Source organism: Micromonospora pisi (assembly GCF_003633685.1).
GTDB lineage: Bacteria > Actinomycetota > Actinomycetes > Mycobacteriales > Micromonosporaceae > Micromonospora_G > Micromonospora_G pisi.
Map to the genome: position 1 here is coordinate 5,175,068 of NZ_RBKT01000001.1, position 115,343 is coordinate 5,290,410.

Annotated in this window: 100 protein-coding genes, 1 pseudogene and 1 riboswitch (2 of these 102 running past the window's edge); of the genes and pseudogenes, 62 read left to right on the forward strand and 39 right to left on the reverse strand. The window is 71.0% G+C overall.

The window, feature by feature from the left end; genetic code table 11:
- Positions 1-56, forward strand: the end of a protein-coding gene (locus tag BDK92_RS22145; RefSeq protein WP_121158431.1) for an aldo/keto reductase. 889 nt of this gene lie to the left of the window's left edge; 56 of the gene's 945 nt are visible here — the last part of the coding sequence; its start codon lies off the left edge, out of view; its stop codon occupies positions 54-56.
- A gap of 75 nt (positions 57-131) precedes the next feature.
- Here the strand turns inward: BDK92_RS22145 and BDK92_RS22150 are convergent, their stop codons facing one another.
- From BDK92_RS22150 to BDK92_RS22165, 4 genes are all read right to left on the reverse strand, one after another.
- Positions 132-338, reverse strand: coding sequence for a DUF397 domain-containing protein (locus tag BDK92_RS22150; RefSeq protein WP_121158432.1), 207 nt, complete (start codon positions 336-338; stop codon positions 132-134).
- A 7-nt stretch (positions 339-345) separates the two neighbouring features.
- A complete protein-coding gene (locus tag BDK92_RS22155; RefSeq protein WP_121158433.1) occupies positions 346-1,197 on the reverse strand; it encodes a DUF5753 domain-containing protein in 852 nt (283 codons plus the stop codon).
- A 3-nt stretch (positions 1,198-1,200) separates the two neighbouring features.
- Positions 1,201-1,716, reverse strand: a complete 516-nt coding sequence (locus BDK92_RS22160) for a hypothetical protein (RefSeq protein ID WP_121158434.1) — start codon at positions 1,714-1,716, stop codon at positions 1,201-1,203.
- A 198-nt stretch (positions 1,717-1,914) separates the two neighbouring features.
- Positions 1,915-7,704, reverse strand: coding sequence for a ThuA domain-containing protein (locus BDK92_RS22165; RefSeq protein ID WP_121158435.1), 5,790 nt, complete (start codon positions 7,702-7,704; stop codon positions 1,915-1,917).
- 398 nt (positions 7,705-8,102) lie between these two features.
- A riboswitch (TPP riboswitch) is annotated at positions 8,103-8,212 on the forward strand.
- Here BDK92_RS22165 and thiE point away from each other — a divergent pair.
- From thiE to thiC, 7 genes are all read left to right on the forward strand, one after another.
- Positions 8,207-8,851 carry a thiamine phosphate synthase gene (gene thiE / locus BDK92_RS22170; protein WP_121158436.1) on the forward strand — a complete coding sequence of 215 codons (645 nt, stop codon included), beginning with the start codon at positions 8,207-8,209 and terminating at the stop codon, positions 8,849-8,851. It overlaps the preceding riboswitch by 6 nt.
- Positions 8,845-10,128: a glycine oxidase ThiO gene (gene thiO, locus BDK92_RS22175; RefSeq protein WP_425462249.1), complete on the forward strand. Its 1,284-nt coding sequence runs from the start codon at positions 8,845-8,847 to the stop codon at positions 10,126-10,128. The genes thiE and thiO overlap by 7 nt, the downstream gene beginning before the upstream one ends.
- A gap of 20 nt (positions 10,129-10,148) precedes the next feature.
- On the forward strand, positions 10,149-10,349 hold the full coding sequence (thiS, locus tag BDK92_RS22180) for a sulfur carrier protein ThiS (RefSeq protein WP_121162476.1): 201 nt from the start codon (positions 10,149-10,151) through the stop codon (positions 10,347-10,349).
- A 5-nt stretch (positions 10,350-10,354) separates the two neighbouring features.
- Positions 10,355-11,167, forward strand: coding sequence for a thiazole synthase (locus BDK92_RS22185; RefSeq protein WP_121158437.1), 813 nt, complete (start codon positions 10,355-10,357; stop codon positions 11,165-11,167).
- Positions 11,168-11,229: 62 nt separating this feature from the next.
- Entirely contained in the window at positions 11,230-11,820 is a 591-nt protein-coding gene (locus tag BDK92_RS22190; RefSeq protein ID WP_121158438.1) for a thiamine phosphate synthase, read from the forward strand.
- On the forward strand, positions 11,817-12,611 hold the full coding sequence (thiD, locus tag BDK92_RS22195) for a bifunctional hydroxymethylpyrimidine kinase/phosphomethylpyrimidine kinase (protein ID WP_121158439.1): 795 nt from the start codon (positions 11,817-11,819) through the stop codon (positions 12,609-12,611). Before BDK92_RS22190 ends, thiD begins: the two co-directional genes overlap by 4 nt.
- Before the next feature lie 18 nt (positions 12,612-12,629).
- Positions 12,630-14,222, forward strand: a complete 1,593-nt coding sequence (gene thiC / locus BDK92_RS22200; RefSeq protein ID WP_121158440.1) for a phosphomethylpyrimidine synthase ThiC — start codon at positions 12,630-12,632, stop codon at positions 14,220-14,222.
- A gap of 120 nt (positions 14,223-14,342) precedes the next feature.
- Here thiC and BDK92_RS22205 read toward each other — a convergent pair whose 3' ends face one another.
- The 3 genes from BDK92_RS22205 to BDK92_RS22215 form a co-directional block, all read right to left on the reverse strand.
- Positions 14,343-17,045, reverse strand: coding sequence for a hypothetical protein (locus BDK92_RS22205; RefSeq protein WP_121158441.1), 2,703 nt, complete (start codon positions 17,043-17,045; stop codon positions 14,343-14,345).
- Positions 17,046-17,120: 75 nt separating this feature from the next.
- A complete protein-coding gene (locus tag BDK92_RS22210) occupies positions 17,121-18,071 on the reverse strand; it encodes an LLM class F420-dependent oxidoreductase (RefSeq protein ID WP_121158442.1) in 951 nt (316 codons plus the stop codon).
- A 1-nt stretch (position 18,072) separates the two neighbouring features.
- Complete coding sequence (locus BDK92_RS22215) at positions 18,073-18,858, reverse strand: ABC transporter ATP-binding protein (protein ID WP_121162477.1); 786 nt, start codon at positions 18,856-18,858, stop codon at positions 18,073-18,075.
- Positions 18,859-19,128: 270 nt separating this feature from the next.
- Between BDK92_RS22215 and BDK92_RS22220 the strand changes: the two genes are divergently transcribed.
- A complete protein-coding gene (locus tag BDK92_RS22220; RefSeq protein WP_121162478.1) occupies positions 19,129-20,169 on the forward strand; it encodes an ABC transporter substrate-binding protein in 1,041 nt (346 codons plus the stop codon).
- 113 nt (positions 20,170-20,282) lie between these two features.
- A complete protein-coding gene (locus BDK92_RS22225; protein WP_425462315.1) occupies positions 20,283-21,110 on the forward strand; it encodes an ABC transporter permease in 828 nt (275 codons plus the stop codon).
- 126 nt (positions 21,111-21,236) lie between these two features.
- Here the strand turns inward: BDK92_RS22225 and BDK92_RS22230 are convergent, their stop codons facing one another.
- Positions 21,237-22,427 (reverse strand): ABC transporter substrate-binding protein, encoded by a 1,191-nt coding sequence (locus tag BDK92_RS22230; RefSeq protein WP_121158444.1) that lies wholly within the window; start codon positions 22,425-22,427, stop codon positions 21,237-21,239.
- 480 nt (positions 22,428-22,907) lie between these two features.
- Here BDK92_RS22230 and BDK92_RS22235 point away from each other — a divergent pair, with 480 nt between their 5' ends.
- From BDK92_RS22235 to BDK92_RS22250, 4 genes are all read left to right on the forward strand, one after another.
- Positions 22,908-26,066, forward strand: a complete 3,159-nt coding sequence (locus tag BDK92_RS22235) for a sensor histidine kinase (RefSeq protein ID WP_121158445.1) — start codon at positions 22,908-22,910, stop codon at positions 26,064-26,066.
- Positions 26,063-26,473 carry a roadblock/LC7 domain-containing protein gene (locus tag BDK92_RS22240; protein ID WP_121158446.1) on the forward strand — a complete coding sequence of 137 codons (411 nt, stop codon included), beginning with the start codon at positions 26,063-26,065 and terminating at the stop codon, positions 26,471-26,473. Before BDK92_RS22235 ends, BDK92_RS22240 begins: the two co-directional genes overlap by 4 nt.
- Positions 26,474-26,538: 65 nt before the next feature.
- On the forward strand, positions 26,539-26,910 hold the full coding sequence (locus BDK92_RS22245) for a DUF742 domain-containing protein (protein WP_121158447.1): 372 nt from the start codon (positions 26,539-26,541) through the stop codon (positions 26,908-26,910).
- Positions 26,891-27,514 (forward strand): GTP-binding protein, encoded by a 624-nt coding sequence (locus BDK92_RS22250; protein ID WP_121158448.1) that lies wholly within the window; start codon positions 26,891-26,893, stop codon positions 27,512-27,514. Before BDK92_RS22245 ends, BDK92_RS22250 begins: the two co-directional genes overlap by 20 nt.
- 116 nt (positions 27,515-27,630) lie before the next feature.
- Here BDK92_RS22250 and BDK92_RS22255 read toward each other — a convergent pair whose 3' ends face one another.
- From BDK92_RS22255 to BDK92_RS22285, 7 genes are all read right to left on the reverse strand, one after another.
- Positions 27,631-28,410: an ABC transporter permease gene (locus tag BDK92_RS22255; RefSeq protein ID WP_121158449.1), complete on the reverse strand. Its 780-nt coding sequence runs from the start codon at positions 28,408-28,410 to the stop codon at positions 27,631-27,633.
- Between the two features lie 8 nt (positions 28,411-28,418).
- On the reverse strand, positions 28,419-29,441 hold the full coding sequence (locus BDK92_RS22260) for an ABC transporter substrate-binding protein (RefSeq protein ID WP_121158450.1): 1,023 nt from the start codon (positions 29,439-29,441) through the stop codon (positions 28,419-28,421).
- Positions 29,442-29,569: 128 nt separating this feature from the next.
- Positions 29,570-30,658: a uroporphyrinogen-III synthase gene (locus tag BDK92_RS22265; RefSeq protein WP_121158451.1), complete on the reverse strand. Its 1,089-nt coding sequence runs from the start codon at positions 30,656-30,658 to the stop codon at positions 29,570-29,572.
- The gene (gene nirD / locus BDK92_RS22270; RefSeq protein WP_121158452.1) at positions 30,658-31,014 is read right to left on the reverse strand and encodes a nitrite reductase small subunit NirD; all 357 of its coding nucleotides are present in this window, start codon (positions 31,012-31,014) and stop codon (positions 30,658-30,660) included. The genes BDK92_RS22265 and nirD overlap by 1 nt, the downstream gene beginning before the upstream one ends.
- Positions 31,011-33,584, reverse strand: a complete 2,574-nt coding sequence (gene nirB / locus BDK92_RS22275; protein WP_121158453.1) for a nitrite reductase large subunit NirB — start codon at positions 33,582-33,584, stop codon at positions 31,011-31,013. The genes nirD and nirB overlap by 4 nt, the downstream gene beginning before the upstream one ends.
- Positions 33,581-35,056, reverse strand: coding sequence for an FAD-dependent oxidoreductase (locus BDK92_RS22280; protein ID WP_121158454.1), 1,476 nt, complete (start codon positions 35,054-35,056; stop codon positions 33,581-33,583). The genes nirB and BDK92_RS22280 overlap by 4 nt, the downstream gene beginning before the upstream one ends.
- Positions 35,053-37,221 (reverse strand): molybdopterin oxidoreductase family protein, encoded by a 2,169-nt coding sequence (locus BDK92_RS22285; RefSeq protein WP_121158455.1) that lies wholly within the window; start codon positions 37,219-37,221, stop codon positions 35,053-35,055. Before BDK92_RS22285 ends, BDK92_RS22280 begins: the two co-directional genes overlap by 4 nt.
- A 144-nt stretch (positions 37,222-37,365) precedes the next feature.
- On the opposite strand from BDK92_RS22285, the gene BDK92_RS22290 reads away from it, so the two are divergent.
- The 5 genes from BDK92_RS22290 to glmM all read left to right on the forward strand — a co-directional run bounded on the left by BDK92_RS22290 (position 37,366) and on the right by glmM (position 42,453).
- The gene (locus BDK92_RS22290; RefSeq protein WP_121158456.1) at positions 37,366-38,067 is read left to right on the forward strand and encodes a class I SAM-dependent methyltransferase; all 702 of its coding nucleotides are present in this window, start codon (positions 37,366-37,368) and stop codon (positions 38,065-38,067) included.
- Between the two features lie 173 nt (positions 38,068-38,240).
- A complete protein-coding gene (locus BDK92_RS22295; RefSeq protein WP_246017187.1) occupies positions 38,241-39,722 on the forward strand; it encodes a nitrate/nitrite transporter in 1,482 nt (493 codons plus the stop codon).
- A gap of 297 nt (positions 39,723-40,019) precedes the next feature.
- Complete coding sequence (gene rplM / locus BDK92_RS22300) at positions 40,020-40,463, forward strand: 50S ribosomal protein L13 (protein ID WP_121158458.1); 444 nt, start codon at positions 40,020-40,022, stop codon at positions 40,461-40,463.
- 20 nt (positions 40,464-40,483) lie between these two features.
- A complete protein-coding gene (gene rpsI / locus BDK92_RS22305; protein ID WP_246017189.1) occupies positions 40,484-40,978 on the forward strand; it encodes a 30S ribosomal protein S9 in 495 nt (164 codons plus the stop codon).
- Between the two features lie 113 nt (positions 40,979-41,091).
- Complete coding sequence (gene glmM, locus BDK92_RS22310; protein WP_121158459.1) at positions 41,092-42,453, forward strand: phosphoglucosamine mutase; 1,362 nt, start codon at positions 41,092-41,094, stop codon at positions 42,451-42,453.
- A 38-nt stretch (positions 42,454-42,491) separates the two neighbouring features.
- On the opposite strand, the gene BDK92_RS22315 is transcribed toward glmM, so the two are convergent.
- Both BDK92_RS22315 and BDK92_RS22320 read right to left on the reverse strand, forming a co-directional pair.
- On the reverse strand, positions 42,492-43,676 hold the full coding sequence (locus tag BDK92_RS22315) for a pyridoxal phosphate-dependent aminotransferase (RefSeq protein ID WP_121158460.1): 1,185 nt from the start codon (positions 43,674-43,676) through the stop codon (positions 42,492-42,494).
- A gap of 27 nt (positions 43,677-43,703) precedes the next feature.
- Positions 43,704-44,462 carry an MmpS family transport accessory protein gene (locus BDK92_RS22320; RefSeq protein WP_121158461.1) on the reverse strand — a complete coding sequence of 253 codons (759 nt, stop codon included), beginning with the start codon at positions 44,460-44,462 and terminating at the stop codon, positions 43,704-43,706.
- 312 nt (positions 44,463-44,774) lie between these two features.
- On the opposite strand from BDK92_RS22320, the gene glmS reads away from it, so the two are divergent.
- Positions 44,775-46,688, forward strand: a complete 1,914-nt coding sequence (glmS, locus tag BDK92_RS22325; RefSeq protein ID WP_121158462.1) for a glutamine--fructose-6-phosphate transaminase (isomerizing) — start codon at positions 44,775-44,777, stop codon at positions 46,686-46,688.
- A 124-nt stretch (positions 46,689-46,812) separates the two neighbouring features.
- Here the strand turns inward: glmS and BDK92_RS40855 are convergent, their stop codons facing one another.
- Both BDK92_RS40855 and BDK92_RS22335 read right to left on the reverse strand, forming a co-directional pair.
- Complete coding sequence (locus BDK92_RS40855) at positions 46,813-48,438, reverse strand: alpha/beta hydrolase (protein WP_281278634.1); 1,626 nt, start codon at positions 48,436-48,438, stop codon at positions 46,813-46,815.
- Between the two features lie 4 nt (positions 48,439-48,442).
- Positions 48,443-48,745: a type VII secretion target gene (locus tag BDK92_RS22335; RefSeq protein WP_121158463.1), complete on the reverse strand. Its 303-nt coding sequence runs from the start codon at positions 48,743-48,745 to the stop codon at positions 48,443-48,445.
- 170 nt (positions 48,746-48,915) lie between these two features.
- Between BDK92_RS22335 and BDK92_RS22340 the strand changes: the two genes are divergently transcribed.
- The 12 genes and pseudogenes from BDK92_RS22340 to BDK92_RS22395 all read left to right on the forward strand — a co-directional run bounded on the left by BDK92_RS22340 (position 48,916) and on the right by BDK92_RS22395 (position 60,081).
- Positions 48,916-49,284 (forward strand): holo-ACP synthase, encoded by a 369-nt coding sequence (locus tag BDK92_RS22340; RefSeq protein WP_121158464.1) that lies wholly within the window; start codon positions 48,916-48,918, stop codon positions 49,282-49,284.
- A 148-nt stretch (positions 49,285-49,432) separates the two neighbouring features.
- Positions 49,433-50,893 carry an NAD(P)H-hydrate dehydratase gene (locus BDK92_RS22345; RefSeq protein WP_121158465.1) on the forward strand — a complete coding sequence of 487 codons (1,461 nt, stop codon included), beginning with the start codon at positions 49,433-49,435 and terminating at the stop codon, positions 50,891-50,893.
- A gap of 88 nt (positions 50,894-50,981) precedes the next feature.
- Positions 50,982-52,088, forward strand: a pseudogene (gene alr / locus BDK92_RS22350) (alanine racemase); the annotation flags it as partial.
- Positions 52,089-52,171: 83 nt separating this feature from the next.
- Positions 52,172-53,287 carry an alpha/beta fold hydrolase gene (locus BDK92_RS22355; protein WP_121158467.1) on the forward strand — a complete coding sequence of 372 codons (1,116 nt, stop codon included), beginning with the start codon at positions 52,172-52,174 and terminating at the stop codon, positions 53,285-53,287.
- Positions 53,284-53,808: a tRNA (adenosine(37)-N6)-threonylcarbamoyltransferase complex ATPase subunit type 1 TsaE gene (tsaE, locus tag BDK92_RS22360; protein WP_121158468.1), complete on the forward strand. Its 525-nt coding sequence runs from the start codon at positions 53,284-53,286 to the stop codon at positions 53,806-53,808. The genes BDK92_RS22355 and tsaE overlap by 4 nt, the downstream gene beginning before the upstream one ends.
- Positions 53,809-53,973: 165 nt before the next feature.
- Positions 53,974-54,660 (forward strand): uracil-DNA glycosylase, encoded by a 687-nt coding sequence (ung, locus tag BDK92_RS22365; protein WP_121158469.1) that lies wholly within the window; start codon positions 53,974-53,976, stop codon positions 54,658-54,660.
- Positions 54,661-54,734: 74 nt separating this feature from the next.
- Positions 54,735-55,448: a tRNA (adenosine(37)-N6)-threonylcarbamoyltransferase complex dimerization subunit type 1 TsaB gene (gene tsaB, locus BDK92_RS22370; RefSeq protein ID WP_121158470.1), complete on the forward strand. Its 714-nt coding sequence runs from the start codon at positions 54,735-54,737 to the stop codon at positions 55,446-55,448.
- The gene (rimI, locus tag BDK92_RS22375; RefSeq protein ID WP_121158471.1) at positions 55,448-55,882 is read left to right on the forward strand and encodes a ribosomal protein S18-alanine N-acetyltransferase; all 435 of its coding nucleotides are present in this window, start codon (positions 55,448-55,450) and stop codon (positions 55,880-55,882) included. The genes tsaB and rimI overlap by 1 nt, the downstream gene beginning before the upstream one ends.
- On the forward strand, positions 55,875-56,921 hold the full coding sequence (gene tsaD / locus BDK92_RS22380; protein WP_121158472.1) for a tRNA (adenosine(37)-N6)-threonylcarbamoyltransferase complex transferase subunit TsaD: 1,047 nt from the start codon (positions 55,875-55,877) through the stop codon (positions 56,919-56,921). The genes rimI and tsaD overlap by 8 nt, the downstream gene beginning before the upstream one ends.
- Before the next feature lie 133 nt (positions 56,922-57,054).
- A complete protein-coding gene (locus BDK92_RS22385) occupies positions 57,055-57,309 on the forward strand; it encodes a hypothetical protein (RefSeq protein WP_121162481.1) in 255 nt (84 codons plus the stop codon).
- A 386-nt stretch (positions 57,310-57,695) separates the two neighbouring features.
- Positions 57,696-58,700, forward strand: a complete 1,005-nt coding sequence (locus tag BDK92_RS22390) for a TerC family protein (RefSeq protein ID WP_121158473.1) — start codon at positions 57,696-57,698, stop codon at positions 58,698-58,700.
- Positions 58,701-58,884: 184 nt separating this feature from the next.
- Entirely contained in the window at positions 58,885-60,081 is a 1,197-nt protein-coding gene (locus tag BDK92_RS22395; RefSeq protein WP_121158474.1) for a cytochrome P450 family protein, read from the forward strand.
- Here the strand turns inward: BDK92_RS22395 and BDK92_RS41225 are convergent.
- Positions 60,061-60,501 carry a V-type ATP synthase subunit E family protein gene (locus BDK92_RS41225; protein ID WP_425462250.1) on the reverse strand — a complete coding sequence of 147 codons (441 nt, stop codon included), beginning with the start codon at positions 60,499-60,501 and terminating at the stop codon, positions 60,061-60,063. The two genes, BDK92_RS22395 and BDK92_RS41225, sit on opposite strands and share 21 nt — an antisense overlap.
- Positions 60,502-60,678: 177 nt before the next feature.
- On the opposite strand from BDK92_RS41225, the gene BDK92_RS22405 reads away from it, so the two are divergent.
- The 6 genes from BDK92_RS22405 (at position 60,679) to BDK92_RS22430 (ending at position 65,847) form a co-directional block, all read left to right on the forward strand.
- Positions 60,679-61,224, forward strand: coding sequence for a SigE family RNA polymerase sigma factor (locus tag BDK92_RS22405; RefSeq protein ID WP_121158475.1), 546 nt, complete (start codon positions 60,679-60,681; stop codon positions 61,222-61,224).
- Positions 61,211-62,593 (forward strand): hypothetical protein, encoded by a 1,383-nt coding sequence (locus BDK92_RS22410; protein ID WP_121158476.1) that lies wholly within the window; start codon positions 61,211-61,213, stop codon positions 62,591-62,593. The genes BDK92_RS22405 and BDK92_RS22410 overlap by 14 nt, the downstream gene beginning before the upstream one ends.
- A 109-nt stretch (positions 62,594-62,702) precedes the next feature.
- Positions 62,703-63,347: a helix-turn-helix domain-containing protein gene (locus BDK92_RS22415; protein WP_121158477.1), complete on the forward strand. Its 645-nt coding sequence runs from the start codon at positions 62,703-62,705 to the stop codon at positions 63,345-63,347.
- A complete protein-coding gene (locus tag BDK92_RS22420; protein WP_121158478.1) occupies positions 63,347-64,651 on the forward strand; it encodes an MFS transporter in 1,305 nt (434 codons plus the stop codon). The genes BDK92_RS22415 and BDK92_RS22420 overlap by 1 nt, the downstream gene beginning before the upstream one ends.
- A gap of 36 nt (positions 64,652-64,687) precedes the next feature.
- Positions 64,688-65,275 (forward strand): helix-turn-helix domain-containing protein, encoded by a 588-nt coding sequence (locus tag BDK92_RS22425; RefSeq protein ID WP_121158479.1) that lies wholly within the window; start codon positions 64,688-64,690, stop codon positions 65,273-65,275.
- Entirely contained in the window at positions 65,272-65,847 is a 576-nt protein-coding gene (locus BDK92_RS22430) for a GNAT family N-acetyltransferase (RefSeq protein ID WP_211349331.1), read from the forward strand. The genes BDK92_RS22425 and BDK92_RS22430 overlap by 4 nt, the downstream gene beginning before the upstream one ends.
- On the opposite strand, the gene BDK92_RS22435 is transcribed toward BDK92_RS22430, so the two are convergent.
- The 7 genes from BDK92_RS22435 to BDK92_RS22465 all read right to left on the reverse strand — a co-directional run bounded on the left by BDK92_RS22435 (position 65,813) and on the right by BDK92_RS22465 (position 73,005).
- Positions 65,813-66,145, reverse strand: coding sequence for a DUF1707 SHOCT-like domain-containing protein (locus BDK92_RS22435; RefSeq protein ID WP_121158480.1), 333 nt, complete (start codon positions 66,143-66,145; stop codon positions 65,813-65,815). The two genes, BDK92_RS22430 and BDK92_RS22435, sit on opposite strands and share 35 nt — an antisense overlap.
- A 48-nt stretch (positions 66,146-66,193) precedes the next feature.
- Positions 66,194-67,378: an ROK family transcriptional regulator gene (locus BDK92_RS22440; RefSeq protein ID WP_121158481.1), complete on the reverse strand. Its 1,185-nt coding sequence runs from the start codon at positions 67,376-67,378 to the stop codon at positions 66,194-66,196.
- 28 nt (positions 67,379-67,406) lie between these two features.
- Positions 67,407-68,669, reverse strand: coding sequence for a sugar ABC transporter permease (locus BDK92_RS22445; RefSeq protein ID WP_121158482.1), 1,263 nt, complete (start codon positions 68,667-68,669; stop codon positions 67,407-67,409).
- Positions 68,666-69,481: an ATP-binding cassette domain-containing protein gene (locus tag BDK92_RS22450; protein ID WP_121162483.1), complete on the reverse strand. Its 816-nt coding sequence runs from the start codon at positions 69,479-69,481 to the stop codon at positions 68,666-68,668. Before BDK92_RS22450 ends, BDK92_RS22445 begins: the two co-directional genes overlap by 4 nt.
- A 286-nt stretch (positions 69,482-69,767) precedes the next feature.
- Positions 69,768-70,859 carry a sugar ABC transporter substrate-binding protein gene (locus tag BDK92_RS22455; protein WP_121158483.1) on the reverse strand — a complete coding sequence of 364 codons (1,092 nt, stop codon included), beginning with the start codon at positions 70,857-70,859 and terminating at the stop codon, positions 69,768-69,770.
- Positions 70,860-71,221: 362 nt separating this feature from the next.
- Positions 71,222-71,701 carry a Cys-tRNA(Pro) deacylase gene (gene ybaK, locus BDK92_RS22460; protein WP_121158484.1) on the reverse strand — a complete coding sequence of 160 codons (480 nt, stop codon included), beginning with the start codon at positions 71,699-71,701 and terminating at the stop codon, positions 71,222-71,224.
- Between the two features lie 11 nt (positions 71,702-71,712).
- Positions 71,713-73,005, reverse strand: coding sequence for a THUMP-like domain-containing protein (locus tag BDK92_RS22465; protein ID WP_121158485.1), 1,293 nt, complete (start codon positions 73,003-73,005; stop codon positions 71,713-71,715).
- Between the two features lie 343 nt (positions 73,006-73,348).
- Between BDK92_RS22465 and groES the strand changes: the two genes are divergently transcribed.
- From groES to BDK92_RS22480, 3 genes are all read left to right on the forward strand, one after another.
- Positions 73,349-73,663 carry a co-chaperone GroES gene (gene groES, locus BDK92_RS22470; protein WP_121158486.1) on the forward strand — a complete coding sequence of 105 codons (315 nt, stop codon included), beginning with the start codon at positions 73,349-73,351 and terminating at the stop codon, positions 73,661-73,663.
- An 82-nt stretch (positions 73,664-73,745) separates the two neighbouring features.
- Entirely contained in the window at positions 73,746-75,380 is a 1,635-nt protein-coding gene (gene groL, locus BDK92_RS22475; RefSeq protein ID WP_121158487.1) for a chaperonin GroEL, read from the forward strand.
- Between the two features lie 235 nt (positions 75,381-75,615).
- Positions 75,616-77,253, forward strand: coding sequence for a sulfite oxidase (locus BDK92_RS22480; RefSeq protein ID WP_121158488.1), 1,638 nt, complete (start codon positions 75,616-75,618; stop codon positions 77,251-77,253).
- A 19-nt stretch (positions 77,254-77,272) separates the two neighbouring features.
- Here BDK92_RS22480 and BDK92_RS22485 read toward each other — a convergent pair whose 3' ends face one another.
- Positions 77,273-77,656, reverse strand: a complete 384-nt coding sequence (locus BDK92_RS22485) for a WhiB family transcriptional regulator (protein ID WP_121158489.1) — start codon at positions 77,654-77,656, stop codon at positions 77,273-77,275.
- A gap of 325 nt (positions 77,657-77,981) precedes the next feature.
- Here BDK92_RS22485 and BDK92_RS22490 point away from each other — a divergent pair, with 325 nt between their 5' ends.
- Positions 77,982-79,022, forward strand: coding sequence for a response regulator transcription factor (locus tag BDK92_RS22490; RefSeq protein WP_121158490.1), 1,041 nt, complete (start codon positions 77,982-77,984; stop codon positions 79,020-79,022).
- 27 nt (positions 79,023-79,049) lie between these two features.
- On the opposite strand, the gene BDK92_RS22495 is transcribed toward BDK92_RS22490, so the two are convergent.
- Positions 79,050-79,460, reverse strand: a complete 411-nt coding sequence (locus BDK92_RS22495) for a DUF5319 domain-containing protein (RefSeq protein WP_121158491.1) — start codon at positions 79,458-79,460, stop codon at positions 79,050-79,052.
- A 238-nt stretch (positions 79,461-79,698) separates the two neighbouring features.
- On the opposite strand from BDK92_RS22495, the gene guaB reads away from it, so the two are divergent.
- The 3 genes from guaB to BDK92_RS22510 all read left to right on the forward strand — a co-directional run bounded on the left by guaB (position 79,699) and on the right by BDK92_RS22510 (position 83,984).
- On the forward strand, positions 79,699-81,261 hold the full coding sequence (gene guaB / locus BDK92_RS22500) for an IMP dehydrogenase (protein ID WP_121158492.1): 1,563 nt from the start codon (positions 79,699-79,701) through the stop codon (positions 81,259-81,261).
- Positions 81,262-81,309: 48 nt separating this feature from the next.
- Positions 81,310-82,434: a GuaB3 family IMP dehydrogenase-related protein gene (locus tag BDK92_RS22505; protein ID WP_121158493.1), complete on the forward strand. Its 1,125-nt coding sequence runs from the start codon at positions 81,310-81,312 to the stop codon at positions 82,432-82,434.
- Positions 82,435-82,583: 149 nt separating this feature from the next.
- Positions 82,584-83,984 (forward strand): M1 family metallopeptidase, encoded by a 1,401-nt coding sequence (locus tag BDK92_RS22510; protein ID WP_121162484.1) that lies wholly within the window; start codon positions 82,584-82,586, stop codon positions 83,982-83,984.
- 9 nt (positions 83,985-83,993) lie between these two features.
- Here BDK92_RS22510 and BDK92_RS22515 read toward each other — a convergent pair whose 3' ends face one another.
- A complete protein-coding gene (locus BDK92_RS22515; RefSeq protein WP_211349332.1) occupies positions 83,994-85,193 on the reverse strand; it encodes an LCP family protein in 1,200 nt (399 codons plus the stop codon).
- Positions 85,194-85,501: 308 nt separating this feature from the next.
- Between BDK92_RS22515 and guaA the strand changes: the two genes are divergently transcribed.
- Complete coding sequence (gene guaA / locus BDK92_RS22520) at positions 85,502-87,055, forward strand: glutamine-hydrolyzing GMP synthase (RefSeq protein WP_121158494.1); 1,554 nt, start codon at positions 85,502-85,504, stop codon at positions 87,053-87,055.
- A 10-nt stretch (positions 87,056-87,065) separates the two neighbouring features.
- Here guaA and BDK92_RS22525 read toward each other — a convergent pair whose 3' ends face one another.
- Positions 87,066-87,461, reverse strand: a complete 396-nt coding sequence (locus tag BDK92_RS22525) for a PspC domain-containing protein (RefSeq protein ID WP_121158495.1) — start codon at positions 87,459-87,461, stop codon at positions 87,066-87,068.
- Between the two features lie 145 nt (positions 87,462-87,606).
- On the opposite strand from BDK92_RS22525, the gene BDK92_RS22530 reads away from it, so the two are divergent.
- The 3 genes from BDK92_RS22530 (at position 87,607) to BDK92_RS22540 (ending at position 90,921) form a co-directional block, all read left to right on the forward strand.
- The gene (locus tag BDK92_RS22530) at positions 87,607-88,554 is read left to right on the forward strand and encodes an NUDIX hydrolase (protein WP_121158496.1); all 948 of its coding nucleotides are present in this window, start codon (positions 87,607-87,609) and stop codon (positions 88,552-88,554) included.
- 150 nt (positions 88,555-88,704) lie between these two features.
- Entirely contained in the window at positions 88,705-89,649 is a 945-nt protein-coding gene (locus BDK92_RS22535) for an NUDIX hydrolase (protein ID WP_121162486.1), read from the forward strand.
- A gap of 333 nt (positions 89,650-89,982) precedes the next feature.
- Positions 89,983-90,921 (forward strand): CDP-alcohol phosphatidyltransferase family protein, encoded by a 939-nt coding sequence (locus BDK92_RS22540; protein WP_121162487.1) that lies wholly within the window; start codon positions 89,983-89,985, stop codon positions 90,919-90,921.
- A gap of 110 nt (positions 90,922-91,031) precedes the next feature.
- Here the strand turns inward: BDK92_RS22540 and BDK92_RS22545 are convergent, their stop codons facing one another.
- The 3 genes from BDK92_RS22545 to BDK92_RS22555 all read right to left on the reverse strand — a co-directional run bounded on the left by BDK92_RS22545 (position 91,032) and on the right by BDK92_RS22555 (position 94,376).
- Complete coding sequence (locus tag BDK92_RS22545; RefSeq protein ID WP_121158497.1) at positions 91,032-92,285, reverse strand: phosphatidylserine decarboxylase; 1,254 nt, start codon at positions 92,283-92,285, stop codon at positions 91,032-91,034.
- 151 nt (positions 92,286-92,436) lie between these two features.
- Complete coding sequence (locus BDK92_RS39735) at positions 92,437-92,736, reverse strand: hypothetical protein (protein ID WP_211349334.1); 300 nt, start codon at positions 92,734-92,736, stop codon at positions 92,437-92,439.
- Complete coding sequence (locus BDK92_RS22555) at positions 92,733-94,376, reverse strand: PspC domain-containing protein (RefSeq protein ID WP_246017191.1); 1,644 nt, start codon at positions 94,374-94,376, stop codon at positions 92,733-92,735. The genes BDK92_RS39735 and BDK92_RS22555 overlap by 4 nt, the downstream gene beginning before the upstream one ends.
- 233 nt (positions 94,377-94,609) lie before the next feature.
- Here BDK92_RS22555 and BDK92_RS22560 point away from each other — a divergent pair, with 233 nt between their 5' ends.
- The 7 genes from BDK92_RS22560 (at position 94,610) to BDK92_RS22590 (ending at position 102,664) form a co-directional block, all read left to right on the forward strand.
- Positions 94,610-95,851 (forward strand): ATP-binding protein, encoded by a 1,242-nt coding sequence (locus BDK92_RS22560; protein ID WP_281278699.1) that lies wholly within the window; start codon positions 94,610-94,612, stop codon positions 95,849-95,851.
- 28 nt (positions 95,852-95,879) lie between these two features.
- Positions 95,880-96,557, forward strand: a complete 678-nt coding sequence (locus BDK92_RS22565; protein ID WP_121158499.1) for a response regulator — start codon at positions 95,880-95,882, stop codon at positions 96,555-96,557.
- 337 nt (positions 96,558-96,894) lie between these two features.
- Complete coding sequence (locus BDK92_RS22570) at positions 96,895-98,532, forward strand: peptide ABC transporter substrate-binding protein (RefSeq protein ID WP_121158500.1); 1,638 nt, start codon at positions 96,895-96,897, stop codon at positions 98,530-98,532.
- Between the two features lie 215 nt (positions 98,533-98,747).
- The gene (locus BDK92_RS22575; RefSeq protein ID WP_121162489.1) at positions 98,748-99,683 is read left to right on the forward strand and encodes an ABC transporter permease; all 936 of its coding nucleotides are present in this window, start codon (positions 98,748-98,750) and stop codon (positions 99,681-99,683) included.
- Positions 99,676-100,617 (forward strand): ABC transporter permease, encoded by a 942-nt coding sequence (locus BDK92_RS22580; RefSeq protein ID WP_121158501.1) that lies wholly within the window; start codon positions 99,676-99,678, stop codon positions 100,615-100,617. The genes BDK92_RS22575 and BDK92_RS22580 overlap by 8 nt, the downstream gene beginning before the upstream one ends.
- 9 nt (positions 100,618-100,626) lie before the next feature.
- Positions 100,627-101,661 carry an ABC transporter ATP-binding protein gene (locus tag BDK92_RS22585; RefSeq protein ID WP_281278635.1) on the forward strand — a complete coding sequence of 345 codons (1,035 nt, stop codon included), beginning with the start codon at positions 100,627-100,629 and terminating at the stop codon, positions 101,659-101,661.
- Positions 101,654-102,664 carry an ABC transporter ATP-binding protein gene (locus BDK92_RS22590; RefSeq protein WP_121158502.1) on the forward strand — a complete coding sequence of 337 codons (1,011 nt, stop codon included), beginning with the start codon at positions 101,654-101,656 and terminating at the stop codon, positions 102,662-102,664. Before BDK92_RS22585 ends, BDK92_RS22590 begins: the two co-directional genes overlap by 8 nt.
- Positions 102,665-102,821: 157 nt before the next feature.
- Here BDK92_RS22590 and BDK92_RS22595 read toward each other — a convergent pair whose 3' ends face one another.
- Both BDK92_RS22595 and BDK92_RS22600 read right to left on the reverse strand, forming a co-directional pair.
- Positions 102,822-103,139, reverse strand: a complete 318-nt coding sequence (locus tag BDK92_RS22595; RefSeq protein WP_246017563.1) for a chorismate mutase — start codon at positions 103,137-103,139, stop codon at positions 102,822-102,824.
- 293 nt (positions 103,140-103,432) lie between these two features.
- The gene (locus BDK92_RS22600) at positions 103,433-105,268 is read right to left on the reverse strand and encodes a bifunctional metallophosphatase/5'-nucleotidase (protein WP_121158504.1); all 1,836 of its coding nucleotides are present in this window, start codon (positions 105,266-105,268) and stop codon (positions 103,433-103,435) included.
- Positions 105,269-105,428: 160 nt separating this feature from the next.
- On the opposite strand from BDK92_RS22600, the gene pcrA reads away from it, so the two are divergent.
- A complete protein-coding gene (gene pcrA / locus BDK92_RS22605; protein ID WP_246017192.1) occupies positions 105,429-107,936 on the forward strand; it encodes a DNA helicase PcrA in 2,508 nt (835 codons plus the stop codon).
- 34 nt (positions 107,937-107,970) lie between these two features.
- Here pcrA and BDK92_RS22610 read toward each other — a convergent pair whose 3' ends face one another.
- Both BDK92_RS22610 and BDK92_RS22615 read right to left on the reverse strand, forming a co-directional pair.
- Positions 107,971-108,822 (reverse strand): M23 family metallopeptidase, encoded by an 852-nt coding sequence (locus BDK92_RS22610; RefSeq protein WP_121158506.1) that lies wholly within the window; start codon positions 108,820-108,822, stop codon positions 107,971-107,973.
- 273 nt (positions 108,823-109,095) lie between these two features.
- The gene (locus BDK92_RS22615; protein WP_121158507.1) at positions 109,096-109,818 is read right to left on the reverse strand and encodes a M23 family metallopeptidase; all 723 of its coding nucleotides are present in this window, start codon (positions 109,816-109,818) and stop codon (positions 109,096-109,098) included.
- Positions 109,819-110,221: 403 nt separating this feature from the next.
- Here BDK92_RS22615 and icmB point away from each other — a divergent pair, with 403 nt between their 5' ends.
- The 3 genes from icmB to sucD all read left to right on the forward strand — a co-directional run bounded on the left by icmB (position 110,222) and on the right by sucD (position 113,191).
- A complete protein-coding gene (icmB, locus tag BDK92_RS22620; RefSeq protein WP_121162491.1) occupies positions 110,222-110,626 on the forward strand; it encodes a coenzyme B12-dependent isobutyryl CoA mutase small subunit in 405 nt (134 codons plus the stop codon).
- A 497-nt stretch (positions 110,627-111,123) separates the two neighbouring features.
- Positions 111,124-112,302, forward strand: a complete 1,179-nt coding sequence (gene sucC, locus BDK92_RS22625; protein ID WP_121158508.1) for an ADP-forming succinate--CoA ligase subunit beta — start codon at positions 111,124-111,126, stop codon at positions 112,300-112,302.
- Between the two features lies 1 nt (position 112,303).
- Positions 112,304-113,191, forward strand: coding sequence for a succinate--CoA ligase subunit alpha (gene sucD, locus BDK92_RS22630; protein ID WP_121162492.1), 888 nt, complete (start codon positions 112,304-112,306; stop codon positions 113,189-113,191).
- Positions 113,192-113,289: 98 nt separating this feature from the next.
- Here sucD and BDK92_RS22635 read toward each other — a convergent pair whose 3' ends face one another.
- Positions 113,290-113,547: a hypothetical protein gene (locus BDK92_RS22635; RefSeq protein ID WP_121162493.1), complete on the reverse strand. Its 258-nt coding sequence runs from the start codon at positions 113,545-113,547 to the stop codon at positions 113,290-113,292.
- 184 nt (positions 113,548-113,731) lie between these two features.
- Here BDK92_RS22635 and BDK92_RS22640 point away from each other — a divergent pair, with 184 nt between their 5' ends.
- Together BDK92_RS22640 and purN are read left to right on the forward strand one after the other, a co-directional pair.
- Complete coding sequence (locus BDK92_RS22640) at positions 113,732-115,147, forward strand: cell division protein PerM (protein ID WP_246017193.1); 1,416 nt, start codon at positions 113,732-113,734, stop codon at positions 115,145-115,147.
- A 107-nt stretch (positions 115,148-115,254) separates the two neighbouring features.
- On the forward strand, positions 115,255-115,343 hold the start of the coding sequence (gene purN / locus BDK92_RS22645) for a phosphoribosylglycinamide formyltransferase (RefSeq protein ID WP_121158509.1). Its footprint extends 532 nt past the window's final position; 89 of the gene's 621 nt are visible here — the first part of the coding sequence; it begins with the start codon at positions 115,255-115,257; the stop codon falls past the right edge of the window.

Here is a 115,343-nt window from a genome sequence, read left to right on the forward strand (position 1 = left end):
CCGGTGGCTGGCAGCCCTCCGCAGACGACCTGGTCGCACTGCGCGCCATTCTCTGACCGTTCCCCGGCACCGGCTGATCGTTGCTCGGGACGTTCGAAGGGGCCCGGGGCATGAACTGCCCCGGGCCCCGGTCAACGCGGCTGGTGGCGTAGCGAGGCCAGGAACGCCGACCAGGCAGGCGCGGCGAAGAGGAGCACCGGCCCGCTCGGGTCCTTCGAGTCGCGTACGCCGACCACAGCGGCCGGGCCGGTCAGGTCGGCAACCTCGACGCAGTTCGCGTTGGAGCCGCTGCGGCTGGACTTGCGCCAGTCGGTCTCCGGGCGCGGCGTACCAGTCATCGCGGCCTCACTTCCGCTCGTGTTCGCTGGCGACCCGGGCGATGAAGTTTACCGACGCGAGCGGGCTCAACGCCGCTTCCGCGAGCCGGACCGCCTCCCGCCGGAAGAACTCGACCTGATGCCGTTCCTCCAGGAACAGGCCGGAGATCTTGTGGTCGAGATAGACCACGGACCGGTTGCGCGGAAAGTCCAGCAGGGCGAAGGCACCGTCCAGCCCGGTGTGCGCACCGGCGGCGAGTGGCACCACCCGGAGGGTGATGTTCGGCCGGGCGCTCACCGTGACCAGATGCCGTAGCTGCTCCGCCATCACCTGGTTGCCGCCGACCGGGCGGCGCAACGCGGCCTCGTCGATCAGGGCGTGCAACGCCGGTGGGGTCTCCCGGGTGAGGATCGCCTGCCGGGCCAGCCGGGCGGCGATCCGGGGCGGGGTGTCGACCTTGCGGACACCGCAGGACTCCATCACCGCCCGGGTGTAGTCCGGGGTCTGGAGCAGGCCGGGGACCAGCAACGGCTCGCAGCCGATGATGGTGGTCGCCTCGGCTTCGAGGTGGATCAACGTGCGGGATTCGTCGGAGAGGCCGGCCGCCGCTTCCCACCAGCGGGGCTCGGTGACCCGCTCGACCTGCCCGAGCAGCGCCTCCCGCTCCTCCCCGGTGACCCGGTAGATGACCAGCAGGGCGGTCGCGTCCTCGACCCGTACGTGTTGTCGGCCGTGTTCCAGTCGGGACAGTCGGGACGGTGGCCAGTCGAGTTCGGCTGCCACCTCACGCAGGCTCAGCCGTCGGCGTACGCGTAGTTCTCGGAGCTGCCCGCCGAGGCCGCGACCGACTACGGCGGGTTGGGAACGACGTGGCGCCATCGGTCAACTGTTACGGCTGCGAGCGAGCAGGACGGCCGAGCCGGCGGCGGCGATCAGCAGCGCGCCGCCGATCAGCCACCACACGCCGCGGCTGATCCCGGTCTTCTCGGGCAGCGCGACCGGGTTGCCGGGTGCCGGCTTCGGCGGTGTCTGTTCGGCCTTGGCCTCGACGGCGACCGTCACCTCGGCCGGGGTCGGCGCGGGTGCGCTGACCGTGACCTGCCAGCGGCCGGGGGAGAGGACCGGTCCGCTGGTGTAGAAACCCTGCCCCTCGCCGGAGGGGTTGAGCTGGATCGGCCCGATGGTGTCGCCGCTGGTGCTGGTCGCCTTGAGGACCAACCGGACCAGCGTCTCCAGTTCGTGGCCGTCGGCGTAGCTGGCCCGGATCGTCACCCCGGTAGCACCGTCGCCCGCGACCTGGAGGTTGAGCTTGCCGTCGCGCGCGGCGGCCGGGGCCGCGGCGAGGAACAGCATCGGTACGAGGGCCAGCGCGGCGAGCAGGACTCGCAGGGTTCGCATCAGAGTTTCCTTTCGACGCGCCAACACCCGGTGCGGTGCCACCAGCTCCAGTGTGCGTGGTCGGAGCGGTTCGGCGGCAGTGGCTGTGCTGTCGCGAATCACGGTGCGGTGGGGAGAGGGTGGTGGTACGCCGGGGCGGCCGGCCTGGATGGCCGGCCGCCCCGGGTGCTGGTGCGGTGGTACGGGTGGAACCGAGGGTTAGAGCTTGCCGCCCGGCTTGATCCGGGTCGGGTCCTCAGCGAGACGTCCCGCCCCTTGGACGGGCTTGTCGGCGTTGGCCTTCACACCGGCCTTGGTGGCGGTGCCACCGAGCCGGACGATCATGGCGTCCGCGTCCCGGGTCAGTACGCCGCGTACGTCGGCGTCGGTGACCAGAGCCGTGTCGGCCACCAGCGCCTTGAACGCGGTCAACTGCTGAACCGCCCGCTTGTCGTCACCCGCCGCCTCGGAGTCGCGGACCGCCGTCAGCTTGTTGGTCAGCTGCTTGTGGGCCTTGACGGAGAGCCGGTTGGTGGCCTTGAACCGGTCGATCAGGTTCTGCATGTCCCGGAACGAGGTGGTGACGAAGAACCGCACCGAAGAGGTCGTCTGGTTGCCGGCCTTGTCGGTGGCGGTCACGGTCAGTTCGTGCAGACCCAGCGGAAGGTCGTAGAGGGCCTGCAGGGTGTTGTTCTGGTACGGCTGGCCGTCCAGGGTGCCGATGGTGGCTTCCAGACCGGAGGTCGGGTCGACCGCCTGCCAGGAGACCCGTACGTCGGCACTGTCGCCGTAGAGCTGGCCGTCGGCGAGACCGGAGACCAGGACGGTGGGCTTGGTGCCGTCGATCTTCAGTACGGCCGACTTCAGCGTCTCGGCGTTGCCGGCCGCGTCGGTGGCCCGGTACAGCAGTTCGTGCTGCCCGTCGCCGCTGACACTGACCGCCGTGGTGTACGGCGTCCAGGGGCCGCCGTCGAGCGACCACTCCAGCTTGCTGACACCCGCACCCGCGTCCTGGGCGGCCAACGTCACCGGGATGGTCCCGGCGTGCCAACCGCTGTCGCTCGGGGGTGCGAAGGTCGCCGAGGTCACCGGCGCGGTGGCGTCGATCTTCACGTCGACGCTCTTCGCCTCCTCGGCGTTGCCGGCCTCGTCGGTGGAGCGGAACCGCACCTGGTGGGCGCCGTCACCGGAGACCAGGATCGGCTCGGTGTAGGCGGTCCAGGTGGTGCCCGCGTCGAGCTGGTACTCGGTGCCGGCCACTCCGCTGCCACCGGCGTTGTCGGTGGCGGTCAGGGTGACCGTGGTGGCGCCGTTGTACCAGCCACCGGTCGGCGTACCGGCCACCGCCGCGGTGGTCACCGGTGCGGTCGAGTCCTCGACCGTGGTGCCCACCCGGAAGTAGTCGAACGTCGCCGGCTTCGACGCCTGCTGGGCCGCGCCGAGGGTGAAGAGGCCGAACTTGGGCGTGGCGCCCACGGCCGCGTTGGTCAGGCTCCCCAACACCGTCCAGTCGGTCCCGTTCGCCGAGTACGACGCGGTGTACGTCGTGCCCGCCTTGGTCAGCCGCAGGTGCCAGATCCCCTGGGTCAGGTCGCCGGCGTTCGGCTGCGGATCCTGCACCGCCGCGGCGATCTCGCTGCGGAACTCGATCCGCCGGGTCAGCGGCTGACCCGCCTGGTTGTCGGCGATGTAGTCCAGCTTGAGGTAGTTGTCGTCGTCGCCGTAGACGATGAGACCGCCCTGCTGGTACTGCTCGTTGAACTGGCTGCCGTCGATCCTGGTCTCGATCGTCCAGTCACCGGCCGGCGCGTTCTGCAGCATGAAGTTCGACGGCGGGGTGCCGCCGGCTCCGTAGATGTCGCCGTTCGGTACGTCGATCTGCAGGCCACCACCGGTCACCCGGTATCCGGCCGGGTCTTCCCGGACGATCGCGTTCCACTTGCACTTGTCCAGGCTGGTGCCGGTGAACTCGTCGGACGGCACAACCGGGCCGGCCGGCTCGTCCGGGGAGAGCTGGAACCAGTCGAACAGCGCGTCCACCACCGGGGCGGTGGTGTTGCCGTTCAGCGCGAACAGCCCCACCTTCGGGTTCTCGATCCCGGCGATCGGGGTCGAGCGGCCGACCGGGACGAAGGTCTGGCCGTCGGCCGAGAAGGCCGCGGTCAGGTTGGTGCCGTCGCTGATCAGGCGCACGTAGAACGTGTCACCCAGACCGGCCGGTGCCGGGATGGCGTCGGCGGCCTCGTTGCGCGGCGTACCGGCGGTCTCCCGGATGAACTCGATCTTGCGACTGTCGCCGTAGAGCAGGTCCAGCTTGGCGTAGTTCGCGTCGTCGCCGTAGAGGATCAGCCCTGCCTGCTGGTAGTTGGCGGTCGCGCTCAGCGTCACCTTGGTGGTCGCCTGCCAGGCTCCGTTCGGGGCCGGCTGGAGCACCACGTTGGTGGCGTTGTTCGTGCCGCTGTACAGGTCGCCGACCGCGGTCGGCAGCACCAGGTTGCCGTTGGCGACCGAGTAGAGCTGGTTCTCCCGGATCACGGTCGACCAGCGCGACTTGTCCAGCGAGGTGCCGGTGAAGTCGTCCGAGCGCGCCCCGAAGCAGGACGTGTTCGGCGCGGTCACCTGGACCGGGACGTAGACGCTGGTGGAGGCACCACGGGCGTCGGTCACGGTCAGGGTGGCGGTGAAGTTGCCCGCCACGGTGTACGTGTGGTTGGCGTTGGCGGTGTTCGCCGTACCGCCGTCACCGAAGTCCCACGCGTACGTGAACGGGGCGTCGTTCTCCGGGTCGGTCGCCGTACTCGTGAAGGCGACCGCCACCGGCGCGACGCCGGCGGTCGGGTTCGCTGCGGCGGTGACGACCGGCGGGGCGTTGTCGGTGACACCCCGGCCGAGGAAGTCGACCCAGTTCACGTTGATGATCGCGCCGGTCCCGTTGGAACCGACCGGGTTGCGGGCCACGAAGTAGAGCGGACCGCTGACGGTGCTCGGCGTGGTCACGTCGGCGGTGACGTCGACGTAGGTCTGCCAACCACCCGTGTTCGGTACGTCGGCCGTGGCGACCGTGGGGCCGTCCGGTGCGCCGACGCGGACCTCGATCCGCCCGCCGCCGCCGGCCGAGGCCGCGCGGAACCGGAGCGAGTCGATGCCGGTCAGGTTCGCCGGGTCGAAGGTCCACCAGTCGTCGGCCTCGATGAAGCCGATGTTCTCGAAGCCGCCAGCGGGGTCGCTGGTCGCCTGCCGCGCCACACCCGGGTCACCCGAGCTGGTGCTGCCGGCCAGCCGGCCGGTGGCGGAGAAGTACTCCGCCTGCTTGCGCTTCGGCTGGAGCTGCTCGATCGCCCGCCCGGTCAGGGCGTGCGAACCGCCGGCGCCGCCGCCGTCGGTGTAGACCGCCTCGAACACACCGAAGACGTTCGCCTCGGCGCCGTGCCCGGAGGCGAGCAGCGTCTGGACCGAACCCTCGCAGCCGGTGTACGACTGCAGGGGGTGCGCGTGCTGGTCGTGGCCGAGGTAGTACTGCAGCACCACCCGGTCACAGTCGATCGTGCCGTCCTCCGGGTCGGTCACGTTGACCTTGTACTTGACCAGGTCGCCCCACTCGAAGAAGCCGCCGTCCGGCGGGAACTCGATGGCGACCGTCGGCGCGGTGTTGCCGACCGTGACCGGTATGTTCGCGACCGCGGTCCGCCCCTTCGGGTTGGTGACCGTGAGCTGCGCGTTGTAGTTGCCCGCCGCCGCGTAGGTGTGCGACGGGTTCGCCTCGGTCGAGGTGGCGTTGTCGCCGAAGTTCCAGGCGTACGTCAGTGCGCCACCGTCCGGGTCACGCGACCCGGCGCTGGAGAACTGCACCGCCAACGGCGCCGGACCCGACGCGGGCTCGGCGTTTGCCACCGCGATCGGCGACCGCTCACCGGCGATGTAGTCGATCCGGTAGATGCCCGAGTTGTCGTTGTTGCCGCCGAAGCCGGTACCCCACTCGATCAGGTACAGCGCCCCGTCCGGACCGAACTCGAAGTCCATCGGCCGCAACATGGTCATGCCGGTCAGCAGTTGGTTGATGTCGACCAGCGACTTGCCGTCGGCACTGACCTGCATGGTGTACATCTTGTTCTGGTTCCACTCGCCGAGCAGCGCCTTGCCGTCGTAGTACGCCGGCCACTTCCGCTCCGAGTTCAGGTTCTCGTCGTACCGGTAGACCGGGCCGCCCATCGGCGCACCGCCGCCGCCGATCTCCGGATACAGCGGGTTGCCGCTGTAGTCGAAGTCGACCGTGGCCGAGATGGCCGGCGGCAGGTTGGTCAGACCGGTGTTGTTCGGCGAGTTGTTCACCGGTGCGGCACAGTCGAACTTCGCCCCACTCGGCCCGGACGGGAAGGTCCAGTCGTTGTACGCGTAGTTCGCACCGTGGCAGTACGGCCAGCCGTAGTTGCCCGGCGTGACGATGTTCCACTCGACCGTGCCCTCAGGACCACGGTTCGGGTTCGCGGCACCGGCGTCCGGTCCGTAGTCACCCACGTACAGGGTGTTGGTCTCCGGGTCGACGCCGATCCGGAACGGGTTCCGGAAGCCCATCGCGTAGATCTCGGGCTTGGTCTGCGCGGTGCCCGGCGGGAAGAGGTTGCCCACCGGAACGGTGTAGGTGCCGTCGTTCTCCGGGTGGATCCGGAGCACCTTGCCGCGCAGGTCGTTGGTGTTGCCCGAGGAACGCTGCGCGTCGTAGTCCTGCCGGCCCGGCCGCTCGTCGATCGGGGTGAAGGAGTCCGACTCGAACGGGTTGGTGTTGTCACCGAGCGCCAGGTACAGGTTCCCCTGGCTGTCGAAGGTGATGCTGCCGCCCGCGTGGCAGCAGGTGTTGCGCTGCGTCGGGACCTGGAGCACGACCTTCTCGGTGGCCGGGTCGATGGTGTCGCCTTCGACCGTGAACCGGGAGAGGTAGTTACGGGCCGCCCCACCGGCGGGGGCGTAGTAGACGTACACCCACTTGTTGGTGGCGAAGCCCGGGTCGAGCTGGATACCGAGCAGGCCGTCCTCGTTGCCGGTGAAGACCGGCAGGGTGACCGCGGTGACGGTGGTGCCGGTGTCCGGCTTGATGATCTGGATCCGGCCGTCGCGCTCGACGTAGAAGACCCGCCCGTCGGGGGCGATGTCCAGCTCCATCGGGTTGTTGGTGTTGCTGTCCAGCGACACCTTCTCGAAGCTGCTGGTCTTCGAGGCGCTGCAGTCGGCGTCCACCACACCCGCGGCGGTCTCGATGCCGCCGAGCAGGTGGGTGAGGAACTCCGGTTCCGCGTACGACTCGTTGGTGTGGCCACCTCCGGTGTACCAGGCACGGCCACCGTCGTACTCCTGGCACCAGGCGGTCGGGTGGTCGGCGCCCATCGCGCCGGTGCCCGGGGTGTAGCTCCGCTCGTCCAGGCTGGCCAGCACGTGCACGTTCGCGCGCGGGTTGGTCCGGAAGTTGTACCACTCGTCGAAGCGGGACCACTTGTCCGGCAGCCCGGCCGTGGAGGGGTGCGCCGGGTCCTCGACCTTGACCGTGGCCTGCTGGTTCGCCGGGTGCGCGTTGAAGTACGCGCCGACCAGTCCGCCGTACCACGGCCAGTTGTACTCGGTGTCGGACGCGGCGTGGACGCCGACGTAGCCGCCGCCGGCCTTGACGTACCGCTCGAACGACGCCTGCTGGGTGTCGTCGAGCACGTCACCGGTGGTGGAGAGCCAGATCACGGCCTTGTAGTTGGCGAGATTGGCGTCGTTGAACGCGGTCGCGTCCTCGGTAGCGTCGACGGTGAATCCGTTCGCCGCCCCGAGTTGCTGGATGGCCGCGATGCCGGAGGGAATGGAGCCGTGCCGGAACCCGGCGGTCTTGGAGAAGACCAGCACCGAGTACGGATCGGCCGCCGCGGCGGCCGGTGCGGCCTGTGCCGCGGTTGGGGCTGCTACGAGTGCGGTCGCCGTCGAGGTGACGGCGACCGCGAGACTCAGCAGCGCATGGCTGAGGGCGCCGCGCATCGCACGGCGCGGGCGAGGTCTTGACACGAAGGATCTCCTTCGTCCGATGAGGACAACGGGGGATCCCCGGCCGGCTCGCCGAAGACCGGTTCGGGGGTGTGGGTTTCGCCGGGTTGGCCCGCCGTGGCCGCACCGCCGAAATTTGTCTTGTCGCTGAACAAATTAATGCTGGTCGACGCGGGACGGGCAATACAGCAACAAGCCAAATCGGGTAACGGTTGGGTAACCGAGGTGGATCTTCCGGATAGGACAGACAAAACCGGAGCCCGTTCGACGGCCTTTTGGTCGCTGGCCGAGGGTCACGCCGGGGTGGCGGCGAGTGCGTTCGCCCGCCCCGACGGGCCCCTGTGACGCGTGACCCTCTTGGCGGATCGGGTCCGCCGTCGTAGTGTGGTCGACAAGTAACCCACGGGAGTCCGGTGAACCGGGCTGAGAGGGGGGCTCGAAGCCCCCGACCGTCGAACCTGATCCGGGTAATGCCGGCGCAGGGAGGAGCGTTGCCGTGCCCGCACTGGGACGACTGCATCTCATCACCGACACCCGTACCGGGCGTGATCCGATCGCCACGGTACGTGCCGCACTGGCCGTCGCCGGCCCCGAACTCGTGGTCCAGGTACGCGTCGAGGACGACGCCACCGACCGCGAGGCGTACGACCTCGCCGGTCGGATCGTCGAACTCTGCACCCCGGCCGGTGCGACCTGCCTGGTCAACGACCGGCTGCACGTGGCGCTCGCGGTGCACGCCGCCGGAGGGCACGTCGGGGCACTGGACCTGCCGGTCGCGGCCGCCCGGCGGGTGCTCGGGCCGGACGCGCTGCTCGGTGCCACCGCCCGGGACCCCGCCACCGCCCTCGACGCCGTCGCCGACGGCGCCAGCTACCTCGGTGTCGGCCCCTGTTACGCCACCACCACCAAGGACGGGCTGCCGGAACCGATCGGGCCGGCAGGTGTCGGACGGGTCGTCGAGGCGGTGGGCGTACCGGTCATCGCGATCGGTGGGGTGACCGCCGAGCGGGTGCCGGCGCTGCTCGCCGCCGGGGCGTACGGCGTCGCCGTGGTCGGTGCCCTCTCCGGCGCCGCCGACCCCTCCCGGGCCACCACCGAACTGCTCGCCGCACTCGGCCGCACCGGAGCCCCGACATGTTAGGAGGGGGCCCCTATACAACGGAATCCGATAACAGGGGGCCCTTCCTTACCGCCCGGCGGGCGGATGTGGCGGTGGTGGGGGGTGGGCCGATCGGGTTGGCCGTGGCGTGGCGGGCGGCGTCGCGGGGGATGCGGGTGCTGCTGCACGACCCCCGTCCCGGCAGCGGGGCCTCCGCGGTGGCGGCGGGCATGCTCGCCCCGGTCGCCGAGGCATCCTTCGGTGAGGAGGAGCTGACCCGACTGCTGCTCGACTCCGCCGCCCGCTGGCCCGACTTCGCCGTCGAGGTCGCCGCCGCCGCCGGACTCGCCGGCAGCGCCGAACTGGGTTTCCGCACCGAGGGCACGCTGGTGGTCGGCCGGACCGCCGACGACCTCGCCGAGGCGCGTCGGCTCTGGTCGTACCAGCAGGGGCTCGGGCTGCCGATCACCGCGCTGAACGCCACCGAACTACACGACCGGGAACCGTTGCTCGCACCCCGCGTACGCGGCGGCGCACACGCCCCCGACGACCACCAGGTCGACCCCCGACGGCTGGTCGCCGCCCTGCGTACGGCGGCCGAGAGCGCCGGTGTGGTGTTCGTGCCGTCGACCGTTCGTGGGCTCGACGAGATCGACGCCGGCACCGTCGTGGTCGCCGCCGGCTGTGGCGCGGCCGAGCTGACCGGGCTGCCGATTCGGCCGGTGAAGGGACAGATCCTCCGGCTCCGCGCTCCCGGCGGGGAGGCGCCCGGCTTCCGGCACGTGATCCGGGGGTACGCCGACGGCCGCTCGGTCTACCTGGTGCCCCGGCACGACGGCGAGGTCGTCGTCGGCGCGACCGTCGAGGAGCGCGGCGACACCACGGTCACCGCTGGCGGCGTACGGGACCTGCTCCACGCGGCGACCGAACTCGTGCCGGAACTCGCCGAGTACGAACTGGTCGAGGCGGTCGCCGGGCACCGACCCGGTACGCCCGACAACGCCCCGCTCATCGGCCCACTGGCCGGACGCCCCCAGGTGGTCGTCGCGACCGGGCACTACCGGCACGGCATCCTGCTGACCCCGGTGACCGCGGACCTCGTCGTCGACCTGCTCGCCAGTGGCGTACCCGATCCGGTGCTGGCCCCGTTCTCCCCGGACCGTTTCGACGGGTACCGGTCGGCACCAGGGCTGACCGGACCCGGGTGGGACGGACCCGAGCTGGCGGAACCTGGGCTCGCACATCCTGAGCTGGCAAATCGCGAGCTGGCACATCCCGGGCTGGCGGCGTCCGGACCGGCGAGAGAGGAGATCCGGTGAGCGGAGAGGGTGAGGTTTCGGTGGAGCTGACCGTGAACGGTACGGACCACAGACTGCCCGGTGGCGTGACCGTCGCCGAACTGGTCGCCACGGTGACCGGACAGAGCCGAGGGGTGGCGGTCGCGGTGAACGGCGAGGTGGTGCCCCGAGCCGGCTGGCCGGCGGCGGTGCTGCACGCCGGGGACCGCGTCGAGGTGCTGACCGCTGCCCAGGGCGGCTGAGCCCGATGTCGCAACAGGAACCGGGGCGGGGCACCGTACCGGCGACCACCCCGTTCGAGCTGGGTGGGGAGACGTTCGGGTCGAGGCTGATCCTCGGCACCGGCGGTGCCGCCAACCTGCACGTGCTGGAGCAGGCGATCCGGGCCAGCGGAACCGAACTGGTCACCGTCGCGCTGCGCCGGGTCGACAGCGCCGCCACCATGCACGGCGGGCTGCTGGACGTGCTCGACCGGTGCGGCGTACGACTGCTGCCGAACACCGCCGGTTGTTACACCGCCGCCGAGGCGGTCAAGGTCGCCCGGCTCGCCCGCGAGGCGTTCGACACCTCGTGGGTGAAACTGGAGGTGATCGGCGACGACCGGACACTGCTGCCCGACGCGGTCGAACTGCTGCACGCCGCCGACCAGCTCGTCGCCGACGGCTTCACCGTGCTGCCGTACACCAGCGACGATCCGGTGCTGGCCCGGCGGCTCGCCGAGGCGGGCTGCGCCGCGGTGATGCCCGCCGGTGCGCCGATCGGCTCCGGCCTCGGCATCGGCAACCCGCACCACATCCGGCTGATCCGGCAGAACGTGGAGGTGCCGGTCATCCTCGACGCCGGCATCGGCACCGCCTCCGACGCTGCGCTCGCCATGGAACTGGGCTGCGACGGGGTGCTGCTGGCCAGCGCCGTGACCCGGGCCGCCGAGCCGGTACGGATGGCCACCGCCATGCGGTACGCCGTCGAGGGGGGCTGGCTCGCCGCGCGGGCCGGGCGCATCCCACGACGATTCCACGCGCTCGCCTCCAGCCCCGACGAGGGGCGGCCGGAGCTGTGACCGCTCCGGTACGTCGACCGGGCCCGGACACCAGCGGGTGGGCACCGGTACGGCGAGCGGGAGTGCCGAACGGGCTGGTGGTCGTCACCGACCGACGCCTGGCCCGTGCCCCGCTGCCCGAGGTGGTGCGGGCGGCGGTGGCCGGCGGTGCCCGCTGGGTCCTGCTCCGGGAGAAGGACCTGCCCCGCGACGAGCGGTTGGCGCTCGCCGAGGAACTGCGGCTGATCCTCGCCCCGGCCGGCGGGACGCTGCTGGTGGCCGGACCCGACCCGCTCGGCGGAAACGCGGTGCACCTGGCGTCGGCCGGACCGTACCCCCCGCCCGAACTGCCCCTGGTCGGTCGCTCCTGCCACGACGCGGCGGAACTGCTCCGCCTCACCACGGAGGATTACGTGACCCTCTCCCCGGTCTTCCCCAGCCGGTCGAAACCCGGTTACGGCCCGCCGTTGCGGCCGGTCGGCCTGGCGCGGCTGGCCCGGCGTACGTCGGTCCCGGTGCTCGCGCTCGGCGGAGTCTCCGACGCCGAACAGGTCGCCGCCTGCGTGGTGGCGGGCGCGGCCGGGGTGGCGGTGATGGGCGCGGTGATGGGCGCTGACGATCCCACCGAACTGGTCGCCCGACTCATCCGCGCCACCGGGGAGGGTCACCGGTGACCCCGCCGGTGGTGCTCACCGTCGCCGGTTCCGATTCCGGTGCCGGGGCCGGCATCCAGGCTGATCTGAAGGTCTTCGCGGCGCTCGGTGTCTACGGGACCTCGGTGATCACCGCGCTCACGGCACAGAACACCCGTGAGGTACGCGCGGTCCTGCCGACCCCGGCCGACCTGGTCACCGCACAGCTCGATGCGGTCCTGACCGACCTGCCCGTACAGGCGACCAAGACCGGCATGCTCGGCACCGAGTCGGTCGCGGACACGGTGGCGGCACACGCCCGCGCCGGGCTGCTGCCGAACCTGGTGGTCGATCCGGTGCTCGTCTCGACCAGCGGGCACCGGCTCGGCGTGGTCGCCGCGGTGGAGCGGCTGCTGCCGTACGCGCTGGTCGTGACGCCGAACCGGGAGGAGGCCGCGGCGCTCGTCGGACGCCCGGTGACCACGGTCGACGAGATGATCGCCGCCGCCGCGCAGATCGCCGCACGAGGTCCCCGTCACGTGGTGGTCACCGGCGGCGGTGACGAGGACACCGGTGCGGGCGAGGCGGTGGACGTCCACTGGACCGACGGCGAGCCCAGGCTGCTCCCCGGGGCCTGGGTGGCCACCCGCAACACCCACGGCACCGGCTGCTCCTTCTCGGCCGCGATCGCGGCCCGGATCGCGCTCGGTGACGAGGTGCCGGCCGCGGTTGTCTTCGCCAAGGAGTACGTCGCCCGCGCGCTCGCCGGTGGGCGCGACTGGAAGTTGGGCACCGGCCATGGACCGCTGGACCACTTCGGTTGGTCCCGCTGATTAGCAGGAGGTTTTGCTATGCAGGCTCGTCGCAAGGTGTACGTGGAGGGATCGCGGCCGGACATCCGGGTCCCGTTCGCCGAGGTGGAGCTGGCCGGGGAGAACCCGCCGGTACGGCTGTACGACACCTCCGGTCCCGGCAGCGACCCGGAGGTCGGCCTGCCGGCGCTGCGCGGACCGTGGATCGCGGAGCGAGGTGACGTGGCACCGGTACGTGGTGCCGGCACCCCGCTCGCCGGTGTGGACGGGCGCCGGCCGACCCAGTTGGCGTACGCCCGGGCCGGGATCGTCACGCCGGAGATGGAGTTCGTCGCGGTCCGGGAGAACCTCCCCGCCGAGCTGGTACGTGACGAGATCGCCCGGGGACGCGCGGTGCTCCCGCTCAACGTCAACCACCCCGAGGTGGAACCGGCGATCATCGGTAGTCGCTTCCTGGTGAAGGTGAACGCCAACATCGGTACCTCGGCGGTCACCTCGTCGGTCGCGGAGGAGGTGGAGAAGCTCACCTGGGCCACCCGCTGGGGTGCGGACACGGTGATGGACCTCTCCACCGGCAAGCGGATCCACGAGACGCGGGAGGCGATCGTCCGCAACTCGCCGGTCCCGATCGGCACCGTGCCGATCTACCAGGCTCTGGAGAAGGTCGGCGGGGACCCGGTCAAGCTTTCCTGGGAGGTGTTCCGGGAGACCGTCATCGAGCAGGCCGAGCAGGGCGTCGACTACATGACGGTGCATGCCGGGGTGCTGATGCGGTACGTGCCGCTGGCGGTCGAGCGGGTCACCGGCATCGTCTCCCGGGGCGGCTCGATCATGGCGGCCTGGTGTCTGGCGCACCACCAGGAGAACTTCCTCTACACCAACTTCCGGGAGCTGTGCGAGATCCTCGCCCGGTACGACGTCACCTTCTCCCTCGGCGACGGACTGCGTCCGGGCTCGATCGCCGACGCCAACGACGAGGCGCAGTTCGCCGAGCTGCGTACCCTCGGCGAGTTGACGAAGATCGCCTGGGAGTACGACGTCCAGGTGATGATCGAGGGCCCGGGGCACGTGCCGATGCACAAGATCAAGGAGAACGTCGACCTCCAGCAGGAACTCTGCCAGGAGGCCCCGTTCTACACCCTCGGTCCACTGACGACCGACATCGCGCCCGCGTACGACCACATCACCTCGGCGATCGGCGCCGCGATGATCGGCATGTTCGGCACCGCCATGCTCTGCTACGTCACCCCGAAGGAGCACCTGGGGCTGCCGGACCGGGACGACGTCAAGGCCGGCGTGATCGCGTACAAGATCGCGGCGCACGCCGCCGACCTGGCGAAGGGGCATCCGGGGGCGCAGGACTGGGACAACGCGTTGTCCAAGGCGCGGTTCGAGTTCCGCTGGGAGGACCAGTTCAACCTCTCGCTCGACCCGGAGACCGCGCGGGCGTACCACGACGCGACGCTCCCCGCCGAGCCGGCGAAGACCGCGCACTTCTGCTCGATGTGCGGGCCGAAGTTCTGCTCCATGAAGATCACTCAGGAGCTGAAGGAGTACGCCGCGCGCGGCATGCAGGACAAGTCGACCGAGTTCGTCGAGTCCGGTGGCAAGGTCTACCTGCCGCTCGCCTGACCTACCGCCCTCCGCGGCATCGTCCCCGCTCCGCCGCCCGTTGAGTTGATCATGAAGTTGGCGCGTCTCCCGGTCACGGAAGACGCGCCAACTTCATGATCGATCGAGGTACGGGTGGGGCTAGTCGGCGTGGTGGCGGCCGGAGGAGCGGAGAGTGCGCCGCGTGCCGCCGTCGCGGGACGCGCTCTCCTCGGCAGCGGGTGCACCCAGGCCGCTGACCCAGTCGACGTACTCCTCGTCGGTCTCCGGGACCGGGCGCTCCGTACGACCCCGTCCACGCGGCTCACGCTGCGACGCGGCTTCGGCCGGGGCGTTGTCCGGGCCACCCGGTTCGGATTCGCCGCCGTTGCCGGTCTGCCGGTTGCGTCGGAACAGGCCACGTCGGGGCCGGGCCGCCTTCTCTTCGACCTTCTCCTCGGCTGGTTCCTCGGCTGGTTGCTCCGCCGGGGGTTCGGTCTCCGCCACGGGCGTCCGATCGGTCTCCGTCTCGGCCTGCTCCGTCTCCCACGACCTGGTCGGCCGTTCCTGCTCCCGGTGTACCGCTGCGGGCTCCGGGTGCACGGATGCGGTGTCCCGGCGTACCGGTGCGGGCTCGCCGGAGGGCTCGGCGGCGAACGCCGGCCCGGTGTTGGCGACCGGTTCGGAAGGGGTGAACCGTACGGGGGCGAAGATCGGCACCTGCGGTGTGGTCCGTTCCGTGTTCGCGGCCGGCTCCGCCGGTGCGGGGCGCTGGCCGGTGCTGACCGGCGTGACCCGCTTCGGGGCGCTGGTCGGTTCCGGCGGGGTCCGCCTGGCGGTGCTGACCGGTTCGGGGGTGGTGAAGGGCTTGGCGGTGCTGACCGGTTCCGGGGTGGTGAAAGGCTTGGCGGTGCTGACCGGTTCCGGGGTGGTGAAGGGCTTGGCGGTGTTCACCGGTTCCGGGGTGATGGAGGCGGCAGGGGAGATCGGCCTAGGGGTCTCGGTCCGATCCGTCTCCCGCTCGGCGCCGACGTCGGAGCCGGCCCGGTTCGGACGAACCGGCGGCGCGGAGGCGGCGGGTCCGCTGGAACTGCTCCGGTTTCCGGCCGCGAAGGCGTTCCAACCATTCTCGGTACGTTCCTCGAACGGCTTGTGCGGATCGGCGGTGGCCGGCCAGTAGTCCGAGGTGGCCAGGGTGGCGAGGGTCGGGTCGGCCCATTCCGGTTCCGGTCGGCGGACCGGCGGTGCTGGCGGCGTTGTCGGCACCGATGGCGTCGTCGGCATCTCGTCCTGGACCGCCTCGACCCGCGTACGCGGTGTGCTGGACGCGGTCGTACGTTCCGGTGCGCCCGGGTCGCTCGCCGTCACCGGCCAGCCCGGCTCCGTGGACGGGGTGCGCTCGTGAACCTCGGCCGGGCCTCCGGTGGCGTCCCGGCCTCCGTCGGTCTCCCGGCCTCCGTCGGTCTCCCGGCCTCCGTCGGTCTCCCGGCCTCCGTCGGTCTCCCGGCCTCCGTCGGTCTCCCGGCCTCTGCTGGCGTCCCGGCCTCCGCTGGCGTCGAGCGAGGAGGGACGGGAGGGGTCGAGGTCGGTCTCGCTCGGCCCGCGCTGAGCCGGAACGCTGGTCGGGTCGACCGTCCGGGGCTCCGGTTCGCGGCCGGCCGTGGACTCGACCCAGGTTCCGGTCGCGGCGGTGGCCCAGGACTCGGTGGCGCGGTCGGTCCGCCCCGCCGTCGACAGGCTGGCCGGTGAACCGACCGGTTCGTCGCCCGACGTGTCGCTCGGTGACCCGACGGGAAGGTCGCCAGGCGTTTCGTGCGCTGCTCCGTAAGGCTGGTCGCTCGACGCTTCGTGCGCTGGTTCGTAAGGCTGGTCGGTGGACGCCTCGAACGGTGAGCCGGTGGATCCGTCGGTCCAGGTCTCGCCCGAGCGGTCCGGCGTGGCGGCGGCCGGCTGGGCGGCGCGTACCCGTTGCAGGATCTCGGTCGGTTCCAGCGGGCTCGACGCGGCCGTCTCCGTGGTCAGTGGCCAGCGCATCACCGCGGCGAGCACCGAACCGAGGGCGCCCGCTCCGACCGCGACCAGCGCACCCCAGTAGGGCGCCGCCTGGTACTTGTCGCTGGAGTCGCCCGGACCGGCGGTGAGATAGGCCAGGGCGAGCAGCGCCGGGCCGACCGCGCCGGTGCTGGCGACGACCACGGTCGGGTGTCCCCGGAAGCGGGCCAACGCGCCGCTGACCGCGCCGGCGACCAGGGCCAGCGCCGGCATCGTCACGACCGCGAGCCGTTGGGTCGTACCGGCGCCGAGCCAGGCCGGGTCGGGCACCCCGAGGCGTACGGCGGGCAGCGGGTCGGTCGGTCCCAGTGACGGCATCACCGAGATCAGCGCCAACAGCCAGATCCCGCCGGTCAGCGTGGCGATGTTCCAGCTGATCGGGGACTGGCTGAGGGCTGCCAGCGCCGTCGCGAGCCCGACCAGCGCGCCCAGCCCGGCGACCAGACCGGTGGCGAGCACCGGGTCGACCGAGGCCACCTCCGCGGCGCGGGCCGGTTGCATGGAGAGCGGGGCGACGGAACCTGCGCCGAGCGCGGCGGCGGCGGCCAGTGCCAACCGGGTGGCGAGGGTGGGACGGTAGTCGTACCGCCGAGCCAGCCGGTCCGCGACCACCGCCCCGACGACCGCGGCCACCATGGTGAACCAACCCACCCAGGTGAGTTGCGCGGTCCAGTGGCTGGCCGTGGTCGCGTCGAAGGTACGGGCGAATCGCAGAATGCCGAAGCCGTACGCGAAGCCGAGTTGGCCCGCTCCGGCGAGTACGCCGACGCCGAGTGCGACGAGCAGCACCCTGCCCCAGGTCCGAAAGGCCATGCGGGGCAGGTTACGGCGCGTCGGGTCCGATCGCCACCCTGACGGCAGCGCGTCGGCCACTACTTCGGCGGCCCGCTAGCGGGAGGCGCCGATCTGGGGCAGCACCTCGCTGGCGATGAGTTCCAGGTGGTCGAGGTCATGCAGATCGGTCAGCCGCAGGTGCACGCGACCGGTGCCGATCTCCGCGAACTCGCCGATCCGCTCGACCAGCTGGGCCGGCGAACCGACTACCGGGTCCTCCGGCGGCAGGGCGCTCTTCTCGTGCAGTGGTGCGGCGCGGCGCTGGGCCTCGGCCTCGTTCCGGCCGATCGCCACCACGATGCCGGCGGAGAGCACCAGCGGGTCCAGTCCGTTCGCGGCCCGGTCCACCCGCGCGCACGCCGCGTGGACCCGCTCGTACGCCTCGGCGGTCTCCTTGACCGACTTGAACGGCATGTTGAACTCGTGGGCGTAGCGGGCGGCCAGCGCCGGGGTCCGCTTGAGGCCCTTGCCACCGATGATGATCGGCGGGCCCGGCACCTGCACCGGCTTGGGCAGGGCGGGCGCCTCGACGAGCTGATAGTGCTCACCCTGGTGGGTGAAGCGCTCGCCGACCGGGGTACGCCAGAGACCGGTCACCACGGCAAGTTGCTCCGCCAGCCGACCGAACCGCTCGCCGACGGGCGGGAACGGGATGCCGTACGCGAGGTGTTCCCGCTCGTACCAGCCGGCTCCGATGCCGAGGTCGACCCGGCCGCCGCTCATCTGGTCCACCTGGGCGACGATCACGGCCAGCGGGCCGGGCAGCCGGAAGGTGGACGAGGTGACCAGGGTGCCGAGCCTGATCCGGGAGGTCTCCCGGGCCAGACCGGCCAGGGTGATCCAGGCGTCGGTCGGGCCGGGCAGACCGAGGTCCGCGCCCATCGCCTGGTAGTGGTCCGCGCGGAGCCAGCCCTCGAACCCGCTGTCCTCGGCGAGCCGGGCCATTCGAAGTTGATCGTCGTAGGTGGCGCCGCGATGCGGCTCGGTGAAGATGGATACTCGCACGTCAGTGACCTTTCACTCCGGCCGTTGCCGGGGAATCGCGCTCCATCAGAAGTTCGTGCAGATCCGCGCTGCAACGGGCGACCTCTTCGAGGTGGGCGTTTCGGCCCAGGCTCCGTGGCCGCGGAATGTTGATGTCGACCACCTTGCGGAGGCGACCCGGGCGTGGGCTCAGCACGATCACCCGGTCGGCGAGTAGTACCGCCTCGTCGATCGAGTGGGTGACGAAGACGATCGTTGCGGCGTTCTCCATGTGCACCCGCTGCAGTTCCACCGACAGTTCCTCACGGGTGAGGGCGTCGAGGGCGGAGAACGGTTCGTCCATGAGCATTACCCGCGGATTGCCGATGAGTGAACGGCAGAGTGAAACCCGCTGCTGCATCCCACCGGAGAGTTCGTGTGGCAGCCGCTTCTCGAAGCCACCCAGCCCGACCATCTCGAGCAGCTCCATGGCGCGGGCCCGGTGACTCGCGCGGCGCCAGCCGAAGATCTCCACCGGCAGCAGTACGTTGTCCAGCACTGTGCGCCACGGCAGCAGTGCGGGGCGTTGAAAGAGCATCGCGATATCGCGACGGGTCTTGGTGACCCGCTCACCGGCGACTGTGATCTCGCCCTCGGTCGGCGGAAGTAGTCCAGCGATAAGTCGGAGCAAAGTGGACTTTCCGCAACCGGAACGACCGACAATCGCCACGAATTCGCCTTGGGCCACGTCCAGATCGATGCCTCGGAGCGCCTCCACAGTGCCCGATCGGCCCGTGAAGGTGCGGGACACTCCCGCTAGTCGGATCATCCGGAGGCTCCCCATCCAGCGTCAGCAGGTCAACAGCCGTGCCAGGTTATCCGGATTGTCGACGTACGGACAGACCGGGGGGCGAATCCAGTTTGTTTCCGTTCCGCAACATGACATGCCTGGCGGGGCAAAGGTGGGGTTCTCGTACGCTGTGCCCGCGAAGTTTCCTTACCCACGGCACGGCGCCCACCCCCCGGCCCCGAGCCGCCCCGCCCCAAACGGCCCCCCTCCGTCGGTCGAAAAGCCGCCGGTCGAAAGGAAATGGTGTTCATGAAAAGGCTGACTCGTACGATCGCCGTCGCCGCCCTGGCCAGCACTTTGGCCATCGCGAGCGGCTGCAGCGGCGCGGACGACTCCAACAGTGCCGGTGGTTCCGGTGACGGCAAGACGCTGGAGAAGGTCACGTACCTGACCTCCTTCGCCAACTTCGGCCGGGACGCGTACGCGTACGTGGCCAAGGACAAGGGGTACTTCAAGGAGGCCGGCTTCGACGTTGACATCAAGCCCGGCAGTGGCACCCTGAACAACCTCAAGGCGGTCGCCACCGGCACCGCGATGTTCACCCCGCTCGACCTCACCGGCATCCTGCAGGCGCGGGGCACCGGCAGCCCCGAGGCCAAGGAGGTGACGGTCGTCGCCGGCATCCAGCAGCGGACCATGGCGGCCATCATCACCCTCGACGACAAGGGCATCACCACCCCGAAGGACCTCGAGGGCAAGACGCTCGTCGACAGCCCCAGCTCCGTGGTGCGCAACCTGTTCCCGACCTACGCCACGCTCGCTGGCGTCGACGCGAAGAAGGTCACCTGGCGTGACGGCGACCCGGCGGGCCTGATCGGCCTGCTGGCCGGCGGCGCCGCTCAGGGCATCGGCCAGTTCGTCGTGGGCAAGCCCACGGTCGAGGCGGCGGCGAAGGGCAAGAAGGCCGTCGTGCTGCCGTACAGCGACGTGATGACCGACCTGTACGGCAACGTGCTGATCACCTCGAGCAAGATTGCCAAGGAAGACCCGGAGAAGGTCAAGCGGTTCACCGCCGCGCTGATCAAGGGGCTGGTCGCGAGCATCGACAACCCCACCGAAACCGGTCAGATCCTGAACAAGAACGTCCCGACCGCGGCTGCCGCGCCGGCTGCCGCCGAGACCGAGTTGATGGCGTCGTTCGTCCGTTCCGCCGGTTCGGGTGCGGCGGTCGGCACGATCGACATCGCCCGGGTGTCCCGGAGCATCGCGATCCTCCAGGGTGCCGGTGCTATCCCGCCGGGTCTGACCCCGGAGCAGCTCATCGACGTCAACCTGACGCCGAAGGCCTGAGCGTTCCAGAGTTACGGGGGTACACCCACCGGTGACACCGGTGGGTGTACCCCCGCTCTGTCCCGGCCCCGCGCCGGACCGAATGAGGAGTGTGAAATCAAAAGATGGCCGAGTTGACCGAGGTTCGCCCCAGGGCGCGGACAGCTGCGCCCCGGGAACGCCGGGCCGGTGGCCCCGTTGCCCGTCTGGTGATCTGGCCGGTGGTCGGCATGGTGGTCACCATCGTCGGGTGGTGGCTGGCGACGGACGTCTCCACGCTGGTCCACCCCGCCGTGCTGCCGCCTCCGGGCGACGTGCTGACCGCGTTCACCGCCAAGCCGAGCCTGCTGCTCGGCGGCATGGTGGAGACCGCGCTGGAGGTCCTGATCGGGTTCGTGCTCTCCGCGGTGGCCGGGATCCTGATCGGACTCGGGCTCTCCGCCTCGCGGACCCTGGAGCGGATGTTCTCCCCGTTGCTGGTCGGGATCAACGCGATCCCGAAGGTGACGATCGCGCCGCTGCTGGTGTTCGCCTTCGGCTGGGGCCAGCAGCCGATCCTGATCATGGTGTTCCTGCTCTGCTTCTTCCCGATCGTGCTCGCCACCACGGCCGGACTGAACGCCGCTCCGGCCGAGCTGGTGGAGCTGGCCCGATCCCTGTCCGCCTCACGCTGGCAGGCATTCCGCAAGATCCGGATGCCGGCCGCGCTGCCGCAGATCTTCGTCGGTCTGAAGGTGGCCATGCCGCTGGCCGCGATCGGCGCGGTGATCGGCGAGTTCCAGGCGGGTGCCGGGCGGGGACTGGGCACCCAGATCATCCAGTTCGGCGGGTCGGGCGACAGTGCCACCGCATGGGTGGCGATCCTGCTGGTCGGGGTCATGAGCATCGCGCTCTACTACGCGCTGGTCCTGGTCGAACACCTCGCGCTGCCCTGGGTGCGGGAGACCACCTCGGCGCGGTGAGCCCATGCCCCGACCGTCCGGCTGTCGCAGCCGGGACCGGTCGGAGCGAGGGTGCAACCGGCGGCGGCCACGGTCCCGACCCGTCACGCGGGTCCGGGACCGTGGCCGCCGAGGAGCGGGTTCCGGTCAGCTGGCCAGGCGCCAGCGGCCACCACGGGCCACCAGCATGCTCAGCGCCTGCGGCATCAGGCCGGAGTGGTTGTCCGGGGTCAGCCGGATGGGGCCGGAGAGGCCGTCCATCTGTGACGTCTCCAGCACGTCCCGCAGCCCGTCCCGGTTGGCGTCCTCGCTGGTGCTGTCGGCCCGTACCGCCGCGTCGGTGAGGAGCTGCAGCGCGTCGGCGGCGAAGGAGGAAGCGCCGTGATAGCCGCCGAACTTGGCGGTGTAGTCCCGGAACCACTGCTTACGGGCCGCCTTCGCGGGCGTGGTGGCGATGACGTCATCGATCACCATGGTCTGGCTGAAGACCATCTTCGCGTCCTCGGCCGCGATACCGCCCTGCCCCTCCAGGAACAGGTCGCCGGCGGCGTGGGCATCGAAGTACAGGCCGCCCTTGAATTCGTCCGCCTTCGCCTGGGTGGCGGCCAGGAGGGACTGTTCGGAGTTGGTCCAAACGACGATCGCGTCCGATTTGGCCTCGACCAAGGCACTCACCGCCGCGGTGAGATCGGTCTCGCCCGCCCTGATCGCCTCACTGGCGGCAATTTTGATCCCGGCCTTGTCCAGTTCAGCCTTCATTGCGGCGTGCCCGTCACGGCCGTAGGTGTCATCGGTGTAGATCACACCGACGTCCTTCACTTTGGGTTGGGCGAGCTTCAGTTCGGAGACCAGGGTGGCCGCGCTGTCGAGTGCGTTCGGTGCGAGCTTGAACACATAGCGCCGGTCGCTGATCGGGGCCGCCACTTCGTTGGCCGAGGCCAAGGCGATGGTCGGGATCTTCTTCTCGTTGATGGTCTTTGCCGCGGCGACCGCACAGGCGTCACAGCTGCCCATGATGATGGCGCTGACCGAGGGGTCGTTCGCGAACTCGCCGATGTTGCGCAGCGATTCGTTCGGGTCGGAACGGTTGTCCTTGACCTTGAGCGAGAGGGTCCGGCCACCGAGTACGCCGGACGCGTTGATCTGTTCGACCTTGAGTTCCAGGGCGCGTTGGTACGCCTCGCCCGCCGGCGCCGCCGCGCCGGAGAGTTCCAGGTCGGCGCGGATGACGATCTCGCCGGTCTGCTGCGGATCGTCGCTGAACTGGCAACCGGTGAGCGACGTGGCCAGAATGGCCGAGGCGAGCACCGTGAGTGTCGCGGAGCGGATGGGCGTCAACTCAGTCCTCCATGTGCGCGGCTAGGGCGGGGTGCCCGGTCACCGGCGACGAATTCCGTCCTCAGTAGAAGGACGGGGGTGGTCTGTCGTACGGTGTGCGCGAAGCCTTCAAACCTGGAAAACCTTGCCAATGGCGAGCGCCCGGGTCAAGCGGGCGTTGTCGAGCATGTTTCAGGACGGTGATCCTACATTCGGGACACCGATCCCACATGTTGGCCGCGACCGGCGTTTGCTGGCCTTAACTTTCCAGATGCAAGCGACCACTCTGACGATATTTGCCCAGTTCACGGGGCCTGTCAAAAGAAGGGATTCGGTGAGCAGAGTAGTGGTTCAGTCTCGTCCGACCGATTCCTGCCGTACCGCCGCTTCCCAAATCGGCCTGCTTCTGATGAAATCGCGGCCGTGCCGCGTGCGGCCCCATCCGTGGCAGCAGGCACCGGAGGGCTGGCCACGCGTGGAAGAAACGACGGAGGCGATGTCGTGAGCACCGGACCTACGACCCTGCCCGAAAACGGCCCGCCGGAACACGGGGCGCGGCGCCGCTGGTTGCCCCGACTTCGGGACACCAGGATTCGGTCCAAACTTGCGCTCATCCTGGTGGTGCCGGTCGCGGCGGTCCTCGCGCTGGCCACGGTCCGATTGGTCGACGTCGGCCAGACGGCCCTGGACGCGAACATGATCCGGTCGTTGACCGCGCTCTCGACCGACGTGTCGGGGCTCACCCAGGATCTGCACAAGGAGCGGATGGCAGCGGCTGTCTACCTTGCCGACCCGGGCACCGACCCGGAGCAGTACAACCTGGCGGTCCGGCGTACGGACGAGCGGATCACCGCGTACACCGACGAGCGCAACAGCATCGGCAACGTGCCGGAGTCGATGCAGGCGCGGATCGCCAAGATTGACGGCCACCTGGCGACGCTGAACGGCACCCGCCAGGAGGTGCTCGACCGCAAGCAGATGCTCGTCGTCGAGGCGGTGCTGCGCTACGGCGTGATCCTCGCCGACCTCGGGAACTACGGCGAAACACTGGGTGAAGTCTCCGGTGAGGGCCGGGTGGCGGACAGCCTCCGTGCCGTCGCCGCCTTCGCCCGCGCCAAGGCGGGTGCCGCGGAGGAACAGGCGGTGGGTTACGCCGCGCTTCGGTCGGGTCAGCTCGACGAGGAGCAGTTCTCCGCCTTCCTGGCCACCCAGACCAGCCAGCAGGAGGCGCTGGCCTCCTTCGAACTGGCCGCCTCGGCGAGCCAGAACGAACTGGTGGACCGGACCTACAGCGGTGACGCGGTCACCCTGGCGGAGCGGGCCGTCTCCGAGGTCGGCCGTGCGGTCAACTCGACGACGACCCCCGCGTTCGCCAAGACCACGTCGGACGCGATCGGCGCGGTCATCGACCTGATGCGCTGGGCGGAGGTCCAGCTCGAGGGCGAGCTGCTCGCCCAGGCGGACCAGGCCCAGTCGGACGTGGTCCAGCAGGCGGTGATCGAGTCGATCGTGGTGTTGATCACGCTGATCGTCGCCATCGCGCTCGCCGTGGTGCTGGCCCGGTCGCTCAACTCCTCGCTGCGCCGGCTGCGTGAGGGCGCCCTCTCGGTGGCCAACCACGACCTGCCCGACGCGGTCAGCCGGCTGCAGAACGTCGGCAGCATCGGCGACGGCGGGGTGGAGGAGATCGTCCGCCAGGTCCGGGACCCGATCCGGTTGGACAACCGGGACGAGGTCGGACAGGTGGCACTCGCCTTCAACGTCGTACACCGGGAAGCCGTCCGGGTCGCGGCGGAACAGGCCGCCCTGCGGACCAGCGTCTCGGCCATGTTCCTCAACCTGGCCCGTCGAAGCCAGGCGCTGGTCGACCGCATGATCGGCGAACTCGACATGATCGAGCGCGGCGAGGAGGACCCGAAGCGGTTGGCCCAGCTCTTCGAGCTGGACCACCTGGCCACCCGAATGCGCCGCAACGACGAGAACCTGCTGGTGCTCGCCGGTGCCGACTCGACCGCGCCCCGACGTGACGACGCGCTCCTGGTGGACGCGTTGCGGGCCGCGCAGTCCGAGGTCGAGGCGTACAACCGGATCGAGTTCGGCACGGTCGACACGGACATCTCGGTGGCCGCGCACGCGGTCAACGACGTGGTCCGGCTCGTCGCCGAACTGCTCGACAACGCGACCCGGTTCTCGTCGCCGAACACCGTCGTGGTCGCCGACGCCCGTCGGATCCGCGACTACGTCCTGATCCAGGTCGAAGACCGTGGTCTGGGGCTGAGCGAGGAACAGCTCGACGCGCTCAACCGCCGGTTGGCTGCTCCGCCGACGGTCGACGTGGCCGCGTTCCGGCTGATGGGTCTCGCCGTGGTCAGCCGCCTCGCCTCCCGGTACGGCATCCGGGTGGAGCTGCGCCGCAACGTCGAGGGTGGAACGGTCGCCCAGGTGACCCTGCCCAGCGACACCGTGGTGCTGCCGCAACTGCGGGGCCGCGAACCGCTCGCGACCCGACCCCGTCAGCCGCTCGCGGTCGAACCGGGTCCGGCCGCCGCACTGCCGGCCGCGCCGGCCTGGTCGGAGCCGATGGCACCGATCGGTGCCCGCAGCTCCGCCGCCACCCTCACCGATCAGTGGCGGACCACCCCGCCGGCTCCGCCGGTCCCGACGCCGGCCCAGCCTCCCGTGCAGTGGCAGACCGCCGACGTACGGGACAGCACCTTCCAGGTCGGCGCCACCACCGGGCCGTCCACGCAGCAGTTGGCGGTGCAGCACACGGCCGCCCACCCGCTGGTCACCCCGCCGACCGCGCACGCCAGCATGGCGCCGCCGGTCGACTCGCACGCCGGATCGCCGACCATGGCGTACCCGACGGTTCGTTCACTGCCGCAGCGGACCGCCGGTGCCTCGGCGGTCCCGAATGCGGCCCCGGCACCCTCCGCCGGCCTGCCGGCCGGGCCGGTCGCCGGCCTGGTCGCCGCCACCCCGCCCGCGCCGATGGCCGCCCCGGCGGCCCCGGCACCCCGGGCGGAGCAGCCGGGCGAGGCGCCGATCTTCCGCGAGATGGAAGCGGTCTGGTTCCGTTCCCACGGACAGGACTCGACCGCGATCTTCAACGTCCCCCCGGGGGGTTACCAGACCCCGCCGGCCCCGGCCGTGCCGGCGCCCCGGGCTGCCGAATCGGCAGCCCAGCGCGCCAGCCTCGCGGAGAGCGTCGCGGCTCGTGGTCGGGCCACGCTGCCGGCCCGCACTCCCGGCCAGACCAGCACCACCGGGTACGGGGGACAGCCGGCCGCACCGCAACCGGTCGCGCCGGTCCGCGCCCCGGAGCCGGTTCCGCCGGTGCTGGCCCCGGAACCGGTGGCGGCACCCGCCAGCACCGGTAACGAGGCGTGGCGGACGGCGGCGGACGAGGGCTGGGCCCGGGCCACCCGCGCGGCCGAGCCGGCCAACGCCGGCACCACCCGATCGGGTCTGCCCAAGCGGGTGCCGCAGGCACAACTGGTACCGGGAGGCGTCGAGACCAAGCCCGGTCAGGCGCCGAGCCGCCGAACCCCGGACGAGGTACGGGGATTGCTGTCCGCCTACCACCGCGGTGTGCAACGCGGCCGTACGGCCGGCAGTGAGCAGAACGGCACGACATCAACCAAGGAGACGAGCCGATGAACAGGCCAGCAGCGATGCAGGACATGGGTTGGCTGCTCAGCAACTTCGCCGACAGTGTGGCGGGGATCGCGCACGTGGTGGCCGTCTCGGCCGACGGGCTGCTTCTCGCCTCCTCGCGGGACCTGCCGCAGGACCGGGCCGACCAGCTTGCCGCGATCACCTCCGGCGTGGTCAGTCTGACCGACGGCGCTTCCCGGATGTTCAGCGCCGGTGGGGTGCTCCAGACCGTCATCGAGATGGACAGCGGTTACCTGTTCCTCATGTCCATCAGCGACGGTTCCTCGATGGCCGTGCTGGCAGCCCGGAGTTGCGATGTCGGTCAGGTGGGCTACGAAATGGCGCTCCTGGTCGAGCGGGTGGGCGCCGCGCTGGTGCCATTGCCACGCGAGGCGGTCGTCCGCCCCTAGCACGGATGTGACCAAGGACGGATGTCGGTGGTGCCGCAACCTCACCGGAAGGAGGTGACCGTTAGATGGACTACCCCCCACGTCGTGACGATCCACGCGGCGCGTTGGTTCGGCCGTACGCGGTCACCCGCGGCCGTACCGAACCTCGCCAGGACATCGCCCTCGAGGCGGTGCTCACGGCGACTCCGGCGGCGGTTGCGGAGTCCCGGTTCGCCGGGCATGACAAGCACCGCATCGCGACTGTCTGCGAGGGAAGAGCGCAGTCGCTGGCGGAGATCGCCGCGTACACCCGGCTACCGCTCGGTGTCGCACGGGTGCTGGTCGCCGACATGGTGGCGGACAGCTTGCTGACGCTGCACAGTGCCGCTCCCGCGGAAGCGTACGAGGAGCGGATGGAACTGCTTGAGAGGGTGCTAAGTGGACTTCGCAGGCTATGACCCCGTCGGGGCACGCCGCAACCGGGGGATCACCTCCGCGAAGATTGTGGTTGCGGGCGGCTTCGGTGTGGGCAAGACGACGCTCGTCGGCGCGGTCTCGGAGATCACTCCGCTGACCACCGAGGCGGTGATGACAGCGGCCGGTGTCGGCATCGACGATCCGTCGAAGGTGCCGGGCAAGGAGACCACCACGGTCGCCATGGACTTCGGCCGTATCACCATGGCCCAGGACCTGATCCTCTACCTGTTCGGGACACCGGGGCAGACCCGGTTCTGGTTCATGTGGGACGAGATCATCCGTGGTGCGGTGGGTGCCGCGGTACTGGTCGACACCCGGCGGATCACCGACGCCTTCGCGCCGCTCGACTACTTCGAGAACCGGAAGCTGCCGTACGTGGTGGCGTTGAACCGTTTCGACGGTGCGCCGCAGTACGCGCCGGAGGAGGTGCGGGAGGCCCTGGCCATCGCCCCGCACGTGCCGCTGGTGATGACCGACGCCCGGCACCGGGAGTCGGTCAAGCAGGTGCTGGTCACGGTGGTGGAGCACGCCATGGCGACCCTCCAGGCGCAACATGGCCGGGGCTTCCCCACCCCGGTCGGCTGATCCTCTCCGCCCCGGCGACCAGCGCCGGGGCGGGGCGTCCTCTCCGGTACGGCTCGGCACCTGGTTCCCGTCGCGCCCAGGCGCGTCGCGAACCCGGTCGCCGAGTGCGGCGGGCGCTAGGGTGAGCCTTCGCTGGCGATCTCCCGCGCCCACGGAAGCAGCAGGCGTTCGGCGGCGGCGGTGAGATAGAAGAGGCTGATGCCGAGCAGTGCGAGCAGGCCGATGGCGGCGAAGGCCAGTGGCGTGTCCGCCGACTGTCCGGTCAGTACGATGACCGCGCCCAGGCCCGAGTTCGGGCTCTGGATCTCTGCCACCACAGCGCCGATCACGGCGAGCGAGATGGCGAGTTTCAGGCCCACGAAGACCTGCGGCAGCGCCCACGGCACCCGGATCTTGGCGTAGCTCTGCCAGCGGGAGGCGCTCAGTGAGCGGGACAGTTCGCCGAGTTCGGCTGGGGTCGAGGTGAGCCCGGCCATGGTGGAGACCACCACCGGGAAGAACGCGATCAGCGCCACCAGGGCGATCTTCGGGCGGGGCCCGTACCCCATCCAGAGGACCAGCAGCGGGCCGACCGCGACCTTCGGGACCGCGTTGAAGGCCACGATCATCGGCAGTGTGGCCCGTTCGATGGTTGGCGACGCGGCCAGCAGCAGCGCCACGACCAAACCGGCGCCGGCCGCGATGGCGAAGCCGGCGAGCGTCTCCCAGAGCGTTACCCAGGTCGCTTCGAGCAGGTAGGCGGGCTCCCGGCGGAACGCGTCGAGCACGTCCGGCGGTGCCGGCAGGAAGAACGGCCGGATGGCGAAGACGATGGTCACGAGCCACCAGACGGTGATGGTGCCGGCCGCGCCGAGCAGCGGAAGCCCAAGTGCCGACCAGTGCCCCCGGCTCGTCATGCGGTCGGTCAGGGCTTCGGTACGAGGTCGAAGTCGACCACGGAGTCGGGGCTCAGCCCGCCGGGGATGAGCCCGGCCTGTTCGAGTACGCCGATGCTCCGGGCGGCGCGCTGGCGGTCGATCACCCCGATCGTCGCGCCGGCGGCGGGCCGGACGTACGGGGTCATCAGCGTGATCTCCGTGGCGGCGCCCCGGACGTTGACGGCCGGGTTGTGCTTCTTCATGATTTCGGCCGCCTCCTCGGGGTGGTCGAGGGTGTACGCCAGGCCGCGCAGTGCCGCGTCCCGGAACCGGCGGACCATCTCGGGCTTCTCCTCGGCGAGCCCGGCGGTGGTGGTGAGTCCGGTGCCGAGCAGGTCCGGCAGGTGGTCGCGGAACGGGAACACGACCATCTTCTTCCCGGTGACGGTCTCGACGGTGCCCCTGGTGATGATGAAGGTGCTCAGCACGTCGACCTGGTTGCCGGCGAGCAGGCCGGCGAGTTGCGGCGGCTGGCTGTTGACGACGTCGAGGCTGCCGGCGTCGAAGCCGGCGAGTTTGCCGTACGCGGGCAGCAGGGTCTGGGTGATCGAGCCGGTGGCCGCCCCGACCCGTTTTCCGGTGAGGTCGGTGGCGGCGGTGATGCCGGAATCCTCGGGGGCGAAGATGGCGACCAGGGTGTCCTGGTGCACGGCGGTGATCACGCGGAGGTCGGTGAAGGTGCCGGTCCCGGCCTGGATCATCAACTGGGTGACGTCGCTGTAGGTGAACTGGGCCCGACCGGAGGCGAGCGCCTGGTTGTTGGTGGCCGGTGCGCCGAGTTGGACCGTCACGTCGAGTCCGGCCGAGGCGAAGAAGCCCTTCTCGCGGGCGACCCAGGCGAAGGCGTCGTGCCCGCCGGTGCCGAAGCCGGTGAGGTACGTGACCCGGTCCGGGGCGCTGTTCGGGTCGCCGGCCTGCGGCTCCGGGCTTCCGGTGCAGCCGGCGGCGACGAGTGTCGTGGCGGCCAGTAGGGCAGCGGCCAGAATGCGCGATCGTCCCGTTTTTCGCATGTCTCCCCCGCGAGCGATCCGCCGATCATGCATAGACGTTCTTCGCTGAGGATAGCGATCGGTGGCAGGCTGCGGAACCATTGGTGGCGGACGATGTCGGTAATGGGGGCGCTTGCCGGGTCCCTCGCTCAGTCGACCGGTAGTCGGTAGCCGCGTTTCACCACGGTCTGCACCACGCCCGGCGTACGCAGTGCTGCCCGGAGCCGGGCGACGGCCATCTCCACCGCGTGTTCGTCGGCGCCACGGGGGAGGGTGCGCAGCAGGTCGGCGCGGGAGAGGACCCGTCCCGGGGTGGCGGCCAGGGCCCGCAGCACCGCCATCGGGGCCGGCGCCAGGGGGCGCAGCTCGCCGTCGAGCACCGCCGCGTGACCGCGCAGGGTGAGCAGGTGGTCGGCGACCTTGACGTGCACCGCCCGGCGGGGAAGCTCGTCCACGATGGTGCGGACCAGGGCGCCGAGTCGGGCCCGGGTCGGGGCGAGCACCGGTACGCCGTGCCGGCGCAGCGGCGCGGCGGTCACCGGGCCGACGCAGGCGGCCATGACGTCCGCCCGGAGCGCCTCCAGGACGGCGTCGCCGCTGTTGCCGGCGGCGCGTAACAGGGCGCCGGCGGCCGGTGCGGAGGTGAAGGTGACCGCGTCCACCAACCGGCCGGTGATCAGGTCGACCAGCCGGTGCAGCGGGGCCGGGTCGGTCGGTGGGGCCCAGCGGTAGACCGGCACCTCGATCACGGTGGCTCCGGCGTCCTCCAGGGCACTGGTGCACTCCGGTTGCCGTTCCCCGTGCAGTTGCATGGCGATCACCCGGCCCGAGACGCCGCGTCGGCACAGGTGGTCGATCACCTCGTCGCAGCTCTCCGAGAGCGGCGACCACTCGTCGTGCAGGCCGGCGGCCCGGATCGCACCACGTGCCTTCGGCCCCCGGGCCACGATGTACGCCTCCGAGAGCACCGAGCGCAGCGGCTCGGCCAGCCCCCAGCCCTCGGCCGCCTCCAGCCAGCCGCGCATGCCGATGCCGGTGTTCGCCATCACCACGTCGGGTGGGTTGTCGAGGCAGGCGCGGGTGGCCGCGCGGAGTTCGGAGTCGTCGGCCAGTGGCACGATCCGCAGCGCGGGGGCGAGCACCACCCGGGCGCCACGCCGTTCCAGCAGCGCGGCGAGCTCGTCACGTCGCCGGTCGGCGGTCACGCCGATGGTGTAACCGGCCAGCTCGTCGGACATCAGTTCTCCCGCCGGGTGCCGACCTCGATGACGTTGTCCCGGCAGCGGATGCGGTAGGTGGGCAGGGCCACCCCGGGCTCGTCGAGGCACTCGCCGGTACGCAGGTCGTACACCTGCTTGTGCAGTGGGGACGCGACCGTGGGGGTGCTGCCCCGGCTGCCGACGATGCCACGCGACATGACGTACGCGCCGCCGATCGGGTCGCGGTTGCCGATCGCGAAGAGCTGCCCGTCGTGGGTCCGGAAGACGGCCACCTGCTCGTCGCCGACGAGCGCGGCGACGCCCCGCTCCGGCTCCACCCTCGGGTACGCGCAGACCGCCGTCCACTCCCGCGTACCGCCGTGGCCCTCACTCATCGCAGCACCCCATCGCTCGTGGTCGGCAGGCCCGTACGGCCGGTCGTCGGCAGGCCGAGCACCACCGGTTGACGCCTGGTGGTCGACGGGACCGGTTGGCCCCGTTCCACCTCGAAACTGATCGAGGGGTCGGGTGTGTCCGGCGCGTTGACGAAGGAGGTGAACCGGCGCAGTCGCTCCGGGTCGTCGAGGGTGGCCCGCCACTCGTCGGCGTAGTCGGCCACGTGCCGGGCCATCGCCGCGTCGAGTTCCGCGCAGAGCCCGAGACTGTCGTCGACGATGACCGACCGGAGGTGCTCCAGGCCGCCGTCCATCGCCTCCAGCCAACCGGCGGTGCGTTGCAACCGGTCGGCGGTGCGGATGTAGAACATCAGGTACCGGTCGAGGTAGCGGACCAGTTCCTCGGTGGTGAGGTCGGTGGCGAAGAGTTCCGCGTGCCGGGGCCGGAACCCGCCGTTGCCGCCGAGGTAGAGGTTCCAGCCCTGGTCGGTGGCGATGATGCCGAAGTCCTTGCTGCGTGCCTCGGCGCACTCGCGGGCGCAGCCGGAGACCGCGGACTTGAGCTTGTGGGGCGCGCGCAGCCCCCGGTAACGCAGTTCGAGGGCGATCGCCAGCCCGACCGAGTCCTGTACCCCGTACCGGCACCAGGTGGAGCCGACGCAGGACTTCACCGTACGCAGCGCCTTGCCGTAGGCATGGCCGGACTCGAAGCCGGCGTCGACCAGTCGCCGCCAGATGCGTGGCAGCTGCTCGACCCGGGCGCCGAACAGGTCGATCCGCTGCCCTCCGGTGATCTTCGTGTAGAGGTTGAAGTCCCGCGCCACCTCGCCGATCACGATCAGCTTCTCCGGGGTTATCTCACCGCCGGGGATCCGGGGCACCACCGAATAGGTCCCGTCGCGCTGGATGTTGGCCAGGAAGTGGTCGTTGGTGTCCTGGAGCGCCGCCTGCTCCCCGTCGAGCACGTAACCACTGCCGAGCGAGGCGAGGATCGAGGCGACCACCGGCTTGCAGATGTCGCAGCCACGTCCCCGGCCGTGCTCCGCGACGAGCTGGGAGAAGGTCCGGATGCCACGGACCCGGACCAGGTCGAAGAGCTCCTGTCGGCTCTGGTCGAAGTGTTCGCAGAGCGCCTTGGACAGCCGTACGCCGGAGACGGCGAGCAGCTGCTTGAGCATCGGTACGCAGGAGCCACAGCTCGTACCGGCGCGGGTGCACGCCTTCAGCCCCGGTACGTCGGCACAGCCGTCGCCGATCGCGGCCACGATCTGGTCCTTGGTCACCGCGTTGCAGGAGCAGACCTGCGCACCACCGGGAAGGGCACCGATGCCGGCTCCCGCGCCACCACCGTCGCCGGCCGGGGCGAGCAGTGCCAGTGGGGGACCGGGCAGCGGACCACCGACACTGGCCCGCAGCGTCGGGTAGGCCGAGGCGTCACCGACCAGCACCCCGCCGAGCAGGGTTCGGGCGTCGTCGGAGAGGACCAGCTTGGCGTAGCTGCGGGTGGCCGGGTCGGTCCAGGTGACGTCGAGGCTGCCGGGGGTGGTGCCGTGCGCGTCACCGAACGACGCCACGTCGACCCCGAGCAGCTTGAGCTTGGTGGCGGTGTCCGCGCCGGGGAAGGTGGCCGTACCGCCGAGCAGTTGGTCGGCGACCACCTCGGCCATCGCGTACCCGGGGGCGACCAGGCCGTAGCAGACACCGTCGACCGCGGCGCATTCACCGATCGCCCAGATCCGTGCGTCGTCGCTGCGGCAGTTCTGGTCCACCTGGACGCCGCCGCGCGCGCCGATGGCGAGCCCGGCGTCGCGGGCCAGTTCGTCGCGGGGCCGGATGCCGGCGGCGACCACCACCAGGTCGGTGGTGACCGTCTCGCCGGAGCCGAGCACCAGTTCGCCCACGCCGCCGTCGGGTCCGGGGCGGATCGCGGTGGTGGCGGTGCCGAGGTGCAGTTCGACCCCGAGGTCGTCGACGTAGCGGCGGAGCATGGCACCGCCGGCCTCGTCCACCTGCACCGGCATCAGCCGGGGCGCGAACTCCACCAGGTGGGTGTCGAGCCCGAGCAGCCGCAGCGCGTTCACCGCCTCCAGGCCCAGCAGGCCGCCACCGATCACCGTGCCGACCCGCCGGCCTCGGGCGTGGTCGCGGATCGCGTCCAGGTCGTCCAGGGTGCGGTAGACGAAGACCCCGTGCCGCAGCCCGCCGGCACCGTCCGGCCCGGTGGCGCCGTCGATCGGCGGCACGAACGGGTACGACCCGGTCGCCAGCACCAGGGCGTCGTACGGGTACTCGCCCGTCTCGGTGCGTACCACCCGCCGATCGCGGTCGATCGCGAGCACCGGTTCGCCGAGCCGTTGGTCCACCCCCTCGTCCGGGGTGTGCAGGCTGAGTTCCTCGGCGCTGACCCCGTCCAGGTACGCCGAGAGCCGGACCCGGTCGTACGCCGGTCGGCTCTCCTCCGCGAGCACGGTGACCTGCCACCGTGCTCGACTGTCGCGGGTCCGCAGCGCCTCGACGAAGCGCTGGCCGACCATTCCGTTGCCGACGACGACAAGCCTGTTGCCGTTCACCCTGTCACCTCCGCGGAGTCGACCGTGGACAACCAGTTGACGATTCCCTCGACCGCGTCCCGGCAGCTTCCGCAGCCGGTGGTGGCCCGGGTCGCGGCGACCACCTCGGCCACCGAGCGGGCGCCCGCCCGCCAGCACCGGACCAGCGCCCCCTTGGGGACGGTGTTGCACTGGCAGACGGTGGCCGCGTCCGGCATCAGCGCCGGGGATTCGACCGGGGTGGCGGACTGGCCGCCGAGCGCCCGGCCGAGCAGCAGCGACCGGCGGTCGCTCGGCACCGGTGTGCCCCGGTCGAAGAGCTGGATGACGGTGCCGACGGCCGGGTTGTCGCCGAGCATGATCGCCCCGGTGAGTCGTTCGTGGACGATCCGGAGCCGGGCGTACGTGCCCCGGGCCGGGTCGGTGAAGCTCAGCTCCTCCACCGCCGGTTGGGCGGCGTCGGTGGGGGTCAGGTCTCCCATCGCGGCGAGGTCGATGCCGGCCGCCTTGAGCCGGGTCACCGGTGCCTGTGGCCGGTACCGGGCCTGCGGGTCGTCGCCGGTCAGCACCTGGGCCAGCACCCGGGCCTGTGCCCAGGCGGGGGCGACCAGCCCGGTGAGCTGCCCCTCGTGCTGGGCACAGTCGCCGATCGCCCAGATGCGCGGGTCGCTGGTGCGCAGCCGGTCGTCGACCACGATGCCGCGTTCCACCACCAGCCCGGCGGCCCGGGCCAGCCCGGTCTCCGGTCGTACGCCGCAGGCCAGCACCAGCAGGTCGGCGGTGAGCCGATCGCCGGTGGCGAGGGTGAGGGTGACCCGGTCGGGTTCGGCGTCGACCGCGGTCGCGCTGGTGTCGAGGTGGCTGGTGACGCCGAGCCCGGCGAGGGTCCGGGCGAGCACCGCGCCGGCGGCCGGGTCGAGTTGGCGTTCCATCAGGTGCCCGACCGGGTGCACCACCCGTACGTCGAGGCCGCGGGCGGCGAGGCCACGGGCGGCTTCGAGGCCGAGCAGGCCGCCGCCGAGGACCAGTGCGGTCCGCGCGCCGGTGGCGGCGTCGACGATCCGCCGGCAGTCGTCGAGGGTACGGAAGGCGACCACCCGCCGCGGCAGCCGTTCCGGGTCGGGTGTGGTCTGTCGGTCGGGTACGAGTCCGGGCAGCGGCGGTACCAGGGCTCGGCTGCCGGTGGCGAGCACGAGGTGGTCGTACTCGATGATGTCCTGCCGGTCGGTGGTGACCGTCGCGGCGGCCGGGTCGACGGCGGTGACCGCGACCCCGGGCCGGATGTCCACCCCGTGTCCGGCGGCTTCGGTGAGCTCCACCTGCGTCTCGTCGATCTTGCCGGCGAGCAGGTTCGACAGCATGATCCGGTTGTACGCCCGGTGCGGTTCGGCCCCGAGCACCACGATCTTCCGGTCCCCGTCCCGGGCCCGCAGCTCGCTCGCCAGCCGGGAGCCGGCCATGCCGTAGCCCACGATCACCACCCGGCCGGTCATGCCCGCTCCACTCGTACCGCGCAGATCTTGAATTCGGGCATCCTGGACGTCGGGTCGAGCGCGTCGTTGGTCAGCGAGTTGGCCCTGGCCGCCCCGGCCCAGTGGAAGGGGGCGAAGACGGTGTCGGCCCGGATCGTGTCGCTGAGTCGGGCCGGTGCCCGCATCTCGCCCCGGCGGCTGCTGATCCGCACCTCGTCGCCGTCGACCACGCCGAGCCGTTGGGCCAGGTCCGGGTGGAGTTCGAGGAAGGCGTTCGGCGCGGCGGTGCGCAGCGGCGCGATCCGGCGGGTCTGCGCGCCGGACTGGTACTGGGCGAGCACCCGTCCGGTGGTCAGGTAGAGCGGGTAGTCCGGGCAGACCTCCTCGGCGGCCGGCCGGTGCTCCACCGGCACGAACCGGGCCCGTCCGTCCAGAGTGGGGAAGGTCGCGGTGAACAGTCGCGGGGTGTCCGGGCGCTCCGGCGCCGGACAGGGCCAGAAGAGGCCGTTCTCGGCGTCGATCCGCTCCCAGGTCACCCCGGCGTAGTCGGCGATCCCGCCGGCCGACGCCCGCCGCAGTTCGTCGAAGACCAGCCGGGGGTCGTCCGGAAACCTCGGCCCGTCGGCGTCGGCGTCGGCGTCGACCGGGCGGGTGGCACCGAGCCGGCGGGCCAGTTCGGCGATGACGGCCAGGTCGGTGCGGACACCGGTTGGCGGTGGGCGCAGTGCCCGTCGCCGGAGCACCCGGCCCTCCAGGTTCGTCATCGTGCCGTCCTCCTCCGCCCACTGCGCGGTCGGCAGCACCACGTCGGCCATCGCCGCCGTCTCGGAGAGGACGAAGTCGGCGACCACCAGCAGGTCCAGATCGGCCAGACGGCGCTGGATCCGACCCGCCCGGGGCGCGGAGACGACCGGGTTCGAGCCGAAGACCAGCAGCGCCCGTGGGCCTTCCGGCGAGCCGATCGAGTCGAGCAGCTCGTACGCGGACAGGCCGGGACCGGGCAGGTCGTCCGGGCGTACGCCCCAGACACCGGCGACGTGCGCGCGGGCCGCCGGGTCGTCGATCCGCCGGTAGCCGGGGAGCTGGTCGGCCTTCTGCCCGTGTTCGCGTCCGCCCTGGCCGTTGCCCTGTCCGGTCAGGCAGCCGTAACCGGAGCCGGGTCGACCGGGCAGGCCGAGAGCGAGGGCGAGGTTGATGAAGGCGGTGACCGTGTCGACGCCCTTGGTGTGCTGCTCGGCGCCACGGGCGGTCAGGATGATGGCCGTACCGGCGGTGCCCAGTGCCCGCGCCGCCGCCTCCAGGTCCGCTACCGGTACGCCGGAGAGCCGCTCGACCTGGGCCGGCCAGTAGCCCGCGACACTCCGGCGTACGGCGTCGAAACCGGCGGTCCGGTCCTCGACGTACTCCCGGTCGATCCAGCCTTCGGCGAGCGCTATGTGCAGCAGTGCGTTGGCCACCGCCAGGTCGGTGCCGGGCATCGGTTGCAGGTGCAGGGTGGCCTGCCGTGCCGTGGCGGTGGCCCGTGGGTCGATCACGATCAGGGTGCCGCCGCGCTGCTTCTGTTCGACCAGGTAGCGCACCAGCGGCGGCATGGTCTCGGCGACGTTCGCCCCGACCAGCAGCAGGGTGTCCGCGCGGGCCAGGTCGGCCAGCGGGAACGGGAGTCCCCGGTCGACGCCGAAGGCTCGGTTGCCCGCGGCGGCGGCCGAGGACATGCAGAACCGGCCGTTGTAGTCGATCTGACGGGTACGGAGCGCCACCCGGGCGAACTTGCCCAGCGCGTACGCCTTCTCGTTGGTGAGTCCGCCACCGCCGAAGACGGCGACGCTGTCCCGGCCGTGCGCCGCCTGGAGCGCGGTGACGCTGTCGGTCACCCGGTCCAGTGCCTCGTCCCAGCTCGCCGGTCGCAGTTGCCCGGTGGGTCGGTCGCGGACGAGCGGGGTGGTCAGCCGGTCGGGGTGGTCGAGTAGTTCGGCGGCGGTCCAGCCCTTCTGGCAGAGCCCGCCCCGGTTGGTGGGGAACTGCCGGGGCCGGACCTCGACTCGTTCGGGCGTGGCGCGGAGCGTCATCCCGCACTGCAACGCGCAGTACGGGCAGTGCGTGTCGACCTCTGCCACCGAGGTGAGGGGGGCCGTACCGGGCCGTGGCGCATCGGCGTGCGTCTCGCTCCGCGCAAGGTCCGTCATGTCGGAAGCGTGGACGGGGGTGGTTTCGCCGCCGGGTCTCCTTTGTTTCGTGCCTGCTAAGAGGCGCTCACAGTGCGTGGGAGCAGAGGGTTACCCGACGGGGCCTATAATCTGGGAAAGTCGTCTCATAATCCGGGAGTACGGATGAGTGTGGTGCAGCTGTTCGAAGCTGCCGCCGGCACCTACGACCAGGCGCGACGCCGGCTCGTGCCGTGCTTCGACGACTTCTACGGCACAGCGGTCGAGGTGGCCTCACCAGCACTGCGGGCGGCGCTGGCCGACGGCCGTACGCCCGAGGTGCTCGACCTGGGCGCCGGCACCGGGCTGCTCTCGTCCCTGATCGGCGCGGCCGTACCCGGTGCCCGGCTGACCCTGCTCGACGCCGCGCCCGCGATGCTCGCGGTGGCCGCCGGACACCTCACCGCCCAGGGAGTGCCGCACCGGATCGAGGTGGCCGACCTGACCGCGCCGCTACCCGGTGGGCGCTACGACGCCGTGGTGTCCGCGCTCGCCATCCACCACCTCGACGACGACGGCAAACGCGCCCTCTACCGGCGGATAGCCGAGGTGCTCCGGCCCGGCGGCGTCTTCGTCAACGCCGAACAGGTGGCCGGCCCGACCCCCGAACTCGACCGGCGGTACCAGCGGGTGTGGCTGGACCAGATCACCGCGCTCGGCTCGGACGAGGCGGAGATCGAGGCCGCCCGGCAACGGATGTCGTACGACCGTCCGGCGCCGGTCGGGGCCCAGTGCGACTGGCTCGGCGCGGCGGGGCTCATCGACGTCGACTGCTTCTTCAAGGCATGGCGTTTCGCCGTCTTCGGCGGACGACGACCGGAGAACTGAACCCGGCGCGCTCCCGGTCCTCCGGTGCCCGCTCCCGACCTTCGTGGCGAACTTCTCACCGGGGCGTGCCGGCGATGGTGCGGGGAAGGTTGCGGCGCGGACTCATCACACGAACGGCTCGGAAATCGACCGTCCCTAGCGTCGATCTCGTCACCGAACGAGAGGAGCCGGCCGTGAGCAGAGCCGCGAGCACCGCAGATGCCGCAGAGGTCCCGCCGGTCATGCCGGTTTTGCCGGCTCCGGCGACCCGGGATCCGTCACCGGGCGGTCCGGATGTCACCACCACCACCGGCGGCCGGCGGCACCGGATCGAGGACTGGCGCCCGGAGGATCCGACCTTCTGGCGCACCACGGGTGCCGCGATCGCCCGCCGCAACCTGATCTTCTCGGTCCTCTCCGAGCACATCGGCTTCTCGGTCTGGAGCCTCTGGTCGGTGCTGGTGCTCTTCCTCGGCCCCGAGTACGGCATCGACCCAGCCGGGAAATTCCTGCTCACGGCCGTACCGACGGCGCTCGGGGCGGTGCTGCGGCTGCCGTACACCTTCGCGGTCGGGGTCTTCGGGGGACGGAACTGGACCGTGATCAGCGCGGCCCTGCTGCTCCTGCCCACCATTCCGATGGCGATCCTGATCGAGCCGGGCGTCTCCTACCAGACGCTGATGATCCTCGCCTGCCTCGCCGGGGTCGGCGGCGGCAACTTCGCCTCGTCGATGGCGAACATCAACCAGTTCTACCCGGACCGGCACAAGGGCTGGGCGCTGGGCCTCAACGCGGGCGGCGGCAACCTCGGCGTACCGGCGGTGCAGTTGGTCGGCCTGCTGGTGCTGGCGACGGCCGGCGCGGCGTACCCCCGGTTGGTCCCGGCGGTCTACCTGCCGCTGATCGTGCTGGCCGCGCTGCTCGCGGCACGCCACATGGACAACATCTCGCCGGTGGCGGCGGGAGGGGGCGGGTCGACCGGGGTGCCGAGCGAGCGGGGGGCGATGCGGGAGGTGGCCCGGGACCCGCACACCTGGATCATGTCCTTCCTCTATATCGGGACATTCGGCTCGTTCATCGGGTTCGGGTTCGCCTTCGGGCAGGTGCTCCAGGTCCAGTTCGGCGATCGGTTCGCCACCCCGCTCGACGCGGCGTACCTCACCTTCCTCGGGCCACTGGTGGGATCGCTGATCCGACCGTTCGGCGGCTACCTCGCCGACCGGCTGGGCGGGGCCCGGGTGACCTGCTGGAACTTCGTCGCGATGGCGGTCGGCGCCAGTGTGGTGCTGTACGCCTCGGGTAGGGGATCGCTGCCGCTCTACCTGGTGGGGTTCACCTCGCTCTTCGTCTTCTCCGGGATCGGCAACGGGTCGACGTACAAGATGATCCCGGCGATCTTCCGCGCCCGGATCCGGAACGCGGCTGGTGCCGATCCGGCGCCGGGTGGGGAGCTGGTGCGCCGGGCGGCGCGGCTGGCGGGGGCGTTGATCGGGATCGCCGGGGCGGTCGGGGCCTTCGGGGGAGTGCTGGTCAACATCGCCTTCCGTCAGTCGTTCCTGGCCTACCGGTCGGCGGATGCCGCGTACGTCAGCTTCATCTGCTGCTACCTGCTCTGCGTCCTGGTCACCTGGGCGGTCTACCTCCGCCCGTCACCCCGTCGCCTGTCCGGCGTCTGAGGCGCCGTACCGGGTGGCGGTGACGGGTGGGCGAGACGGGTGTGATTGGCTTAGGGGGCGCGATCAGCTGCGGCTGGTGATCGAGTGGCCGGCTTGCCGCCTGGTCCGGGCCGACGGGCGGGGCGGGTGACCAGCGGTGACCCGAGGCCCCGTTTTGACCGCGTGCGGGCCGGAAGAGTAACATCGCCTGCTGTTGTGTGACAGCCGAGGGCGTGCCCCATCAGGTACGCTTGGTCGTTCGTGCGCGCCTGGTTTCCGGTGCGTGACCCCAGACCGACGACGAGACAAGGTAGACCTGTGCGTACGTACAGCCCGAAGCCGGGTGAGATCGAGCGTCAGTGGCACGTAATCGACGCCGCTGATGTCGTGCTGGGCCGTCTGGCCACCCACGCCGCCACGTTGCTGCGTGGCAAGCACAAGCCGACTTTCGCGCCGCACGTCGACACCGGTGACTTCGTCGTCATCGTGAACGCGGGCAAGGTTGCGCTGACCGGCAACAAGCGGCAGACCAAGATCGCTTACCGCCACTCCGGATACCCGGGCGGCCTCAAGCAGGTCCGCTACGAGGAGCTGCTGGAGAAGCGCCCCGAGCAGGCCATCGAGCTGGCCGTCAAGGGCATGCTCCCGCACAACAAGCTCGGCCGGCAGCTGATCAAGAAGCTGAAGGTCTACCCCGGGGCTGAGCACCCGCACACTGCGCAGGCGCCGGTGCCGTTCGAGATCAAGCAGATCGCGCAGTGAGCGCGGACGAAGGAATCAGCATGACCGATACGTTTGAGGCTGAGGCCACCCCGGTCGCCGAGACCGGAATCGAGACCGAGACCGAGGTCGAGGCTCCGGCCGCCCCGGTCGTCCGCACCCTCCGTGGTGACCGGCCGATCCAGACCGTTGGCCGCCGCAAGGAGGCCATCGTCCGGGTTCGCATCGTCCCCGGCAGCGGCAAGATCACCTGCAACGGCCGTGAGCTCGAGGCCTACTTCCCGAGCAAGGTGCACCAGCAGCTCATCAAGGAGCCGCTGGTGACCGCCGAGAAGGCCGAGATGTTCGACGTGATCGCGAACCTCCGTGGCGGCGGCACCACCGGCCAGGCCGGCGCGCTGCGCCTCGGCATCGCCCGTGCGCTGATCGTGAACGAGCCGGACGACCGTCCCGCGCTCAAGAAGGCCGGCTTCCTCACCCGGGACGCCCGGGTCAAGGAAAGCAAGAAGTACGGTCTCAAGAAGGCCCGTAAGGCGCCTCAGTACTCGAAGCGCTAATCAGCCTCACCCCCTTGCACGTCTGACGGACGGCCGGGTCCGCCTCCCCCTCGCGTGGTGGCGGTCCCGGCCATTCGCTTTTCCAGTGGTCTGCTCCCCGGAGGTACTCGCGCATGGGCCGGTTGTTCGGCACGGATGGCGTACGTGGACGTGCGAACGCCGACCTGACCCCCGAGTTGGCGCTCGCGGTCGCGGTCGGGGCAGCGCACACCCTGGCCGAGTCCGATCTTGGTCACCGGCCGTTGGCCGTGGTGGGCCGGGACACCCGGGCCAGCGGCGAGATGCTGGAGGCGGCCGTGGTGGCCGGCCTCGCCAGCGCCGGGGCGAACGTGGTCCGGGTCGGGGTACTCCCCACACCGGCGGTCGCGTACCTGGTCGGTGAGGCCAAGGCGGACCTGGGTGTGATGCTCTCCGCCTCGCACAACCCGATGCCGGACAACGGGATCAAGCTCTTCGCGGCCGGCGGACACAAGCTCCCCGACGAGGCCGAACTGAAGATCGAGGCGGCCATCGAGCTGAACGGCTCGGCCGACTGGCACCGCCCCACCGGCGCCGACATCGGGCGGGTGCACGACCTGCTCGACGGCGCCGACCACTACATCCAGCACCTCGTCGGCAGCATCTCCCACCCGCTCGACGGACTCAAGGTAGTGGTGGACTGCGCCAACGGCGCCGCCTCCGACCTGGCGCCGGTGGCGTACCGGGAGGCCGGTGCCGAGGTGATCGCGATCCACGCCGAGCCGGACGGGATCAACATCAACGACGACTGCGGCTCGAACCACCTGGCCAACCTCCAGGCCGCCGTGGTCGAGCACGGGGCGGACCTCGGCATCGCGCACGACGGCGACGCCGACCGGTGCATCGCGGTCACCGCCGACGGTCAGGAGATCGACGGCGACCAGGTCATGGCCATTCTCGCGGTGGCCATGCGCGACGCCGGGACGCTCACCCAGGACACCCTGGTCGCCACCGTGATGAGCAACCTCGGTCTGCGCATCGCCATGTCCCAGCAGGGCATCCGGCTGATCGAAACCAAGGTCGGCGACCGGTACGTCCTGGAGGAGCTGCGCGCCTCCGGCCTCGCCCTCGGCGGCGAGCAGAGCGGGCACATCGTGCTTCCCGAGTTCGCCACCACCGGCGACGGGCTGCTCACCGCCCTCCAGCTCATGTCGCGGATGGCGGAGACCAAGCGCTCCCTCGCCGACCTGGCGTCGGTGATGACGAAGCTGCCGCAGGTGCTGATCAACGTTCCGGTCGAGGACCGCACCGTGGGCGCCGGGGCGTCGTCCGTACTCGCCGCGACCGAGCGGGCCGAGGCGGAGCTGGGCGAAACCGGTCGGGTGCTGCTCCGGCCGTCCGGCACCGAACCGCTGGTCCGGGTGATGGTCGAGGCCGCCACCCAGGAGGTCGCGCAGGCGGTCGCCGAGCGGATCGCGGCCGAGGTACGCCTCGCCAGCCCGGTCGCCGTCGCCTAGCCCCGCACCAGTCGGGTCCCCGACCGGTCCGGTCGGGGTCAGCGGAGCGTACGGAGCCGGCTCACCGCCTCGGTGAGCACCTCGGGGCGCTTGCAGAAGGCGAATCGGACCAGCCGACGCCCGGCGTCGACGTCGTCGTAGAAAACCTGGCTCGGGATCGCCACCACCCCGCACCGTTCGGGCAGCGTACGGCAGAACTCGATCCCGTCCCGGCCACCGAGCGCGCTGATGTCGGTGGTCACGAAGTACGTACCCTCCGCCGCCAGCACGTCGAACCCGGCGTCGGCGAGCCCTGCGCTGAGCTGGTCGCGCCGGGCCTGGTGGGCGGCCCGGAAGTTGTCGAAGTAGCTGTCCGGCAGGGCCAGCGCCACCGCGACCGCCGGTTGGAGCGGGGCACCGTTGACGAAGGTCAGGAACTGCTTGACCCGCTGCACCGCGGAGACCAGCGCGGCGGGGCCGCTGGCCCAGCCGACCTTCCAACCGGTGCAGGAGAAGGTCTTGCCCGCCGACGAGACCCGCAGCGTCCGTTCCGCCATCCCGGGCAGCCCGGCCAGGGGGAGGTGCGGAGTCGCGGAGTCGGTGTAGACGAGATGCTCGTACACCTCGTCGGTGACCGCGTAGGTGTCGTACTCCTGGCAGAGTTCCGCGACCAGGGCCAGCTCGTCGGCGGTGAAGACCTTGCCGGTCGGGTTGTGCGGGGAGTTGAGCAGGACCAGCCGGGTGCGTGGTCCGAACGCGGCGCGCAGCTCGTCGGGGTCGAAGACGTACCGGCCGTCGGCCGCCGGGCGGAGCGTGACCGGCCGGCGGACCGCTCCGGCCAGGGCGATCGAGGCGGCGTACGAGTCGTAGTACGGCTCGAAGCAGACCACCTCGTCACCCGCTTCGCAGAGACCGAGCAGTGCGGCGGCGACGGCCTCGGTGGCGCCGGCAGTGACCACCACCTCACCGTCCGGGTCGTACGAGAGCCCCCAGAACCGGCGCTGGTGCTCGGCGACCGCCGCCCGTAGCGGCGCGATACCGGGCAGCGGCGGGTACTGGTTCTGTCCGGAACGCAGGGCGTCAGCGGCGGCGGCGAGCATCTCCGCCGGACCGTCGGTGTCCGGGAAACCCTGTCCGAGGTTGACCGCGCCGGTGCGTACCGCCAACGCCGACATCTCCGTGAAGATGGTGGTGCCGAAGGCACGCATCCGCTGCACCAGCGGATCGTGGGTGGTGGTGGTCATCCGGCCAGCCTAGGACCGGAAGCCGGTTCAGTCGATGGTCAGCGCGGCGCAGGTCGCGGTCGCGTACGCCCCGCTGGCCTGGTTGCTCACCACCTCCTCGCCGTCCACCGTGATCCGACAGGTGATCTCTCCCGGTTCGGTGCTGGCCCGGGTCGCGAGGACGGTCACCACCCCCGGATCGGGCATGGCGAACTCCACCTGCCACGGCAGGAAGGTGGTGTCGACCTGGCGGGGGAAGTTCGGGTACTCCAGATAGTTGATCTGGACCGGCTCGTCCCCGCTGACCTGGTACGTCACCCGGGTACCGGTGACCCCGGTCGGTCCGACGTCCGGCGGTTGGGCGGTGTCCGGCGCGAGCGGACCGCCGCCCTGCCCGCTCGGCAGCGGGGCGGACGCGGTGCGCCGGTCGTCCACGTCGCGTTGGTGGTGGACCAGAAGTGTCCCGGCCACCCCGACAACGCCACAGAGCAGCGCCGCGAGTACGGCAACGAGGCCAGCGCCGGCGCGTCGGCGTACGGGTTCGGGCGGGCCCGGCCAGGGCACCGGGGGAGTGGTCGGCGCAGCGGTGGCCTGGTGCTCGATCGGGGCGGGCAGGTAGGTCGGCGACGACGGCCGCGCCCACGGCGACAGCTCGGCCAGCGGTGCCGGAGTGGCCTCGGCGGCGCGGGAGGCTTCGGCGGCGGGATCGGCGGCGGGATCGGCGGCGGGATCGGTGGTGGGATCGGCGGCGGGATCGGTGGTGGGGGCGGGTTCGGTGGGCGGCTGCGGTGGTGCCGGTTCGGTCATCGGCTCGCTCCAGGGGCGTCGGTGGCGCCGGTTACGCGGGGCCCGCAGGGCCACTCTCACCGTCCCGGACAGCTGGACGGCCGGCAAGCGACTTGGCGACAACGAGCGATATTGGCCACACGGAGCGCCACGGGCGATACCTGGCGATACTGGCACCGGGATCGTGGCGTATTCCGGCACGCCGTCCGCCAGGCCCGGGACTGCGAGTGGCGTCCCGTTGCTCCCCCGGATTCACCTATTGCTCATAAGAGATGCTTGATAGGTGGGCTTTCGAGCACCCATGCTGAGCGGAGTTCGACTAAGCTCCGGGTTATGTGTGGAATCGTGGGGTACGTCGGCGCCCGCCCGGCGCTGAACATCGTGCTGGACGGGTTGCGGCGACTGGAGTACCGCGGCTACGACTCGGCTGGGGTGGCGATCGTCTGCGACGACGAGTTGCTGACCGAGAAGAAGGCCGGCAAGCTCGCCAATCTGGAGAAGACCCTGGCGGAGCGGGTGAGTGCCGACCCGGACGGCTGCCCTGCCCCGAAGCTCGGTATCGGCGACGGCACCACCGGCATCGGCCACACCCGTTGGGCCACCCACGGCGGGCCGACCGACCGTAACGCCCACCCGCACCAGTCCCGGGACGGCCGGGTCGCCGTCATCCACAACGGCATCATCGAGAACTTCGCCAAGCTTCGGGCCGAGTTGGAGGCCGACGGGGTGGAGTTCGACAGCGACACCGACACCGAGTGCGCCGCCCACCTGCTCGCCGCCGCGCTGGCCGAGTTGCGCGCCGCAGGAGAGCCGGACGGACCGCAACTGCTCGCGGCGGCGATGCGTACGGTCAGCCAGCGGTTGGAGGGCGCGTTCACCCTGCTCGCGGTCGACGCCGCGATTCCCGGCGCGGTGGTCGGCGCGCGGCGCAACTCGCCCCTGGTGGTGGGTCGGGGCGATGGGGAGAACTACCTGGCCAGCGACGTCTCCGCGTTCATCGAGCACACCCGTGAGGCGGTCGAACTTGGTCAGGACCAGGTGGTTCTGATCACGGCGGAGAGCATCGAGATCACCGACTTCGACGGCACCCCGGCGATCGGCAAGAACTTCCACATCGACTGGGACGCCTCGGCCGCCGAGAAGGGCGGCTACGACTACTTCATGCTCAAGGAGATCGCCGAGCAGCCGCAGGCGGTCGCCGACACGCTGCTCGGCCGGCTCACCGAGGGCGGCGAGATCATGCTCGACGAGGTCCGCCTGACCGACCAGGACCTCCGGGACGTGGACAAGATCTTCATCGTCGCCTGCGGTACGGCGTACCACGCGGGGCTGGTGGCGAAGTACGCGATCGAGCACTGGACCCGGATTCCGTGCGAGGTCGAGTTGGCCAGCGAGTTCCGCTACCGCGATCCGGTGCTCGACCGGTCCACGCTGGTGGTGGCGATCTCGCAGTCGGGCGAGACGATGGACACCCTGATGGCGCTCCGGCACGCCAAGGAGCAGAAGGCCCGGGTCCTGGCCATCTGCAACACCAACGGCTCCACCATCCCGCGTGAGTCCGACGCGGTGCTCTACACCCACAGCGGGCCGGAGATCGCGGTCGCGTCCACCAAGGCGTTCCTGACCCAGTTGGTGGCCTGTTACCTGATCGGGCTGCACCTGGCCCAGGTCCGTGGGGTCAAGTACGCCGACGAGGTCGGTGCGGTGGTGGCCCAGCTCCAGGAGATGCCGGGCAAGCTGCGGGACCTGCTCGCCGACATCGAGCCCGTACGTGAGCTGGCGCGGGACCTGAAGTCCGCGCCGACGGTGCTCTTCATCGGACGCCACGTCGGCTACCCGGTGGCGCTGGAAGGCGCACTGAAGCTGAAGGAACTGGCGTACATGCACGCCGAGGGCTTCGCCGCCGGTGAGCTCAAGCACGGCCCGATCGCCCTGATCGACCAGGGCACGCCAGTGGTCTGCGTGGTGCCCTCCCCGGCCGGTCGCGGCATGCTGCACGACAAGATCGTGTCGAACATCCAGGAGGTACGGGCCCGTGGTGCCCGGACCATCGTGATCGCCGAGGAGGGCGACACCGCCGTCCTGCCCTATGCCGACCACCTGATCACGGTGCCGCGTACGCCGACCCTGCTCGCCCCGCTGGTCACCACGGTCCCGTTGCAGGTGCTCGCCTGCGAGATCGCGGCAGCCCGGGGGCACGACGTCGACCAGCCGCGCAACCTGGCCAAGTCGGTCACCGTCGAGTGAGCCGGCGCGACCCGGTCTGAACTGTCCCGGACCGGCTCCCGGCGCTCGTGCCCGGGGTGGACCGCCCACGCGGACCGCCCACGTGTTCGGTACGGGCGCCGGGCCGGTGCGGAACACGGAACACCTAACGGGCCCGACCGTCGAGGGTGATCCGGGCGATCGAGTCCAGCGCCGGGTTGCCGGCGTTCCAGTAGCCGGTGTGACCGTCCGTCCCCGCGCCGAACACCCGGGCACCGAAGTCGGCTCCGCTCGGGTCGGCGCCGAACCAGAGGTCCTCGGCCGGACGGCCCCACGCGATCATCGCGCCAACGCCGGGCAGTACGCCGCTGACGGCGAGGCGCCCGAGCAACTCGACCGGACCCGCGGCGTGCCGAATCACGTCGTCACCCGCGGTGCCGGCCCAGACCCGGTCCGGCGGCAGGTGCAGATCGGCGGCCCGGTCGACGCCGACGCCGGGCGAGCCGATGAATACCACCTGGTCGGCCGCGATGCCGTGATCGCGTGCCGTCGTCCCGACCACCAGCGACCCATAGCTGTGGCCGAGCACGGTCTGCCGGGCCGGCGGCCCTTCGTGGGTGGCGCGCAGCCCCTCCTGGAAGCTGTGCAGGGCCGGCCCGGCGTCGTGGGCCTGCCGGGGGTGGAGCGCCTGGTCGAGGAAGTCCGGTGCGTCGTAGTCGAGCCAGAGCACCACGGCGGTCCGTTCGGTCGGTGCCAGGTCGGCGCAGCGGGCCGCCATCAGCTCGGCCCGGCCCAGTTCCCCGGCGATGGTGGGCAGGTCGGTGGTCATTCCCGGCACGTACGTCAGCACGTTCTCCGCCTGGTCGGGGTCGCCGAGCGCGACGACCGCGCGCCCGTCGCCGGCCGGGTCCAGGCCGAGCAGGTAGGCACGGGGACCGGTGTCGGCGACGAGCCGGTCACCGAGCACGTCGAACCCGGCGAGCGTCCGTTCGATCCGGGCGAGTTCGACCGCCACCGCCGGGGTGATCCGGCCGCTCAGCAGGGCGGAGCGTTCGGCCAGCAGCGTCCCCCGCTGGCGTTCGAGCAACAGCCGGTTCGCCTGGTCCCGATCGCCCACCGGCACCCCGTCCAGACGTCCGACCAGGGCCGGCTCGTGCGCCACCAGCCACCGCCGCTGCGCCGGGGTGAGCCCGGCCCACCAACGTCGCACCACCGCCGGATCGCTGCCCGGTGGCGGAGGGCCGGCCGGCGGCGCGGTGGCCCAGCCGGCGCCCGCCCCGGCGGCCAGGTCGGCCAGCCGCCGGGCCGCCTCGCGGTCCGCCGTCGTCGCCAGTTCCAGTGCCGCCGCTATCCCGGCCGCGATCTCCGGCACGGCCGCCGGCTCCGGCCCGCCCGGCTGCCGCGTCGCGGTCGGGTCGCGGCGGTCCGGCTGCGCCGCCGGGTCCGCTGACGCCACGCCACGCCGGTCCACCCGTACGCCCCGGCTGGCGGCGTCGCGGACGGTCGCGTCCAGCATCGCCTTGGCGGTGCTGATCCGGGCCGCGTATTCGGTGAGGATCTGCTCGACCTCGATGAAGACCGGCCGGCTGCCGACGAGTTCGCTCGCGAGCCCGTGCAGCCGCCGGTCGGCCGCCTGTCCGGCCGGGCCGGCCCAGCCGGCACGCAGTTCGGCGGCGGTCCCGGTCACCTCGGCGACCCGTCGGTCGGTCAGTCCGGCCACACCCCGCCAGGTGGCACCGGCCGCCCGCCAGGCCGCCGGATCGGCCGACCAGAGCTGTGCGTACCCGATCACGGGTTCACCGTCCAGCGCTGAGCCGGGTCGCGGCCCGGTCGTCGGCGGCGTCGTAGCCGTCGGCGGCGGCACGCAGCCCGTCGGCGGTCTGCGCGGTCCGGCCGCCGATCTCCGCGAACCATTCGTGGACGGCCGACTCGAGCCCCGACAGGGCCGACGCGGCGGCCCATCCTGGCGCCGGAACCAGTAGCGCCGCCCCGGCCGCGCCGCCGGCCGGCCCGTGGCCGAGCCGGTATCCGGTGCCGACGAGGCGGTCGGCCGCCCCACGCAGCTCCCCGGTCCGCACCTGGACTAGATCGTCGTGCATGCCTGCCCCCAAACCGACGTCGATGCGACGGACGCTAGGCGGTGTCGTCGCTGCTCGGAAGCCCTGTGGACAACCGGGCGGGTACGTGCCCGCCGGTTGTCCACAGGGGTTGTCCGGCAAGAGGCCGGGAGCTAATCTGCGCGCCCAGGTGAGCCGGCTAGGGTGGGACGGTGATCGTCGCAGTCGGCATCGACGTGGTCCTCGTCGACCGGTTCACCCGTGCGCTGGCGCGTACGCCGCTCCTGGCCGACCGGTTGTTCACGGAGGCCGAGCGGTTCACCGGGTCCGGCAACCCACGCTCGCCGGAATCGCTCGCCGCCCGTTTCGCCGCGAAGGAGGCGGTGGCGAAGGCGCTCGGCGCCCCTGCCGGCCTGCACTGGCACGACTGCGAGGTGGTCGCCGACCCGGACGGCAGGCCCTGGCTGACCGTCTCCGGCACGGTCGCCGCCGTCGCCGCCGAACGCGGCGTCAACCGGTGGCACCTCTCGTTGTCACACGACGGTGGCATCGCGTCGGCGATGGTGGTGGCGGAGCGGTAGCTCCGGGCGGACCGCCGTACCTCCGAGAGATGGGGGTGGGGACGGCGCGACGGCCTTGCGCGGCGCGACGGCGAAAACGAGCGGAGGGTACGGCGATGAGCGGACGGGTGGGCCGGGCGCGACCGGCGCGGACCGGGCGGGTGACCAGGTGAAGCCGGCCTGGCGGGTGTCGGACGTACGACGGGCGGAGGCCGCCCTGATGGCGACCCTGCCACCGGGCACGCTGATGCAACGTGCCGCCGCCGGACTGGCCCGCCGGTGCGCGTTGCTCCTCGACGAGCGGGGCGGGGTGTACGGCGCCGCCGTGCTGCTGCTCGTCGGCTCCGGTGACAACGGCGGGGACGCGCTCTACGCCGGCGCCCGGCTCGCCGCGCGGGGAGCGGCGGTCCGGGCCCTGCTGCTCGACCCGGACCGGGCACACCATGGCGGACTCGCCGCGTTTCGGGCCGCCGGTGGTCGTACCGTCGAGAATCTGCCGGACCGGGCCGACCTCGTCCTGGACGGGATCGTCGGGATCGGGTCCAGCGGAGGGCTGCGCGAACGGGCCGCCCGACTGGTCGCCCGGCTCGCCGGGCTGCGCGGCCGGGCCGGGCGGCGGGCGGTGGTGGTCGCGGTGGACGTACCCAGCGGAGTCGAGGTGGACACCGGGCACGTGGCGCCCACGAACGACGGCAGCGGGGCGGTGACCGCCGACGTGACCGTCGCGTTCGGCGCGCTGAAACCGGCACTCGTGGTGGGGCCTGCGGCGGTCCGGGCCGGGCAGGTCGAGCTTGTCGACATCGGTCTGGAGCCGTGGCTGCGGGGCAGTCCGGCGCTGCACGTCACCGAGTGGTCGGACGTGTTCGACTGGTGGCCGTGGTCCGGTCCGGAGTCGGAGAAGTACAGCCGGGGCGTGGTCGGGGTGGCGACCGGTTCGGCGACGTACCCGGGCGCGGCGGTGCTCTCCGTCGGCGGTGCGCTGGCCGGGCCCACCGGTCTGGTCCGCTACGCCGGCAGCGCCCGCGAGGAGGTGCTGCGTCAGCATCCGTCGGTGATCGCCACCGGGCGGGTGGCCGACGCCGGCCGGGTACAGGCGTGGGTCTGCGGCTCCGGGCTCGGCACCGGGGAGTCGGCCGCCGCCGAGTTGCGCTGCGTACTCGCCGCGCCGGTGCCGGCGATCCTGGACGCCGACGCGTTGACCCTGCTGGTCGACGGGTCGATGGCGGAGCGGCTGCGGCAGCGGGACGCGCCGATCGTGATCACCCCGCACGATCGGGAGTTCGCCCGGCTCTGCGGGGAGACACCGGGCGAGGACCGGGTCGGCGCGGCGCTGCGGCTGGCCGCCTGGATGGACGCGGTGGTGCTACTCAAGGGCGACCGTACGGTGGTCGCCACCCCGGACGGCCGGGCGGTGGTCAATCCCACGGGTACCTCGGCACTCGCCACCGGAGGCACCGGTGACGTGCTCTCCGGCCTGCTCGGGTCGCTGCTCGCCGCGGGGCTGCCGGCGGACCGGGCCGCGATCATGGCCGCGTACCTGCATGGACTGGCCGGACGGGAGGCGGCCCGGCGGGGGCCGGTCACCGCGCCCGACGTGGTCACCGCGCTGCGGGAGGTGGTCCCGCGCTGAGCGGGCCCCGGGACCGCGCGGCGACCTGACCGGTGTTGCCGGCCGGTTGTCCGGTCCCCATCCTGATCCTCATCAGTAGTCTGGCCTCATGTGGCAGGCTGAACTGCGTGTCGATCTTGACGCTATCCGGGAGAACGTGTCCCGGCTGCGCGCCGGGACGGACGCCGAGTTGATGGCGGTGGTGAAGGGGGACGGGTACGGCCACGGCATGTTGCCGGCGGCGTACGCGGCGCTGGACGCCGGAGCCGACTGGCTCGGTGTCTGCACCCTGGACGAGGCGCTGACCCTACGTCGGTCCGGGATCACCGCGCCGGTGCTGGCCTGGTTGCTTCCGCCCGGGGTGCCGCTGCACGAGGGGCTGGTGGCCGGTGTCGACCTCGGCGCGGCCAGCCTGGACCAGCTCGGCGAGATGATCACCGCGAGCCGGTTCGCCGGGCGCCCGGCCCGGGTCCATGTCAAGATCGACACGGGCCTCTCCCGGGGTGGTGCGACCATCGACGACTGGCCGGCGCTGATCGAGGCGGCGGCCAAGGCCGAGGCCGACGGGTTGATCGAGGTCGTCGGGGTGTGGAGTCACTTCGTCCACGCCGACGCCCCCGGCCACCCCACGGTCGACCGGCAACTCGCCGTCTTCCACGAGGCGCTCGCCCTCGCCGAGCGGGTCGGGATCCGCCCCCGCTACCGGCACCTGGCCAACTCCGCCGCCACCCTCACCCGCCGGGACACCCACTTCGACCTGGTCCGGCCCGGCGTCTCCGTCTACGGCCTCTCGCCGATCGCCGGCGAGCAGTACGGGCTCCGCCCGGCGATGACCGCACGCGCCCGGGTGATGCTGACCAAGCGGGTGCCAGCCGGCACCGGCGTCTCGTACGGCCACACCTACTTCACCGAACGCGAGACCACCCTGGCCGTGGTGCCGCTCGGTTACGCCGACGGAGTGCCCCGGCACGCCTCCAACGCCGGTCCGGTCCAGGTCGCCGGAGGGATACGCCGGGTCGCGGGCCGGGTCTGCATGGACCAGTTCGTGCTCGACTGCGGAGACGACCCGGTGGCCGCCGGCGACGTGGTTACCCTCTTCGGTGACGGGACCGACGGCGCACCCACCGCCGACGACTGGGCCGAGGCCGCCGACACGATCAACTACGAGATCGTGACCCGGTTCGGGGGCGTCCGGGTGCCCCGGGTCTACGACGGGGCACCGGTTCCGGTCGCGCCGCCGTCCGCCACCCCCCTCGCCGGTGCCGCCGAGGCGGTGTCCGTGACGCCCGAGGTGTCCCGATGAGCCGAGCGGGTATCCGGGGCAGGCTGAGCCGGGGCGTACCCCGTTCGGGGCTGGCCAGGGCGGCCGGGATCGTCGGCGCGGCGGTCGGTGTCGCGGTGGCCGGGGTGGCCGCCGGACTGGCCGCCGAACGGGCGGTGGTACGCCGTGCCAAGGCGGTACCGGACGACCCGTACGCGGAGGAGGATTTCGGCGAGTTGCCGTACGACAGCGCGTGCACCGTCGAGACGGCCGACGGCACCGACATCCACGTGGAACTGGTCGAGGTGACCGATCCGGACGCCCCGCCCCGGCCGACCGTGGTCTTCGTGCACGGCTTCTGCCTCGACATGGGCACCTTCCACTTCCAGCGCAAGGCGGTCGCCGAGCGCGGGGAGCACCGCCTGGTCTTCTACGACCAGCCCGGTCACGGCCGCTCCGGCAAGCTCGAAACGGGCGAGTACGAGCTGCCCGCGCTTGGCGAGACGCTCCGGTCGGTCATCGACCAACTGGTGCCGGAGGGCCCGCTTGTGCTGGTGGGGCACTCGATGGGCGGTATGACCATCATGGCGTTCGCCGAGCGGTATCCGGAGATGTTCGACAGCAGGGTCGTCGGTACCGTGCTGATGGCCACCTCCGGCGGACTGCTGGAGGAGACGAAGATCGGCCTGCCGGCCATCATCGGGCGGCTCGGCACCCCGCTCCTGCCGCTGGTCAACAACGCCACCAAGCTCACCGGCGGCATGATCGACCGGGCCCGGAAGGCCTCCGCCAACATGGCCTGGCTGCTCACCCGCCGGTACGGCTTCGGCACCTCGAACCCGAGCCCCGCGCTGGTGTCGTACGTCGAACGGATGAACGCCGGCACCTCGGCCGAGACCGTCGCCCGCTACCTGCGGACGCTCTACACCCATGCCCGCTACCCGGCCCTGACGGCGCTGAAGAACACGCCGACCCTGGTCATCGTCGGCGACCAGGACATGATCACTCCGGTGACCCACTCGGAGGAGATCCTGCGCCGGCTGCCCGACGCCGAGTACGTCAAGGTCCCCGACGGGGGCCACGTGGTGATGCTCGAGCACGCGGACGAGGTCAACGCGGCCCTGCTCGACTTCCTTGACAGACTGGCCCGATGAACGTGGTTGACCCGACCGTCCCGGCGGCCCCGAACGCCCCGGTGTTTCCCATCGTCGAACTTTCCACCGTGGAGGAGACCCGGGCCTTCGGGCGACGGCTCGCCGCCCTGCTGCGCGCCGGGGACCTGCTGGTGCTCACCGGGCCGCTCGGCGCGGGGAAGACCGCGCTGACCCAGGGGATCGGTGCCGGCCTCGGGGTGATCGGCGACGTCACCTCACCCACCTTCGTGATCGCCCGGGTGCACCGCCCCGGGCCGGCGAGCGGCCGACCGGCGCTGGTGCACGCCGACGCGTACCGCCTCGGTGACGCGGTCGACCCGCGGGCCGAGATCGACGACCTGGACCTCGACGCGTCGGTGGACGACGCGGTCACCGTGGTCGAGTGGGGCGAGGGCATGGTCGAGCAGTTGGTCGACGCGCACCTGCGGGTCCGGATCGACCGGCGGGACGACGACTCCCGGCTGATCGAGCTGGTTCCGGTCGGTGGAGACTGGGTCGACCGTCTAGCCACCCTCTCCTGAGCCTCTCACTGCCCCTTCCGCCCGCCGCTGTTCCCACCGGCGCGGGTTAACAAGGGGCCCTTCCTATGCCAGATGCGATAACAAGGGGCCCTTCCTTACTCGCGTGCTGTCGTAGGGGGCTTTTAGAGTGCGGGCGAGCGTTTGACCGATCCCGGAAGGTTGCCGATGACCCTCGATCTGCCCGCCCTGCTCCCGTCGGAGTGGCGCACCGTGCTGGAGCCGCACCTGGACCCGGCCCGCACCGCCGAACTGGCCGAGTTCGTGGCCGACGAATACGCCACCCAGACCGTCTTCCCGCCGGTCGAGGATCTCTTCTCGGCCTACCGGCTCTGCGCGCCGCAGGACTGCCGGGTGCTGATCCTGGGGCAGGACCCCTACCACAAGGCGGGTCAGGCCCACGGGCTGAGTTTCAGCGTCCGGGAGGGGGTGTCGGTCCCGCCGTCGTTGCGCAACGTCTTCAAGGAACTGGCCGAGGACCTGAGTGTGCCGGCGCCGCGTGGCGGCAACCTCTCCGGCTGGGCGGCCCAGGGGGTGCTGCTGCTCAACGCCGTACTCACGGTCCGGCAGGCCACCCCGGGCTCGCACGCGAACAGGGGCTGGGAGGCGTTCACCGACGCCACCATCCGGGCTCTGGACGCCCGCTCGGAGCGGGTGGTCTTCCTGCTCTGGGGCGGTTACGCGCGCAAGAAGCGGGAGCTGATCACCAACCCGGCGCACGTGGTGCTGGAGGCGGGCCACCCCAGCCCGATGAACCCGCGCGGGTTCCTCGGCAGCCGTCCGTTCAGCGCGGCGAACAAGGCGCTCGCCGACGCTGGCCTGCCCACCATCGACTGGGAGCGGACCGCCGCCTGACCCCGTTCGGATCGGCGGCCGTGCACCGGCCGGGCCGTGACGGGCGGTAATCGGGGTCGGGCTAGGGTTCTTGGGTGCTCGTACTCGTGGTGGACTCGTCGACCCCGGCGGTGACCGCGGCGCTGGCGGAGGTGACGGCCGACCGGGTCGTGCTCCGCGCCGAGCGTCGCACGGTCGACGCCCGTGCCCACGGTGAACTGCTCGCCCCGCAGATCGAAGCGGTGCTGGCCGAGGCCGGTGCGCGTCCGACCGATCTGGCCGCGATCGTCGCCGGGCTCGGCCCCGGGCCGTTCACCGGCCTGCGGGTCGGCCTGGTGACCGCGGCGACCATGGGCCAGGTGCTCGCCATTCCGACCTACGGTGTCGGTTCCCTCGACGCGCTCGGTCGGGAGGCCGTGCTCGGGGCAGCGGCGGCGCCGGGCCAGGAGGCCGGCACCGGTCGACGTGTGCTGGTCGCCTCCGACGCCCGTCGCCGGGAGATCTACTGGGCGCTCTTCGACGCCGCCGGTGAGCGGGTGGCCGGACCGGCCGTCGACGCGCCCTCGGCGGTCGCCGGGCGGATGGCCGAGCTGGGCGCGACGGTCGCGGTGGGCGAGGGCGCCCAGCGGTACGCCGACACGCTGGCCCTGCCGCTGCTGCCCGAACCGACGTACCCGTCGCCGTACGCGCTGGCCGAACTCGCCGCCGAGCGGATCCGCGCCGGTGCGCCCGGCGAGCCACTGGTCCCGCTCTACCTGCGGCGCCCGGACGCGGTGGCGGCGACGGTGCACAAGTCGGTGCTGCCGTGATGCTGACCCGGTTCCGCTGGTGGCACATCGACGACGTGCTGACGATCGAGGCCGACCTGTTCGGTGCCGAGCAGTGGACGCCGGGCATGTTCTGGAGCGAGCTGGCGAGCGGGCACCACTACCTGGTGGCGCTGGACGACGAGGGCGTGCTGATCGGCTACGCCGGGCTGGCGGTGACGCCGGACGAGGCGTGGGTGCAGAACATCGCGGTCCGCCGGGACGCCCAGCGCGGCGGTGTCGGACGTGCCCTGCTGGAGGCGTTGCTCGCCGAGGCGGCCCGGCGCGGCGTACCCAGGACGATGCTGGAGGTGGCGGTGGACAACGCCGGTGCCCAGAAGCTCTACGCGGCGTACGGCTTCGAGCCGGTCGGCGTCCGCCGTGGCTACTACCAACCGAGTAACACCGACGCGCTGGTGATGATGCGAGATGGCTGACGAGCCGCTGATCCTGGGGATCGAGACCTCCTGCGACGAGACCGGGGTCGGGATCGTACGCGGCCACACCCTGCTCGCCGACGCGCTGGCGTCCAGTGTCGACCAGCATGCCCGGTTCGGTGGGGTGGTGCCGGAGGTGGCCAGCCGGGCGCACCTGGAGGCGATGGTGCCGACCATGCAGCGGGCGCTGGACGACGCGGGTGTGACCCTGGCCGACATCGACGCGATCGCGGTCACCGCCGGCCCGGGTCTGGCCGGGGCGCTGTTGGTGGGGGTGGCCGCGGCGAAGGGCTACGCGGTCGCCGCGGACAAACCGGTGTACGGGGTGAACCACCTCGCCGCCCATGTCGCGGTCGACACCCTGGAGCACGGCCCGTTGCCGGAGCCGGCGATCGCCATGCTGGTCTCCGGTGGCCACTCGTCGTTGTTGCTGGTGGACGACCTGGCGACCGGGGTCACCCCGCTCGGGGCGACCATCGACGACGCCGCCGGTGAGGCGTTCGACAAGGTGGCGCGGCTGCTCGGCCTGCCGTTCCCGGGCGGACCGCCGATCGACCGGGAGGCGCGGGCCGGCGACGCCTCGGCGATCCCCTTCCCGCGTGGACTGACCGCGCCGAAGGACCTCGCCGCGCACCGGTTCGACTTCTCCTTCTCCGGGCTCAAGACCGCGGTCGCTCGTTGGGTGGAGGCCCGTCAGCGGGCGGGTGAGCCGGTGCCGGTCGCCGACGTGGCCGCCTCGTTCCAGGAGGCGGTCTGTGACGTGCTGACCGCCAAGGCGATCGACGCCTGCCGCAGCCGGGGCATCGAGACGTTGGTGATCGGTGGCGGTGTGGCGGCCAATTCGCGGCTGCGGGTGCTGGCCGAGGAGCGCGCGGCGAAGTACGGCATCAGGGTGCGGGTGCCCCGACCCAAGCTCTGTACGGACAACGGGGCGATGGTGGCGGCGCTCGGCTCGCATCTGGTGGCCGCCGGGGTCGCGCCGAGCCGGCTCGACCTTCCCGCCGACTCCGCCCTGCCGCTGACCGTGGTGAGCGTGTAGTCGATCCTGGTCGAGCGGGTCTTCGATCGTGGTGGGCGTGTAGTCTGCCGGCGGCATCGGAGCCGTTCGATCAGATCGTCGCCCGGGTGGGCTCGTGGCGGCACGCCGGAAAGAGGGAACGGAGATGGCGGACGTGATCGTGCGGATGTGGGAGGCGCGGGCGGAGCCCGCCGGATTCGCCGACCTGATCGCCTGGGTCACCGAGGATGCGCTGCCCGACTTCGATCATCACCCGCTGCACATGTCGAGTGAGGTCTTCTCCTCCACCGACCACCGGCTCGTGGTGATTTCCAAGTGGCGGGGGAGCCCGCTCGATCTGCCCGACCCGCCTGCCCGGTTGGTGGCACGCCCACCGCACGTGTGGGATTTCGCTCAGGTCGACCGCTGACCTGACCCCCTCGCCCGACCGGTCCTCATCCCTGTTTTGCCTGGTCAGTGGGGTTTTGGGGGTGTGTAGTCGAGGCCCCTGACCGGCGCAGGCGATCTTGTTACGGCACTGTCGCCGAGCGGAATCTTGACGCCGGGGGCGGCTGATGGGCAACAATGGATGGCAAGGAGGGGAGTATTCCCCGACGGTGGTGTCGTCAGCACGGCGGACGCCCGACTCAGTCGGGCCGAAACCCGGCGCCATCGGTCACCCCATGGGGCTAAGCTCCCGCGGCTCGGTGGCGGAAAAGACCTCCGACAGTCACCAGAGTCGACATCATCAACCGTTCCTGCCCCAGAGTCGGGTCAGGTCAGCCGGTGATGTCCTGTGCCTGCCGGAGGATTTAGATGGACGTTTCCGCCCTGACCTGGATCATCACGCTTGTCGTGCTGGTCGGTGTACTCCTGCTCGACCTGTTGATCATCGGTCGGCGACCGCACGAGCCGAGCATCCGGGAGTCGAGCCTCTGGGTCGGCTTCTACGTCGTACTCGCCCTGTTGTTCGGGTTGGGGGTCTGGGCCACCTCGGGCGGGAGGTTCGCCGGTGAGTTCTACATCGGCTGGTTGACCGAGTACAGCCTCTCGATCGACAACCTCTTCGTATTCGTCGTGATCATGGGGCGGTTCGCCGTACCCCGGCAGTACCAGCAGACCGTACTGCTGATCGGTATCGTGCTCGCCCTGCTGATGCGGGGCGGCTTCATCGCCGCCGGCTCGGCGTTGGTCTCCCAGTTCTCCTGGGTCTTCTACATCTTCGGCGCCTTCCTGGTCTACACCGCGATCAGCTTCCTCAAGCAGGGCGAGATGGACGCGGCGGACGTCAAGGAGAACGCGCTGGTCCGGTGGAGCCAGCGGCACCTACCACTGTCGAACTCCTTCAACGGCACCCGCCTGACCGTTCAGAGCGAGACCGGTCGTCGGCTCTTCACCCCGATGCTGCTCGTGCTGATCGCGATTGGCACCACCGACCTGATCTTCGCGCTCGACTCCATTCCGGCGATCTTCGGCGTGACCAAGGAGCCGTACCTGGTCTTCACCGCCAACGTCTTCGCGCTGATGGGGCTGCGGCAGCTCTACTTCCTGCTCGGCGGGCTGCTCGACCGGCTGGTCTACCTGAACATCGGGCTGGCGGTCGTACTCGGTTTCATCGGGGTCAAGCTGGTGCTGGAGGCGCTCGCCGACAACAGCCTGCCGTTCATCAACGGCGGCGAACATGTCGGCTGGGCACCGCACATCCCGATCTGGCTCTCCCTCACCGTCATTCTCGGTTCGCTGACCATCGCTACCGTGGCCAGCCTGCTCAAGGCATCGAAGGACCGCCGCAAGGAACTGGCCGACGTCGGCTCGCACTGACGGTCGGTAGGCGAGCGGTAGCCGTACGCCCCGCGTCGGGCCCGTCCGGATGGTCATCCATCCGGGCGGGCCCGCGTCGCGTACGGAAGGAGTTCTCCGGCGACCGGTGGCTCGACAACACGGGCGACGGCGACCAGGATTGATTCCGGTCGTTCGAACCCGACCCACGAACGGGGAGTGGAAGATGTCGACGAGCGCTGCGGTCAACCCATTCGCATCCGCCAAGGCCGACCTGCACGAGGTGCTCGCCAACCTGCGCCGGGACCGTCCGGTGATGGAGATGACCCTGCCCACCGGCGCCACCGCCTGGCTGGTCACCCGGTACGAGGACGCACAGCGGGCGTTGACCGACCCCAAGCTCGGCAAGACCACCTCGGCTGGTGGATTCAGCTACCGGGACATGGTGCCGCCGGACGTGGCGAGCGCCGTCAGTCGACACATGCTCACGATCAACCCACCCGACCACACCCGGATCCGCCGGCTCGTCTCCGGCGCGTTCACGGCACGACGGGTGGCCGCGTTCCGGCCCCGGATCGAGGAACTGTCGGAGCGGCTGCTGGACGAGATGGAGGGTAGCGACCGGCTGGACCTGATCGACAGCTTCGCGTTCCCGCTGCCGATCCAGGTGCTCTGCGAACTGCTCGGCGTACCGAGCGAGGACCAGGCGAGCTTCCGTCGCTGGTCCGACGCGATCGTCACCGGCGGGGTGAACCCGGCCGGGCTGCCGCCCGCCCTGATCGCGATCGTCGCGTACATCCGGGAGTTGCTCGCGGCCAAGCGCGAGCGCCCCGCCGACGACCTGCTCTCGGGGCTGATCGAGGCGCGGGACAACGACGACCGGCTCACCGACGACGAGCTGATCTCGATGGTCTACCTCTTCCTCATCGCCGGGCACGAGACCACGGTCAACCTCATCGGCAACGGGACACTCCTGCTGTTGGCCGAACCGGAGCGCTGGGCCCGGGTGGTGGCCGAACCGGAGCTGATCCCGAACGCCGTCGAGGAACTGCTGCGGTACGAGGGACCGGTGCAGAGCAGCACCTTCCGTACCGCCATGGCGCCGACCGAGATCGGTGGACAGGCCATCCCGGAGGGCGCCTTCGTGCTGGTCTCGCTTCTGTCGGCGAACCGGGACGGCGACCGGTTCGCCAACGCGGACCAGCTCGACCTGGACCGTCCGGTGACCCCGAACCTGGCCTTCGGGCACGGCATCCACTACTGCCTCGGCGCCCCACTGGCCCGGTTGGAGGGACAGATCGCGTTCCACGCCCTGACCCGCCGGTTCCCGAAGATGCGGCTGGCGGTGCCGGTCGAGGAGATCGCGTGGCGGCCGGGCATGCTGCTGCGCGGGCTGACCGCGCTACCGGTGATCCCCGGCTGAACCGACCTCGGTGGGCGGCCCGCCACTGTCGTCCTCGGGCGTCGCGGGGCGGCGGTCGCGAGCGGGCCCCAGGATCTCGTCGGCGTCGACCCGGGCGGCCTGCCGGATCTCCTCGGCCTCCCGGCGGGCTTCGGTGCGATAGTCGTTTGCCTGTTCCTCGGCGAGCCGGAGGATCTGCTCGACCCGGGTCCCGAGCCCGGCCAGGGTGGGCCGCTTGTCGTCGCGGTCCGAGCGTCGGTTGGCGGATCCGTCGTCCGCCGGTGCGCCGAGCGAGGTCTCCTTCCTCACGGGTACGAGGAACAGGGCCAGCCCCACTATCAGGGCCGCCCAGGCGTACCGGTGGGCAGCGCCGTCCGTGAGAGCCCCGAGACTGAGGCCGAGCCCGATTCCGAGCACGGCAAGAGCCAGTTTTCTGGACATGACACTCCCTCGTGTCGTCTGGAGGATTCAGCGTCTCTCACCGGTGCCACTGTCGGGCATGGCGTCGGGGCCGGATAGGGCCGCGCGATGTGATCCGTGCCGCTGTGCGGCGCTGCGGTACAACCAACCGGGATCCCGATCACCTTGACTCTCGGAGTCCACAGGAGGGATCGCGGCGTGCAGGAAGAGCTGGAGCAGGAGTACGTCGAATTCGTCACCAGCCGGCTGGCCCGGATGCAGCGGATCGCGTACCTGCTCTGTGGCGACGCCCACCGTGCGGATGATCTTGTGCAGCAGACCTTCACGACGCTCTACGTGCAGTGGCGTCGGGTACGCGCGGTTGAGTACCCGGACGCGTACGTGCGGACCATGCTCGTGCGCGCGTTCCTCAGCGAACGGCGGCTGGTCTGGTCGACCCGGGTCGAGCTGACCGATTCAGTGCCGGAACGGGTCTCGGTCGACGAATCGGGAATCGAGGACCGGGCCGTGCTGCGGGCCGCGTTGAGCCAGGTGCCGAAGCGGCAGCGAGCCGTCCTCGTCCTGCGTTTCCTCTGTGACCTGTCGGTCGACGAGGTGGCCGAACTGCTGGGTTGCTCGCCGGGCACGGTCAAGAGCCAGACCTCGCACGGGTTGGCGGCGCTGCGGCGTCAGCTCGGCGCGGAGACGCTCGCCGCCTGGCATTCGCGGGGTGTGGAAGGGGAGCGGGTAGTTGCGCCAGTCTGACGACGAAACAGCCCGTCGGCTGCTGGAGATCCTGGCCGAGGAACCACTGCCGCCGTCCCGGGTGAACATCGCCGCCCTGGTACAGGTCGGCCGGCGCCGGGCCCGAGCGCGCCGGTTGATCGGCCTCAGCGGGGCGGTGGTGGTGACGGTGGCCGCACTCGCCGTCGTACCGGTGCTGGCGGACGTGGCGACCCGCGAACGGCCGGCACCGGCGGACGAGCCGGTCGCGCAGGCGTCCGCGCAGCCGGACCCGGTCGAGCCGACGAGTTGTCAGCCGGCGCCACTTCCCGTCCCGGCCGACACGCTCAGCAGTCAGGTCCTCGGCGGTGACCCGAGCGGGCGCTACCTGGTGGGTACGGCCACCGGCGGCAACCAGCGGACCTCGGTGCTGCGCTGGGACGACGGCCGGTTGCAGGTGCTCGACATACCGGTGACTGATCCGGCCCATCTGGCGGTCAACTCGCGTGGGGACGTGGCCGGGGACGGCTACTTCCCCAAGAAGCTGGGCGGTCAGGCGCGCGCGTGGACCTACCGGGACGGTAGGTTCGCCGACCTTCCCGCCGTCTCCGGGCCGCCGGTCGCGGTCGTGGGCATCAACGAGCGGGGCGACGTCCTCGGCACGATCAGCGGTGCGATGCCGCTGGTCAGGGTGAGCCCGGAGGCGAAGCAGGGCTCGGTCGAGGCCACCGCCGGTCCGCCGAACGCTTCCACCGCTCATCAGCCGAACGTTCCAGCGGTGCCCAACGCGGCGGAGCAGACGAAGCTGGTTCAACCGGTGGTCTGGCCGGGGGACCAGCCCGACGCCGTACGGTCGTTGCGGCTGCCGGAGAGCCTGATGGTGGTGAACGTACAGGCGGTGGACGACACCGGCACGGTCATCGGCACGGGCAGATCGCTCGCGGGTTCCCCGGTCGGTGCCTCTGGGGCCATCGCGATGCGCGGCCTGATCTGGGCGCCGGACGGGTCGGTACGGGAACTGGCGGCGCCGTCCGGACACGGCCCCGACACCTTGGCCCGTTCCGTTCGGGGCGACTGGGTGGTCGGGGCGTACCAGAGTTCGGCCGAGCCCACCGTGGGAGCCCGCTGGAACCTGCGTACCGGCGAGGTGAGGCCGATGGCGCTGAAGTACATGACCGGGGTCAACCGGGCCGGTTGGGCGGCCGGCTACGTGCTGGACGAGCGGGAACGGCAGGCCCCGGCGGTCGCGTTCGACCAGCGGATCATGGTGCTGCCGATCCCGGCGAAGTTCGACCGGAACGAGGGGGAGCCGATCACCGTCACGATCAGCGACGACGGCCGGCAGATCGGCAGCGTGCTCCGTACGAAGGGCCGGCCGATGAGCGTCGCGTTCCGCTGGACCTGCACCTGAGGTTGCGGTGTAAGGAAGGGCCCCTTGTTAACGCTATGCGTTAACAAGGGGCCCTTCCTTACATGCGATGCGCTTGCAAAGAACTCTTTGCAAGGCTAGCTTTGCAAACATGTCTGAGGATCGGATCCGGCTCGATCCCCGTTCGCTGCGCGGCATCGCCCACCCGCTACGGGTACGGATGCTCGGTCTGCTGCGGGAGCACGGGCCGGCGACTGCCACGGGGCTCGCCGAACGACTCGGCCAGTCGACCGGGGCCACCAGCTACCACCTACGTCAACTCGCCCTGTACGGCTTCGTGGTCGAGGACCCGGAACGCGGAGTGGGACGGGAACGCTGGTGGCGGGCGGCTCACCGGTTGACCACACTCGACTCGGAGACCATCGCCCGCGCGCCCGCCGAAGCCGAGGCGTACGTACGGGCGGTCGCGGCGAGCTACGCCGACCAGGTCGAACGGTGGCTGGGCGAGGGTGCCACCACCGACCCGGCCTGGATCGCGACCAGCACGCTCAGCAACTGGCGGTTCCGCCTGACCCCGGAAGAGGCGGCGCAACTGCACGCCGAGGTCTTCGCCCTGGCCGAACGGTACCGCCGGGACGGTTCGGATGTTGCGGCGCCGCCCGGAGCCGAACCGGTGGTACTCCAGGTGCAGTTGATGCCCTTCGTGCGGAGGGCCGACGAGAGTGGTGCTCGGGCCCCGGGGGCCGACGGGGGAGATGCGCCGTTCGACGCGGGTGCGACCGGGGGCGGTGACTGATGGGCCGGCGAGGGCCGCTCGCAGGGCTGCTGACCGCCGAGTTGATCTCGCTGATCGGCAGCAGGATGAGCATGATCGCGCTGCCCTGGTTCACTCTCGTCTCCACCGGCAGCGCCGCGATGACCGGCGTGGTCGCGTTCGCCGAGATGCTGCCGTACGTGCTGGCCTGCGCGTTCGGTGGCCCGTTCATCGACCGGGTGGGTGCGCGCCGGACCAGCATCGTGGCCGATCTGAGCAGCGCTGCGGTGGTCGTCGCGGTCCCGCTGCTCTACCGTGCGGATCTGCTCGCCTTGGCTGCGCTCGCTGGCCTGGTCGCCGTCGCCGGGCTGCTGCGGGGTTTCGGTGACTCGGCGAAGCAGGTCGTCTTCCCGGAGACGGTGGCTGCCGCCGGCGTGGAGATGACCAGGGCGACGAGCCTGCACGACGGGCTGGCGCGGCTCGCCACGCTGCTCGGCGCTCCGCTCGCCGGTGTCCTTATCGCCGCGCTGGACGCGCCGACGGTGTTGCTGCTCGACGCCGCCACCTTCGGGATCGGTGCCTTGATCATCGCGGTCACGGTGCCGGGTCCACGCCGGACGGCGGTGGCGGAACGCGAGTGCGATCCGGTGGAGGTCGAGCCGTACCTGGTGGCGATGCGGGCGGGGCTGCGGTTCATCTGGCAGAACCGGCTGCTCCGAGGGATGCTGCTGATGGTCCTCGTGACGAATCTGGCCGACGCGGCGTACGGCACGGTGCTCGCGCCGGTCTGGGCGCGCGACGTGATCGGTTCGCCGGTCGCCCTCGGCCTCCTCTCCGCCGCCTTCGCGGTTGGCGCGGTGCTCGGCAATGTGGTCTTCACCGTGCTCGCGCCGAGGATGCCCCGGTTCTGGGTCTTCGCGGTCGGCTTCCTGCTCGCGGGCGCGCCACGGTTCGTCGCGATCGCGGTCACCGAGCGGCTCTGGGTCGTGTACGTCGTCTCGTTCGTGGCCGGGGTGTCGGTCGCCGCGATCAACCCGATCTTCGGGGCGTTGGCCTACGAGCGGATCCCCGAGCGGCTGCGGGCGCGGGTGCTCGGCCTGTCGCGTGCCGTCTCGTTCGCCGGGATCCCGCTCGGCGGTCTGCTCGGCGGTGCGGCGGTGGGCGGTCTGGCGCTGCCGGCGACCTGCCTGCTCTTCGGGTTCGCGTACCTGGTGGTGACGGTGCTTCCGTTTGTCAGCCCGGTCTGGCGGACCATGGACGAGCGCCCCGCGCCGGAGTCCTCACCCGTGCCGCTTCAGCGCGCCGCCGAGGAGTCGCCCAGCGGCGGGGTGAGGGCGAGCCGGTAGCGGACGTCGTCCCGGATATGGGATAGATTCCTGAATGTGAGACACAGTGAAGAGGCGGGTACGGCACTCGGGCCGGTCGACGCGCGGCTCGCGTCCCGGCTGGCCGAGCTGCGGGCGGAGCACGGTTGGTCGCTGGAGGAGTTGGCGAAACGCTCCGGGGTGAGCCGGTCGACCCTCTCCCGGGTCGAACGGGCCGAGATCAGCCCCACCGCCGTGCTGCTCGGCAAGCTCTGCACGGTCTACCGACGGACCATGTCCCGACTGCTCGCCGAGGTGGAGTCGGACCCGATCGGTCTGGTGCCGGCCGGGACCCAGACGGTCTGGACCGACCCCGCCACCGGGTTCGTACGACGTTCGGTGTCGCCGCCCGACACCGGTCTCCGGGCCGAGCTGGTCGAGGGGGTGCTGCCGCCGGGAGCCGTCATCGCGTACGACGCCCCCTCGGTGACCGGCCTGGAACAGCACCTCTGGCTCCTCGACGGTCGGTTACGGGTCACCGTGCGGGACGACGCGTACGACCTGGATCCGGGAGACTGCCTGCGGTTCCGCCTCTGGGGTCCGTCCCGGTTCCACTGCCCGGGACCGACACCGGCCCGGTACGCCCTGGTCCAGGTGCTGCCGTGAGCGGGTCGGCGACGTACCGGTCGGCGCCGGAGCACCCGACGTCCGTCGAGCGGCTCGACCCGGGGGGAGTCGACCGTCACCTGGCCGAACTCGCCGACGTGCTGTGCTCCTGCGTGCACGGCGGTGCCAGCGTCGGGTTCCTGCCACCGTTCACCGCAGCCGACGCGTACCGCTACTGGCGGGACGTGCGCGACCTGCTCGGCGCCGGTGGCCGGGTGCTGCTCGTGGCCCGCCGTGACGGACTGGTCGTCGGTACCGCGCAGTTGGTGCTCGCGACGCCCGCGAACGGCGCCCACCGTGCCGAGGTGTGCAAGGTCCTGGTGCACCCGGACGCGCGGCGGGACGGCGTCGGGCGTGCGCTGATGGACGCGGTCGACGCGCAGGCCCGACGGTACGGTCGGAGTCTGCTGGTGCTGGACACGGTCCGCGGGTCCGCCGGTGAGCGGCTCTACCGGGCCGTCGGCTACCAGGTCTCCGGCGTGATCCCCGGATACGCGCGCTCGACCGAGGGGACGCTGGAGGACACCACGGTCATGTTCAAGGTGCTGTCACCCAACCCGGTCCGCGGGTGACCGCCATGAAGACGAAGAGCAGGACCAGCGTCACCACCGCGACGGCGAAGAGGAGCAGCAGGTCGCGCCGGCCGTGGGCGGCGGCAGCGGTCGTCGATTCCGAGACCGGACTCGGCGTCGGGGTCGCGGGCAGGTCGCGGGTGACGGCGGCCAGGTCGGCCAGCGTACGGGCGGCGTAGACAGCGGCGGCCCGCTCGGAGAACTCGTCCAGGTCCAACCGCCCCGCGGCGGTGTGCCGTTGCAGGTCGTCGAGCACGCGTTGCCGGTCATCGTCGGATGCCCGCATCTGCACGTCCACGCCGGACAGCGTACGCAAGAAAAGCGTTCGACGGTGGTCAGGCGGTGGTCAGGCGGCGGCGTCGAGTGGGTCGGCGAGCAACTGTCCGAAAGCGAGTTCGGCTGCCCCGATCAACGCCGCCTCCTCGCCCAACTGGGGCGTACGCAACCGCACGTGGTCGCGGATGGCGGGCAGGGCCACCGCGTTGATCCGACTGCGTACCCGGGTCGCCGCGGCGAGGTAGATGTCCCGCAGCGGTCCGCCGAAGATCACCACGTCCGGGTTGAAGATGTTGACCAGGTTCGCCACACCGAAGCCGAGCCAGTCGCCGACCTGCCGTACCGCGGTCTGCGCGGTCGCGTCCCCGTACGCCGCCGCCTCGACCACCGCTCGGGCCGCGCCCGGCCCGGTCGCGCCGTCCCGGCCGGCGGCCTGGAGCAGCGCGTGCTCACCGATCTCGGTCTCCCAGCAGCCGTGCGAACCGCAACCGCACGGATGTCCGCCCCGGTTCACGACCATGTGGCCGACCTCGCCGCCGTAGCCGCCGTGTCCGGTCAGCCGCCGCCCGCCGACGATGATGCCGGCGTCGACCCCGACGTCGTGGTGCAGGTAGATCACGTTCTCCAGACCGGCCGCCGCGCCCCGGGTGTGCTCGGCCAACGCGCTGACGTCGGCGGCCCGGTTCACCAGTACCGGCCGGTTCGAGTCCAGGTCGGTGGCGAGCGCCGGGCCGAGCGACCCGTCGACCCAGCCCTGCGGCGGATGTACGTGTACCGCGCCGTGGTCGCCCCGCATCATGCCGCAGACCGCCACGCCCGCACCGACGTAGACCGAGCCCTCCGGCACCGTCTGGTGCATCTCCTTGACGAAACCCGCCAGCACCGGCACCGACTCCTCGGCCGGCAGACCGGGGGTACGGACCAGCTCCCGCCGGTCGAGCACGACCCCGCCGAGGCCGACGCGGGCAGCGCGCAACGTGTCCACCTCGATGCTGCACGCGTACGCGTAGACCCGGGCGGACTCGGGCCGGACGACCAGGGATGGTCGCCCGGCCCGACCGGTCTCCCGAGGGGCGCGTTCGCTGACCAGCCCGGCGGCGGTCAGCTCGGCGGTCAGCGCGCCGATCGTGCTGCGGTTGAGCCCGAGCGAGGTGGTGAGTTCCGCCCGCGAGGTCGCGCCGTGGACGTGCACGTAGCGGAGCAGCGCGCCGAGGTTCTGACGGCGTACTTCCTCCTGGCTCGGCGCGGCGCGCATCGGGGTGTCACATCACTTTCGGATGGTGTCATCGATTACCGGTGGCGGCCGCGCGGCGGCGGCTGAGTGCGTCGATCATGGCAGCGCCGAGCAGCACCACGCCGGTGAATACGTACTTCGTGCCGGAGCTGACGTTCAACAGCCCCATACCGTTGTCGATCACGGCGATGACGGCACCGCCGAGCACCGCGTCGAGCACCCGCCCCTTGCCGCCGAAGAGGCTGGTTCCACCGATCACGGCGGCGCCTACGGCGTAGAGCAGGACGTTGCTGCCGCCGGTGTTGGCGTCGACCGAGTTGGCCCGGCTCACCGCCACGATGCCGCCGATCGAGGCCATCGTGGAGCAGATCACGAAGACCGAGATGCGGATCCGGTCGACGTTGATGCCGGCCCGGCGGGCGGCCTCCTTGTTGCCGCCGACCGCGTAGATGTGCCGCCCGTACGCGGTCCGTTGCAGGACGAAGCTCCAGACGACCAGCAGCACCACGATGATCGGCACCACGATCGGCACGCCGCGCAGCGACGAGATCAGGGTGTTGATACTGCGTTCGAGGTTGAGGATGTAGACCATCACCCCGACGATCACGGCCAGGGCGCCGATCCGGAACAGCACCACCGGGAACGGGTCGGCGGTCAGTCCCCGCGCGGACCGGCTGCGGTGGCGCCGTAGCTGTACCAGGGCGTAGCCGGCGACACCGACCACGGCGAGCACCCAGCCGAGCCACGGCGGCAGGTTGCGGTTGGCGATCGCCACCAGCACGTCGTCGCGGACGGAGATGTTGGTGCCGCCCTTGATCAGGATCAGCACCAGCCCCTGGAAGCCGAGGAAGGCGGCGAGAGTGACCACAAAGGACGGGATGCCGACCTTCGCGACCAGGAAGCCGAGCACCAGTCCGATCACCACACCGGTGCCGACCGAGGCGAGCACGGAGGCGTACCAGGGCCAGCCGTGCAGGGTGGTGAGCACGGCGAGCACGGCGGCGCAGACGCCGCTGGCGAAGCCGGCGGAGAGGTCGATCTCACCGAGCAGGAGGACGAAGACGAGGCCCATCGCGATCAGCGTGATCGCGGCGCCCTGGGTGAAGAGGTTCGCGAAGTTGCCGGCCGAGAGGAAGCTGCCCCGCATGATCGCGAAGAAGACGCAGAGCACGACCAGTCCGAGTACGGCGGGCAGCGCGCCGATGTCGCCACCGCGGACCCGCGCGACGTAGTCACGGACGTGTTCACCGACTGTGCGGGTCGGTACGGGCACCGGCTCCTTGCGCACCGCTTTCGTGGTGGAGGTGCTCATTGCTCGGCTCCAGGGGTGATGAGTTCCGCGTGACCGGCGCCGTTGTCGCCGTTCTCGGTACGCAGTCCGAGCTCACCGCTGCGTCCGGCGGTGATCAGCTCGACGATCTGCGAGTGGGTGATGTCGGTGGTCTTGACCTGGGCCACCATGCGGCCGAGGTAGAGCGCGGCGATCCGGTCGGAGACCGCGAAGACGTCGTTCATGTTGTGCGAGATGAGGACGACGGCGAGGCCGTTGTCGGCCAGTCGGCGGACCAGTTCGAGCACCTGGGCGGTCTGCGCCACGCCGAGCGCCGCGGTCGGCTCGTCCAGGATGACCAGCTTGCTGTTCCAGAGCACGGCCTTGGCGATGGCGACCGTCTGGCGTTGCCCGCCGGAGAGGCTGGCGACCAGTTGGCGCAGGGACTTCACGGTCCGTACGGAGAGCCCGGCGAGGGTCTCGGCGGCCATCTGCTCCATGCCCGCCTCGTCGAGCACCAGGCCGGTCTTCTTCTCCCGGCCGAGGAACATGTTCTGCACGATGTCGAGGTTGTCGCAGAGCGCGAGGTCCTGGTAGACGACCTCGATGCCGAGCGCGGCGGCGTCGCGGGGACTGCCCACGGTCACCGGCCTGCCCTCGAAGAGGAAATCCCCGCCGTCGATGGGGTAGATGCCGCTGATGCACTTGACGAGCGTTGACTTGCCGGCGCCGTTGTCGCCGACCAGTGCGGTCACCTCGCCCTGATGGGCGGCGAAGGCGACGTCGCGCAGGACCTGCACTGGACCGAAGTTCTTGTCGATCCCACGCAGTTCCAACAGGGGTGTCGCGGACACGGTGGTCTCCTTTACACGGGTGTCCGATCGCGGGGTCGCCGTTCGCGGGATGTTCCGTTCGCGGGGCTCCGGTCGCGGGAGTCCGATCTCGGGCTCCACGGACCGATCGTGGGCGGGTGCCTCCGCGGCGCCGTACACGGTCGATTGTGGATGCCTGGTGGGGTGCCGTCGGGTGGCACGGTGGGCGACGTCGCCCACCGTCTGTCACTGATCGGGAGCGCCGGCGTGCCCGTCTGCCGAGGAGTCGACAGACGGGCACACCGGACCCGACCGGTTCAGCCCCGGGTCAGCTGATGCCGGCTGCGGTGCAGGCCGCGGCGAGCGCGGCGGTGCACACCTGCTCCTTGGTCACGAAGCCGTCGGCGATGACGTCCTTGACGTTGGACTTGTCGATGGCCTTCGGCGTCAGCAGCACGGACGGGACCTCACGGCCACCCTCCGGGTCCTTGACGGTCTGGCCGACGTCCTTGCGCTCGCCCTTGGCCAGCGCGATCGCCAGCTCGGCACCGGCCTGCGCCTCCTGCTTGATCGCCTTGTAGACGGTCATGCACTGGTCGCCGGCGAGGATGTTCTGCAGGCCCTGGACGGTCGCGTCCTGGCCGGTCACCGGCACCTTGCCGTTGAGGTTGTTCTTCTTCAGGATGGAGACGACCGCGTTGCCGAGACCGTCGTTGGCGGCCAGCACACCGTCGATCTTGCCGCCCTGGGAGGTCAGCATCTGCTCGAAGATGGTGCCCGCCTGGGTGTTGTCCCACGCCGGGACGGACTGGTCCGGACCCTTGGTGTACTCCTTGGCGTCGTACTTCGGCTGGAGCACCGAGTCGTAGCCGCTCTTGAAGAGGGTGGCGTTGTTGTCGGTCGGCGAGCCGTTGAGCTCGGCCACCACCGGGTTCTTGGCGCCCTTCTCGCTCAGGCACTTGACCAGGCCCTCGCCCTGCAGCTTGCCCACCGCGACGTTGTCGAAGCTGACGTAGTACTGGGCCGAGCCGCCGAGGGTGAGCCGGTCGTAGTCGATGGTGGCGACGCCCTGCGACTTCGCCTTGTCGAGAACGGCCTTACCGGTGCCGGAGTCCAGGTTGACGATCATCAGCGCGGTGGCGCCGCCGGTCATCATCTGGTCGGCGATGGTCTGGAACTGGGTCTTGTCGCCCTGTGCGTTCTGGATGACGTACTCGACGCCGGCGGCCTTGAAGGCCTCTTCCAGGAACTTGCGGTCCGCGGTCTCCCAGCGGTCCGAGGAGGCGCTGTCCGGCAGGATCACGCCGATCTTTGGTGTCTTGGCGCCGCTGCCGGCGTCGTCGGAGCTGTCGCCGCAGGCGGTCAGCGCGCCGGTGGCGAGCAGGCCCACAGCGGCGATGGTGAGGATCCCTTTGCGCATTGCACGGGTCCTTTCGGGGGTGGGTTAGGTCCGCTTGACTTCGTTGCGTGGCGCGGTGGGTGGGGAAGGTGCGGTCCGCCGCCACTGCGGGGGGTTCAGAGTGGCCGTACTTACCTTTGTTGTGTCCGGCAACGTATTGCGCCTGGGAGCGAGGCACAAGGGTGCCGGGGCCATCAGTTTTGTTGCCAGCCATAACAATTCAGCAACGCGGGAGATACGCACATGTCATGACCGACGGCTCGGCCCGCCGGAACGCCCCATTTGCCGATCGCTTCACGCCCCGCCGGGCCGATTCCGACCTGCGGCGAGGGGGCCGGACCCTCGTCACCACGGGCCGGAAGCGACGGGTGACGGGACGTACGTCAGGCGGCGGCGATCGGCGCGGTGGTCGCGGCGGTCAGACGGATCAGATCTGCCGGTGCGAGCTGGAGTTGCAGACCCCGACGACCAGCGGAAACGTACACAGTGGAGTGGCTTTCGGCCGACGAATCGATCACGGTCGGCAACCGCTTCCGTTGGCCCAGCGGACTGATGCCGCCCCGGACGTAACCGGTGGTCCGCTCGGCGAGGGTCCGGTCGGCCATTGCCGCCCGCTTACCGCCGACCGCCGCTGCCAGCGCCTTCAGGTCCAGTTCGCCGGTCACCGGTACGACCGCCACGGTCAGCGCCCCGTCGACCTCGGTGATCAGTGACTTGAAGACCCGCCCCGGCTCGACACCGAGCGCCGCGGCCACCTCCGCGCCGTAACGCGGCGAGTCCACCGGTACGTCGTACGGGTGGGTGCTGTGCACGACCTTCTGCTTGACCAGCAGTGCCGTTGCCGGCGTCCCCTGACCTGCCACGGCCGCGAACCCTACCCGGTCGACGGGACCGGTCGGCAGACCAGCACGGTCGGCGCGCCGACCACCCGGGTCAGCACCAGAGTCGCCGGCTCGGCGCCGGAGAGCCGCAGATTCCGCCGGAGCCGTTCGGGATCGAGCGCCGAACCCCGTTTCAGGATCTCCACCCGGCCGACTCCACGTTGGCGCAACAGGGCGCGCAGCCGTTTGAGCGAGAACGCCAACACGTCGCTGACCTCCAGACAGCGGGCGAACCGGGTCGGCACCGGTTGGTCGGCGTAGACGTACGCGATGGTCGGATCGGCCAACGTGCCACCGACCGTCGCGGCGAACTCGGCCACCAGGTGGGCCCGTACCACCGCGCCGTCCGGGTCGTAGACGTAGCGCCGTACCGGGCCGACCGGCGCCTCGACCGTGCCGCTCCCGGTCAACTGGTCGACCTCCGCCCCGGAACCGTCCCGGCCCCCGCTGTCGCGGTCCCGGGTCCGTGCGGACGGTTGGTAAGGGATTCTTCTGCTACCGGGAGCGATAACGGGGGGCCCTTCCTTACTGCGAAGCAGGGAGGCGCGGCGGGGGACCTGGGCGAGCGGGCCGCACCAGAGGGTCGCCTCGACCAGGTCGTGGTCGACGCTGACCCACTCCGCCTCCGCGCCGGGCGGGATCAGCCGGTGGTCCAGGCCGGGCCCGACCTTCACCACGGTGCGGGCGACCCGGTCGGCCAGCCCGACGACGAAGTCCCACGGTGGGGAGTAGGCGGCCGGGTCGAAGATCCGCCGACCGTCGGCCGCGCGCCGGGCCGGATCGCAGAAGACCGCGTCCACGCCGGCCAGGTCGAACTCTTCCGCGTCGGCGCAGACGACGGTGAATCGGTCGGCCAGGCCGGCGGCCTCGGCGTTCGCGGCGGCCAGCGCGGCGGTCGCCGGGTCGGCCTCGACGCCGTACACCCGGATGCCGGCCCGGGCGGCGGCGAGCGCGTCGGCGCCGAGGCCGCAACCGAGGTCGGCCAGGGTGCGTACCCCGGCGGCCCGCAGGCGTCGCGCGCGCCGGCCGGCGACCACCGACCGGGTGGCCTGTTCCAGCCCGGGGCGGGTGAAGAACATGCCGGCGGCGGCCGGACCGAACTTCTCGACGGCGCGCAGGCGCAGCTCGGCCTGGGTGAGGGCGGAGGCGGCCAGCGCTCCGGGGATCCCCGCCGAGCGCAGCGCGGCGGAGGCGACCAGTGGATCGCCGCCGGCGAGTTCGGCCGCCGAGGCGAGCGCGGACACCCCGACCGGAGTACGCAGCGCGGCGAGCTGGTCGAGATCCATCGGGTCATTGTGAGGTAGTACACGCCTCGATGTGAGGCACCGCACGTCCCGCGCGTCGAGGCGGGCGGGTGGTGTCCAGATCCACTGGCCGATGGTGGCCTGGTAAGGGGTTTCGTGGGACACGCGGGTGGCCATGTTGGCACTCTCCTTGACGGAGTGCTAGCCACCGGCATAATCTGCCGTTAGCACTCTCAGACCGAGGGTGCCAGCTTCCGGGCTTCGGTCCGGTGGCTGAAACGCCAGGCGGACCGGCACCCGCGACGACGGAACCGCCCGGTGGCATGTGGCAGATTGACGCTGACCAGCCCGCTGGTCAGCATAGAAACCAGTACCCCAGGAGGGTATGCCCGTGACTACCGCGACCAAGGTTGCGATCAAGCCGCTCGAGGACCGGATCCTGGTCCAGGCGAACGAGGCTGAGACGACCACGGCGTCGGGCATCGTGATCCCCGACACCGCCAAGGAAAAGCCGCAGGAGGGCACTGTCCTCTCCGTCGGCCCGGGCCGCATCGACGACAAGGGCAACCGGATCCCGGTTGACGTCAAGGTCGGCGACACGGTCCTCTACTCGAAGTACGGCGGCACCGAGGTTAAGTACGCCGGCGAGGAGTACCTGGTGCTCTCCGCCCGCGACGTCCTCGCGGTCATCGAGAAGTAGTGATCTGACCGATCCAGTGATCACTGCCCCGGACCGGCATGCCGGGCCGGGGCAGTGCTGTGTGAAGGGACCCGAGTAAAACATGGCGAAGATTCTGAGCTTCTCGGATGACGCCCGGCACCTGCTGGAGCACGGTGTCAACACGCTCGCCGACACGGTCAAGGTCACCCTCGGCCCGCGCGGGCGCAACGTCGTTCTGGACAAGAAGTTCGGTGCCCCGACGATCACCAACGATGGCGTGACCATCGCCAAGGAGATCGAACTCACCAACCCGTACGAGAACCTTGGCGCGCAGCTGGTCAAGGAGGTGGCGACGAAGACCAACGACGTCGCCGGTGACGGGACCACCACCGCGACGGTGCTCGCCCAGGCGCTGGTCCGTGAGGGCCTGCGCAACGTGACCGCCGGGGCGAACCCGACCGGTCTCAAGCGGGGCATCGACGCGGCCGCGGCCAAGGTTTCCGAGGCCCTGCTGAAGAAGGCCGTCGAGGTTGGCAGCCGCGAGTCGATCGCACACGTGGCGACCATCTCGGCGCAGGACGCGACCATCGGCGACCTGATCGCCGAGGCGATGGAGCGGGTCGGCCGCGACGGTGTCATCACCGTCGAGGAGGGCTCCACCCTCGCCACCGAGCTGGAGGTCACCGAGGGCCTGCAGTTCGACAAGGGCTTCATCTCGCCCAACTTCGTGACCGACGCTGAGTCGCAGGAGGCGGTCCTCGACGACCCGTACATCCTGATCACGACCCAGAAGATCTCCGCGATCGAAGAGCTGCTGCCGCTGCTGGAGAAGGTTCTCCAGACCAGCAAGCCGCTGCTGATCGTGGCCGAGGACGTGGAGGGCCAGGCCCTCTCGACCCTCGTGGTCAACTCGATCCGCAAGACGGTCAAGGTCTGCGCGGTCAAGGCCCCCGGCTTCGGGGACCGCCGCAAGGCGCTGCTGCAGGACATGGCCGTCATCACCGGTGCCGAGCTGGTCGCCCCCGAGTTGGGCTACAAGCTCGACGCGGTCGGCCTGGAGGTGCTCGGTAGCGCCCGTCGGGTCGTGGTCGACAAGGACAACACCACGGTCATCGACGGCAAGGGCCGCGACACCGAGGTGGCCGACCGGGTCGCCCAGATCCGCAAGGAGATCGAGGCTTCGGACTCCGAGTGGGACCGGGAGAAGCTGGCCGAGCGGCTGGCGAAGCTCTCCGGTGGCATCGCGGTGATCAAGGCCGGCGCGGCGACCGAGGTCGAGATGAAGGAGCGCAAGCACCGCATCGAAGACGCGATCGCCGCCACCAAGGCCGCTGTCGAAGAGGGCACTGTTCCGGGCGGCGGCGCCGCGCTGGTGCAGATCTCCTCGGTCCTCGACGACGACCTCGGCTTCACCGGTGACGAGAAGGTCGGGGTGTCGATCGTCCGCAAGGCGCTCGTCGAGCCGCTCCGCTGGATCGCGCAGAACGCCGGGCACGACGGTTACGTCGTCGTGCAGAAGGTGGCGAGCAGCCCCTGGGGCTCCGGCCTCAACGCCGCCACCGACGAGTACGTCGACCTGGCCAAGGCCGGCATCATCGACCCGGTGAAGGTGACCCGTAACGCGGTCCTCAACGCCGCGTCCATCGCCGGTCTGCTGCTCACCACCGAAAGCCTGGTCGTCGAGAAGCCGGCCAAGCAGGAGGCTTCGGCCGCCGGTGGACACGGCCACGGCCACCAGCACGGTCCGGGCTTCTAGCTAGCCCGTACCACCGGTAGACGGCACCACCCGCTTGCGCGGTCGAACCAGGGTAGGTTCGCGTTTCTGGCCATCACCGGCCAAGTGGCGCGAATCTGCCCTGGTTTGCGTTTGCCCGGCGTACGGTTCGCACTGCGTCAGGCTGCCCTGACGGTACGTGGCCAAAGATGACGTTCCGCGAACCTGAGCCGCCGCCCACTACCGGCTGCCCGATGGGAGCGTCACCATTGGCCGGGTGAACACCGCACAGAGCAGGTACGGAGCGCTCGTCGGGATCGCCGCCGCCGCCGTCGCGATCGGCTCGGCCGAGCTGGTCGCCGCGGCGACCGGACCCCGGTCAGCCCCGCTGGTCGCGGTCGGCGGGGTCGTGGTCGACCTGGTACCCGAACCGCTCAAACAGTTCGCCATCGACGTGTTCGGCGTCCACGACAAGATCGCGCTACTGGTCGGCACCGGTGTGCTGTTGGCCGGGTGCGCCGCGTTGATCGGTATCCGCGCGCTCCGCGTTCCGGTGGTCGGCTACCTCGGCATCGCCCTGTTCGGCCTGCTGGGCACGGTCGCGGCGCTGACCCGCCCGGGCGCCGGGGTCGCCGCCGCCCTCCCCTCGCTGCTCGGCGCGGCTCTCGGCGCCGGGGCGTTCCGCTGGCTACGGGTGATCCTGGTGCCGCGCCCCTGGCCGGACGCCCCCCTGGCCCAAACCCCCGCCGCCCCTGGCACCCCGCCCGAACCGCCGGTCGAGCGTAAGGAAGGGCCCCCTGTACAACCGAATGCGATAACAAGGGGCCCTTCCTTACCCGAGCCGGGTGGTGAGGAGCGGCGCCGGTTCCTGACCGGGGTGGCGGTGACCTTCGGCGCGGCCGCGGTGGGCGGGTTCGGCGGGCGATGGCTCGGCACCCGGCGGGGCGTCTCGGACGCCCGTGCGGCGGTGACCCTGCCCACGCCGGCCAGCCCGGCGGCGCCCGTCCCGGCCGGCGCCGACCTCGACCTGACCCAGCTCGCGCCGTACACGACGCCGAACAGGCAGTTCTACCGGATCGACACCGCACTGGTCGTGCCGCAGGTCGACCCCGGGAAGTGGAAACTTCGCATCCACGGTCGGGTCCGGAACCCGATCACCCTGACCTACGCCGACCTGCTCGCCCGGCCCCTGATCGAGCGGGACATCACCCTCGCCTGCGTCTCCAACGAGGTCGGTGGGGACCTGATCGGCAACGCCCGCTGGCTCGGCGTACCCCTGGCCGACCTGCTCGAACAGGCCGGTCCGCTCGACGACGCCGACCAGGTGGTGGGGCGCTCGGCCGACGGTTGGACCTGCGGCACCCCGACCTCGGTTCTGCGCGACGGCCGGGACGCGATGCTGGCGATCGGCATGAACGGCGAACCGCTACCGGTCGAGCACGGCTTCCCGGCCCGGGTCGTGGTGCCCGGACTGTACGGCTACGTCTCCGCGTGCAAGTGGGTGGTGGAGCTGGAGCTGACCCGGTTCGCGGACTTCGACGCGTACTGGGTGCCACGTGGCTGGGCGCCGGAGGGGCCGATCAAGACCCAGTCGCGGATCGACACGCCCCGGCCGCGTAACCGTCCGGCCGCCGGCCCGGTCACCGTCGCCGGGGTGGCGTGGGCGCAGCACCGGGGCATCAAGCAGGTCGAGGTGCAGGTCGACGGGGAGCCGTGGCAGCCGGCCACCCTCGCCCCGACCGCCTCGATCGACACCTGGGTGCAGTGGTCGTGGCGGTGGGAGGCGACCCCGGGCGAGCACACGCTGCGGGTACGGGCAACCGACGCCACCGGCGCGACGCAGCCGGGCGAGCCTCGACCGGTGGCTCCGGACGGCGCGACCGGATGGCACAGCGTGCGGGTGACCGTCCGCTGACGCCGTCCGCCCACTGATGTCAGCTCGCGGCGCGTTGGGCCGGCACGGTCGAATGGAAGGGACGGCCGAGGCGGGCCTCCAGCCGGGCGATGTCGACCCGGGTCCGGCGCCGGTCGGCGAGGTCCTCCCAGCCGACGGCGAGCAGCCGTAACCGTTCGGACTCGCTGAAGCCGCCCCATACGCCGTACGGCTCGCGTACGGTCAGCGCGTGGGCGGCGCACTCGGCCCGTACCGGGCAGGTGCCGCAGACCTTCTTCGCCCCCGCCTCGCGGCGGTTCCGGGACGCACCGCGTTCACCATCGGGATGGAAGAACTGTGCGGTGTCCCGCCCTCGGCAGGCACCGAACCGTTGCCATTCCCACAGATCGACGATGGGTCCGGGCAGTCTGCGTACGTTCGACATCTGCAACCCTCCTCCCGCGGCACCGACGGACACTCCCAGGGCCGGTGTCCGGGCGGCGGGCCGCGTAGACACACCCGATTCCGGCCTCAGATCGGCCATACCCAGCCGGCCGTCGAATCACACGTCTCGGAACCCCGCAACCTGATCATTTCTGTCCCCGTGCGCCGCCTGCCCGGGGCGGGTCTTACCGCCCAGCCGGGGCCAGCAGGGCCGCAAGCCGGTGCAACCAGCCGGAACGGGCAAAAACTTTCCTTTCCATCGGCCGGAAACTCGTCATGATCAGTGGCGGTCGTGGTCTGCTCGTACGTGGGGAAAGGAGACCACCGTGCGTACTGTCCTCGTCTGTGTCCGGACACCGCTCGCGGCGCAGAGCGTGGCGTCCGCCGCGGCCCGGCTCGGGCTGGCGGCCGTGGTGCGTACGGCGATTTCCGATCCCGAGGTGATGCTGCGACTCTCCGAGCGGCCGGCGGACGTGCTGCTCGTCGACACCGCGCTCACCCGGCCGGACAGCGTCGGCTTCACCCGGCGGGTGCTGGCCCGTGCGCCCGGCGCCGCGATCCTGCTGCTCGGGGCGGAGGAGCCCGGGGTGGCGGCGGCGGTCATCGCCGCCGGTGGCCGGGGCCTGCTGCCCGGTACCGATCATGACCTGGTGAGCGTGGTGGCGAAGGCGATGCTGCTGCTGAGCACCCCGGGGCGGGGTGGTCGGGGCACCGGACTGACCGGTGCCGGCGGTTCGAACGCGCCCGCCCTGCCAGCGGAGGTTCCCGGCCGGACCGCCGCCGAACGGCTGCCCGGTTCCCCCTCGCGGGTGCCGGCCCGCCCCGGCGCGGTGCCCGCCGGTACGGCTCCGAAGGCGGCCGGCCCACCGGCCGGACCGGTGGATCCCAGCGGCCGGGTCGAGTCGGTCGACGACGCCGGTCCCGGTGGCCAGCCCGGCGGGCCGACCGTTGTCCCGGTCCAGCGGGGTGAGGACGGGCCCGGTGGGTCGGGCGAGCGGGGCGCCGTCGAGGGGGACGAGACCGCCGTCGAGGGGGCCGACCCACGGACCAACGTGCCGCCGGAGAACCGGTACGGAGCGCCGCGTCGCAGTGATCCGGCCAACGCCGGTGGTTACGGCCGGCCGGTGGCCGCGACCGCCGGTGCGGGTGCCGCCGCCGGCCCGGCCCGCAGGGCCGCGCTGACCGAGCGGGAGCTACAGGTGCTGCTAGGTATGGCCGACGGCAAGAGCAATGCCGAGATCGGGCGGGAACTGTTCGTCTCGGAGGACACCGTCAAGACCCACGCCCGTCGGCTGTTCCGCAAGCTCGGCGCCCGGGACCGGGCGCACGCGGTCGCCGCCGGGTTCCGGGCCGGCCTGGTGGCCTGAGCGTACGGGCGCTGACCGGCCGTGCGGTCAGTTCGCCGGTTCGTCCTCGTCGTCGGTTCCCTCGGCCAGGGTGTCGTGCACGCCGTCGGCGTAGCCCCGGGCGTACTCCCAGGTCACGTAGTGATCGGGATCGGGGTCGAAGGCCGGCTCGTGCACCCGTGGCCGGCCGGAGCTGAGCAGGTGGCGGAGGTTGCCGCGGAGCAGGTCCCAGTCGAAGTAGTGCGGTTCGTGACAGTCCTCGCACTCGATCACGAGGCCACGGACTCCGGTCGGACCCAGTAGCGCCTGGTAGATCTCCAGGTCGGCAAGGTCCTCCAGGACGTCCTGCCGTTCGACCTCGGAGAGCGGATCAAGCTGGGCGTCCTCCGCAGGGTCGTCCAGGCCCGCCGACGGATCGGCGGGGTCACCGTTGAACGGGTCGATCGGCTCGTCGTGCACCCCTCCACCGTAGTCGCAACCGCGCCCGTCGCGCCCACCCTCGTCGCCCGGCCCGTCGCGTCCGTCTGCCGACCCCGGGGATCGCGGTCCGTACGGTGCCACTCGCCACCGCCCGCTCGTGCCGGGCCGCCGCAGCTCACTGGGTACGATGAACCATCGCGCCGCAACGTCCGGGCACGCCGAGGCGTGCGCCCACGGCACCCGGCCAAGCCCGACTCACCAGCTCAGGGGAGAACTCGTGGACCACTCACCCACCCATCTTCCGACGGGCAGCGGCGACGCCGACCAGTTCGGCGGGCTCGTGCCCGAGCTGCCCTCCGGTTCCGCCCGCGCGGTTCCGCTCGGCCTCACCTTCGACGACGTGCTGTTGCAGCCCGCCGAGTCGGACATCGTGCCCAGCAAGGTGAACACCGTCACCCGGATGACCCGCAATGTCTCCATCTCGATCCCGCTGCTGTCGAGCCCGATGGACACGGTGACCGAGGGCCGGATGGCGATCGCCATGGCCCGCCAGGGTGGCATCGGTGTCCTGCACCGCAACCTGTCGATCGAGGACCAGGCGCTCCAGGTGGACCTGGTCAAGCGTTCCGAGGCCGGCATGGTGACGAATCCGATCACCTGTAGCCCGGACGACACGCTCCGCGACGTGGACGCGCTCTGTGGGCGTTACCGCATCTCCGGCGTGCCGGTGACCGACGCCGACGGCGCCCTGGTCGGCATCGTGACCAACCGGGACATGCGTTTCGTCACCGACGGCGACACCCCGGTCCGCGAGATCATGACCCGGATGCCGCTGGTCACCGCGACCGTCGGGGTCACCAAGGACGAGGCACTGGAACTGCTGCGCCAGCACAAGGTGGAGAAGCTGCCGATCGTCGACACCCTCGGTCGGCTGCGTGGGCTGATCACGGTCAAGGACTTCGCCAAGAGCGAGCAGTTCCCGAACGCCACCAAGGACGACGCCGGCCGGCTGCGGGTCGCGGCGGCCGTCGGGGTCGGCGATGACTCGTACAAGCGGGCCCGGACCCTGGTCGAGGCCGGCGTGGACGTACTGATCGTGGACACCGCCCACGGCCACCAGCGGGCCGTGCTGGAGATGGTCACCCGGCTGAAGAAGGACACCACGGTCGACGTGATCGGCGGCAACGTGGCTACCTTCTCCGGGGCGAAGGCCCTGGTCGAGGCGGGCGCCGACGCGGTCAAGGTCGGGGTCGGCCCGGGTGCCATCTGCACCACCCGGGTGGTGGCCGGGGTCGGCGTGCCGCAGATCACCGCCATCATGGAGGCGGTCCGGGCCGCGCGTCCGGCCGGTGTCCCGGTCATCGCCGACGGCGGCATCCAGTACTCGGGCGACATCGCCAAGGCGATGGTCGCCGGTGCCGACACGGTGATGCTCGGCAGCCTCCTCGCCGGTTGTGAGGAGAGCCCCGGTGACCTGCTGATCATCAACGGCAAGCAGTACAAGGCGTACCGGGGGATGGGGTCGCTGGGTGCGATGCAGTCCCGGGGCCAGGCCCGCTCGTACTCGAAGGACCGTTACTTCCAGCAGGACGTGACCAGCGAGGAGAAGCTGGTTCCGGAGGGTGTCGAGGGTCAGGTGCCGTACCGGGGCGCACTGGCACAGGTCGCCCACCAGCTCATCGGTGGGCTGCGGCTCGCCATGGGGTACGTCGGCGCGGAGAGCATCCCCGAGCTGCACCGGCGGGGCCAGTTGATCCGGATCACCGCGGCCGGGCTCAAGGAGAGCCACCCGCACGACATCCAGATGACGGTCGAGGCACCGAACTACCACACCCGCTGACCCGCGCCACCGACTCGCCGCCAACCTTCTCACCCGCTGGAGCACCCCATGCGTGACGTGGTCGAAATCGGGCTCGGTAAAACCGCGCAACGCGGTTACCACCTGGACGACATCGCGATCGTGCCAAGCCGTCGTACCCGGGACGTGGACGACGTCTCCACGGCCTGGCAGCTCGACGCCTATCCGTTCCGGATCCCCTGCGTGGGGCATCCGTCGGACGCGACCATGAGCCCCACCTCGGCGGCCACCCTGGGCCGGCTCGGTGGGCTCGGCGTACTCAACGTCGAGGGCCTCTGGACCCGGTACGAGGACCCGACCAAGATCCTGGAGGAGCTGAGCGGGCTGGGCGAGGACGCCCGCACGACCCGGCGCCTGCAGGAGGTCTACGCCGAGCCGATCCGGCCCGAGCTGATCACCGAGCGGGTCCGGCAGATGCGCGAGGGCGGCGGCACGGTCGCCGTCCGGGTCTCGCCGCAGCACACCCTGGCGCTCGCCCCGGTGATCCTCGACGCCGGGGTGGACATCCTGGTCATCCAGGGCACGCTCGTCTCGGCGGAGCACGTCTCCACCACCGACGAGCCGCTGAACCTGAAGGAGTTCATCGCCGACCTCGACCTGCCCGTGGTGGTCGGTGGCTGCACCGACTACAAGACCGCGTTGCACCTGATGCGGACCGGTGCGGCTGGCGTGATCGTCGGCCTCGGTGGCGACGAGTGGTCGACCACCGAGTCGGTGCTCGGCATCCGGGTGCCGATGGCGACCGCGATCGCCGACGCCGCGGCGGCCCGCCGGGACTACCTCGACGAGACCGGCGGGCGGTACGTGCACCTGATCGCCGACGGCGACCTGCGTACCTCCGGGGACATCGCGAAGGCGCTCGGTTGCGGGGCCGACGCGGTGATGCTCGGCGAGCCGCTCTCGCTCTGCGACGAGGCGCCCGCCGGTGGCGCCTGGTGGCACCCGGCGGCCAGCCACCCGGACCTGCCGCGTGGCGCGTTCGGGGTGGCCGAGGAGTCGCTCGGTTCGATGGAGCGGCTGCTCTACGGTCCGGCCGACGAGCCGGACGGTCAGCAGAACCTCTTCGGCGGGCTGCGGCGGGCGATGGCCAAGTGCGGCTACCGCGATCTCAAGGAGTTCCAGAAGGTCGGACTGGTGCTCGACCTCGAACGCTAGGCGGTCACGGGCGGGGGCGCCGTCCGGTGCGGGAACGAGTTCCCACACCGGACGGCGCCCCCGCACCCTAGGCTCGTCGGGTGACTCACGGTCGATGGCTTCGGGGTGGATCGGGACGTACGGCGGGCGGCGCGCGCCCGGTCGTCGCGCTGGCGTTGGTCGGCGTACTGGCCTTGACGGCCGGCGCCTGTACGGGATCGGGAGACCCGGGATCGTCCCGCGCCGGTGGCTTCCAGCCCGGCGCCGACGGGGTCGGTGACCCCTACTTCCCCACCTACGGCAACGGTGGCTACGACGTGGCCAACTACGCCCTCAAGGTGCGGTACGACCCGGCCAGTGACCGGCTCACCGGCACCGCCACCATCAGCGCGACGGCCACCGCGAACCTGTCCCGGTTCAACCTCGACCTGGTCGGGTTGACCGTCAGTGCGGTCACTGTGGAGGGCGAGCGGGCCGAGTTCCGCCACGACGAGGGGGAGCTGATCGTCACCCCGGGCCGGGGCCTGGCCCGGGACGGCCGGTTCACCGTCGAGGTGACGTACGACGGGGTGCCGGAACCGGTCGACAGCCCGGACCTCGGCGAGGGCGGTTTCATGGCCACCGCGGACGGGGCGGTCGCGCTCGGCCAGCCGGAGTCGGCCAGTACCTGGTTCCCGGTCAACGACCATCCGCAGGACAAGGCGAGCTACGAGATCGCGGTGACCGTCCCGGAGGGACTGAGCGCGCTGAGCAACGGGGTGCCGGGGGAGCGGTCGACGGCCGGGGGCTGGACCACCTGGCGCTGGTCCGAGCGGACCCCGATGGCGAGTTACCTGGCCATGCTGGTGATCGGCGACTACCGGGTACGCGAGGGCGAACACGCCGGCAAGCCGCTGGTGACGGCGGTGGCGGCGGGCCTGCCGGAGGGTGGGCCGGCCGAGGTGTCGCTGAACCGTACCGGGGAGATCGCCGACTTCCTGGCCACCCAGTTCGGCCCGTACCCGTTCGAGGCGTACGGCGGGGTGGCGGTCAGCGACCGTCGGATCGGCTACGCGCTGGAGACGCAGGCCCGACCGGTGTACGGACCGGCGTTCTTCACCTCCGGACCCAACGATTCGGTGGTGGCCCACGAACTTGCCCATCAGTGGTTCGGGGACAGTGTCTCGGTTCGCCGGTGGAGTGACCTCTGGCTGAACGAGGGGTTCGCCACCTACGCGGAGTGGCTCTGGGCGCAGCACGACGGCGGGGTGACCGCGCAGCAGGCGTTCGACCAGGGGTACGCGGCAACGGACTGGTCGAAGCCGGCCCTCGACCCGGGTCGGTCGGCGCTCTTCGGCCGGCCGGTCTACCAGCGGGGCGCGTTGGCCGTGCACGCGTTGCGGCTGACCGTCGGCGACGAGGTGTTCTTCCGGATCCTGAAGACCTGGACGGCGGAGAAGCGTAACGCCAGTGTGGTCACCGGTGATCTGATCACGGTCGCGGAACGGGTCGCGGGCCGTCCGCTGGGTCCGCTTCTCGACGCCTGGCTCTCCGGCACCACGGCTCCGCCGCCTCCGCCGCCGGTGGCCTGACCGGGCCGTTCACCGGGTGACCACGAGTTCCGGGTTCGCGGCGAGGTACGCGTCCGCCCGGCCGGCCCGCAGTTCGGTGAGGAAGCGGGTGCCGACCTGGGTGAGTTGTTCGCCCCGGTAGGACCCGCCGCTGCCGACCGAGGCGCCGGGGAGTCCGACCAGGGTGATCGCCTCCGGTCGTAGCCCGCTGAGGGCGAACGCGAAGTCGATCACCCGTTGGTTCCGGCCGCTGAAGGTGAGCGCCTCGCCCATCGTCCGGAGCACCTGGTCGAGCCGGTCGGGGTCGCGGGCCAGTTCCTCGCTGACCACCTTCGCGACGATCGCCTTGATCAGCTGCTGTTGGTGGCGCTGCCGGGCGTAGTCGCCGCCGGTGGTGTGGCGCTGCCGGGCGTAGTCCAGCGCCTGCCAGCCGGTGAGGTGGCGGTCGCCCTTCTCGTACACCATCTGCGGTCCGACGTACCCGTCGCCGTTGGTGTTGCCGGGCCGGTGCTTGCCGTTCGGCTGCCGGTGCTGTGAGACGACCCGCTGGTCCACGTAGAGGTCGATCCCGCCGAGCGCGTCGACCAGGTCGTCGAAGCCGCCGAAGGTCAGTACGGCGCTCGCGTCCCACTTGTTGATGCCGGTGTACCGGCTGACCGTGGCCTCGACCAGTTCGAGCCCCTGCGCGGTGTTCGGTTCGCCCTTCCCGCCGTTGGTCTTGCTGCCGTGGCTCATCGCGTGGGTCAGCTTGGTCTGTTGGCCGGGGAACTTCGCCTTGGCGAACGGTGGGATGTCCACCACCAGGTCGCGGGGGAGGGAGAAGAGGTACGCCCGGTCCAGTTCCCTGCTCACCTGCATGATCAGTACGGCGTCCGCGTGCGGCTCCCAGGCCGGTTCGCTGACCCGGGTGTCGACGCCGACCAGGAGCAGGTTGAGCGGCCCCCGCAGATCGGCACCGGGCTCCGGGGTGGGGCTGGGGGGCGGTGTCGGGGTCGGGGTCGGGGCCGTCAGCGCGCCGGTCGTGTTCGTGCCGGACCGGTCCGCCGGGGTGCTCCCGTCCGGGCCGCGAAGCATGGTGGTGGTGACGGCGGCACCGGCGACCAGCAGCGCGACCACCACACCGCCGGCGGCCCAGCTGATCCGGCGGCGTCGGAGCAGACCCCCGGTGGGGTCTTCGGGTGAGTTGTCCGGTTCATCTTCTGCCGCCCGGTGTTGTCCCGCCTCCGCCATGGTGTCGGCTCCTTCCGGTCGGCCGTGACCGGCCTGCTTGTTGAACCCCTGGTGCCGGTTCCGTGATAGCGGAAACCGCAATTCATTCCGGCAACCTCTTGACAAAGGGTCCGGCACCTTACTTACAGAACGTCGTGGTGGCCGGTGAGGTTGCGTGTTTCAGCTGTTCACATGATCGTGAAGGGTCTCCGGTGACCCGTTCGCCCGGCGCCGGCACGTCTCCCGGCCGGGCCGGTGCCGCCGGCCCCGGCCGGTCCGGTACGCCGCGATTGGCTCCTGATCCGGGTGAGTAGGTAGGCTTCCTGCACATGAGCACGCCGCGCCCCGTTCTGGTGGTTGACTTCGGAGCCCAGTACGCCCAGCTCATCGCCCGTCGGGTGCGGGAGGCCAAGGTCTATTCCGAGATCGTGCCGCACTCCATGCCGGTGGCCGAGATGCTGGCCCGAGACCCTGCCGCGATCATCCTCTCCGGGGGACCGTCGAGCGTCTACGCTCCCGGCGCCCCTCAGGTGGATCCGAAGCTGTTCGACGCCGGTGTGCCGATCTTCGGCATCTGCTACGGCTTCCAGGCGATGGCCCAGGCGCTCGGTGGCACCGTCGCCCACACCGGTGGACGGGAGTTCGGTGGTACCGCGCTGAGCCCGACCGCCGACGGCGGTGTGCTGCTACGCGAACTGCCGGCGGAGCTGTCGGTCTGGATGAGCCACGGTGACTGTGTGACCGAGGCGCCGGCCGGCTTCGCGGTGACCGCCGCCTCCGCCGGTGCGCCGGTGGCCGCGTTCGAGGACCTCGCCGGCCGCCGTGCCGGGGTGCAGTTCCACCCCGAGGTGGGACACACCACCCACGGGCAGACCATGCTGACCCGCTTCCTCTACGACGTGGCCGGGATCGAGCCGACCTGGACGCCCAGCAACATCATCGACGAGCAGGTCGCCGCGATCCGGGCCCAGGTCGGGGAGAAGGAGGTCATCTGCGGCCTCTCCGGTGGGGTCGACTCCGCGGTCGCCGCGGCGCTGGTCCACCGCGCGGTCGGTGACCAGCTCACCTGTGTCTTCGTCGACCACGGCCTGCTGCGGTCCGGTGAGGCCGAGCAGGTGGAGCAGGACTACGTGGCGGCGACGGGGATCAAGCTGAAGGTGGTGGACGCCGCCGACCGGTTCCTCGGTGCGCTCGCCGGGGTGACCGACCCCGAGCAGAAGCGCAAGATCATTGGCCGGGAGTTCATCCGGGTCTTCGAGGCCGCTGCGCGCGAGGTGGCCGCCGCCGGAGACGTGGAGTTCCTGGTCCAGGGAACCCTCTACCCGGACGTGGTGGAGTCGGGCGGTGGCACCGGTACGGCCAATATCAAGTCTCACCACAACGTCGGCGGGCTGCCGGACGATCTGAAGTTCGCGCTGGTGGAGCCGCTGCGCACGCTCTTCAAGGACGAGGTACGGGCGCTCGGCGTCGAGCTGGGGCTGCCCGAGGAGATGGTCTGGCGGCACCCGTTCCCCGGACCGGGTCTGGCCATCCGGATCATCGGCTCGGTCGATCGCGAGCGGCTCGACCTGCTCCGCGCCGCCGACCTGATCGCCCGCGAGGAGCTGACCGCCTCGGGCCTGGACCGCGACGTCTGGCAGTTCCCGGTGGTCCTGCTGGCCGACGTACGCAGTGTCGGGGTGCAGGGCGACGGGCGCAGCTACGGGCACCCGGTGGTGCTCCGCCCGGTCTCCAGCGAGGATGCGATGACGGCGGACTGGTCCCGGTTGCCGTACGACCTGATCGGCCGGATCTCCACCCGGATCACCAACGAGGTGCCCGAGGTGAACCGGGTGGTCCTCGACGTCACCAGCAAGCCGCCGGGCACCATCGAGTGGGAGTAGTCCGGCCGGGTCACGCCGTCGGCGGGGCTCCGGGTGTGCCCGGCCCAGGGTGCTGCCAGCCCGGCGCCGGCGGTGACCAGCCGGGTGCCGGGTGCGGCCAGGCGGGTGTGCCGGCCGGCTCGACCGGCATCAGGAACCACATCACGGGGTAGGCCAGCAGCGCGATGCCGCCGGTGAGCACCACGACCACGGCGAAGATCACCCGTACCAGGGTCGGATCGACCGCGAAGTAGCGACCCAGCCCGCTGGCCACCCCGGCGATCATCCGGTCCGTGGTGGGCCGGCGAAGCTGCCGGTACGGCGGTTGCTGCGTCGGGTACGGCAACGGCGGCGCCTGCGGCGGCGGTGCTGCCTGATACGGCGGTGCCTGGGGCGGCGGGGTCTGGTGCGAGGGTGTCTCGGTCATGCCTCCACGCTCCGCGCCGGCCGGTCCGTCGACCTCGGTGACCGCCCGGATCCCTACCCTGACTGTCCCCCGAAAGTGTGGCCAAGTGTCAGGAATCTGACTCAGTTCATCGGCCCGAAGCATGATCCGGGGAGAATTTTGCCCTGTGACCCCTGCGCTGGAGCCGATTCGTAGGATCGCGGCCTACGCCGTTTGTACAGATTCCGAGGACCGGGTGCTGCTGGTACGCGCCTCGTCCCGGTCCGGTACCCCCGGTGTGTGGTCGCTGCCGGGTGGTGCGGTCGACCACGGTGAAGATCCCAACCACACGGTCGTCCGGGAGACCGCCGCCGAGACCGGACTCTCGGTCTCGGTCGCCGGCCTCATCGACGTCCTCGCCGACATGCGGTCGCTGCCACAGCGTGGCGTCACGATCCATACCGACCGGCTGCTCTACCGCGTATCGGTCCGGGGCGGCACGCTCTGCGACCGGATCGGCCAGCCGACCGACCTCGCCCGCTGGCACAGCCTGGACGAGGCGAAGCAGTTGCCGCTGCGCCCGTTCACCGCCCAGGCGCTGGAGCTGCCCGCTGGTCCGATCGACCTCTGCCCGGAGGAGGCGCCCGACTTCCCGTCGTTCCACGCCGTACCGGGACCGGACGGGCTGCACCGCGCGCAGCGCTTCGCCGCGTACGCGGTGGCGACCGATCCGGCCGGGCGAGTGCTGCTCACCCGGGTCGCGGACGGTTATCCGGGGGCCGGTTGCTGGCACCTGCCGGGCGGCGGCACCGACTACGGCGAGCAGCCGGGCGCGGCGCTCATCCGCGAACTGGTCGAGGAGACCGGTCAGCGGGGGCGGCTGATCGAGTTGCTCGGTGTGGCGAGTCACCGGGACGCCGCCTCGCTGGGCCCGGAGGGCTATCCGATCGACTGGCACGGCGTACGGGCCTTCTACCGGGTCGCGGTCGACGCGCCCGCGCCGCCGACGGTGGGGGACATCGGCGGGTCGACCTCCGAGGCCCGCTGGTTCGGCCCGGACGAGCTGGACGCGCTTCCGGTCGAGCGGCTCACCGAGGTGACCGCCGAGGCGGTCCAGGCCGCGCGTCGCGCCTGATCCCTCACCACCCACCTGCCACCCCCGGCGCGGTCGGCCGGGGGCGCCGTCTGACGCGTTCGCGGGGTCTCTTCCCTGGTCGGTTCTGCTGATCCGGGGCCGCCGGAGCTAACCTCGTGATCAACGGTTGTCGAGACGGGGCGAGGGGTGCTGATGCGGCGGCGGCGGATCGGGGCGTACGGGTTGTGCCGGGACGACCACGGTCGGGTGCTGCTGACCCGGTCGTCGGCGACCGCCGACATCGCCGACATCGCCGGGATCTGGCAGCTGCCTGGCGGCGGGGTGGCCCAGGGCGAACATCCGGCGGCGGCGTTGGTCCGCGAGTTCGTCGAGGAGACCGGCCTGGTGGTCGAGATCGTCGAGGTGGAGGCGGTGCTCGCCGACCTGAGCCGGCTCGGCGGCCCGGACGAGGAGGTGCACACCGACCGGATCGTCTACCGGGTCCGGCCGACCGGCGGCGCGCTGCGCTCCGAGGCGTACGGCACCGCCGACCCGGTCGCCTGGATCCCGCCGGAGCGGCTGCCCGACCTGCCACTGATGCCGTTCACCGCGGAACTGCTCGGCCAGCCGGTCACCCCGCTGCCGGAGCCGCCGCCCGGGTCCGTACGGCGGGCGCTGCCGCCCCTGCCGCCCCTGCCGCCCGACACCGGCCAGCGCTTCGCCGCGTACGGCCTCGCCACGGACCCGGAGGGGCGGGTGCTGCTCACCCGGATCGCGGACGGCTATCCGGGTGCCGGTCGCTGGCACCTGCCGGGCGGCGGCACCGACCATGGGGAGCAGCCGGCGACCGGGTTGCTCCGGGAACTGGTGGAGGAGACTGGTCAGCTCGGGCGGATCACCGGTCTGATCGATGTCACGCACCGGCACAACCGGGCCGCCCGAGGGCCGGAGGGCCGGCCGATGGACTGGCACAGCGTCCGGGTGTCCTACCGGGTCGAGGTGGATGTGCCGACCGAGGCGCGGGTGACCGAGGCGCCGGGCGGATCGACCGACAGCGCTGCCTGGTTCGCCGTCGCGGAGGCTGCCGGGTTGCCGCTGACCGACGTCGCGTCGCGGGCGCTGGAGCGTCTGGCAGGGCAAACTCCGCCGAAATGACCGTTGTGGATGATTCCGATACACTGGTTCCGTGGGTGTGGGGTCCCCCGACGGAGGGATAACACCCCGGATAGGGTTTCTGGGCGGATCGCGCGGTATGCGAAAAATGCTCCGTCGCCAACTATCGCCAAGGCGCTTCGGTCTGTGCGATGGTGTAGGCCGCAAAAGCTTGCCGGCCAACAACCCCAGGACCCCGGCATGAGCTGGCCGGGTCGCCACCACCGGTGGCGGTCGAGTCGATCGGGTAATGGAGGAAACGTGCCGAGAGCCCCTTGGCGTCGGCGTCACACGACGGACAACCCCCGCCCGGCAGGGCGTCGCTGGGCCGGGCAACTGCGCCGTGGTGGCGCGTTCGCCCGCCAGGTCCTGCTGGTCCGGGTCGCGCGTCGTGACGACGAGCGGGGCGGCATGACCGCCACCGTCATCCGACCCGGGCATGACTACCCCGGCGACCCGCGCACCCAGTTCCCGAGCCACTACGGCATCGACCGGTTGACCGAGGCGGAGATCGACTCCGTCGTACCGGTCAGCCCGGCGATCGGACCGATGGGCCCGGTCGACGACGTGGTGCAGCCGATGGCGATCCCGCTGCTGCCGGGCGAGCGGACGGTCGCCCGGCGGTTCAAGTTCGCACTGGTCAACGGCTGCACCCTGGCCAGCCTTTCGCTCGGCATGCTGGCGATCTTCCTGGCCATGAGGGGCGACGAACAGACCGCGGCCTTCTGCCTGATCGCCTGCGTGGTCTTCGACGGACTCGACGGCGCGCTGGCCCGCAAGCTCGGCGTGGCCAGCCCGTTCGGTGCCCAGATGGACTCGTTGGCCGACATGTGCTCGTTCGGCCTGGCCGCGCCCGTGGTGGTCTACGCCTCGCTGGCCGGAACGGTCTCCACCCCGGCCGCCGCGATCGCCTGTGCTCTGGTGGCGGCCTGCGCGGCGATCCGGTTGGCCCGGTTCAACGTCTCCCCGAAGGACGGCCGGTTCTTCTGCGGCGTACCGACCACGATGGCGGCCGCGGTGCTCGCCCTGGTCGTCCTGATCGGGCTGCCGGTCCCCGGGACGCTCCAGGTCGCCGGGGTCGGGCTGCTGGCCTTCGCGATGGTCTCCAGCTTCCCGTACGCGAAACTCGCCCGCCTGGTGAAGCTGCCGCCGTGGGTCTGGTTGGCCCCGGTGGTCGGCGCCCTGGTCGACGTACGACTCACCTTCGCGCTCCTGGTCCTCGGCTACCTGGCCAGCGGTCCACTGCTCTGGCTGCGGCAGCGCCACACGGCCTGATCCGAGCCCTCTCCGCCGGCACGTCACCCCGCCGGCACCAGAACACGCCCAGGGCGCCCCGGAATCCTTCCGGGGCGCCCTGGTCTGTCAGTTCGTCGTCACCAGCCCGGTCAGCGCCAGCGCGCGATCACCGACGCCCCGCCGATCACCCGGTCGCCGGGCCCCACCAGCGGGTCGGCCGCGTCCGCGGGCAGGTAGACGTCGGTACGCGAGCCGAACCGGATCAGCCCGATCCGCTCACCCTTGGCCAGCAACGCCCCCACCGGCGCCCGCTGCACGATCCGGCGGGCGATCAGACCCGTCCGTTGTGCCACCACGACCGTGCCCCGCTCGGTGTCCAGCACGGTGTACGCGGCCACGTTGTGTTCCGCGTCCGGCTTCATCGCGGCGGCGAAGCCACCATCGGCGACGAAGTAGTCGACCACCTTGCCGGCCACCGGGGACCGGTTCACGTGCACGTCGAGCACGGAGAGGAAGACCGCGATCCGGAGGAACTCGCCGTCGCCGAACCGCTCGTCGGTCAGCCGCTCGACCGACAACACCCGACCGTCGGCGGCGGCCACCACGGCCGAGTCGTCCTCCGGCAGGTCCCGCTCCGGGTCCCGGAAGAACGCGGCCACGGGCGCCGCGACCAGCGCCGGCACCAGCCAGAGCCGGGACTTCGGCCGGGCGACCTTGGCGAGAGCGGCCAGCCCGAGCGCGATGCCGGCGGCGGCGACCCCGTTGGAGTCGATGTGCATGGTCCGGGTGATGGGGACGCTGGAGGGGCGGTAGGCGGGCGCGAGCCGCCCCGCCGTGGCCACCTCCGCCGGGGTGAACCGCAGCCGGTGCACCCGCAGCGGCGGCTGATTGCGCAACACCAGGTCGGTACCGACACCGAAGAGGGCCGCCTGCCGGTCGAGTTCGGCACCCGCGCCCTCGGTCCGTCCGGGCAGCGCCGGCGCGGCCACGGTCAGCACCCCGCCCTTGGCGACGTGTCCACCGAGTCCGGCGAGGGCGGCCCGGGTCTCCTCGACGGTGCCGGTGAACGGGGTGGCGACCAGCACCACCTGCGCCGTACCGGCGTCGGCGAGCGTGTCGACGATCCGCACCCGGTCCGACACCCACGGACCCCGGGCGGAGATGTGCGTACGGAGTGCCTCTGCGTCGTACGGCTCGGCCGGTACGACGGTGAGTGTGTCGCCGGGCAGCAGGGCGCCGATCGCCGCGCCGAGCACCGTGGAGTCCGCCTCCGCCCCGACCAGGAGCGCGGTCTTCGAGCCGTGGTGTCGGGCCAGTTCGGCGGTGAGCGTACGGGCGGCCCGCTCGCCGAGGCGGACCGGACCCTGCGGAGCGGGGGTGGGCACGGCGGGGGACTGGGTCATCGGGGGCGAACTCCTTGGTGGGTGAAGGCGGGAGAGCGCGACTCGTCCCGGCGGGGCCGTAACCGGGCGCCTGACGCGGACCGGCCGGCGGAGGTGGAAACCTCCGCCGGCCAGTTTATGCACGAGCGGCCACGGGCCACAGCGATCGGTATCAGTCCCGGTGATCGTCGACCCGTGCCTGGTCGGTGTCGGCCAGGTCGACGGCGGTCGGAGCCACCGGCTCCAGATCGAGTGTCGGGTCACCGCCGGGGACGGATTCGGCTGCCGGCCGCCCCGACCGCAACGCCCCGAGCAGGCCGAGGACGCCGACCAGGATCAGGGCAGCGGCCAGGATCCAGCCCACCGCGGGCAGGGAGAGATCGAGGGACTGGGCGACCAGCCACCAGGCGGCGATCCCCAGGAAGATCAGGGAGAACGTGAGGGAGACCCCGTCGGTCCGGTGCGCCTTCATCGGTAGACCTCCGCATCACCAGCGTTGACGTGCAGGGACAGGCGGAGCTTGCCGCCGCCGGCACCGTCCGCGCCGAGGTCGGTGACCTGGCGGGAAGGGTTGTTCACGCCACTCCACCGGTCGCCGAAGATGCGGGCGTCACCGGCGTTCACCTCCGCGTCCGTGGTGACGTCCACGTCCGGCGGAACGATCACCCGGAGCTTGCCGAAGTTGACCCGTACCGTCACCTGGACGTCCCGGTCGGTGAAGTCGACGTTGCTGAGGTCGAGGGTGCCGTCGCCGAACCTGTTCTCGTACCGGGTCGCGAGTTCGTCGACGCTGTTCGGCGCCCAGACCGCCTGCCCGTCCGGGCTGTGTGCCGGTTGGACGGACTCGGCGATCGTGGAGATGCCGAGCGCCGCGGACGCCACCAGGCCGAGTGCGATCAGCCACCGGGCCCGGCCGAACCAGGAGCCGACCAGGAGCCCGAGCCCGATGGTGATCAGGGCCGCCGTGAAGTAGGCGGAGGGGCTGACCTCGACCACGTTGGTGGTGTCGAGGATGACCACCACACCTATCGCCACGAAGATCAGGGAGAAGGTGGCGGCACCGAGCGGGGATCGTTCCCGTGGCGGCTTCGGGGGCTTCGGGGGCTTCGGGGGTTTGCCCGTGGGCGGCCGGAAGGCGGGGCCGGCGTACGGGCCGTGCGGCGCGAACGGCGGCCGGTAGCCGCCCGGGAGCGGACCGCTCGCCGCTGGCGTGAGCGGGTCGCCCGGAGCCGGCGGCCACCCGCTCGGGGGTACGGCGGTCGGGCCGGCAGCCGGCGGCACGGTCACCGGGGCGGCACCTCCGGGGTACGCCGGACCGGGGGCACCGGCGTAGGCCGCCGCGGGGCCGCCCGGGTATCCGGGGTGGGCGGGCGGTGCCGGCCGGTACCAGTCCGGGTACGACTCGGTCGGCGCTCCGAAGGGCGCGGGTCCGGTCGCGGGCCCGAATCCCGGTGCCGGGCCGGGTGGTGCGTCCGCCGTGCCCGACGTACGGGCGTTCCGGTTGAGCAGCAGCGCCCCGCCGATCAGGATCGCCGCGCCGAGCATGATGGCCCGGAACGAGTCGGTCACGATCAGGCCGAACATCACCGCGACCAGCACCCCGAGGATGATCACGGTCACCGGGGACATGCTCGACCGGCCCCGGCCCAGCATCGACTCGACCGGCGAGGCGCTGTCCCCCTCGGCCGGGATGATCAGCCAGGCGGCCAGGTAGACCAGCACACCGATGCCGCCGAAGAAGCCCAGTACGGCGAGGAGCACCCGCCAGAGGATCGGGTCGGTGTTGGTGGCCCGGCCGATCGCGGCACAGACCCCGGCGAGATAGCGCCCCTCGCGGGGGCGGACCAGCCCGTACCGGGAGGTGAAGCCGGCGGGGCCGGTGGGCGGTGGGCCGGGGGGCGGCGCGTACCCCCAGGGGGGTGGGGTGTCGCCCGGCGGTGGTCCGCCGGGAGGTGAGGTGTGGTCGGTCCGGGGTGTTTCGTCCGAGTCGGCCGGAGCGTCGGCTCCGGCGGGGCTCGTGGGCGAAGATGCCGGACCGGGCAGCGGAGGCTGCGGCGGATCGGCGCTCTCCGTCGGGGCCGGTCGTCCTGACGCGGCAGCTTCTTCGGTCATGTTTCCGAGTCTGGTCCGTCGACGGTCCGAGTGGCCTCAGGCGCGAACCCTGAGGCCACCCTGATAATTCCGGCGGAAAGGTTCCGGGGCGTCCCCGTGGTCACGGTGCCCGCCCACGTGTGACGATCGAATCCGCAGGCCGACGACGGCCGGCGGGTCCCCCGTGACCACCCGTCCACGCGCCGGACCGGTCCCGCCCCGGCGGACCGACCGGCACGACCAGGGAGTGACCGATCAGCACCGCGATTGAGCCCCGCCTATACCGCGCCCGGCACCACCGCATGGTGGCCGGCGTGGCCGCCGGCATATCCGAGCATCTGGGGATCCCGGTGATCCGGGTACGGGTCGCATTCGTGGTGCTGCTCGGTCTCAGTGGTCTCGGCCTATTGCTTTATGCGGCGTTCTGGGCGGTGGTCCCGGTACGCCCCGGCGAGACCGGTGAACCGCCCCGGCGCGATCTGCTCCAACTGATGCCGTTCGTGGCCATCGGGCTCGGCGTACTGGTGATTCAGTTGATGGTCTTCGGTCGTACCGGGGTGACCGGCACCGCCGGCTGGCTGGTGGCGATCATCGCGGTCGGCGCCGGGGTGATCTGGCACCAGTCGACTCCGGAGCGGCGCCGGCAGTGGAGCGAGACGATGCCGGTGCCGTGGCTCGGCGCGGTGCTGGAGGAGAGCGACCGACGGGCGTTCGTGCTCCGGTTCATCGGCGGCGGCCTGTTGGTCGCGGTCGGGGTGGTCGGGGTGGCGGCGGTCTACTCCCCCCAGGCCGACTTCGACGCGGTGGCGAACGGGGTGATCTTCGCGCTGGTCGGGCTGGCCGGGGTCGGGGTGGTCGCGGCGCCGGTGCTCTGGCGGATGTTCAACCAGTTGCGGACCGAGCGCGAGGGACGGATCCGGGAGCAGGAGCGGGCCGAGCTGGCGGCGATGGTGCACGACCAGGTGTTGCACACGCTCGCCCTGATCCAACGCAACGCCGCCGACGTGAAGACCGTGCAACGACTGGCCCGGGGTCAGGAGCGGTCGTTGCGGAGCTGGCTGTACAAGCCGACCGGGTCGCCGACCGAGCGCTTCGCGGCCGCGTTGGAGCAGGCCGCCGCCGAGGTGGAGGACACCTTCGCGATCAGTGTCGAGACCGTGGTGGTCGGCGACCGGGAGACCGACGAGCGGATCGCGGCCCTGGTCGCGGCGGCCCGGGAGGCGCTGGTCAACGCGGCCCGGCACGCGAAGGTCGAGACGGTGTCGCTCTACGCCGAGGTCGAGCCGGAGCAGGTGAGTGTCTTCGTACGTGACCGTGGTGCCGGCTTCGACCCGACTACGGTAGAGGATCATCGACACGGGGTACGTGGGTCGATCATCGGGCGGATGGACCGGCACGGCGGCCGGGCGGAGATCCGCAGTTCGCCAGGGGACGGAACCGAGGTGCGGCTGTTCATGCCGATCCGGGAGAGCACCGGATCGGGCAGGGAATGGTAGCGATGACCGGGGCGGAGCGAGGAGAGTCATGACGGAGAGCACCGACATCGCCGAGGGCGCGGAGCAGCCGCGGCTGCGCGTGTTCCTGGTGGATGACCACGCGATGTTCCGCGCCGGGGTCCGGGCCGAGTTGGGTGTGCACGTCGAGGTGGTCGGCGAGGCGAGCACCGTGGCGGAGGCGATCAACCGGATCGCGGTGACCCTACCGGACGTGGTGCTGCTCGACGTGCACATGCCCGACGGTGGGGGCCGGGCGGTGCTGGACGCGATGCGGCGTACCCATCCGGCGATCCGGTTCCTGGCGTTGAGTGTCTCCGACGCGGCCGAGGACGTGATCGGTCTGATCCGGGCCGGGGCGCGTGGATACGTCACCAAGACGATCTCGCCGGACGAGCTGACCGCGGCGATCCGGCGGGTGGCCGACGGGGATGCCGTCTTCAGCCCGCGGCTGGCCGGTTTCGTGCTGGACGCGTTCGCCGCCCGTCCGGATGTGCCGGTCGCCGACCCGGAGCTGGACCAGCTCACCAACCGGGAGCGTGAGGTGCTCCGGCTGCTTGCCCGGGGCTACGCCTACAAGGAGATCGCGAAGGAGTTGTTCATCTCGATCAAGACGGTCGAGACCCACGTCTCCAACGTGTTGCGCAAGCTCCAGATGTCCAACCGCTACGAGTTGTCCCGCTGGGCGGCGGATCGTCGGCTCGTCTGAGTCCGCGGCGTCGATCGTCGTCCCCGTCGATCCGCCGTAGGTCCCGCCGTCGGGAGGATGTGCACGCTCAGTGTGCGTATGACATCCGACAGTATTCGGCCACTCCGTTCGGCGGTTGACCGGGGCGCGTCGGGACCGGTCGCCCAGGTGCCTCTGTTTGGGCTGTCGCGTACGCCGGTTCAGGTAGATCCACCAGGGCAAATTGTGATCTTGGTGAGTATTGACCGAGTGCGCTTGGTCTAACGGCTTGATAACGGCACCTTCACGCAACGGGCGTTGGGTGTCACAGTGTCAGTCACCTCACACCCCCTCGTGAGCGCCCTGAGGAGGCACTCCCATGCGCGGGAAAACCCTGAAGATGGCGGTCGCTACGACCGCCATCACGCTGATTGCCACAGGTTGCAGCAGCAGCGACCCGGACGACTCCGGTTCGAGCAACAGCAACGCGGTGGTTTCTATCGAGATCGCCGAGCCGCAGCACCTGATCCCTTCCAACACCACCGAGACGAGCGGCGCCCAGGTCCTGGCCGCCCTCTTCTCTCCGCTGGTTGACTTCGACAAGGACAACAAGCCTTACGAGGTTGCCGCCGAGTCGATCACCTCCACGGACAACACCCTGTGGACGGTCAAGCTCAAGGACGGCTACACCTTCCACAACGGTGAGAAGGTCACCTCCGACAGCTACATCAACGCCTGGAACTACGGCGCGTACGGCCCGAACGGCCAGGGCGGCGCCTACTTCTGGGAGAAGGTCGACGGCTACGCCGACCTTCAGTCGACCGACCCCGACGGCGAAGAGGGCCCGCAGAAGGCTCCGGAGCCGAAGGCCAAGAAGCTGACCGGTCTGGCGAAGGTCGACGACCTCACCTTCACGGTCAAGCTGGCGGCGCCGTTCAGCGAGTTCAAGGCCGTCCTCGGCTACACCTCGTTCTACCCGCTGCCGGCGGCGGCGTGGCAGTCCGACGGTGTGCTCAAGGAGGGCTTCGAGGACGCGATCGTCGGTAACGGCCCGTTCAAGCTCAAGGGCGCCTGGCAGCACGACCAGGGCATCGAGGTCGAGAAGTACGACGCCTACCCGGGTGAGAAGCCGAAGGTCGGCGGCGTCAACTTCAAGATCTATCAGCAGCTGACCTCGGCCTACGCCGACCTGCAGGCGGACAACCTCGACGTGGTCAAGACGATCCCGACCGAGGTTCTCTCCAGCGCGCAGACCGACCTGGGTGACCGGTTCAAGCAGTCGCCGGCCTCGACCTTCCAGTTCGTCGCGTTCCCGACGTTCCAGCCGGAGTTCGCCAAGGCTGAGGTTCGTAAGGCGATCTCCCAGGCGATCGACCGGGACGAGATCATCAAGGCGGTCTTCAAGGGTTCGCAGAAGTCGGCCCGCTCGTTCGTCTCGCCGGTTGTCGCCGGGTACCGGGACAACACCTGCGCCGACGCCTGCGTCTTCGACGCGGCCAAGGCGAAGGCGGCGTACACCGCCGCCGGTGGCCCGGCCAAGCTGCAGATCTCGTACAACGGTGACGGTGGGCACAAGGAGTGGGTGGACGCCACCTGCAACCAGCTCAAGACCAACCTGGGTGTGGAGTGCGTCGGCACCGCCGAGCCGAAGTTCGCTGACCTGCTGACCAAGGTGGAGTCGAAGACCCCGGTCGGCATGTTCCGCATGGGCTGGGTCATGGACTACCCGTCCATGGAGAACTACCTCGGCCCGCTGTACAGCACCAACGGTTCGTCGAACTACTACGGCTACAGCAACCCGGCCTTCGACGCCCTGGTCAAGGAGGGTGCCTCGGCGCCGAGCCTCGACGAGGCGATCAAGAAGTACCAGGCGGCCGAGGACATCCTCGTCCAGGACATGCCGGTGATTCCGCTGCGGTTCGGGCAGAACACGTTCGGCCACTCGAACAAGGTCAAGAACGTGGAGATCGACCTGTTCAACCGGGTCAATCTGCTGAAGATCGAAGCCGTCAGCTGAACTGACCGCTGAGCGGCGGACGGTCCGGGTCACCAGCTAGGAGTTGCGTGACCCGGACCGTCCGACGAGTGGTCCGTTTGTCGGGCGGTGCCCGATCCAGACGGGCCATCTCCGTGGCGTCACCGGTGACCGTGCGGTGACGCCATCGCCGCGTTCGTATGCGGTCCGCTGTCCACAAGGCAGCCACCGACGCCTGTCCCGTGAAGGACGAAGACATGTTCCGTTTCATAGTCCGGCGCCTGCTGCAGATGGTCCTCACGTTCTTCGGGGCCACCCTGCTCGTCTACGCGCTCATGTTCAGCAATCAGGGCAGCCCCGCACAGGTCATCCAGTCCCTGGTCGGCGAACGCCCGGTCACCCCGGCCCAGGTCGCGGTCCTGACCGAGCGGTACCACCTCAACGAGGGTTTCTGGACCCAGTACGGCTACTACATGAAGGGCCTGCTGCAACTCGACTTCGGCACCTCGCTGACCGGTCGACCGATCGGCGACATGATCGCCCAGGCGTGGCCGGTGACCATCCGGCTCGCCGTGATCGGCGTCCTGTTCGCCATCCTCTTCGGCGTGACCGCGGGCGTCGTCGCCGGCATCCGTCGCGCCGGCGTGTTCGACAATGCCACGCTGATCCTCACCCTGCTACTCATTTCCATCCCGGTGATCGTGCTGGCCCCGCTGGCGCAGTACTTCTTCGGCATCAAGCTCAGCTGGTTCCCGCCCACCGCCGGTGGTGACCCGGACTGGTGGGCACTGTTCCTACCCGGACTGGTGCTGGGGTCGCTCTCGCTCGCCACCTACTCCCGGTTGACCCGTACCTCGGTGGCGGAGAACCTCCGCGCCGACTACGTCCGTACGGCCCGCGCCAAGGGCCTGCCGCGCAGCCGGGTGATCGGGGTACACGTACTGCGCAACTCGCTGATCCCGGTGGTCACCTACATCGGCATCGACATCGGTGGCCTGATGGCCGGCGCCATCATCACCGAGGGCGTGTTCAACATTCCCGGCGTCGGCTTCAACCTCTTCCGCGGCATCCGCACCGAGGACGGACCGCTCGTGGTCGGTTTCGTGAGCCTGCTGGTCATCGTCTTCCTGGTCGCGAACCTGATCGTCGACATCATGTACGCCGTGCTCGACCCGAGGATCCGCTATGAGTAATCTCGAATCGATCGCCGCAGCCGAGACCCCCGCCGCGAACCCCGCACCGGTCGGACCGGCCGGCGCCAAGACCGACAAGCCGCGCAGCCTCGCCGGCGACGCCTGGCGGGACCTACGCCGCAACCCGATCTTCTGGGTCGCCTCCGGATTGGTCCTGCTCTTCGTGGTGATGGCGCTGGTGCCACAGCTCTTCACCCCGGCCGACCCCGCCAGCTGCGCACTGTCCCGGCAGTACGGGGCACCGAGCGGGCGGGCCTGGTTCGGCTACGACTTCCAGGGCTGTGACGTCTTCGCGCGTACGGTCTACGGCGCCCGCGCCTCGATCCAGGTCGGTGTCTTCGCCATGCTGTTGGCCGGCGCCATCGCGCTGGTCGTCGGGCTCTCGTCGGGCTACTTCGGTGGCTGGGTGGACACCATCCTGTCCCGGCTCACCGACATCGTGCTCGGCATCCCGCTGCTGCTGGCCGCGATCGTGCTCGGCAAGCGGCTTGCCGGCGACCGACAGGGGACCGGCATCTGGACCGTGGTGATCGTGCTCGGGGTACTCGGCTGGACCACCGCGTCGCGGGTGATGCGCTCCTCGGTGATCAGTGCCAAGAACCAGGACTACGTGGCGGCGGCCCGGATGCTCGGCGCCGGGCACGGCCGGATCATGTTCCGGCACATCCTGCCGAACGCGCTCGCCCCCTTCGTGGTCGTGCTGACCATCGCGCTCGGCGGGTTCATCTCGGTGGAGGCCACCCTGTCGTTCCTCGGCATCGGGCTGAAGGCACCCGCCGTCTCCTGGGGCATCGACATCTCCAGCTCGCAGCTGCGGGTACGGGAGAACGCCACCCCGCTGATGGCACCCTCCGCGTTCCTGGCGCTGACCGTGCTCGCCTTCATCATGCTCGGCGACGCGATCCGCGACGCCTTCGACCCGAAGCTGCGGTAGGAGAATCCGGTGACCGACATCAAGGCACAAATCGACGTCCTACCCGGATTGGACCACTCCGCCCCGCTGCTTCAGGTGACCGACCTGCACGTGGAGTTCCGTACCGTCAACGGTGTCGCGCACGCGGTGAACGGGGCCAACTTCACCGTCCAGGCGGGAGAGACCCTGGCCATCCTCGGCGAGTCCGGGTGTGGCAAGTCGGTGACCGCGCAGGCGATCATGGGCATCCTGGACACCCCACCCGGTTACGTGACCCGGGGTGAGGTCCGCTACCGCGGGCTCGACCTGCTGAAGCTCTCCGAGGAGCAGCGGCGGAAGGTACGCGCCAACAGGATCGCCATGATCTTCCAGGACGCGCTCTCCGCGCTCAACCCGGTCTTCTCGGTGGGCTTCCAGCTCGGCGAACTGATGCGGGTGCACCGGGGCATGTCCCGGAAGGCCGCCCACCAGCGGTCGATCGAGCTGCTCGACCTGGTGAAGATTCCGGGCGCCCGGCAGCGGATCAACGACTACCCGCACCAGTTCTCCGGCGGTATGCGGCAGCGGGTGATGATCGCGATGGCGCTGGCCCTCGACCCGGAGGTGCTGATCGCGGACGAACCCACCACCGCACTGGACGTCACGGTCCAGGCCCAGATCATGAACCTGCTGGCGGAACTCCGCCGGGAACGGAACATGGGCCTGATCCTGATCACCCACGACATGGGGGTGGTCGCCGACGTCGCCGACCGGATCTCGGTGATGTACGCCGGCAAGGTGGTGGAAGAGGCGGGAGTCTTCGACATCTACGCCCGGCCGGCGCACCCGTACACCAAGGCCCTGCTGGAATCGATCCCCCGGGTCGACCTCAGGGGCCAGAAGCTGAACGTGATCAAAGGGCTGCCGCCGAACCTGACGAACATCCCACCGGGCTGTGCCTTCAACCCCAGGTGCCGGTACGCCCAGGACGTCTGCCGGGCGGACCCGCCGCCGCAGGCGTACCAGGTGGCCGAGAACCGGACCTCGCGCTGCCACTTCTGGAAGGACGTGTTGGGCGATGAGTGACGTCGTGCTGCGGACCCAGAACCTGGTGAAGCACTTCCCGATCACCCGGGGCATCGTGTTCCAGAGCCAGATCGGCGCGGTCCGCGCGGTTGACGGGATCAACCTCGAACTGCGCCGGGGCGAGACCCTCGGTGTGGTGGGCGAGTCCGGCTGCGGCAAGTCGACCCTGGCGAAGCTGCTGGTCGGGCTGGAGAAGCCGACCTCGGGCACGATCGACGTCCGGGGCCAGGACATGACCCGGCTGAGCGGCCAGACGTTGCGTCGGGCTCGGCGCAACATCCAGATGGTGTTGCAGGACCCGTACACCTCGCTGAACCCTCGGATGACCGTCGGCGACATCATCGGCGAGCCCTTCGACATCCACCCGGATGTCGCACCTCGGGGCGAGCGGCAGAAGCGGGTGCAGGACCTGATCGACCTGGTCGGGCTCAATCCGGACCACATCAACCGGTACCCGCACCAGTTCTCCGGCGGTCAGCGGCAGCGGATCGGGATCGCCCGGGCGTTGGCGCTCAACCCGGAGATCATCATTTGTGACGAGCCGGTGTCGGCGTTGGACGTGTCGATCCAGGCGCAGGTGATCAACCTGTTGGAGAAGCTCCAGGACGAGTTGGGGCTCTCGTACGTGTTCATCGCGCACGATCTGTCGGTGGTTCGGCACATCGCCGACCGGGTGGCGGTGATGTATCTCGGCAAGATCGTGGAGGTCGGTACGAACGAGGAGATCTACGAGCGGCCGACCCACCCGTACACGCAGGCGCTGCTCTCCGCCGTACCGGTCCCGGACCCCACCCTGCGTGGGCATCGGGACCAGATCGTGCTGGAGGGTGACGTGCCGTCGCCGGCCAACCCGCCCTCGGGCTGCCGGTTCCGTACCCGCTGCTGGAAGGCCCAGAGCATCTGCGCCGAGCAGGATCCACCGCTGGTGGAACGGGAGCATTCCGGTCACCCGAGCGCATGCCACTTCGCCGAGGAGCGGGACGTGGTGCACGCGGTCGAATAGGCCGGGTCAGACGCCGGCGGTCGGCCCCACCCGGCTGCGCCACCGGTGAAGGTAGTGCCTCCTCAGTGTCCGGGGCGTCGGCCGTCATCCATGCGACCGGCGCCCCGGACCGCTCGCCGGGCCGCGTCGCCGGGCTGTCGGTTCGGCGCCGGTTCGGTCAGAGCGGTCCGCGGCCGGCGCGCAGCACCAGCAGTGCGAGCTGCGTTCCGTCCGCGCCCAGGGCGATGCGGAACTTGTCCAGGATCTCCCGTTCGCGGGAGAGCACCAGGCGGGTGCCGCCGGAGGCGACGCGGGTCGCGCCGACCTGCTGGGACAGGCTCGCCCGTTCCTGCCAGAGAGCGATCAACGCGTTGTCGATCTCGTTGATCCGGTCGCGCATGGCGAGGATCCGCTGCGCGGCCTCGGGTGAGTCGGTGCCGGTCTGCGTGGTCCCGGACTTGTCGGATGCGGCGGAGTCGGTCGGCTGCTCAAGCATGTGTGCGGTCATTTCTGGGCTCCCGAGCGGGTTGGCCCCCAGCGTCCAGACACCCGAAGCAAAACGCCCCGGGCTCCAGGAGCCCGGGGCGTTTCGTAGGTTTTAGATCAGGCGCTACCTACGGCTGCCGGACTCCCGGAGCCATAGTAAAAGTAGAAGCGCGCCTGCTGGATCACGAATCGAGTATGCACACCCTGGCCCTTGCGCGCAAGTGCCCCGGTAAGGAAGGGCCCCCTCTTATCGTTTACGGAGGTGAAGGGGCCCTTGCCAACGTTGCCGGCCGGGCTGGTGGGTCAGCCGAGACGGGTGATGCGGTTTGCGGGACCGGGGGTGACCGGCGCCCCGGCGCCCAGGTACGCGACCAGCGCGTCGACGTCGAACCCGGGCGCGGTGGTCCGGTCCGTGCCCCCGGTGAGCAGGGTGAAGCCGTCGCCGCCGTTGGCCAGGAAGTCGTTCGTGGTGACCCGGTAGCTGGCGGCCGGGTCGACCGGCGTACCGCCCAGCGTCAGGGCGCTGACCCGTCCACCCGCCGGCAGGCTGGTGTCGTAGCTGTAGCTGAAACCGGCCGAAACTTGCAGGACCCGCTGGCTGGTCTGCCCGTTGAAGCCGACGAACTGCTGTTCCAGTACGTCCTTCAGCTGGGCGCCGGTGAAGGTCTGGGTGACCACCAGGTTGTTGAACGGCTGGACGGTGAACGCCTCGCCGTAGGTGATCTGGCCGGGCGCCTCGCCACCGGTCGAGGCGGCGTACGTCAGTGAGGCGCGGATGCCGCCCGGATTCATCAGTGCGAGCTGGGCGCCGGTCGAGGCGGTCCAGGCGAGTTGTGCGTCGGCGATCACGTCACCGAGTGGGCTCTCCTGGTTCGGCTGGTTGTCCCGGACGATGTCGGCGCTGATCGTCCCGACCACCCGGTTGGCGATCGGGGCGACCGCGTTGCGGTACTTGTCGGCGAGCGCCTTCGCCCTCGGGTCCACCAGGGCCGGGTTGCGGACGAAGTTGCCCGGGGTGGTCTGCTGCCAGGTCCCGTCCGCGTTGCGTACGCCGTTCTCGACGATGACGTTGCGGGCGGTGATCTCGCTGAACCGGCCGGTCCGGCGGTCCAGCGAGTAGTCGATGTCGGTGATCAGCTGGCCGTTGGTGCCGGCGCTGGTGACCACGGTCGGCGTGCCCGAGGAGTTCGGCAGCGAGCAGGAGTACGCGCGGTGCGTGTGACCGCTGACGACCAGTCCGAACTCGGGCCGCAGCCCGGCCACGATCGGCACCAGCGGACCGGAGAAGTTGGTGCACTCGGACGGGCCGCCGGACTGCGTGCCGCCCTCGTGCAGGAGCAGGACCTGGGCCTTCACTCCGGCGAGCCGGAGCAGGCCGCCCCAGAGGTTGGCGGCCTCGATCTCGTCGGTGAAGCGGACCGAGCTGATGCCGGCGGGGTTGACGATGCCCGGGGTTCCCTCCAACGTGAGCCCGACGAAGCCGACCGGTACGCCGTCGACGATCCGGATGTCCACCGGCGGGAGGATCGGCAGCCCGGTACGCCGGCTCACCGTGTTCGCGGCGAGGTAGCTGAACCGCGCACCGGCGAAGCCGTCCCCGTCCTGGCAGCCGTCGACCGGGTGGCAGCCGCCCCGGTTGATCCGGAGCAGTTCCTCGACCCCCTCATCGAACTCGTGGTTGCCCACCGAACTGATCTCCAGTCCGATCTCGTCCATGAGTTCGATCGTCGGTTCGTCATGGAAGGCGGCGCTGACCAGCGGGGTGGCGCCGATCAGGTCACCGGCGCCGACGGTGGTGCTCCGGCGTCCCTCGGCGGTGGCCTCGGCGCGGAGCTTCCTGAGCCAGGTCGCCAGGTATTCGACCCCGCCGGCCGGGGTGCCGTTGACCGCGGCGCCGCTGCCGGTAGGCGGGTCGATGGCGCCGTGGAAGTCGTTGTAGCTGAGGAAGTTGCCCTTGGCCGGACGACCGAGGGGCTGGTGGTAGGAGACCGAGACCGGGTCGAGGGCGGTCCAGCGCTCGGCACCGGCCGACGGGTCACCGGTCGGGGCGAGGGGCAGGGTGGTGACGACGGCGAGGGCGAGGGCGGGTACCGCGAATCGCCGCAGCGCCGCCCAACCGTCCGTACGCGGTTTGCTCATCCGGATTCTTCCCATCAGGTGCGGGTGAGTTTTCCTGGTCGGTATCCGGTCATCGTTCTCGATCGGTCGGGAACCCACCAGTACGCGCGGGTGACGAGTTGGTTGCCGGTCGGCAGGGGAGTCCGAAGGTGTCGGCCCGGCGGCATAGACTCGCGCTGCGATGCATGCTCTCTTCGAAACCCCGCCGACCCAGCCCTCGACCCCGCCCCAGCCTCCGGGGTCCCAGCCCTCGCCGCCGCCCCGGTCGTCGGCGCCGTTCCCGTCGCCCGTGGCGCGTCCGCCGTTCCCGGCCGGGGACCCACAGGCCCTGCTGACCGGGTTGAACGGCCCGCAGCGCGACGCGGTGACGCACGCCGGTTCCCCGTTGCTGATCGTGGCGGGTGCGGGTTCCGGCAAGACCCGGGTGCTGACCCACCGGATCGCCTATCTGCTCGCGGCCCGGCAGGTGCATCCCGGTGAGATCATCGCGATCACCTTCACCAACAAGGCCGCCGGGGAGATGAAGGAGCGGGTGGCCGCCCTGGTCGGTCCCCGGGCCCGGCTGATGTGGGTCTCCACGTTCCACTCCGCCTGCGTACGGATCCTCCGGGCGGAGCACGAGCACGCCGGTCTGAAGTCGACCTTCTCCATTTACGACGCGGACGACTCGCGGCGGTTGATGCAGATGGTCGCCCGGGAACTGGATCTCGACCCGAAGCGCTATCCGGCGCGCGGGTTGGCGGCCCAGGTTTCCAACCTGAAGAACGAGCTGATCGACCCGGAGGAGTTCGCCGGCCGGGCGAAGGGGCCGAACGAGCGCGCGCTGGCCGAGGCGTACACCCGCTACCAGCAGCGCCTGCGGGAGGCGCACGCGCTCGACTTCGACGACCTGATCATGACCACGGTGCATCTGTTGCAGTCCCACCCGCACGTGGCGGAGAGCTACCGGCGCCGGTTCCGGCACGTGCTGGTCGACGAGTACCAGGACACCAACCACGCCCAGTACACGTTGATCAAGGAGCTGGTCGGGAGCGAGTCGGCCGCGGGTGGGACCGACGGGCTGCCACCGGCCGAGCTCTGCGTGGTCGGTGACGCGGACCAGTCGATCTACGCCTTCCGGGGCGCCACGATCCGCAACATCCTGGAGTTCGAACGGGACTTCACCGACGCCCGGACCATTCTGCTGGAGCAGAACTACCGCTCCACCCAGACCATCCTGAACGCGGCCAACGCCGTGATCGACCGGAACACCTCCCGCAAGCCGAAGCGGCTCTGGAGCGACGCCGGTGCGGGGGAGCAGATCGTCGGTTACGTCGCCGACACCGAGCACGCCGAGGCCGACTGGGTGGCCCGGGAGATCGACCGACTGACCGACGAGGGGCTGACCCGGCCGGGCGAGGTTGCCGTCTTCTACCGGACCAACGCCCAGTCGCGGGTGTTCGAGGAAGTGTTCATCCGGGTCGGGCTGCCGTACAAGGTGGTCGGCGGGGTGCGCTTCTACGAGCGCAAGGAGGTACGCGACGCGCTGGCGTACCTGCGTGCGGTGGTCAACGACGACGACACGGTGAGCCTTCGCCGGGTGCTCAACACACCCCGGCGGGGGATCGGTGACCGGGCCGAGGCGTGCGTCGAGGCGCTCGCCGCCCGGGACCGGATCTCGTTCGGGGCCGCGTTGCGGCGGGCTGGCAACGCTCCGGGGATCTCCACCCGGGCCGCCAACTCGATCGCCGACTTCGTCGCCCTGCTCGACGGCGCCCGGGAGTTGGCCCAGACGGCCCCCCCGGAGGAGGTGCTGGAGTCCCTGCTCACCCGCTCGGGATACCTGAGCGAACTGGAGGAGAGCCTCGACCCGCAGGACGCCGGGCGGGTGGAGAACCTCCAGGAACTGGTGAGCGTCGCCCGGGAGTACACCGAACGGGTCGAGGCGCAGGCGGAGGAGGGGGAGGGCGGGGCCACCCTCGCCGGCTTCCTGGAGCAGGTCGCGCTGGTCGCCGACGCCGACCAGATCCCCGACCAGGCGGGTCCGGCGGCCGACGGCGAACAGGCGGAGCAGCCGCAGGGTGTGGTCACGCTGATGACCCTGCACACGGCGAAGGGACTGGAGTTCCCGGTCGTGTTCCTGACCGGCCTGGAGGACGGCGTCTTCCCGCACCTGCGCGCGCTCGGCGACACCCGGGAGCTGGAGGAGGAACGCCGGCTCGCCTATGTCGGCATCACCCGCGCCCGGCAGCGGCTCTACCTGTCCCGCGCGGTCACCCGCTCGGCGTGGGGCCAGCCGTCGTACAACCCGGCGTCGCGGTTCATGGCCGAACTCCCGACCGACCTGGTGCGCTGGGAGCGGACCGAGGGGTCGTACACGTCCTGGTCGGGCACGGGCGGCGGTGTGGGCGGGCGGGCCGGCTACGCCGATTCCGGTTCGGCCGCCCGGGGTGGCGGCTTCACCGGCGGTACGCCGAAGGCCGCGCAGCTCGCCCGGAAGCTGGGCGTCGACGCCAGCCGGTTGGCGACCGCCAGTGAGTTGCCGCAGACGCCGAAGGTGGCGGCCGGGGACCGGGTCAACCACCAGCGGTACGGACTGGGCCGGGTGGTGGCGGTGGAGGGGCACGGGCCGGGTGCGCGGGCTCAGATCGACTTCGGTGACCAGACCATGTGGTTGGTGCTGCGGCACGCGCCGATCGACAAGCTCTGACCCTCCCGGCGATCCGCTCGGCTGGGGTCGGTGCTCAGCAGCCCAGGTCGACGCCGTGTGCCCGCATGAACGGGGCCGGGTCGATCTGGTTCCAGAGCCCGCCCTGGTGCACCTCGAAGTGCAGGTGCGGGCCGGTGGCGTCGCCGGTGGCGCCCTCGTACCCGATGACCTGACCGGCGGTGACCTTGTCGCCCACCTGTACCGCGGTCCGGTTCTGGTGCGCGTAGTGGGTCAGGATGCCGTTGCCGTGGTCGATGACCACGGAGATGCCGTACCCGTCGTAGGCGGCGCCGGCGGTGATCACCGTGCCGGCGGCGGCGGCGTGGATCGGTGTGTTCTCGTCTCCGGCGAGGTCGATGCCGGCGTGCAGGACGCCGCCGCGCATGCCGTAGCAGGAGCTGACCGGAACACCGGGCATCGGGTTGACCCAGGCGGCGGCGGCCTTGGTCGGCTTCACCGTGGCCTTGGTGGGGGTCGGCTTCTTGGTTGCCGGGGTGGTCCTGGGGGTGGTCGGGGTCGGGCTGGCGCTCGGGGTGGCCGAGGGGGTCGGGCTGGTGCTCGGGGTGGGCGTACCGAGCAGGTCGGTTGGGATCCCGGTCGGGCTGCCGGCGATCGGGTCGCGTTCGGACCGGTCGGCGCGCTCGGCCGCGCGGGCTCGGGCGGCGGAGTCCGCCGCCAGCGTGGTCCGGGTCGGCTGCTCGTCGTCGCCGCCGACGGTCAGCGCCGCGGCACCGAATCCGATGAGTACGGCCAGCCCGGTCGCCACGTAGACGCCGCGACCGAGGCGCCGGTGCGGGGCGCGGTGTCGGGGTACGTCGCTGCCGGCCCGGAGGTCCTTCCCGTCCTCGTCGCGGTCGCGGTCGTCGAGCGGCTGGCTGTCCTGCACGGGTGGAACCTCCGGGATACGGGAACTGACCCGGGAAATGGTGGCCGGTCGCGGCGGTGACCAGCGGCATCGGGGTTGTCGCCGGGCGGAGCGGCCAGCGGCTACGGCGGTCAGATACGCCGGGATTGGGGCTGGGTTACCGGTTGTCGGCGCGGGCCGGGCGTGTCTCCGGCCACATCGACTCCTGTGACCTAGAAAACTTCACCGGGCCCGGGCGAACGAAAAACCGCCCGGACCGAACGGTCCCGGGCGGTTTCGACGCGGTGCGTCGGGCTACTGGGCGGTTACTCCGCCGTAAATTGCCTCGACTTGGGTCTGAATGTCCACTCCCTTGTCCCGCAGGTACGGGATCGGATCCCGGGGGACGCCGTTGACATGCACCTCAAGGTGCAGGTGGGAGCCGTAGGAGTGACCGGTGTTGCCGACCAGTCCGAGCTGGTCGCCGGCCTTCACCTCCTGGCCCTCCTTGACGAGGATCTTGGAGGAGTGGCCGTAGACGGATTCGGAGCCGTCCGGGTGGGTGACGATCACGCAGTAGCCGTAGCCGCCGTACCAGCCGGCGCGGGTGACCTTGCCGGAGTGGATGGCGTGGTACGGGGTGCCCTCGGCGGCGGCCAGGTCGACACCGGCGTGGAGCTTGCCCCAGCGCATGCCGTACGGCGAGGTGAAGTTGTAGCCGTGCAGCGGCAGCAGCCAGACGTCCGGCGCCTCGGCCATCGTGCTCGCGATGCCGGAGCGGTCCTCGTCACGGGTGGCGCGTTCGGCACTGTCGGCGCGCGAGGCGAGGTCGTCGCTGGTCGCGGAGGCGTTCTCCAGGTCGGCCAGAGTGGTGGGGCTGACCGCCTTCGCGTCGGGCATGGCGGCCGCGCCCAGGGCGACGATGCCGGCGCCGACGACGGCGGTGGTGACGACTGCGGCGTAGCGGCTGCGCGGGGGGGTGGGTACGCGGCGTCGCCCGCGATATCGATCGGGCTCAGACGACAGGCGCTGGCGCACGCACACCCTCCGTTGTCGGGTATTGGAACCGGCCTTGTCCGGAGGGCGGTGGTGCCGACCACTCGGTTGGACCGTGTTGTCACCCGATCGAGGACCTGATGACAACCGTCGTCACGGTAACCGCCACCTAGTCGACCCACAAGTCACCCCACGGCTTTGTCGTCGTGCGGTGCGCCTGTCCGTCAGGAAACGCCCAATTTCGTAACCATTAGCGGGTCTTATCGTTAGTAGCTCTCAGTCACCGATGGCGGTACGGCGGGTCAGTTGGGTCGGCTGTACGGCAACGGTGGGTGACCCGTCGGGGTCGACCCGGACCGGGTCCGCCGGCCGGATTCCGAAGGGTACGGAGCGCGGGTTACCGTTCGTTAAGGTGATTGCCGAGGTGCGCGGGAAAGGTGTTCTGATGAGCTCTCGAATCCGGGTCGTCGTCGCCAAGCCCGGCCTGGACGGCCACGACCGTGGCGTCAAGGTCGTCGCCCGTGCGCTGCGTGACGCCGGCATGGAGGTCATCTACACGGGGCTGCACCAGACGCCGGAGCAGATCGTCGAGACCGCCATCCAGGAGGACGCCGACGCGGTTGGCCTGTCGGTGCTCTCCGGGGCACACATGACCCTGTTCCGGCGGGTCGTGGAACTGCTCGCCGAGCGGGACGCCCAGGACATGGTCGTCTTCGGCGGCGGCATCATTCCGGACGCCGACATTCCGGAGCTGGAGCGGATCGGGGTCGCCAAGGTGTTCACCCCGGGTGCGACCACCCAGGCGATCGTGGAGTGGGTCCGGGCCAACGTCGCCCAGCCGGTTTCCTGATCGCTCGATCCGACCGGTTTCCTGACTCGACTGTCACCCCCCACATCGTCGATCGCGCTGCGTGAGCACAGATGTGACAGATGTGATGCTGGGCACGGAAACGTCCGTGCCCAGACGGGGGGAGAGGCCGGACGCACCCCTCACACGTCCGGCCTCTCTATGCGCGATGCCCCGCCGCCACCCCTCGACCGACAGGGCATCGGCCGTCTCCCGTCATCGCGCGGCTCAGCGCTCCGACACCTGACTCAACGACGTCTTCCCGCAGGGGTTACGCGGTTGCCGTGACTTCGGTCAGAAAGGTTTCCGGGGGGCTTCGCCGCAGGCGTCGATGGCTGTGCAGTACCGCACACCGCACACCCACTCCATTGCCATCGGTGCCCGCATCGCTAGGCTGCCGCCGGAGGCCTGTTTCCTTTTTTGATGACAGGCATCAACTCATTTTTCACGCTGGCGGCGGCGCGACGGCGCGCCGCGGAGACTGGACGGGACGCGCAATCGTGGACCTGTACGAATACCAGGGGCGCGAGCTGTTCGAGCGGCACGGTTTGCCCGTGCTCGCCGGCGGCGTCGCCACCACCCCCGAGGAGGCCCGCGCGATCGCCGATCGCCTCGGTGGCCGAGTTGTTGTCAAGGCCCAGGTGAAGGTTGGCGGCCGGGGCAAGGCCGGCGGGGTCAAGCTCGCCGACAACCCCGAGGAGGCGGTGGCCCGGGCCACCGACATCCTGGGCATGGACATCAAGGGTCACACGGTCCACAAGGTCATGATCACGGTGACCGCGGAGATCGCCGAGGAGTACTACCTCTCGTACCTGCTCGACCGGGCGAACCGCACCTTCCTCTGCATCGCCAGCGTGGCCGGCGGCATGGACATCGAGCAGGTCGCCGCCGAGACCCCGGAACGGGTCGCGAAGATCGCGATCGACCCCAACGTCGGCGTCGACCTGGACAAGGCCAACGAGATCGTCGCCACGGCCAAGTTCCCGGCCGCGGTCGCCGACCAGATCGCCGGCATCGCGGTCGTACTCTGGCGGGCCTTCGTCGCCGAGGACGCCACCCTGGTGGAGGTCAACCCGTTGGCCCGTACGGCCAAGGGTGACGTACTCCTGCTCGACGCCAAGGTGACCCTGGACGAGAACGCCGGGTTCCGGCACCCGGACCACGAGGCACTGGTCGACCAGGGCTCGGTGGACCCGCTGGAGCAGCGGGCGAAGGAGAAGGACCTCAACTACGTCAAGCTCGACGGCGAGGTCGGCATCATCGGCAACGGCGCCGGTCTGGTCATGTCCACGCTCGACGTGGTCGCGTACGCGGGCGAGCGGCACGGCGGGGTCAAGCCGGCGAACTTCCTCGACATCGGCGGCGGCGCGAGCGCGGCGGTGATGGCGAACGGTCTGGAGATCGTGCTCTCCGACCCGTCGGTCAAGAGCGTCTTCGTCAACGTCTTCGGTGGCATCACCGCGTGCGACGAGGTCGCCAACGGTATCGTCCAGGCGCTGGCCCTGCTCACCGAGCGCGGTGAGCAGGTGGACAAGCCGCTGGTCGTACGGCTGGACGGCAACAACGCCGAGGCGGGTCGGGCAATCCTCGACGCCGCGGCGAACCCGCTGGTGCAGCGGGTGGACACGATGGATGGAGCGGCCGAGCGGGCCGCCGAGCTCGCGGCTGCGGGGGTCTGACATGGCAATCTGGCTGACCAAGGACTCGAAGGTCATCGTCCAGGGGATGACCGGCTCCGAAGGCTCCAAGCACACCCGGCGGATGCTCGCCGCGGGCACCAACGTGGTCGGCGGGGTGAACCCGCGTAAGGCCGGTCAGACCGTCGACTTCGACGGCACCGAGCTGCCCGTCTTCGCCAGCGTCGCGGACGCGATGGCCGGCACCGGCGCCGACACCACGGTCATCTTCGTACCGCCGCAGTTCACCAAGGGCGCGGTCGTCGAGGCGATCGACGCGGGCATCGAGCTCGCCGTGGTGATCACCGAGGGCGTACCGGTGCACGACACCGCCGCTTTCTGGGCGTACAACGTCAGCAAGGGCGAGCGGACCCGGATCATCGGCCCGAACTGCCCCGGCATCGCCTCCCCGGGCGCCTCCAACGCCGGCATCATCCCGGCCGACATCACCGGTTCCGGCCGGATCGGCCTGGTCAGCAAGAGCGGCACGCTGACCTACCAGATGATGTACGAGCTGCGCGACATCGGCTTCTCCACCTGCGTCGGCATCGGCGGTGACCCGGTCATCGGGACCACCCACATCGACGCCCTCGCGGCCTTCCAGGCCGACCCGGACACCGACGCGATCGTGATGATCGGCGAGATCGGCGGCGACGCCGAGGAGCGGGCCGCCGAGTTCATCAAGGCCAACGTCACCAAGCCGGTGGTCGGCTACATCGCCGGCTTCACCGCCCCGCCCGGCAAGACCATGGGGCACGCCGGTGCGATCATCTCCGGCTCGGCCGGCACCGCCGACGCGAAGAAGGCGGCGCTGGAGGCGGTCGGGGTCAAGGTCGGCAAGACGCCGACCGAGACCGCCCAGCTGATGCGGGAGATCATGTCCGGCAGCTGAGCTGACGGAGCCGGTACGCGGGACGCGTACCGGCGATTTTGAACACCACGAAGGGGCCGACCGCCATGCGGTCGGCCCCTTCGCCGTCCGATGCTGGGTCAGCGCCAGCCGGGATAGTTGCCGGTGCCGCGCAGGATCGCGGTGCCCAGGATGTTGAGCACACTGAGCCCGATCGCGATCCAGCCGAGCACCGGGGAGCTGCCGTAGCGGCGAGCGTCCCGAATGGACAGATAGCCGAAGATCACCCCGAGTACGCCGCAGCAGACCAGGCCGACGACGATGCCGAGCACGCCCCAGAGGGTGGTCCGGTCCCGGCCCGCTCTCGCCGGCGGTTGGTACGGATACTGGCCCGCCATGCACACCTCCACCAGGGATGGCCCGGAATCCGCCCGGCCGAGGTACGCCGACCGCACGGTCCGACGGGTTGGGCCGACGGTAACCCCGAGAGCGGGCTGTTTGTAGAGAAATCGCGCAAGTCACCGGAGATAGTCGGTGGTGTCGCCCCCCAGGCCGCCGACCGGCGTGCCAAAGTAGGGCACGATGCCACCCATCACCCCCGATCAGCCCGACCGTCCGGTTCGGCCGGATCCGGCGGACCGCGCGCCGACGACCGGCCGGACCGACCCGGTCGACGCGGTTCCGTCTGCCCGCCGAGGCGAACTGGACCGACGCGACGGCACCGAACCGGACCGTACCGGGGACCGGCGACCGGGAGCGGGAACCACCGCCCGGCCGGGCGGCGCCGCACGCCGTTCCGGCCGCCGCGCCCCGCTGCCGGTGGCCGCCGCCGTGGCGACCACCTGGGCGGCGATCCTGTCCTACCTGCCGGTCGCGGTCGTACTCGGCTTCGCGCGGCTCACCGAAGACGCCGGCGCGGTCGGCGGGGCGGCCCGCGTCGGGCTCGCCGGCTGGCTGGTCGGACACGGCGTACCGCTCGACACCGAGGCCGGGACCTTCCACCTGCCGCCGCTCGGGCTCGCCGTGTTCGCCGCCTGGCGGGTGGCCCGTGCGGGCGTACACACCAGCCGGGCGATCGGCGCACGCCAGCACGGCACCCCGCGCCAGGCACTCGCCGTCGCCGGCGCGGTCGGCATCGCGTACGGGCTGCTCGGTGTCCTCGCCGCGGTGATCGTCGCCCCCGGCGGGCAGGACGTGTCACCGGCACGGGCCGGGCTCACCCTCACCGTCTTCGGCACCCTCACCGCGTACGCGGGGGCGTTGCCGGTCACCGGCACGCTCGGCGCACTCGCCCGGCGTACCCCGGCGGTCTTCCGCGACGGGTTGCGGACCGGGCTGGTGGCCGCGTTGCTCATGCTCGGCGCGGGCGCCGGCGCGGCCGGCCTCGCGGTGGCCACCGGCGGCGGCGCGGCCTCCGACATGCTGACCGCCTACCGGACCGGGGTCGTCGGCCAGGCCGGCATCACCGCGGTCAGCGCCGGGTACGCGCCGAACGCCGCCGTCTGGGCCGCGTCCTACCTGCTCGGGCCGGGCTTCGCGATCGGCACCGGTACGACCGTGAGCACGACCGAGGTGACCGTCGGCGCGCTGCCGGCGGTGCCGTTGCTGGCCGGACTACCGTCCGGGCCGATCGGCGGGTTTCGTGCGGCGCTGCTCGCGGTGCCGGTGATCGCCGGCCTGGCCGCTGGCTGGTTGCTCACCCGCCGGTCGCTGCGGCGGGCCGGACTGCCGGCGCCGCCCGCCGCCCTGCCCCGGGGGGCGGGACGGGGCCGGCTGGTGGTGCGCTGGCCCCCACTGCTCGCCGCGGCCCTGGTCGGTGGACCGGTCGCGGGCGTCGTGCTCGGGGCGGCCGCCTGGGCCTCCGGTGGCTCGCTCGGCGGCGGCCGGCTCGCCGAGGTGGGGCCGGTCAGCTGGCAGGTCGCGGTCGTCGCCACCGTCGTGGTGGCGGTCGGGGCGACGGTCGGTGCGGCCGTCACCCGCGCCTTCGCCCGGCCCTGACCACCGGTCGGGCCCGGCAGGCTGCCCGAGCCGGTGACCGGCCCCGAGCCGGCGGATTGGCCCGAGCCGCCGCAGAGCGGGTCTGAGCTGCCCGATAGGGTGCTGAGGTGACTGAGCCCGTGTCGGCCGCCCGAGTCGTCGTCCTCATTTCCGGGTCCGGTAGCAACCTCCAGGCGCTGCTCGACGCGTCCACCGA

Bases quoted from the DNA above. Each gene is read 5' to 3' on its own strand.
- BDK92_RS22150 (WP_121158432.1), bottom strand. From the start codon at position 338: ATGACTGGTACGCCGCGCCCGGAGACCGACTGGCGCAAGTCCAGCCGC.
- BDK92_RS22155 (WP_121158433.1), bottom strand. From the start codon at position 1,197: ATGGCGCCACGTCGTTCCCAACCCGCCGTAGTCGGTCGCGGCCTCGGC.
- BDK92_RS22160 (WP_121158434.1), bottom strand. From the start codon at position 1,716: ATGCGAACCCTGCGAGTCCTGCTCGCCGCGCTGGCCCTCGTACCGATG.
- BDK92_RS22165 (WP_121158435.1), bottom strand. From the start codon at position 7,704: ATGCGCGGCGCCCTCAGCCATGCGCTGCTGAGTCTCGCGGTCGCCGTC.
- thiO (WP_425462249.1), top strand. From the start codon at position 8,845: ATGTTAGGAGGGGGCCCCTATACAACGGAATCCGATAACAGGGGGCCC.
- BDK92_RS22185 (WP_121158437.1), top strand. From the start codon at position 10,355: ATGTCGCAACAGGAACCGGGGCGGGGCACCGTACCGGCGACCACCCCG.
- thiC (WP_121158440.1), top strand. From the start codon at position 12,630: ATGCAGGCTCGTCGCAAGGTGTACGTGGAGGGATCGCGGCCGGACATC.
- BDK92_RS22205 (WP_121158441.1), bottom strand. From the start codon at position 17,045: ATGGCCTTTCGGACCTGGGGCAGGGTGCTGCTCGTCGCACTCGGCGTC.
- BDK92_RS22215 (WP_121162477.1), bottom strand. From the start codon at position 18,858: ATGATCCGACTAGCGGGAGTGTCCCGCACCTTCACGGGCCGATCGGGC.
- BDK92_RS22220 (WP_121162478.1), top strand. From the start codon at position 19,129: ATGAAAAGGCTGACTCGTACGATCGCCGTCGCCGCCCTGGCCAGCACT.
- BDK92_RS22240 (WP_121158446.1), top strand. From the start codon at position 26,063: ATGAACAGGCCAGCAGCGATGCAGGACATGGGTTGGCTGCTCAGCAAC.
- BDK92_RS22245 (WP_121158447.1), top strand. From the start codon at position 26,539: ATGGACTACCCCCCACGTCGTGACGATCCACGCGGCGCGTTGGTTCGG.
- BDK92_RS22255 (WP_121158449.1), bottom strand. From the start codon at position 28,410: ATGACGAGCCGGGGGCACTGGTCGGCACTTGGGCTTCCGCTGCTCGGC.
- BDK92_RS22260 (WP_121158450.1), bottom strand. From the start codon at position 29,441: ATGCGAAAAACGGGACGATCGCGCATTCTGGCCGCTGCCCTACTGGCC.
- BDK92_RS22265 (WP_121158451.1), bottom strand. From the start codon at position 30,658: ATGTCCGACGAGCTGGCCGGTTACACCATCGGCGTGACCGCCGACCGG.
- nirD (WP_121158452.1), bottom strand. From the start codon at position 31,014: ATGAGTGAGGGCCACGGCGGTACGCGGGAGTGGACGGCGGTCTGCGCG.
- BDK92_RS22280 (WP_121158454.1), bottom strand. From the start codon at position 35,056: ATGACCGGCCGGGTGGTGATCGTGGGCTACGGCATGGCCGGCTCCCGG.
- BDK92_RS22285 (WP_121158455.1), bottom strand. From the start codon at position 37,221: ATGACGGACCTTGCGCGGAGCGAGACGCACGCCGATGCGCCACGGCCC.
- BDK92_RS22290 (WP_121158456.1), top strand. From the start codon at position 37,366: ATGAGTGTGGTGCAGCTGTTCGAAGCTGCCGCCGGCACCTACGACCAG.
- rpsI (WP_246017189.1), top strand. From the start codon at position 40,484: ATGACCGATACGTTTGAGGCTGAGGCCACCCCGGTCGCCGAGACCGGA.
- glmM (WP_121158459.1), top strand. From the start codon at position 41,092: ATGGGCCGGTTGTTCGGCACGGATGGCGTACGTGGACGTGCGAACGCC.
- BDK92_RS22315 (WP_121158460.1), bottom strand. From the start codon at position 43,676: ATGACCACCACCACCCACGATCCGCTGGTGCAGCGGATGCGTGCCTTC.
- BDK92_RS22320 (WP_121158461.1), bottom strand. From the start codon at position 44,462: ATGACCGAACCGGCACCACCGCAGCCGCCCACCGAACCCGCCCCCACC.
- glmS (WP_121158462.1), top strand. From the start codon at position 44,775: ATGTGTGGAATCGTGGGGTACGTCGGCGCCCGCCCGGCGCTGAACATC.
- BDK92_RS22335 (WP_121158463.1), bottom strand. From the start codon at position 48,745: ATGCACGACGATCTAGTCCAGGTGCGGACCGGGGAGCTGCGTGGGGCG.
- BDK92_RS22355 (WP_121158467.1), top strand. From the start codon at position 52,172: ATGAGCCGAGCGGGTATCCGGGGCAGGCTGAGCCGGGGCGTACCCCGT.
- tsaE (WP_121158468.1), top strand. From the start codon at position 53,284: ATGAACGTGGTTGACCCGACCGTCCCGGCGGCCCCGAACGCCCCGGTG.
- ung (WP_121158469.1), top strand. From the start codon at position 53,974: ATGACCCTCGATCTGCCCGCCCTGCTCCCGTCGGAGTGGCGCACCGTG.
- rimI (WP_121158471.1), top strand. From the start codon at position 55,448: ATGCTGACCCGGTTCCGCTGGTGGCACATCGACGACGTGCTGACGATC.
- tsaD (WP_121158472.1), top strand. From the start codon at position 55,875: ATGGCTGACGAGCCGCTGATCCTGGGGATCGAGACCTCCTGCGACGAG.
- BDK92_RS22390 (WP_121158473.1), top strand. From the start codon at position 57,696: ATGGACGTTTCCGCCCTGACCTGGATCATCACGCTTGTCGTGCTGGTC.
- BDK92_RS22395 (WP_121158474.1), top strand. From the start codon at position 58,885: ATGTCGACGAGCGCTGCGGTCAACCCATTCGCATCCGCCAAGGCCGAC.
- BDK92_RS41225 (WP_425462250.1), bottom strand. From the start codon at position 60,501: ATGTCCAGAAAACTGGCTCTTGCCGTGCTCGGAATCGGGCTCGGCCTC.
- BDK92_RS22415 (WP_121158477.1), top strand. From the start codon at position 62,703: ATGTCTGAGGATCGGATCCGGCTCGATCCCCGTTCGCTGCGCGGCATC.
- BDK92_RS22420 (WP_121158478.1), top strand. From the start codon at position 63,347: ATGGGCCGGCGAGGGCCGCTCGCAGGGCTGCTGACCGCCGAGTTGATC.
- BDK92_RS22440 (WP_121158481.1), bottom strand. From the start codon at position 67,378: ATGCGCGCCGCGCCGAGCCAGGAGGAAGTACGCCGTCAGAACCTCGGC.
- BDK92_RS22445 (WP_121158482.1), bottom strand. From the start codon at position 68,669: ATGAGCACCTCCACCACGAAAGCGGTGCGCAAGGAGCCGGTGCCCGTA.
- BDK92_RS22455 (WP_121158483.1), bottom strand. From the start codon at position 70,859: ATGCGCAAAGGGATCCTCACCATCGCCGCTGTGGGCCTGCTCGCCACC.
- BDK92_RS22465 (WP_121158485.1), bottom strand. From the start codon at position 73,005: ATGGATCTCGACCAGCTCGCCGCGCTGCGTACTCCGGTCGGGGTGTCC.
- groES (WP_121158486.1), top strand. From the start codon at position 73,349: ATGCCCGTGACTACCGCGACCAAGGTTGCGATCAAGCCGCTCGAGGAC.
- groL (WP_121158487.1), top strand. From the start codon at position 73,746: ATGGCGAAGATTCTGAGCTTCTCGGATGACGCCCGGCACCTGCTGGAG.
- BDK92_RS22485 (WP_121158489.1), bottom strand. From the start codon at position 77,656: ATGTCGAACGTACGCAGACTGCCCGGACCCATCGTCGATCTGTGGGAA.
- BDK92_RS22505 (WP_121158493.1), top strand. From the start codon at position 81,310: ATGCGTGACGTGGTCGAAATCGGGCTCGGTAAAACCGCGCAACGCGGT.
- BDK92_RS22515 (WP_211349332.1), bottom strand. From the start codon at position 85,193: ATGGCGGAGGCGGGACAACACCGGGCGGCAGAAGATGAACCGGACAAC.
- guaA (WP_121158494.1), top strand. From the start codon at position 85,502: ATGAGCACGCCGCGCCCCGTTCTGGTGGTTGACTTCGGAGCCCAGTAC.
- BDK92_RS22525 (WP_121158495.1), bottom strand. From the start codon at position 87,461: ATGACCGAGACACCCTCGCACCAGACCCCGCCGCCCCAGGCACCGCCG.
- BDK92_RS22545 (WP_121158497.1), bottom strand. From the start codon at position 92,285: ATGACCCAGTCCCCCGCCGTGCCCACCCCCGCTCCGCAGGGTCCGGTC.
- BDK92_RS39735 (WP_211349334.1), bottom strand. From the start codon at position 92,736: ATGAAGGCGCACCGGACCGACGGGGTCTCCCTCACGTTCTCCCTGATC.
- BDK92_RS22555 (WP_246017191.1), bottom strand. From the start codon at position 94,376: ATGACCGAAGAAGCTGCCGCGTCAGGACGACCGGCCCCGACGGAGAGC.
- BDK92_RS22565 (WP_121158499.1), top strand. From the start codon at position 95,880: ATGACGGAGAGCACCGACATCGCCGAGGGCGCGGAGCAGCCGCGGCTG.
- BDK92_RS22570 (WP_121158500.1), top strand. From the start codon at position 96,895: ATGCGCGGGAAAACCCTGAAGATGGCGGTCGCTACGACCGCCATCACG.
- BDK92_RS22575 (WP_121162489.1), top strand. From the start codon at position 98,748: ATGTTCCGTTTCATAGTCCGGCGCCTGCTGCAGATGGTCCTCACGTTC.
- BDK92_RS22580 (WP_121158501.1), top strand. From the start codon at position 99,676: ATGAGTAATCTCGAATCGATCGCCGCAGCCGAGACCCCCGCCGCGAAC.
- BDK92_RS22590 (WP_121158502.1), top strand. From the start codon at position 101,654: ATGAGTGACGTCGTGCTGCGGACCCAGAACCTGGTGAAGCACTTCCCG.
- BDK92_RS22595 (WP_246017563.1), bottom strand. From the start codon at position 103,139: ATGCTTGAGCAGCCGACCGACTCCGCCGCATCCGACAAGTCCGGGACC.
- BDK92_RS22600 (WP_121158504.1), bottom strand. From the start codon at position 105,268: ATGAGCAAACCGCGTACGGACGGTTGGGCGGCGCTGCGGCGATTCGCG.
- pcrA (WP_246017192.1), top strand. From the start codon at position 105,429: ATGCATGCTCTCTTCGAAACCCCGCCGACCCAGCCCTCGACCCCGCCC.
- icmB (WP_121162491.1), top strand. From the start codon at position 110,222: ATGAGCTCTCGAATCCGGGTCGTCGTCGCCAAGCCCGGCCTGGACGGC.
- sucD (WP_121162492.1), top strand. From the start codon at position 112,304: ATGGCAATCTGGCTGACCAAGGACTCGAAGGTCATCGTCCAGGGGATG.
- BDK92_RS22635 (WP_121162493.1), bottom strand. From the start codon at position 113,547: ATGGCGGGCCAGTATCCGTACCAACCGCCGGCGAGAGCGGGCCGGGAC.
- BDK92_RS22640 (WP_246017193.1), top strand. From the start codon at position 113,732: ATGCCACCCATCACCCCCGATCAGCCCGACCGTCCGGTTCGGCCGGAT.